The organism is Gardnerella sp. c10Ua_31, from assembly GCF_055700915.1.
The window spans coordinates 57,672-173,014 of sequence record NZ_JANUYG010000002.1 but is presented as its reverse complement, the minus strand read 5'-3'; the positions used below and the strand labels follow the sequence as shown (position 1 = coordinate 173,014).

The following is a 115,343-nucleotide window of genomic DNA, read 5'->3' as shown; positions in this document are numbered from 1 at the left end:
AACGCTAAAGCTCCCTCTGTTTCTAGATATGATTGGAACTATGGCAGTTGCCTGCTTATCGGGACCGTGGGTTGCTGCCTTAACTGGGTTCTTAACAAATGTATTTTTAGCATTGGTGGCAAATCCAGTTAATTTACCTTATGCGGTAGTTAGCGTTTTATGTGGTCTTGTTGTTGGTTATATGGTTAAGGCAGGTTTATTCAAAAAGTGGTGGGGTGTTCTAATTGTTTGGGTTGTTGTAACCTTAGTAAACGCCGTTTCTGCATCACTTATAACAGTATTTGTTTTTAGTGGAGCAACTGGCATTAATGGAACCTCGGTGCTTACTGCAACGCTTGTTGTAGCAATGAAAAATATTTTTGCTTCTGTATTTTCATCATCAATTATTGAGAACCTATTAGATAAGGGAATTGCTGTTGCTGTTGCCTACTTTATTGTTAAAAAGGTGCCTAAGAGGTTCTTAAGTCAATATGCTGCAGGCAATTCAGATGATTCGGATAATTCTGATGAATCAGATGAATATGATGAAGATTCTGTTGATTAATTAGTTTTTTGGCGAAGAAGCTGATTTAACAATCTTGAATCAGCTTCATGGTTTTATGGTTTCATAAGTTTAACGAGGGAGTTATGTTGCAATGAGTGATAATAAAAGATGTTTAACATGGCAGCGTTGCGATAATAATCCTGTTTCTATGCTGAATCCTATAACAAAAATAATTACTATTTTTACTTTAGGAATCTCATCTATGGTATGGCCAGATCCTTGTCTAGGAATTGCATTTATTGTAGTTCTTTTTGTTGTAGCAATTATTGCAAGGATTGTTGTTCCATATGTAAAACTTATGTTTGGCTTTGGAATACCAATGACATTAATGCTTATGTTTATACAAGGGCTATATAGCCCTAGTAATAAAACCTTTATAGCGGATTTTGGATTTGCAAAACTTGGCCTTGAAGGAATGATTTATGCGGGAAGAGTAGTAGTTACTGTTCTAGTATTTTTGGGCAGTTTTTACATTATGAATAAAACTACTTATATAGGCAGTATGGTCGCTGCTTTAACTGGCATAGGTCTTCCTGCAAAAATAGGTTACTTAGTTTTAGCAAGCTTAAATGTTGTTCCGCAAATGCAAAGACGAATGTCTGTTATTAGCCAGGCTCAAAGCGCTAGAGGGTTAAAAATGTCTGGAAGTGCGATTGGCAGATTGCGTGCTCTAATACCTTTACTTGGGCCTGTTGTTTTAAGCTCTTTGACTGATGCTCAAGAGCGAGGAATGACATTAGAAACGCGTGGCTTTGGTATAAATGGAGTAAAAAGAACAAGCATAGTAGAAGTCCAATGGAGAGTTTATGACTCAGTTTTGACTTACATGTTATTACTAATTCTTGCTATCTCCTTAGTCTTGTCTACCTGTTTCTATGTTGGAATTATTCCTTATTATGGGGGTCTAAAATGAATAATATTCTCTCCGTAAAAGATTTTTCATATAGATACAGCGGTAGTAAGAAAAGTGCATTAAAACATATAAGCTTTGATGTTAAAGAGGGAAGCTTTTTATGTATCATAGGCGCTAACGGATCTGGTAAATCAACATTATGTAATGCATTAGTTGGTTTAATACCGCATTATTTTGTTGGCAAATCGCGTGGGAAAGTGGTTGTTGACGGCAATGATGTTTCTTCTTCTAATGTAGCTAAACTTTCTAAAACAATCGGTCTAGTATTTCAAAATCCGTTTAATCAACTTAGCTACACTTCGGGCACTGTTGCAGAAGAGCTTGCATATGGATTATGTAATCAAGGTGTTGCTCGTAAGGAGATGACTGAAAAAGTTATTCAAGTTGCAGAATTAATGCGTATAAGTGATATTTTAGACCGAAATCCTCTTGAGCTTTCGGGTGGACAGATTCAAAGAGTTGCATTTGGGTCAACTTTTATTATGGAACCTAAGATTTTGGTTTTAGATGAGTGTACAACACAACTTGATCCACTTGGCAGCGAGGAGATTTTTGACATTGTAAAACGTCTCAATAATAGTGGCGTAACTGTGATTATGGTTGATCACGATATGGAGCGCGTTGCAAGGTGCGCTGATACTGTTATGGTGCTGGATAATGGCGAAGTTTTTACAAGTGGATCGCCTTATGAAGTATTTACAAATCCAGATATTACTAATCACGGAATTGAACCTCCAGATTACGTAAAACTCGGTTTTGCTATTGCTAATTGCGGAGTAAATGTGACTAAAATTCCTATCACCGAGAATCAGGCAGTTGATCTTGTTAAAAGTAGGATACGTTCTAATAAAAGTGAGGTTAACTCATGAAGTTAGATGTTATCAATCTTGTGCACGAATATAAATCGGGGCACAAAGCGCTTGATGGTGTTTCTTTTAGCATTAGCAGCAATGAGCCTGTTGCAATAATTGGTCAAAATGGCGCTGGTAAAACAACGCTTGTTAAGCATTTTAACGGTATTCTTAAAGCAACTTCGGGCAAAGTCTTAATTGATGGGATAAATGTTGATACTAAAGATACCTCTGAATGGGCTTGCGAAGTTGGGTATGTATTCCAAAATCCAGATGGCCAGCTGTTTTTAGAGAGTGTTCGTAAAGAATTTTCGTTTGGTCCAGAACAAATAAAAATGGATTCAAAATTAATCGAAGAACGCATGGAATTAGTGTCAAATCTTGTTGGTCTTAACAATAAGTTAGATATCCATCCTTTTGACCTATCTCTAACAGAGAAAAAATTCTGCACTATTGGCGCAATACTTATGATGGATCCAAAAGTCATTATTTTTGATGAGCCTACATGTGGTCAAGATGTTTTAGGAAATCTACGTCTTAAGAAGATTATAAAGACGCTGCAATCTCAAGGAAAATTGTGCATAACAATATCGCATGACATGAAGTTTGTTACGGAGAATTTTAGTCGAATAATTGTTATGCAGTCTGGAAGAGTTTTGTTAGATGGGCCAGCAGAGAAGGTGTTTTCTCAAACGGATATCTTGCGATTATCTTTTGTAACTCCTCCACCGATTACAAGAGTTGCGCAAAAAGTTGGTATGAATGGCACTCCATTTACTGTGCCAGCGTTTGTTGAATTGTTTAACAGTGAAAGGTGAATAATATGGCTGACGTTATTGTACAAATTTATGGAATCAGGACTGTGGAAGATGCGCGTATGGTTGTAAGTCTTGGCGCTAAGCATATTGGCGTAAGCTATGGGCATATTCAACATACTCCAGGTCAGTTGTCTTGCTCGCAAGCAAAAGAGATTTTTAATGGCGTGCAACCAGGTGCCGTAAGAATTGGCTTAACATGTTCGGAGAATATAGACGAAATTAGTGAAGACTTAAATTTAGCAATGCCAGATGTTTTGCATTTATCTGGAAACATAGAAGGTATAACTCCTGAACAAGTTGGTGAGTTAAAAAGTAGGTTTCCTGAGCTTCTTATTATGCAAGCTATACCTGTTCTTAAAGGCGTTCCTTTAGAAGAGCAAAAAGTTCTCCAATATGTTAAAGATTATGAAAAAGTTTCCGACTTCTTTTTAATAGACACAAAATCGCCAGATGCTAACGACATAGGCGCAACTGGAATTGAGCACGATAGGTCTATCGATAAGGAGATTATTGACTCTACATCTGTTAAATGCATTATTGCTGGAGGCCTTGATGCTTCTAACGTTGCTGATGCGATTCATGATACTAACCCGTATGGTGTTGACTCATTTAGTCTTACAAATTACAAAGACGAGCGTGCAAATACGTTGAGATGTAAGGATCCTGTAAAAGTGGAAGCTTTTATTAAGGCGGCGTTAAATGCATAATGTTATTGTTGTTGGCGATGCAAATGTAGATATTATAGTTCCTTATCCGCGATTTTTGAATGAGCAAAGAACTATTGTTAAGTATCCTGATGTATCTATTCAAGGTGGAGGTACTTCTGCCAATACTGCTGTTGCGCTTTCTAGATTAGCAGTTAATACATCTTTTGTTGGTTCTATAGGGAATGACCAATATGGTCGTTTTGTTTTAGATGATTTTGCTAAGGAAGGCGTTGACACAACCTATTTGCGCACGCATGCTGAGTTAAATACCGTTGGAGTGTTTGCGTTTGTAGATGAGTTTGGTGAAAGGTATTTGTGGGGTTGGCCAAGAGAGAGCCAATCCTTTAAGGTGCTAGATCTTGATGATCGCATTATGAATGCTGTTAGAAACTCTGATTGGATTCATTCTTCTGGTATGTGCCTTGTGTATAACACTTCTGCAAGAGATTCCATTACGCGCATATTTAGAGAGGCTTATAATCTCGGAATTCCTACTTCATTCGATTTGAATTTACGAGTTGATAATGGCGTATTAAATCCTGATTTTTATGATGCTTTGATGGGAATAATGCCATATGTAACTCATTTATTAGGTTCTGGTCCAGACGAGTTTTCTTATTTAGGAGATGATACATGGGAAAATAATGCAAAAGATTTATCTGTTAACGGACGTACAGTTGTTGCAAGAGATGGTGCAAACGGCTCTATAGGATTTAAGAATAGTAGCGTTATATCTGCTCCACCGTTCAATGTTGATGTTGTAGATACTATAGGTGCTGGCGATATTTATAACGCTGGTTACATAAAATCTATGTTGGATTGTTCTAATATTGAACGATCCTTACTGTATGGGAATGCTGTTGCTGCGTATTCAGTAGCGCATAAAGGTGCTAGGAATTCTCCTAATATCAATCAAATTAATGAATTTTTGTTGCATTATGATGTAAAAACTTTCAAATAACAATTGAGGTTATTGATTAATAAATAATGCAATAAATAATAAGTTACCAAACAATATGATAAGGAAGTCATTAATAATGAGTAATAAAAAGAAAGTAATTTTGGATTGTGATCCAGGTCATGATGATGCATTTGGAATAATGATTGCGGTTAAGCATCTTAATGTTCTAGGAATTACAACAATTGGCGGCAATAGTCCATTAGAAAATGTGACGACTAATGCAATTAAAATTCTTGAAGTTTTAGGCGAGGCAGATAATATTGGTGTTTACCCTGGGCATAGCTGTCCTATGGTTGCGCCTCTTGTTACTGCGCCTCAATTCCATGGTGTTACTGGTCTAGATGGTCCAGTTCTTCCAGATCCTGTTCATACGCCACAGAATAAGCATGCTGTAGATTTTATTGTTGACACAGTTATGAGCACGGATGATGTAACTCTTATAGCTACAGGTCCGTTAACAAACATAGCATCTGCAATAAATAGAGAACCTAGAATTGTTGATAGAGTCAAAGAAATATGCATCATGGGTGGGTCTGTTACTTTTGGAAATTGGACTCCATCGGCAGAATTCAATATTTTTGTTGATCCAGAAGCAGCATCTAGAGTGTTTAATTCTGGAATTCATGTAAAAATGACTGGAATTAATTTAACTCGTCAATGCGATCTTAAAGCAGAGCATGTTGCTAAATTTAGGCAAATTGGAACAAAAGCAGCAATGTTAGCTGCTGATTTAACTGAATTCTTTATAGGAACATGTGCTGAAGAAACAAATCTAACAGGCGCAACAATGCATGATGCTTGTGCTGTAACATGGATTGCTTTCCCTGAACTTATTAAGTCTGTGCCAATGCATATTGACGTTGAGCTTGATGGAAAGCTAACAAGAGGAATGACTGTATGTGATTACAGACATCTACGTGGCGAAAATCCAGCTGTTGATTTAGAGCGTACTCCAACTATGGAGCCAAGAGGTAAGGAACCTAACGCAGAAGCAGCTCTTGAGCTAGATTTCCCTGGATTTGTAGATATGCTTTACAAGACTCTTGAAAGTTATAACTAATTTAGTTTTAGAAACAGTATTAAGAAACGCTATTTATAAATATTGTTCATTATTAACAATCTATAAAGAAAGGGCTTGGGGTGAGGTATAAATTAATCCTTTGGGATTTTGATGGAACCATAGCCAGTACAAGCGAAGACGTGTGGCGTTCCATAAACTATGCCGCATGTGCTTGTGGGTCTAAGCTTCCTGAAGGATTTATATCTAATAGTTCTAATTTGAGTAAGTCAACATTAGAAATATTTAAGTGCCTCATCCCATATCCTGGATTTGAATTTTATAAAAAATTCGATTCAGATATTAGTAATCATTATAGGAATTTAAATAATTTTCATAGTACGCACATGTATGCGGGCATTGCTCGGCTTATTTTGAAACTTAAAAAATGCGGAGTAATAAATGCAATAGTTACGAATAAGCCATTGGATGCATTGGAAAAGATTTTGAATATAAAAAAATGGATTGAGCTATTCGACAGTTGGATTTCTCCAGATTCTTTGTATTCTGAATCGAAAGTTTATATGAGCAAGAAAGAAATGATTTCTTTAATGATTAGTAAATATAATATTAGCCCTTTTGATTGTGTATATATTGGAGATTCCTATAGCGACGTTGAGTCTTCTAGAGAAAATTGTGTTGATTGTATTGCTGTATCTTATGGAGACGGTGAAATCTCTGCATTGAAGTTGGCCAGGCCAAAGTATTTAGCTAATTGCGTAAATGACATTTCTTCAGTTCTATTTTCTTCTTATATTGCAAATGAAGAAAGAAACTCTTTGCTGGAGGTTCAGTAATCATGATTAATAATTTTGATCTTTGCATTGGAACTAAGTTTGTGTTTGGCAGGAATGCTCAATGTAAAGTTGGAAAAGAATTAAAAGATAGAGGTATATCCAAGGTTCTTCTTCATTATGATGGGGGAGAATACCTTTCACATATTCTTTTTGATATTAAAAATAGTTTGCATAAATACAATATTGATTTTGTTGATCTTGGTGGAGTTGAGCCAAATCCTAAGCTATCGCTAGTTAGAAAAGGTATTGAAGTTGTAAAAAATAATTGCATTGATGGCATCGTTGCAATTGGAGGTGGTTCGGTAATTGATTCTTCTAAAGCTATAGGTATTGGAGCTGCTGGTAATTGTGATGTATGGGATTATTTTACTGGGTTTGAGAAAGTAAAGTCTAGTTTGCCAGTGTTTTCTGTGCTTACTTTGCCTGCGTCGGGTAGTGAATCAAGCAAAGTAGTGGTTATAAATAATGACTCTGAGCATCTTAAGCTGCTTATATCTAATACAATAGTCAGACCTGTTGTTGCTTTTATGAATCCAGAACTAACTCTTAGCGTTCCAGCATATCCAACAGCATGCGGAATAGTAGACATGTTTAGTCATATTTGCGAAAGATATTTTAGCGATGATAACGATTTTGGGGTAGTGGATTCCATGTGTGAAGGTGTTTTGCGCACTCTAATTTCCATAGGTCCGCGCTGTTTGGAAAATCTGGAAAACTATGATTTGCGTGCGCAGATTATGTGGATTTCAACAATTGCTCAGAATAATACTTTTAGTATTGGTCGCAATGAAGATTGGTCTACGCATACGTTAGCGAATGAGATTAGTGCTCTATATAACACTCCTCATGGTGCAACATTATCTATAATCATGTGTTCATGGATGAAGGTTGCTTCTAGCAAGAATGCTAAGAGATTTGCTAGATACGCAAAAGAAGTGTTTGGCATTTCTACTGAAGCAAATGTTAGCACTGTAGATAGTGAATCTTATTTAGCAAATAAGGGAATTTTGGAAACTGAAAAGTTTTTCAAATCCTTAGGTATGCCTACGAGTTTTGAAGATGCGGGTTTGCCGAAAGATGGAATCGATAAGATGCTGAGTCAAATTGAGTTCTTTGGTGAAGATAATTCTATAGGTTCTGTTGCAAGGCTAAATCCAGATGATTGTAAAAAAATATATCAGCTTTCTATGCATAGGGAAATCTGTTAGAAAATTCGTTTTTTAGTGGGTTATTGCTGATTTAGCTGATTTATAAGTAAATGTTGTTGACATAAGTCAAATGAAGATTTGTGCCAGCGATGCTGCGTCAAAAATATAGGCGTGGTAAAAATATTCCATTTAATTGGAAGAATAGAAGAAAGGAATAGCCATGACTAAAGTTGAAGTCAGTGAGCGAACTAATGGCATTCCAGTTCCTGAAGAGGGAACTGAAGAGTTCGCAAAAATGAATAAAATGGCAAAAGTTGCAATTCCTGTTGTGCTCGCTATTTTTACTCTTGGCGTCTTGCAGCAGCAGGCTTTTGGAATGATTTACGTAAATATTGGAGACCAGCTAAAACAAGCAAACCTTGCTCCATTAATCACGTCTTTGCCAGGAATTGTCTTGGGTATTGTGTGCGTTATTTATGGTTCGCTTGGTGATTTTGTGTCGCTAAAGAAAATGATGACATTAGGAACTGTTGTGTTTGTTGCTGCATCGGTTCTTGGATGCTTTGGTCATCTTAATATTTGGATTGTAATTATTGCTAGGATTTTACAATCTGCTGGATGGCAAGTTTCTGGCTCTATATTCTTGGTGCTGGTTTCTAAGTATGTAGAAAAGGAGAAGCGAGTTATTTGGTACGGAATATTTGTTGCAGTATTCCGTGCTGCTGCCGCTTTGGGTGTATTCCTTGCGGGATATATGACCTTAGTTGATTGGAGAATTCTGTTTGGCATTGGCGTGTTGGCAGTGTTCTTGCTGCCAGTATTGCGTAGGAATCTGCCAGATGAACATTGCAAGGGCGCAAGGATTGATGTTATTGGCTTTGCGCTTATAGGTCTATTTGCAGCATCTGTAACTATGTTCTTTACAGATATGAATTATTTCTGGCTTGCTGCTTGCGTGGTGACGTTAATCGCATTTGTTGTTTATATAAATAAGGCTAAGAACCCATTCATTACACCTAAGATGCTTACAAATCCAGCATTTGCAATGACTATGGTTGTAATCTTTGTTGGATACTTCTTTAGCTACACTTTGAATGCAGGATGCAATGCTATTGGATTAAATGTTTATAAGATTGATTCTTCCCAAGTGTCTAATTGGCTTGTTTGGTCAATCATTTTAGCTGCGATTATGGGATTTGTTGCTGGTCCTATTATTCAAAAGATTGGACGCAAAGCTTCGGTAATTCTTGCTCTTGCGTGCATGGGATGCGGCTTGATTGCAATAGCTATTTTGATTCCTGCAGGCCAGGTTTGGGCGCTTGCTGTTGCTCCGTGCATCTACTACTTTGGCACTTCGTTCTTCTACCAGCCAATTGTTGATACTGCAACTTTGACAGTAGAACCTGAAGAATCTGGTAGAGCTTTAGGATTTAATGATTTGCTTCAAGCTATTACTGGTTCGATTGGTGTATCTTTATTCGGACAGCTTATGGCCAATGGCTCGATGAGCGGAGGATCTATGTTTGGAACAGCAAGCGGCCTTGCTTCCACATATGCAAACGTGTTTATGATAGGCGGAATTATCGTTCTTGCAGCTATGGTTATTTTCATCTTCTCTATGAAGATGATTTATAGCCATTCGCACGTTGAGAAAGATGAGGTGTAGTAGAGTCAGGTATTGTAGTCAGGTATTTTAGTAAATAAATTATTTATTGCCGTATTTAACTGTAATTGTTAAATTGCAGAGTATTAGGCATTGTTGAAAATTTTAGAAAGGTTTATAAGCAATAAAAGCCGCAGTGGATTTTTCGTTGCGGCTTTTATTTTGTTGTTGAACACGCTGATTATAACTACAAAATGCGGAAGATTTGCGGTTTCATGTAGTGCGTTTACGCTACGACCTGCCTTGCGCTACTTATGTAGTGTGTTTGTATTAAAAAACACCGAAATTTGGTACAATCGCACTACAGTTTTGTGTAATGCATACTTTCTTTTTTGATTGTCATCCTTTACATCAACTGTTTTATTTTATTGATTAAGATTTGCGCAGCATTTTTATGTGCTATTTTTCCAGGGTGACTGCATGCGCCAAGATTATTATCGCTAGTATTTTGTAATTCAATATAGAATATTTTCTTGTCGCTTGTTTTATTACAGAAATCATTAATGGATTGTTTAATAAGATTCTCCAGCCTATTTCCAAGCATCCCATAGCACCAAATTATGGTTGAGTCTGGGTTAATCTTTCTAACTGTTTCTAATAGGTTATTTACGCCGTTTTTAACTATCTTTGCAGACTCATTATCTAAGAAGTCATTTTCACTTGAGTTTAGAGCGTTTTTATCTAAACTTAACTTGAATTTTTTATGTGTTTTCGGGTCTTCCCACTCGTTTGCAAGGCAAGCTGTGGCGTCGTTTGTTCCAAGATTTATAATAATAAAATCAGTGTTGTTTACTGGTTTATAGCTGTTGTTGCTGCCAAATTCAATGTTTTTCCCTTGAGCGGGTTTACAAATTTTTGAGTATATATTTGTTAATGTGCAATTAGGATTATTTTCGCAGTTGCAAACTATTCCCCAGCCTGCTTGAGATATTACGCTAAAATCTGCATTTAAGGCGTCTGACACTATTCTAGGGTATCCATTCCAAGCGCTAAAAATGGCAGAGCAATATTTCTGTATACTCGCATTCGCGCATGCTCCTTCTGCGCTTGTTATACTGTCTCCTATAAATTCAAGAGTTAAAGATGGTTTTTCTGGATTCCTAAAAGTTCCATCATATATGACTTTTTCTATAACAAAAGTTTGAGTCGGGTCTTCGTGCATAAACTGTGTTTCTTTTAGCAAACGTATTTTATGATATTTATTATCTTCTAAATCGTTAGACAATTGAATTAAGTTAACGCCATTGTTAAGTGCTTGTTTGCTTATTTGGCACCCATCTATGTCTACGCTTACCCAAGGTTCATATTGTGTGTAAGATGACTCAATTACAACTTTTAGTGAGTTTCCTGAATACAAAAATTCAACGCCGCTTCCAGTCCAATAAGTTGAATAGTATTTTTTGCTTCCACAAGGATTTTTTACATGATTATATCTTCCTAAAACTCTATGTTTTACATCGAATATGTTGGATATTTTTAATCCAGAGTCTAGAATTGCTTGTTCGTTGATTGAGAAGTTTGTGTTATTCATAAAAGCCTTCATCTTATATTTATAATTTTCATAAAATAGTCATCGGATAATAAATAGTAATAAAAAGTAATAAAAGTAATATATTTAATTGGCATTTTTTAGTAGCCAATCTATGTGCCAATCAAAAACTGGTCGAATCCTGTACAAGTCTGCAGATTTTCCTATAGAATTCCACCTATTTGCATATTGAATAAACCAATTGTTTATAGTCTGTACAAAGTAAGCTACTTGGTCTTTGCTTATTTTATTGCTGCTATTTGAATATTCTGCGCTTGCGTTAAGAATATACAATCCAAGGCTATTAAGTATTTGCTGGCCTTGAATACTTAAAATTGTTGTGTTTATAAAGTCTTTATTTATTCTTTCTTTGAGTGTGTAGCATTTGGAGCAAGAGTACGTTTTATAAAGATCATTTATGCATTTGTACAATGTGTTGTTGTATTTTTCTGCATTTAATATTTGTTGATTTCTATCAGTCAAAAACTGTTTTCTTGCTTCTTTTAGAGATATGTCTTTTTTGAATCCTAATAAGAATAAAACATCTTTGTTTGAATTGCCATTATCATCAAGCTCTTTAAATTGCACCGCGTCTGACCAGCTAAATGCTTGTGAGTGTGATGCTTCTTGAAGAATATTGCATAATTGAGGGCAAGCATTATCGGTAAGAATATTGCTTATATTTTTTAATAAGGTATTTAGCGAATTGATATCTGCAAAATCGTGTTCTACATTGTTTTTACTTATCTTGCTAGATCCCCATGAGTATTGAGCAGTCATAATCAAATAAGGCAAAGAGAGAATTGGGTCATTTATATGACCATAATCTCCCCAGTCTGTGAGTAATAATCCACAAGCGTTATTTTTGTGAGCATATTTACACATTTTAGATATGTTGCTAACTGCGCAATCAAAGTCTGGTATTAGTCGATTCCAAGTTTGTGTTCCAGGGCATACGTATTGCTGTGCGTTTTGATTATGTATTAATTTAACACTATCTTCTGTAACGTTTGCTGCATAATTCCAGTTTGCAAAAATAACATTTTTTGGAATGGCGCATAACATATTTGGATGTTTTAATGCAATATCTGCATACATTATTGGCTGTGATCCTATTTCTTGTAACGAATTGCATAATTTTTGAACGTAAGATGAATATAGGTTTGCTACGCCATCTTTTTGCGCAATTTCTTTGCTTTCTCCGCAGCCAAGATCAAAGGTTTCATCTGCGCCAATGTTGAATTTATTTGATCTAAATAATGCTGCATAATCTTTAATTCTTTTACTTATGAATGGTATTGTTTGTGGGTTTACAGGATTAAATGTGTGATGCAGCATTCTTTCTACAAAGCTAAACGGCCTTTGTGATTGGCTAGGGAATTCGCCAAGATTTTTATAAGACGGACTTCTTAAAACTTCGTACATATGACCAAAAGTTGCCATAGTAGGAACAAGCTCAATTCCTCGGTTGTAGCAATATTCGTCTAGTTCAATAATTTCACTGCATGTAAGTGGGGTATGCTTAATCCACGATTCAATAGTATTTTCTAAATCAATAGTATGCTCAACATAAAGCTGTAGTTGGTTATATTTGTATAAGCACAATTGATCTACCAAAATCTTTAGCCAAGAAAGCTTAGGTATTCTACCTCTTGAAACGTCGTAAGAGTATGCTCTGACTGGTATTTTTGGAAAGTCTTCAATTTCTATTAAAGGCATACTTGTTCCAAATTGTTTAATTAACTGTCTTATAGTTTGTATTGCAAAACAAATACTCTGAATGTCTTTAGCTTCTACAGTGATTATTGCACGATTTATTCTTGGTTGATTATTTGCTAATGACGTATAAATTTTATATTCTTGTGCGCGAAGATCCTTGTTTATTGATACATTTATGGCGCTTTTATAGCCATCTCCATAGCTAACATTCCAATCAAAATTAAATTGATTTTTTAAGTCTGCACATAACTGTTTTCCAGCAGTAGTAATTCTTGTATCTGGTTTAATATTTTTGAAACTAATATAGCTTGACTCTGGAAGAGTTATGGAGTCGTTTCCTGTAATTTTTAATTTTTGTGGATAAGGCACAAGTATTATTGTTGATTCTTTTATATCCATGATTAATGCTTCTTTGCTATTTTTGTTTAAGTTTTATCTTTTAATACATATTCAATATGATTAAAGATTTTTATTGGTAAATATTGGTATATTTTCGTATATTAAAGATGCATAATTCTGTTTTGAATAACAGAAATGCATTCTCCAATAAGAGTTATGTCGTTATTACACGTACAGCGTCTTACGGTGCACAAGTGTTTTGGATTATAAGGGCCGTACTCTTGTATGGCTTCTTCCGTGGCGCTTATAAAGACTTTGTTTACAATGTCGGATGGTCCATAAATAACAACATCTGTTAAGTCTAAAAGATTAATAGTTGTTGTAAGAGCTTTTCCTAAATAATGTCCAGCTTCTGTTAGTATGTCTATTCTTGCTTGATTAGATGTGAACATTTTTTTATGCAATATTTCTGCAGATATATATGTTTCTAAACATCCCTTTTTTCCACATGTGCAAGTTGGACCATTAGTGTCAACGGTTATATGACCGATTTCTCCTGCAGAATTGTTTATGCCAGTAATTATTGCGTCATTTATTAATATAGATGCTCCAACGCCTAGTGATAATTGTATAAATATAGTGTTTGATACTCCGTTGCCGAAAAATCTTTCTGCTAGAAGTGCGCTATTTGTATCGTGGTCAATAATAATAGGGCAGTCAAAATATTTGTTTAATTCTTCTTTAAGATTTATATTTTCCCACTGGAGGTTCAACGAACGTATGACTTTTCCATTGTTGTCTACAATTCCAGGAACAGCAATGCCTATTCCCAATATATTATTGTTTGATTGCTTTATAAGAGTTTGACACAATTCAACTATTTTGTCTGCGCTAACATCTGTGTTTTTGTATAGTGATATTTCTGATCGTTTTAATATATCTCCGCATAGGTTGAGGATTGCGCCTTGTATTAAGCATGGTTGAGAAATATCAATAGCTATAATATTCCAATAAGTTGCATCAACTTCTAGTAATGTTCCTCTTTTACCACGTTCTATTTTTGATTCATGCCCACTTTCTATAAGCATGTGGTCATCTAGCATTTCAGATACAACGGTAGAGATTGATGCTTTTGAAAGTTCTGTCTTTCTTACAAGCATTGCTCTAGAGAGTATTTGCTTTGGGAATAAATAATTGAATACTAGCATTCTATTATTTATTCTTGCGTCTGCGGGTATTGTTTTTTGAGAAACCGTCATCAGCTGATTTATCATCGACTGAGGTATTTGGGTATCTTCCATATTGCATCCCATCTTCAAGCCCTTTTATTTTTATATGTTACATATTATCAGATAAATATATAGTTTGGAACATATACTAAAAGATGTTTTTAGAAATTATTTTTTTGAATTTACGTTTTTTGTATTAATAAGTTATATTGCGAAACGCCTTTATTTTCAATGTTTTTTGATAAATATTATAAATGGTATTGCTTTTTTATTTTTTAGTGCAATAATTGTACTTAATCCAATAAATATGGACTTTACTTCAAGGTAGAGGTAATTGTAAGGAGTTTATTATGGCACTTGATTCGCCAATACGTATAGGTGTAGATGTTGGTGGCACAAAGGTGCTGTGTGCAGCTTTTGACACGCACAATAAGCCTATTGCGTATTCTCAAGTGTCTACTCATCAAGGAGAAAAAGAAATCGTTGATGAGGTGTGTAATCTCATATCAAAAGTGATTAAGCAAGTTAATAATATATATGGAAAGGAAGTTGATTTAAGTATCGGTATTGGAGTACCTGGATTAGTGAATCAAAACACTGGTTGCGTATGCGAATCGGTGAATTTGGGATCGCATAATCTAGATTTCAAATCTGAAATCTTAAATAGATTTGGAATAAATGCCTACATTGATAACGATGTTAATGCTGCAGCCTTTGGTGCATACCATTATTATGGAGCAAATTCAAGCAGTTTAGTGTTCTTGAATTTAGGCACTGGTGTTTCGGCAGGAGTAGTTATTAATGGGTTGCTTTTCCACGGTTCAACTGGGATTGCAGGAGAGATAGGACACATTGTTGCAGACAAAAATGGTGCAATGTGCCCATGCGGTCAGCGTGGGTGTGTAGAAACAATAATATCTGGAAGCGCTTTAGCGCAAATGTGGCCTACCAAAAATGGGTATCCTATTGCATCGTTGCTAAGAGAAGTCTCCAATAAAAATGAAAAGGCTGAAAAAGTCTGGCATAAATTCATATTCACGCTTGTAAGCACAATACAAATGCTTACAGTAACTTTTGACCCAAAAATTATTGTTATCGGCGGTGGCATAAGCAAGATAGGAACAATTTTATTAAAGGATATACAAAAAGTTATTGGTGAACTTGAGACAAAATCGCCATTTTTGTCCTCATTAAATATATCTAATCGTCTAGTGATTGCAGATCAAGAGGTGTTTTTTGGTGCGTTAGGAGCAGCTCTTATCGGCAATCACAATAACGATATAAAAAAGGAGGGAAATAATTAATTACATACATTTTCCAACTAGATATTGCTAATACGTAACTGTTAATACATAAATTGATTTCAAAGGAGAAACATTATGAATGCTATTGGTAAAGGTGTTATTGCTGGATGCGTCTCAATCGCAGCCGCACTATCGTTATGCGCATGCGGTTCTTCTGCAAATAATTCCGAATCTTCTACAGTATCGTTCCAAACTTGGAATCTTAAGAACGATACTTACACTCCATATTTTACAAAACTTATTAGTGAGTTTGAAAAAGAAAATCCTGGAGTAAAAGTCAAGTGGGTCGATCAGCCTGCAGAAAACTATGATTCAAAGTTGTCTACGGATGCCGCAGCTGGTCAATTGCCAGATATTGTAAATGTTAACGAACAGCAAGCATACAATCTTGCAAAGTCTGGAGCGTTGCTGAATCTTAGTAAAGAAGCTGCAGGAATGGCCAAGGACTATTTGCCTCAGGTTTGGGATGGATCTAAATTCTCGGGCAATGGTATTGACGAAGGAGTCTACGGATTCCCATGGTACTTAAATATTGATGTTGCTTATTTGAACAAGGATGTTTTTGCTAACTGCGGTCTAGACATTAATAAGCCGCCAAAAACCTACAATGATTTATTCGATCAGGCAAATACGGTTAATGAAAAATGCGGTGGTAAGAGCTACATGATTGCTGTTCCATACGTATTCCCTTCGCAATTTGAGGAATATGGTGTTAACTTCTTGAGTAAAGACAGGTCAAAGTTTACCTTTAACTCTAGCAAGGGTGTTGAGTATATTCAGCATTATGCAGATCTTTATAAGAAGGGTGCTATTCCTAAAGATGGAATGAATGCAAACATAATTAACGCAGAGAAACTATACTTCCAAGGAAACATAGCGTATATGCTTGATTCAACTTCATCTGTTGCCGCATTTAAGGCAAATGCTCCGCAAGTCTATAAGCAACTCGATGTAGCACCATTGGCAACAAACAAGAAGAATACGCTTAACCCAATGCTAATGGCAGTAAATTCTCAAACAAAGAATAAGAAAATGGCTCTGAAGCTCGCTAACTTCTTAACAAACAAGAAGAATCAAGTTGAGTTTTCTAAGAAGTCAAACACTTATCCTTCGGCAGCTGGCGCAATGGACGATCCATTCTTTAAGAGCATTGACGAATCTACTATAGAAGGCAAGGTTCTTAGAGTTGCTAAGGAAGAAATTGATAATGGTACTGTTGCAAACTTCCCACCAGAGATTTCCGATACTGACGGCGTAAACTATCTATCTCCTGAATTAACTCAGGCAATTCAAGGAGAAAAGGGAGTTAAAGAAGCGCTTGATAAAGCAGTTGCCGCACTAAACGACAGGTTAAAGTAATGATTTCTCCTATGAATAATCCACAAGCCGAGTCGGCAGTGAGTCGCAGTAATGCGGCTCCTGCCCCTCGGGGCATCTTCCGTAAAAAATTTAACGAAGATGGGTGCATATCTTGGTTATTTGTTCTGCCAGCTTTAATCATACTTATATTGTTTTGCATTTATCCGTTTATAAACACCATCTTAAGATCTTTTACAAACGCTAGAATGCTTATACCTGGGCACAATGTTGGATTTGCAAATTACGCAAAACTATTTGGCGATAGTCGTTTTGTAACTGCTATTTTCAATTCTGCTTTATACACAGTATGCGTTGTGCCATTTATGATTATTTTGCCTCTTATACTTGCTGCTTTGGTGAGTAAAGATTCAAAAATAATAGGATTCTTTAGAACAACCTACTACTTCCCAGTAGTGTTGTCTGCAGTGGTAATAGGGCTTATCTGGACTAACTTGCTCGATACAAGGGGATTAGTTAATTCCATTCTACAGATGATTCACGTAGTAACAGGGCCATTGCCATTCCTTACAGACAGATGGCTAACAATTTTTAGTGCAATGTTTGTAACAATATGGTTAGGTCTTGGATATTACATGATTATTTATTTAGCAGCTTTAGCTAACATAAATAAATCATTGTACGAAGCTGCAGATATAGACGGAGCTGGAATAATGCGCAAATTCTTCTGCATCACAGTACCAGGAGTTAGATCCACAATGACTCTAATAATGATGCTTTCGTCTGTAGCAGCATTCCGAGTGTTTAACGAGGTGTATGTAATTACTCGTGGTACAGGCGGAATAGGCGGAAAAGACATAACAATGACAATGCTGATTCAGCAAGAAGGAACAGGATTGAGCGCTCGCACTGGGTACGCTAGTGCAATAAGCGTTGTTCTGTTAATTATTGTTGGTTTTATAACAGTTATTCAGCAAATATTTGTTCACAGGGGTGCTGGAGATGAAAACTAATAACACTCATCGCGTTAGAATCGGAACGATAGTTCAATATTGCATTCTTGTATTAGTGTTCATATTGCTAGCTGGTCCATTAGTATGGGAAATTGCACTAGCATTTAAGGGCCCTAATGACAATGTTTTTGCAATGCCTCCGTATTTGATTCCGCATGATTTTACAGTGCAAAATTTTGTAAAAGCATTTAGAACAGTTCCTATACTTCACTATTTGTGCAACACCTTGATTGTTGTAGCAATGAATGTTTTAGGCAATATAATCGGATGCTCAATGGCTGGATATGCTTTTGGGTGCTTAAAGTTTAAGTTTAGTAAAATTGGTTATTTGCTTTTTGTTGCCGCAATCATCATGCCGTGCGAAGGTATTCTTGTTTCTACATTCCTTCTAGTAAAAGGTATGGGATTAACGAATACTCTGTTTGGTTTGGCTTTGCCTGGTTTAATCGGCCCGTTAAACGTATTGCTTATGGTAAATGCGTTTAAATCTGTTCCGCAAGATTTACTAGAAGCTTCAAAAGTAGATGGAGCGAATATTTGGCAAAGATTCGTGTATGTAGCATTGCCGCAGGTAAAAGGAACACTTACTGTTATTGGCATATTGTCGTTTGTTGGAAGCTACAACGACTTCTTGTGGCCATTGGTTGCATTAAGTGATGACGATAAATATACGCTTACTGTTGGCTTGAATCGTTTACAAGGAACGTTCTATACGGATCCTAGATTAGTTGCTGCTGGTGCAATAATATCGCTTGTTCCTATAGTTGTATTCTTTGCTTTATTCCAAAAGCATCTTTACAAAGGATTACAAGAAGGTGGGTTGAAAGGTTAAAATGAAAGTCTTATTTCTTCCATTAGACGAGCGACCTTGTAACTATAAGTTCCCAGAGCTTTTAGCTAAAAGTAGTGATTTTGACCTTGTAAATGTGCCGTTAGAATTATTAGGTAATAAAAAACAGTCTGCAGATATTAATGGAATAGTTGATTTCTTGATGGATAACGCCAAAAAATGTGATATTGCTATAATATCTGCAGACATGCTTGTGTATGGGGGATTGGTTCCTTCGAGAATACATAATTTGCAAAGTGATTGTTTGCAAAGTCGCCTGAACGTATTAGAAAAGCTCAAAAAAGTTAATCCAAATATGACTTTATTTGTTTTTTGCACTGTTATGCGAGCGCCTGCGTATAACAGCAGCGATGAGGAGCCTGATTATTACGCAGAATATGGAAGGAGTCTTTATTTAAGAGCATATCTGAGCGATAAAAAGATTAGGTGTAATGATCTAACGCAATCGCAGGAGAAAGAGTTAGAATCTTTTGATATTCCTCAATATGTGATTAATGATTATGAAAATCGCCGTGATAAAAATCTTGGTATTAATATATCAATTCTTGATTTGGTAGCAAATAATACTATTGATTATCTTATTTTTCCACAAGACGATTCTAGTACATACGGATATACTTCAGTATCTCAAAGAAGACTTCAATCAGCTGTTTATTCTAAGAGGTTAAACAGTAGAGTTGCTATGTATCCTGGATCAGATGAAGTTGGCATGACTCTGCTTGCAAGAGCGTTTTGTAAATCGCATAGAATAAAGCCTGCTATAAGTGTTGAATATTCGTCTATATTAGGCCCAACAATAGTTCCTTCTTACGAAGATAGGCCCATGTTTGAAAGTCTAAAATCTCATGTTCTTGCTTGTGGAGCAAGGCTTTTAGAAAATTGGGAAGATAGCGATTTAGGTGATTTAAGCGGTTTAAGTGGACTAAACAACATTTGTTTGATGATTAATGCTCCTGGAAAAGTTATGCAAGAAGCAGAATTTTCTGTATTTAATCATGATGTAACGTACGACACGTATAGAAATTTAGATTATTTTACTAATCATATCTGCACGCTAGTTGAATCTGGTAAGAAAGTTGCATTATGTGATAGTGCGTATTCAAATGGTGGGGATTTGCAATTATTAACTTTGCTAGATGATAATAACGTTTTAGACAGAATTATTAGTTATGCGGGATGGAATACAAATTGCAATACTTTGGGAACAGTTTTATCTCAAGCAATTTTAGGCATTGATTCAAAAAGTATAAAGAAAAATATTGCATATAGAATAATCGAAGATGCGTTATATCAATCAAATATTCGATGGAATATAGCTAATAGGATTGATAATTATGGTGGTAATTATTTTGATGTAAAGCCATGCGAAGCGTGGGCTAAGTGCGAAGCTAAAAACTTGTTGCAGAAAGAGTATAGCAAGTTGAATTTATCGAAAGCGCTTCCTTTGAAAATCAATAATGTAGATTTTCCATGGAAAAGGATGTTTGAAGTTAATTTTGATTTGTTGTGAGTCTTGTTGTGAGTTTATTGTGAGGTAAAAATGTGTGATTTGTTAAAAGAAGATGAAAAGTCATACCTGATTTCGCAGACTGCAGAAGATGTTGAAAATCTGTGTAACGAATTGCATTTTGATGATTGCCTAACGCGCACAATAGTACAATCTTTTAAAAATATAGATATTTCTGTTTTGATGGATTGCATACAAGACCTTTTTAATGACGGGTTTAATCAAGAGTTAGCAGTTGCAAAATTGAATGAATATTGTGCTGATGATAGCGGAATGCGGATTCTTTCAATATTTATGGTATGCGTTCTTTTGGTGCGTAGAAGATATGAACAAGCTGGAATTAAAGATGAAGTCTTTTTAAGTACTTTTGGTTTTATTAAAAGATTTGTTAAGAAGTTTCGTGTTGGCAAGTATCCTTTTGTTTTTAGTGAAGAATTTTGGTTTCCACGTCTTCTTTCTATGAAAATATTTAGATTAGGTGAATTAGAATTTGAGTTTTGCAAAAGGCAAAATCTGGTAAGTGTACATATTCCGTCTGATGCAAAGTTAAGCATAGAAAATTTAACGATAAGTTTTATGTTGGCTAATGAGTTTATAGATAAGTACATTCCTGAGTTAAAGAATTGCACTTTTTATTGCATATCATGGCTGCTTGATCCTGCTTTAGATAAGTTGCTACCAGAAAAGTCGAATATTCGAGTATTTAGATCTATGTTTCGAGTTTTTGGAATTGCATATTCTGACGACTATAAGCGTTGGGTTTTTGGAGAAAATTGCAAGATTTTTGGGCGTGGTGAAAATGGTGTAAATTGTGGCAAGGAAAACAATGTAGAAGCGTGTGGGGAAGTGCGCAAGGAAAGTGACATGGAAAGTGGCAAGGAAAGTGGCAAGACGGAAACAAGTTTGCAAAAAAATATTAGGGAATATGTTGAAAATGGGGGAAGGATGGCGATTGGGTACGGAGTTTTAAAGAATGTTAGGTAGAAAATTTAACAGTGTTTGCTATTCGACACGCCAACGGGCGGCGGACTTGAATTTATAAATATTTCTGGTATAGTAGTTACTCGTGCTTCGGACTGGCATTAGTTAGCGAGAAAGCATTGCGGACATAGCTTAGTTGGTAAAGCGCAACCTTGCCAAGGTTGAGACCGCGGGTTCGAGTCCCGTTGTCCGCTCTAGGTCTGGTGAGTTATCGGCCTTGTGGTGGGTTAGCCAAGCGGTTAGGCAGCGGCCTGCAAAGCCGTATAGATGAGTTCGACTCTCGTACCCACCTCGATTGAGCGTGTTAGCTTAATAAACAACCTGGGCGGTTGGCGCAGTGGTAGCGCACTTCCCTGACACGGAAGGGGTCACAAGTTCGAACCTTGTATCGCCCACTCGAAAGGATTGCCTTTCACGCATAATTAAAAAAATTTTGGGTGATTGGCGCAGCGGCTAGCGCACTTCCTTCACACGGAAGGGGTCATAGGTTCGATTCCTATATCACCCACAATATGTTTGTTTTCGCGGTATTTTGCCGCGTTTTTTTTTTACTCATTTACGTTAGCGCGCTTAGGCTGCGCGAACGACACGATCTGTTTTCCGCTTTTTGTACCATTTTTAGGTCAAATATGGTACAAAATGCGGAAGTTTTTTCCGGGTTTTGTACGTAATTTAGGTGGAATATGGTACAAAGTGCGGAAATATCGTTCGCGCAGGTTAGCTGCAGAATTCAAAAAAGCGGGTAAGAAAAGGCCCAGAGCAATCGCTCCAGGCCTTTGCTTGTTGGTTTATAGTTACTTAGCGCGTGCTAGCTAGTTGCGCTTCTTGCGGCGAGATACAGCCCTTCCTGCAGCACCCATGCCAGCAAGCATCGCAGACGCAAGAGCACTTAATGCAACACCAACGCCAGTATTACCTAGCGCACCCTTACCTCTTCTAGATTCACTATTAGATCCACTATTGCGAGATTGGTTTCCATGATTATTGCCGCCATTGTGGCCGCTTACGTCATTTTTGTTGCCATTCTTGTTTGCGTTGTTGGTGTTGTTTGCGTTGCTGCCATTATTGGTGTGACTTCCGCTTTCGTTTGTGCCGCTATCGCTTTCGCCGCTATCGCTTTCGCCGCTATCGCTACCATCATCGCTACCGCTACCGCTGCCTCCAGGCTGCGCAATCGTGCCTGTAACGGTGCTAGACGAGCCTCCAGCAGTGCTATCTCCGCTTTTCTTTGCAACAGCAGTAATCGTGCTTCCGTCTTTAACGTTTGCAGCTGGAATCGTAACAACGCCAGTCTTTGGATCAACAGTTACGCCGTTAGGAGCAGTGCCGTCAATCTTCCACACGCGCATATCGCCCTCGGCGATAACGGTGATTGTAACAGTTTGCTGCGTGCTTCCGTCGCCTTCAGGCGTATACGTAATAACAACCTTATCTACGCGCGTATCCGTAAGATTTGGTGTTATTGTGGCGCTTCCGTCTGCAGGCGTGTCTATGCGTGGAACGGCAATATCTCCGCCAACCGTTACTTCAACAGTGTTTCCAGTCTTTGCAAAATCACCTTCGCCGTTTGTAGGCGTAAGGTTTACAATCGCGCCAGGCGTTTGCTTGTTGATAGTAATAGTGAAGTTTCCATCTTTATCTGCTTTACCGGTTCCGATTTGCTTTCCATCTTTGTCGGTAACAGTAATAGTTGCGCCTGGAACATCGGTTTTGCCAGTAATCTTTTGACTTCCATGGCTTCCGCCCTGATCTCCACCGCTTTCGCTACCGCTGCCGCTTGGCTCGTCTGCTATAGACTGTCCGGTAATCTGCGGAGTCTTAAAGCCAGTTGTTTTCTCCGCTTTATCCGAAGAGTGGTCATCCTTATCCTTAGCAACAGCAGTAATCGTGCTGCCGTCCTCCAAGTCTTTTGCTGGAATCGTAACTTTGCCGGTAGCTTCATCAACCTCTACGCCGCTAGGATAAGGGCCGTCAATCTTCCACTTGCCGTCGGTATCATCTTTCTTAACAACAATCGTGCGAACTGGCTGCTCTGGGCCGTTAAGCGGATTTGGCTTAGCTGTAATCACAATCGTAACAACTTTTGCGCTGTCATCTTTTGTAGGCGTTACTATTACTTTTCCGTCTCCAGTCTTTCCGCCTTCATTTTCCGAAGGAACGGTGATTGTAGGAGCTTTTGGCTTTGCAATAACGGTTACGGTAGTAGCTTCGCCTTCATCTTTGCCATTGCTTGGAACAAGCTTGAGAGCTGTGTCAGGCGTTTGCTTAGGAATATCAACCGTAAAGTGGCCATTATCGTCCACCTTAGTGGTTATGTCGTTGCCTTTATCGTCCTTCAAAGCATTGCCACTATCATCTTGAACCGTAATAGTTGCTCCAGGTGTTGCATTACCAGTAATAGTGGTCTTGCCATTAGTTTCAGAACCTTTATCGACAGGCTTATTCTCAGCTTTGCCGTCGTTAATAAATGGCTTATCTTTATCAACAACGTTTACTTTTACTGTTACATTCACAGGCTTCTCAATGCCTGGAATATTTACAACAACAGTGCCGCTCTTATTGTCTCCAGCTGTATTGGTGTCTGGCGTACCATTTTCTCCAGTTGCCCAGGTGAATGTGGTTCCCTTAGGTAATTCATCCTTATTAGCAATGCTGTCTTCCGGCTTTGGATTAGCGCCTACTGGCACGCTCACTGTCTTGCCTTTTGGATTTGGCACAACAAGCACGTTTACAGGCACATCTACAGGAGTCATTCCTGGAACCGTAATAGTCACAACGCTTGGCTGGTTGCCAACGTGTGACGTGTCTGGTTTCTTTGTCCAAGAGATATTAGCACCATTAGGTAGATCCTTATGATTCTTAATAACATCCTCTGGCTTAGGAGTAGTGTCAGTTGCGTCATCATCCTTCTTTTGCAGCACGGTTACGTCTTTTCCTTCAGGAGATGCTGTAACAGTAATTTTTACAGGCACTTTTTGAGGATCTTGCCCTGGAATCTTTACAATCACAGTGCCAGTAGTAGGACCAGTCTTGTCGGTCTTTGGAGCAGCATCTTTCTTCCACTCGAAGGTGGTTCCCTTAGGCAACTTATCGTTGTCTTTAATGCTGTTCTTAGGATCTGGATCGCTGTTCTGAATGACGGAGGTGTCCTGCGCTGTAGGCGCAGGGTTTACGTTCACAGTAACTTTGGCTTTCACTGGATCTTTCACACCTGGGATATGAACGAGCACAGTGCCAGTAGCAGGACCCGTCTTGTCGGTCTTTGGCTCGTCATCCTTCTTCCAGTCGAAGGTGGTTCCCTTAGGGAACTTATCCTTATTAGCAATACCCTTCGATGCGTCTGGAAGTTTGTCGCCAACCTTCACGTTAACAACATTCGTTTCTGGATTTGGCGTAACGTTCACTGTTACAGGCACCTCTACAGGGGATTGGCCTGGTAGGGTGACTAGTATAACTCCATCTTTCTTTCCAGAGTTGCTGGTATCTGGTGTATTCTCAGGTTTCCATGTAAAGGTAGTTCCGCTAGGATACTTATTCGTTTCGCTAGAATCCTTAATAACATCCTTAGCATCTGGCAACTTGCCTTTTTGTGGCACGTTGACTTCAGATGCACTTGGGTCAACAACGTTAACCTTTACTGGCACTTCTTGAGTAGTAGATCCAGGAATAGTGATCTTTACTTTTCCGGACTTGTTGTTGCCTTCCTCAGATGTGTCTGGTTTTTCGGTCCACTCGAAGATGGTGCCATCAGGGAACTTATCCTTATTAGAAATCATGTCTTCTGGCTTAGGTTCCGCACCCTTTGGCACAGTCATGCCAGTTTTCGCTTGTGGCTTTGGAGCCTTAATAATTACAGGCACGTTGATCAAGGTTTTTGATCCATCCGGATACGTAACCGTTACAGGCACCTCAAACTTGCCAGCCTTATCTCCAGCAGGGATCTGAGCCTTATCACTATCAGCAATAGAGTAAGTTGGATTATCTTTTTCGCCTGCTGGCCAATTAGGAATCGTAACCTTACTTGTAATGTCGCTATCCGAAGGCTTTCCGCTGTCGATATTTCTTTCAAGTGGTTCAGCTTGTGGAGTATGCGTATTCGCATCCGCATCCTTAACAACCACATGAACATTTACAGTGTCGGTCGTACCATCTGGGTATTTAACAGTAACCGGCACATCGCTTTCACCTGGAGTATTCGTATTTGGAAGCGTTGTTTCAGTTCCCACAGTCTTAGTCGGTTGCTTTTTGCCACTTGGATAGTTAGGAACTCTTACTTGATTAGTAATATCGGCATTGCTAATCGTTTCGCCGTGCTTCTTCGTAAGAGTTGTAGTGGTTGGTTCGTAAGAGTCGGAATCCTTATTCAAGATTGTGACGTTTACGTCCACATCTTCGCTTGTGCCATCCGGATAAGTTACTGTTACAGGTACTGTGTAAGCTCCAGGCTCTGAGTTTCCTCCTGGAATCTTCTTAGTATCCTTGACTTTGTAAGAGATTTTAGTTGCATCTCCAACAAAGTGTGGAACTGTTACCTTATCAGCAATATCCTTCTCGCTAATAGTTGAGCCGTAAGGCTTTTCTAGTGTAGAAGACGTTGGCGTGTAAATATCCTTGTCAGTGTCCTTAACTACCACTGGAACTTCAAGAACAACTTCTGACCCATCTGGGTATGTGACCTTAACAGGAACATTAGTTGTGCCAGTCTTAGTCATATCAGGCAAGTTGTTTTTGTTTACAAGCTCTACTGTTGTTCCTGTTGGAGCAGGCTTGCCATCAACTGTAGAAGTCTTTACAGCACCAGTGATATCCGCAGCAGTAATCTTATCCCTACGGTTTTTCTTAACTTCGTTTGCGCTTGGTGCGTAAGTCTTGGTATCAGGATCTCCAGTAGTAACTTTTACTGTAACGCGAGATTTGGAGCCATCAGGATACTCAATATTAACGTTAATATTTACGTCGCCAGGAGTTGTACCATTTGGAATATCGTTAGCATTTTCAACAGTTACGGTTGGTTTAGGCTTACTACTGTCAAAAGTAACGTGATTATTTACTTCATCTTTATTAGATTTTTCGCCATACTTCTTCGTTATATCAGTAACAGTTGGCTTATTTGTTTCGCTTTGTGGTTCGCCAATTGTTACCTTAACAACTGTATGATCTTCTGAACCATCCTTATACGTAATGGTTACAGGAATATCAAACGTGCCGGCTTTAGTTCCGTCTGGAATGTTATGTGTGTTGTCAATGGCAACTTTTGCGTCAGTAGGAAGCGCTGTATCCTTACCCTGCTTATCTTTAAGACTAATGCCTTTATCCTTGCCAACACCAGTAATTTTACCGGATATGTTGTCAGTCTTTGGCTTCGAGTTGTAATCAAACGTAAGCGTATTGCCTTGTGGGTTATAGCTCTTGCTCTGCGGCTCGCTAATCTTAACTTTTACTGTTGCATAACCAACAGAGTCATCGCTATACGTTATCTTTACAGGAACTTCATATATGCCAGGTTCAGTTCCTCTAGGAATCTTGGTTTCGTCTGCAATCTTAATTGTTGTTCCTGCAGGAATTTTGTTCTTAGGCCAAGATATTCCGCCGCCAGTAGAAGTGCTTGTTATGGAATCTTCTATTTGCTTCTTAGTAGAGCCGTAAGACTTATCAACCTCGTTTGTAGTAGGTTTATAGGTCTTACTCATTGGCTCTTGGATGGTAATAGGCACTTCGACTTCTGTTGTAGAACCATCTGGATAAGTAACAATAGCTGTTATTGTGGAGTTTCCAGGAGTGTTTCCATTTGGTAAAGTTTGGCCAGCTTTTACAGAAACTACTGGTTTCTTAGTTTTGTCTTTATTTGTATAGTCAGTTGTTACTGCTTTCTTTATATCGTCTTCTGTTACTTTTTTACCGCTTTGCTTAATAATACGCGTAGCGGTTGCAGTGTGTTCCTCCGCGCTTGTATATACAGCAATCTGAATAGGGAGTTCAGATTTATTACCAGCCTCGTCTGTTACAGTAACAGTACGGCTCCAATGTTGATCTACTACTTCGTCGGTTGGTGCTGTGCCAGTTATATGCACAATAGCAGGGTTCTTAACACTGTGGTGGTCTGCATTGTCAACTGTTAAATTAGTTTTAGTAATTCCGCAGTCAGTTACATTGTTATTCAAGATTGCGCCGACTATTTTGCCAGTGTTGTCGTGAACTTTCAGTGTAAGGTCAAACTTCTGTCCGCGATGAACTTTCAGTAAGTAATGATCTTTGCTTCCATGTTTTGCTGTTCCTAAATCAGGCTTTTCAATAACAGGCTTAATAGTATCCGTAACAGTAAGCTTTGGTGAAACGTCTACGTGAGAACCATCCGGGAACGTTATGCGAATTGTAGCAGTTGTATTTTTGCCAGGCTTATTCCAATCTGGTTCCTTAACCCAAGAATACGTTGTACCGGTTGGCAAATCTTTCTTGCTAGCTTCGGATATACCATCTTCAGCCTTTGGGTGATTATTATTGTTTCCATCTTCAGGAATGTTATGAGTTATATCCTTTGGAGTAATCTTGCCGAATTTATCTGCTTGATTGTGCACAATAAAGCGAATTGGGAAGTTCGTTTGATTTCCAGAGCCATCAACTGCTACAAGAGTCCTAGAGTACGCTCCGGCAGCCGTGCCATTCGGCACATTTCCTGCAATCTTTATAGCTCGAGGATCTTGTTCGGAACCAGCGCCTTTCTTTGACTCAAAATCAGATGAAGACAAGCCTGTTAATAAACTATTAATATTCAAATCTGTAACGTTGCCACTGTTGTCTGTTGCTGTTATTTTCAGTTCGCACTTGTCGCCGTGGTACGTGTCAATCTTTGTGTAACTTGTTTTGCCTTCAGTAACCTTTTCGGTTACTTCAGTCCAAGTGTCACCAGGACCTTTCTTGTACACCCTTATTACTGGTTTCACTTTATCTTGAACTGTTACGGCTACAGGAATCTCCTTAGTTTCTCCTCCAGGAATGCTGACTTTTACTGTGCCTTGCTTTTCTTTCCCAGTTGAGTTTGTTTCAGGTTTAGTAACCCAAGTGTATGTTGTCCCAGAAGGAACATTCTTGCTGTTTTCAAATATTTTCTTAGCATCATCATCAGTAAGATTATGACCTAAGTCAACGGTAATAGGATTTGCTTTTAGCTCGTAAGGTTGCTTAACTGTTAGCTTAACTTCCTTCTCAGTTTTGTTTCCAGCAGCATCGGTAACTGAGAACTTAAGCTTGTGTTCGCCAACTTCGTTTGACTTCATGCCGAGTATCGTAATTTTTACTTTGCGATCTTTTGGATTATCTTGTGTTCCTTGGTAATCGATCTTCAAACGTGAAAAATCATTATTTACAAGTTGTAATAATGGAGTTGCAATATTGAAGTCGTCAATTTTAATATCATCTTTTGCTTCAAGATTAAAGATTAAGTTTTCTCCAACTTTTGCAGTTGCGTCGTTTGCTGTAAGTGTTGGATTTTGTTTATCTTCTGTAGCTTGATGATTTTCACTTTTATCGGAAGATAAATTGAAGGTATTTGTATGTTTATCCTGATGATTGTTGTATGAACTGCTTGTAATCGCATACACATTTCCTGCAGGTATGCCATTAGCTACAGTAATAGTTGCCTTACCGTCTTTGATTTCGGTAGTAGAGCCAATTGCGTTATTGTTGGCATCGTATAATGTAACTTTGTTTGTGGCACCTGGTATAAACCCAGTGCCGACGTTTACTACTACTTTCTGGTTTTTAATTTTTGCGCGACCGGTTAAATCTGTTTCAATAACAGGTGTCTTCGGCTTAACGTTAAATGTTACAGTAGTATCTTTGTGGCTACCGTCTGTGTAATGCACTCTGACAGTGTTATTAAAGTTGCCAATTGTGCTGGAATTAGGTGTTCTGCCGTACCATTCGACTTTTTTCGGCTTAACTGTATTGCCAGAATTATTTTCGAGTGTTATGTAATCGCTTGGTTGTTTAAGTTTATCCCCAACTGTTACAGTGTTCTCGCTACCTTTTGGTGCGTGCTCAAAAGCGAGTGGTTTTTTAACTGTTACAGGAATGTTCACTAGATGGTAGGATCCATCCTCATATATGATTTTTGATGCGACTTGCAGAGTGTTCTTAGAATGTTTGAAACGGCTTTCGGATAGATTTGTCTTTGGTAACTTACCAATAAAAGTTATTTTACCATTTCCATCATTGCCTTTTATCTGCTTCTTGAGCATATCTTCAGTAAGCGTCTGCCCCCAATCAACAGTAAGTGGGGTAGCGGTTGGAGCCTTGTACTTCTGGTTCAGGTTCTTAAGATGTACAGTGACTTTCTTTTCTGCTTTGTTGCCGGAAGCGTCGGTTGCAGAAACTGTAATCGTGTAGTCGGAGTTTACTGGATTATTTTTTTCATCCTTGTGCTCAAACTTAACGCCATTAATTTCGTGTTTGTAAGGATTCTTTTCAGTTGCGTCATAACCGTCCTTATTATTCTCATCAAAGTTTGCATTCTTTATGCTATCCGGGAATCCTTTTACAGAGAAATTAGTTACTTTTTCGCTATTATCGGACGTGCCGAAAGTAATCTTTTGCTTATCACCTTGATATACGGTAATGCTACTGGAGTCGTCTGTAAGCTCCTTGCCATTAAAATACAGCTTTGGAGGCAAATTATCGCTTTTTGTGCGAGGGAAGTTTTCGTCGTGAGTTCGTCCGGAAATGAAGGTGTAAGCAGAATGTGTATTTCTTCCGTAAGAGCTTGTGTTTGCGTAAGTAAAAGCGTTTTGAATGTCGTCTGTTGTTACGCCTTGGCGCAGCTTTACCTTGCAATGCATGCGTACAGCGTAATCAACATTAACAGTTGTTATACCAATGCCGTAATTGTATCCGCTATAAGGGCTTGGTCCAGGAGCTATAGCCTTCTTAATAGCGTCATCTAAATCTCTTTCGTTAACGTGGAAGTTATCGGATATGTCTCGTCCTCTACTTCCTCCGTTACGAACGTTCAATGAATTCTTATAAGTAGAGCCATTATAATCATGGTCATTGTTAAATAAATTCTGATCGAACGATTTGCTTGCCTCATGATTAAACAATTTAATATCATGAGAAAGGTTTGCATACGTTTGAGGTGAACTGCCATTGCGCTTGTAGAAATCAAATCGTAAATCAGTTACGGTATCGCCTTTATAAGCACCATTGTTTAAATCTGCAACAGCATAAGGCACTAGCCACACATATTGCTGTTTTTTAGACGATGTAAGCATGGACTTGCCGTCGTTGTTAAAGAACACGTCGAAGACTAGGTACTGGTCGTTTCCTATCGTTTTAACATGCGCATACATATCCGTCTTGTTCTTTAAGTCGTCGTAGTTGCCCTTGTTGTAGTCATCATGATTTTCGTCAGTGTTCACGTAACCTGCGTCACCATTGCTATTTTGGTAGCGGTAGCGCTGATACTCAAGAATATTCGGCGTATGCAGCCAAGGAGTAGGATCAGCGTCTGTGCTACTCACTTGATCCGCAAAAGCCGCTGTAGTTGGAGGAAGAAGAATATTAGAGGATGCGAGGATTGGCTGACCGCCCAAGCAGGTGGCTGCAGTAAGAACCGTTGTAAGTGCGCTAAGTGACAGTTTGCGCGCGGTTGATGCACTAAAATTGGCGCTTACATTTGCAAATGAGCGATACTCTTGATTGCGAGCGTGCTTTTGGCGAGTGCTCTTTACCATAATAATCCCCGTTCTTTTTGTGTTCTTCTTTTATTCGTCCGCTTTATGGAGCATGCGATGCATTGCGATTGCTAATGTGTGCTTAACATGCATGCATTCAAGCTTTGCCCAATTACATGAACAGATAAATATTCATCAATTCAAGATATTATATCGTATTTTTGTTTTTTGAGTGAAATTTTTTAAGCGTGACGTTGTTTATAAGTGTAAAATTTACTGATGGGGGGGGGTATTTGACGCATATTATGTTGATATAACGATATATAGAGGATTTTATTATAAATTTTTAACCTTTTATGAAAATTTATTCATATGTTATTTTGGCGTGTTGCACAACTAAGCGATTATACGCGGCGGGCAATAGTATAAATAAGGAGCAAAACGCGCGCGAATGGCACATAAAATAGATAGAATAGCTGTTGCGCAGCAAAAATCACATATAGCCAATAGGAGTGATTATGAACACCACTAATAATGATGAAAACAAAGCCGTAATCACCGTAGTGGGCAAAGATGCTGTAGGAATCATAGCAAAAGTTACGACTCATTTAGCAAATAGCAAGGCGAATATTTTAGATATATCTCAAACAATCGTCAACGGATTCTTTAACATGATGATGATTGTAGACGTAAACGAAATAAGCGTAGAATTTGGCGAGCTGGCCGAAGAATTGGCAAAGCTGGGCGAAGGAATAGGCGTTAGCATACACTGCCAGCGCGCAGAAATATTTACAAACATGCACAGAATCTAGGGATTAGTAGGAGAAGCCCATGCTAAACATTATGGAAGTGAGCGAAACAAACTCCATGATCGAGCAAGAAAAGCTCGACGTTAGAACCATAACAATGGGAATAAATCTGCTAGACTGCGCAGACGCAAGCGTGCAAAAAGTGTGCGAAAACGTGTACAACAAGATTACGCGCCTTGCAAAAGACTTAGTTAGCACGGGCTGCGCGATTGAGCACGACTACGGAATTCCGATTGTAAACAAGCGCATAACCGTAACGCCAATAAGCCTAGTTGGAGCAGCAGCGTGCAAAAGCCCAGACGACTTTGTGCAAATTGCGCACGCGCTAGACAAAGCAGCAAAAAAAGTTGGAGTAGATTTGATTGGCGGCTACTCTGCTCTGCCTGCAAAATCCATGACAGCTGCCGATCGCATGCTTATAGAATCGCTGCCAAAAGCCTTGAGCGAGACGGATATTGTGTGCTCGAGCGCAAACGTGGGGTCTACGCGAACTGGAATTGATATGGATTGCGTTCAGCTGCTTGGGCGAGTAATCAAGCAAATCGCGCGCGCGACTGCAGACCGCGACTCGTACGGATGCGTAAAGTTTGTGGCATTTTGCAACGCTCCAGACGATAATCCATTTATGGCAGGCGGATTCCACGGCGTAACCGAAGGAGACGCTGTAATAAACGTTGGAGTATCGGGGCCAGGCGTGGTTTCGCGCGCGCTAGACGAGGCACGTGGCAAGGATTTTGCGTTCTTGTGCGAGACGATTAAGCGCACAGCTTTTAAGATTACGCGAGTCGGTCAGCTTGTTGCGCAAGAGGCATCTAGAAGGCTTGGTGTGCCGTTTGGAATAATCGACTTGTCGCTTGCGCCAACGCCAGCCGTGGGAGATTCCGTAGGCGAAGTCCTAGAGAAAATCGGACTTTCTACTGTTGGTGCGCCTGGCACAACAGCCGCTCTTGCAATGCTTAACGATCAAGTTAAAAAGGGCGGAATAATGGCCAGCAGCTACGTTGGCGGGCTTTCTGGCGCGTTTATACCTGTTTCAGAAGACGCAAACATGATTGCTGCTGCAAAGTCTGGCTGCCTTAAAATAGAAAAGCTAGAAGCAATGACGTGCGTATGCTCCGTAGGGCTAGATATGATTGCGATTCCTGGAAGCACAACTGCTGCAACAATATCTGGAATGATTGCGGATGAGGCAGCAATTGGCATGATAAATCAAAAAACAACTGCTGTACGCATAATACCTGTGGAAGGCAAAAGCGTTGGGCAAATGGCTAATTTTGGCGGTTTAATGGGGTACGCTCCTATTATGTCAGTAAATACCGCAAGCTGCGAGGAGTTTGTTTCGCGTGGCGGAAGAATTCCAGCGCCTGTTCATAGCTTTAAGAATTAGGCGAGTTAATCGTAAGTTAAATTGTGATTTGATTGCGGCTTGAATTAATACTTAATCACGCTTAAATCACGAATTAATGGAATTTTACGAAAGGATTTATGATGGAAAAGACTACGCCACTAAGCGGCGAAATGCTTGCTAGCGCGCTAAAAAAGATAGGCGAATCAAGCAATCACGTTGCTGTAGTAGGCTCCATGAACGCAGACTACACAATAGTCGCAGAGCGTCTCCCAAATCCTGGAGAAACTGTAAACGGAAGTGATTTGCGCGTTCTTCCAGGCGGAAAATCGGGGAATCAGGCCGTTTCTGCAGCAAAAATAGGTGCAAACGTGCAAATGTTTGGCGCGGTAGGCAGCGACGAAAATGCAAAATTCCTATTAAACACGCTAGAATCTGCTGGAGTAGACACGTCTAGAATTTTGCGTGTAGAAGGCGTAAAAAGTGGCGCAACAGTAATAACAGTAGACGCAAAAGGTGGCGAAAACACAATCGTTTACGCTCCAGGGTCTAATGCAAAAGTGAGCGTGGAATACATTAGCCAAAACGATGTTAAGCAAGCAATTTGCGGCGCAAGCGTTTTAGGACTTTGCCTAGAAAGCCCAATGGAAACCGTAACGGCGGCGGCAAAAATTGCGCGTGCGGCTGGCGTAAAAGTTTTGCTAAATAATTCTCCTTTTGTAAGCGAGCTGCCACGCGAATTGATTGAAAACGCAAGCATACTTCTTGTAAACGAGCACGAGATGGCGCAATTGCTTAAAATTAGCGAGCCAGAAGACGGAAATTGGGACGATTTTGATTGGCATGATGCGGCGCGCATTATGCACGAGTACGGCTTTGACGAGGCAGTTGTAACGCTTGGTGCAGAAGGCTCGGTTGTTTTAGACTATGCTGCGCAAGATGGCAAGAAGGCTGTGCGCATTTGCCCTCAGCGTGTTAAAGCAGTAGATACAACGGGTTGCGGAGACGCGTTTATGGGAACCGTTTTAGCAGGACTTGCAGCTGGATTTAGTCTGGATCAAAGCGCGCAAGTTGCAACTTACGTTTCGGCGTATGCAGCAATGGGATTTGGAGCGCAAAGCTCGTACGGCAATGCGCAGCAGGTTGTTCGCGCGTTTGAATAGTGGCGCTGTATGCTGCTAGACTAGTCGCGTATGCGTTTTTACTGATTTTGCAAACGGGAAGGCAAATATGTCAACAATTCTTGAAGGCACTCCAAAAAAGCAAATGATGCTTGTAACGGGTAGAGCGTATCCGCAACTTGCGGAAGAAACCGCCAACTACCTTGGAATAGACGTGCTGGAAACAACTGCCTACGATTTTGCAAACGGTGAGATGTATGTGCGCTTTACGCAACCAGTTCGAGGTGCAGACGTTTTTGTTTTGCAAGCGCACACAGATCCAATCAACAATTGGATTATGGAGCAGCTGCTTATGGTGGATTCTTTAAGGCGAGCATCCGCTAGAAGCATAAACGTTGTTGCGCCTTTCTTTGGGTATTCGCGTCAAGACAAAAAGCATCAAGGCCGCGAGCCGATTACAGCGCGACTTATGTTTGACTTGTTCCGATCTGCTGGAGCTACTCGTATTTTGACTGTAGACATGCATGCTGCTCAAGAGCAGGGATTCTTCGACGGTCCTGTGGATCACTTGACTGCTATGCCAGTTTTGATTGACTACGTTCGCAACACTATGAGCCTAGAAAACACTACGATTGTTTCTCCAGACGCAGGGCGAATCAAGGTTTCGGAGCAATGGGCTGCAAAGCTTGGCGGATTGCCATTAGCGTTTATTCACAAAACGCGCGATATAACAAGGCCAAATCACGCGGAAGCGCATGGAATTATTGGAGATATTCAAGGCCGCGATTGCATTGTTGTAGACGATATGATCGATACGGCTGGCACTATTTGCGAAGCTGTGCGCACACTTAAAGGCGCTGGTGCAAAATCCGTTACTTTGGTGGCAACTCACGCGCTGCTTTCTGGCCCTGCAGTAGAGCGACTTAAGAATTGCGGCGCGCGCGAAATCATTTTAACGGATACTGTTCCTGTTCCAGAAGAAAAGCGCTTAGAAAACATGACGGTTCTTTCGATTGCGCCTCTTTTAGCTGCTGGAATTAGGTCCGTGTTTAGGTCTGGATCGCTTGTTTCGCTTAGAAACGCGCTTCCAGAAGACATGAAGCATAGGAATATTTACGCTCATTAGTGTGGTTGATTAGCTGTGCGGCGGTGAGTCGCAAGCATGATGTAGACTTAATAGGTTGTTCGTAAAATTAAATATGCAAAAATTATTGCGTAATAATCGCGTAATAAATTGTGTAATAACTTGATTTACGAACGATTTTGCAAACACACTCCTGCTGTGGAAAGCCCGCAGCCGAATAGTCCGAAGGAGGTGGGTGATGTCTGCACATAAGTATGAACTGATGTTCATTGCCGATCCAGAGCTTGACGAGCGCGGTCTTAAGAAGTTGACCGAGCAGTATCTTGAGCTTGTCACCAAAGAGGGCGGTTCCGTTGATGGTACCGACTATTGGGGTCGCCGTAAGCTTGCTTACGAGATTGATGGCAAGAACGAAGGTAACTACGTTGTAGTGAATTACACTGCCGAGCCAGCTCTTAGTGACGAGCTTGACCGTGTTTTGAACCTTAACGAATCTGTAGTCCGCACGAAGATTCTTCGCAAGGACGCAAAGTAAAGCGAAATAAAGCAAAGTAAAGTCAAGATTTGAAAATAGTCAAAATTATTTTAGATATGCTCTAAATTGTTCCAAGTCTTACTAAATTGTTCCAAGTCTTAATAGAAAAGAGGCTACGATGGCTGGAGAAACTGTTATAACGGTGATTGGTAATTTGGCTAAAGAGCCAGAGACTGCTACCAGTTCTAACGGTAGTGTTAGAACGTCTTTTACGATTGTTTCTAATTCCTCTACTTTTGACAGAAGAACAAACAGCTACGTTAACGGCACGCCATTATCGCTTAGATGCGTTGCATGGGGTGACTTAGCTGAGCATTGCGCGCAAACGCTTACAAAGGGAATGCGCGTTATTGTTCAAGGTAGGTTGCGTGCAAACAACTACGTTGATAAAAACAGCAACGAAAAACGATACAGCATTGATTTGATGATTGATGAGATTGGGCCATCCTTGCGTTTTGCAACCGCTCAGGTTAATCGTTTGAGCTCGAAGGGCGGTTTTGCTGGGAACAATGGCGGATTCAATCAGGGCGCTGGTGCTGGAGCTGGTATGAATGCTGGTGGATACACTGGCGGTTATGCTGGCGGCGCGAATTATGCGAATAGTGCGGCTGTTGGTGCTGGTATGAATGCGCAAAATGGCGCTAATCAGGGCGTAAACGTTGAAGATCCGTGGAGTGCTTCTGCTCCATCAAACGGCGGATTTGCAACGTTTGGAGCTAGCTCCGATTTTGGTGGATCAGACGAAGAGCCAGAGTTCTAGTTTTTCTAGTTTTACTGGTTTACTAGTTTTATGCGCGCGCTAATGGCGTCTAGTCGCCGCTGCTTTAGGGCAGATAGTTTAGCGAATATGACTTATTGCTTGTAAAACTAATGCTGGTAAAAATCTAAATACGACTTTACAATTAAAAACATCAGTTTAGCGTATAAACAAAAACAAAAGTTTAACGCATTTAAGAGAGGACATCCTATGTCACGTAAGAGGCCGCAACCACCGGTCAAGCCTTTTAAGAAGAAGCCAAATCCTTTGAAGGCTGCCAAGATTACTGAAATTGATTACAAGGACGTTGCTTTGTTGCGTAAGTTCGTTTCGGACCGCGGCAAGATTCGTTCCCGTCGTATTACTGGTGTAACCGTACAGGAACAGCGCAAGATCGCGAAGGCCGTTAAGAACGCTCGCGAGATGGCTTTGCTCCCATACGCCACTACTGGTCGCTGATTGAGAGGATAGAACATGGCAGAAACCAAGGTTATTCTCACCAAGACCGTTGCAAACTTGGGTCACTCTGGTGACGTTATTACTGTTAAGGCTGGTTACGCACGTAACTACTTGATTCCACAGGGCTTGGCCTTTGCGTGGAATAAGGGCGCTGCTTCCCAGATTGAAGCGATGCGTCGCGCACGCTTGGCTAAGGCTGTTGCCACTCGCGAAGAGGCTGTTGCAGCTAAGGCCGCAATCGAAGGCACTGTTGTAGAAATCGCCGCTAAGGTGAGCGAGTCTGGCAAGCTCTTCGGTGGTATTTCCGCCGATAAGATTGCTGCTGCTTTGGCACCAAAGGCCGCAGTTGAAGCACGCGCTATTAGCGTTGCTGCAATCAAGACCACTGGCGAATTCCCAGCAACTGTGACTCTTCACCCAGAAATCAGCGCTTCCTTTACTGTTAAGGTTGTAGCTGAGTAGTTAAACATGTTCCAGCTTCCCACGCGGGTTTTGTGAGTTCTTGCAAGTTATTGTGATTTTGTGAGTTTTGCAGGATTTGCGTATTCTTGCAGGATTTCTGCGAAATTTGCGATGGGAGGCAATCCATTTGGATTGATCTTAAGCATTGGCTCTGTGCGAATTGTGGCGAGTTTTGCTTGCTGCGACTTGCGCAGAGCTTTTTTGTTTTCGCGCTACGCTCTAAGCGAAAAGGCAATTCGGAGCGCTGAGCCGCTCAAACGTAAAGTCCAGTGGACTTTACGTGCGGCGAAGACGTTCGCGCGCTTAGACCGCGCGAACGACGACCTGTCATGTAGTGTGTTTGTATTTGATTTTGGTGTTTTTAGTACAATCGCACTACATAAACACGTAGAACTGTAGTGTGTTTGTACTGGATTTACGTGTTTTATGATACAAACGCACTACATGAAGCGGGAAATGTGAATGTGTTGTGTGCGTATTGCGCAAATCGTGGTGTTTAGTCGCTTTAGCTACTAAATTATAAAAGTTGTGCAAATAAGCTTAAACGCGCATCAATTAAGCAATGCCAATAAGTGAACCAGTGCGTCGCAAAGGAGGATTAGTGACTGAGTGCAACACTTTAGCGAATCGCCACGCGTCCAATCCGTGCGATTGCAAGAATGAGAATATTTGTGAGAGTGCGGAAAATCGCGTACATAATCGCATACACAATCGCATTGGCGTTGGGCAGACTTGCGCAAAAGTAATTCTTTTTGGTGAGCATTCGGTTGTTTATGGCTACAGTGCAGTGGCTCTTCCGCTGAAAAATCTTAAGATGCGCGCAACAGTTAGGAGCGCAAACGCAGAAAACGCATTAAACACAGGTGCGCAAAAGTCGCAAGCAGCCGACGAGCTAGTTGCACAAATCGAAAATAATCCTAATAAAAACAGCTTGCAAGAGCTTGCTCAAAGTTACGTAACGCTTAAAGCGTTGAATTTTTGCGGGCCATTAAAAAATGCACCAAAGTGTTTGAACTCCATTAAAACCGCGATTTATAAGGCTTTGCAATTTGCAAATTGGCGCAGCGAAGCGTTACAAGTGGAAACAGCTTGCGATTTTCCGCCAGAGCGAGGATTGGGGTCGTCGGCTGCAGCTGCAGGCGCTGTAATTCGCGCGATTCTAGACTATTATGCGATTGAAGCCAGCGAGGATCAGCTTTTTGCGCTTACGCAGGAGGCGGAAAATGTTGCTCATGGGAAGGCATCGGGATTAGACGCTAAGGCTACTGCTTCGGCGCGCGCGGTGCGATTTTTGTGCGGCGAATTTAGCAACATAAATATACGATTGCACGCGTGGCTTGTTTTGGCTGATTCGGGATGCAAGGGTCAAACGCGTGATACGGTTGAAGCATTGCGCAAAAAGCGCGATTTGAATCCGCATGCGGTTGATGCGATGCTAGAGCAGCTTGGGAAAATTGCTATTAGCGCGCAAGAGGATTTAGAGCTTGGGCAGCCGTTGGATATTGGGCTTAAGATGAGCCGCGCGCACAAGATTCTTGCGCAATTAGGCGTGAGCACGCCACTTTTAGACGAGTTGGTTAGTGCTGCGTGCAAAAGTGGTGCTTTGGGAGCAAAGCTGACTGGTGGAGGTGGCGGCGGCTGCGTTATAGCGCTTGCGCAAAGTTACGAGGATGCGGTTAAAGTGGCGGCGGCGTTAGAGCGCGCAGGTGCTGCCAAAACGTGGATTGTGGAAATCGGCAGTTAGAAAGGTTATAGAAAGGTTATTGTGGAAAACGTTGAAATTGAGCCAAAAATAGCGTTTGACGAGTCGATGCAAACGCATTGCGCAATCGCGGAAGCAAACGCAAATATTGCGCTAATCAAGTATTGGGGAAAGCGCGACGAGCAGCTTATTTTGCCGTATTCTTCCTCGCTATCTTTGACTTTAGGCGGATTTTCCACTAAAACTAGCGTGCATTTTGACGATTTTCTAAAAGAAGACTCCGTTTGTTTAAACAACACAGAGCTTAGTGGCGATTTATTGCAAAGCGAAGAGCGTGCGCGAATCGTAAGAATACTAGACATGGTGCGGAAAATGGCTGGAATCGAAAGCCATGCGCGAGTCGTAAGCAAAAACACGTTTCCAACGGCTGCAGGTCTTGCGTCTAGCGCCTCGGGTTTTGCGGCGCTGGCTGCGGCGTCAGCGTATGCGTCTGGTCTTAGGTTAAACGCGCGCGAACTTTCGATTTTATCGCGCAAAGGGTCGGGGTCGGCATGCAGGTCGATTTATGGCGGATTGGTGTTGTGGAACGCGGGCGTGAGTAGCGAAACAAGTTATGCGGAGCCAATTGAATCGCCAAAAGATTTGAATCTTGCAATGGTGGCTGTTGTTTTGAATACAAGCAAAAAGAAGATTTCGAGCCGCAATGCAATGCGGCAAACGGTTGAAACATCGCCGCTTTATAAAAGTTGGATTGAAAGTTGTAAAGATGACATTGCAACGGCTTTGCAAGCGATTAAAAACTGTGATTTAGAGGCTTTGGGCGAGGTTTCGGAGCGAAACGCTTTAGGAATGCATGCTGCAATGCGCGCGGCCAATCCTAGCGTTGACTACCTTAGCGAAGAATCGCACGCCGTGCTTAGAGTTGTGCATCAAATGCGCGGCGAGGGGTGGCCTGTTTGGGCTACAATGGACGCAGGTCCAAATGTTAAGGTTTTAACTAACGCGGAGCATGCTTTGCGCGTTAAAAATGAGTTGAGTTTGCGCGTGTTGAGTGAGATTAAGAGTTTGCGCGAGTTGCAGAAATCGGCGGATTTGGCGGATTTGTCTCATGTGGATTTTGCGGAATCTGTTGAATCAGCGCAATCCAATCCGCAGTTTGTTATTGCGCGCCCAGGCGATGCGGTTAGCGTAACGGCGTACGGAGAAAATCATGACTAAGTTTCAAGCGGAAGCACCTGGAAAGCTTTATATAGCAGGCGAATACGCTGTTGTGGATGGAAGAGCGGCAATCGTAGCAGCTGTGAATCGTTATGTAAAAGTTACGGTTGATGCGGCTGGAGCTTGTGATTTTCTTGAAAATGGCGCATGTAGTAGGAATTTTTACGGCAGGAATTTTTACGGAAAAATTACGTGTGAGGATAAAAATTTTGAGCCATTATATTGGAAGTTTGGCGGCGGAAACGGTGACGGCACGCGTTTTGGCAATAACAAGGAATTTATTTTAGATAAAAATGATGGATGCGGATGCGATTCGCGCTCGGTTGCTTGCGATTTGCCAGCGGAAAAATCGCAAGCAACCAACGATTCGCTAGAACAAACTAATGTAGAAAAAATTAAAAAATACTACGCGTACGTGATTTCCGCAATGAACGTAGTGGACGAATATGCGCGCGAGATGGGCGTGTTGGGTGCGGAGGACGCACTGGGTTGCGCGCGCGAATACAACGTACACATTGAAAGCGATTTAGACGATAAAAAAAGTGGCAAAAAATATGGACTTGGATCTTCGGCTGCAGTAACGGTGGCTGCTGTTCGCGCGTTGTGCGAATGGTACGGATTGGCGATTGCAACGCCAGAATTGTGCAAATTGGCCATAATCGCGTCTTCGCTAGTAAAAAAGTCGGGAAGCGGCGGAGACGTGGCAGCAAGCTCATACGGTGGGTGGGTATTGTATCGCGCGTACAATCGCGAATGGCTTAAAGCGGAAGTCGAAATGATTGAAAGCGGCGACTCCAGCTTGTGCGAGTTGATGCAAAGAAAATGGCCGCGATTTGAAGTAAAACGCTTAAAAGTGGGCGCAAGCTTACGACTTTTAGTTGGCTGGACTGGGAGCCCTGCCAGTAGCGCGGAGCTTGTTGGAAGCGTGAAAGCTGGAGTGAAATCTGAGGCAAGCGGCACTTTAAGCGTGAATAATATTGATAAAACATACGCTGAAACATACGCTAAAACTTACGAAGATTTTTGCGTGCAAAGCGAAAAATGCGTGCAAAAAATCGCAAATGCGCTAGAAAATGGGGATTTTAACGCGTTATTAAGCGGATTCGCGCAAAATCGTGCGTTGCTAAAAAATCTTGGAGAAATCACGGGAACGCTAATCGAAACACCAAAACTTACGCAGCTAATCGAAGTTGCCAACAGTGCAGGATTGCCATCCAAAACAAGCGGCGCAGGCGGAGGAGATTGCGGAATTGCGATTGCGCGCGCACAAGATTTTGATGCAGTTGCTAATCTCATTAAAGACGAATGGCAAAAAAGTGGGATTGAGGCGCTTAATCTGAAAGTCGCGGAATTTGATGAAAATCGCGACTCTTCGCTTATTGAACAGCGCAAAGACGATCACATAAAACTTGCGTGCGAACAATATAAATCGCACGCGGACGCTGGTTTTGAACAAGTGCGATTTATTCCAAATGCGTTGCCGCAATTGGCGCTAAGCGATGTAGATACAAGCGTGCGCGTGTTTGGAGAATCCGCAAAATGGGACGTTCCGCTGTACATTAACGCAATGACGGGCGGCAGCAAGAATGGCGAAAATATAAACGCAATGCTTGCAAAAGTGGCAGCAAAAACTGGTGTAGCAATGGCTTCTGGCTCGCTAAGCGCAGCGCTTAAAAATCCGCGTCTTGCAGAGACTTTTAGCGTGATTCGGCGCTTTAATCCGCGCGGATTTGTTATGGCGAATGTAAGCGCTGGGGCAAGCGTTGAACAGGCGATTAAAGCTGTTGAAATTTTGCAAGCAAACGCGTTGCAAATCCACCTTAATGCGGCGCAAGAGCTTGTTATGAGCGAAGGCGACCGCGATTTTAGCGCGTGGCTTAGCAATATTGAGGCTGTTGTGCGCGCGCTTGATTCAATGAAAGTGCCAGTTGTTGTTAAGGAAACTGGATGCGGAATGAGCGCTGGGGATGTTCTGCAATTGCAAAATGTGGGCGTGCGCGCTGTGGACGTTGGTGGGCGCGGCGGCACGAATTTTGTTGCGATTGAAAATGCACGGCGTGGGCGTGGGCGCGGCTACGAGTTCCTTGATTCTTGGGGGCTTACCACTGTTGAGTCGTTACTAGACATAGCGCAATGCGATAAGATTTTGCACGATTCTTGCGATTCTTGCGATGGTGCGGTTGCTGGCAGTTGTGCGCAAATGCAAGTGTTTGCAAGCGGAGGAGTGCGTACGCCGCTTGATGTTGTGCGCGCGCTGAAGCTTGGGGCGAGTGCAGTTGGAGTTGCTGGCGAGTTCTTGCATACGCTAACTTGCGGTGGACAGGATGCGCTTGTTGAGCAGATTGAGGATTGGAAGACGCAGATTCGCGCGATTATGGCGTTGCTTGGATGTAAGAATGTTGCGGATTTGCGCCAAAATTCGCGCATCTTGATTGATGGCAAGCCGTGCGCGCTGTAATGTCTGGCGTAGTGATATACTTGTGTAGTTGTGCGTTCAGGCATGCTTATTTGTTTATGCGATTTAGCGTCGGTTAGTCGCGTTTGGATTTGCATGGATGAGCGACGCAAGACTTGCAAGTCAAAGAAAATAGGAGTCCATTATGGCAGCTCGTTGCGCATTATGTGGCAAGGGACCGCAGACCGGTTTCAGTGTTTCACATTCGCACATTCGCAATAAGCGCACCTTCCGCCCGAACCTTCAGCCAGTTCGCACCACCATTGATGGCGAAAATGTTCGCCTTCGTGTGTGCGTAAAATGCATTAAGGCAGGCAAGGTTCAGCGTGTTGAAGCGTGAATCGCGTGTTAAATGTAAGGCCCTGAGCAGTGCTCGGGGCTTTTTCTATTTCCCTATTTTTCGCTTAAATCGTAGCGCAACGATTATAATCGAAGTATGGCAGCACGCATAACACTAAACACAGCAATATCGTCAATCGTAAGCAACAAGCGCCGCGTGTCTGCCTTAAAATCGCTAGGTGTAGTCACAGTAAAAGACGCGCTAACGTACTACCCGTTTAGAGTCACAAATCCGCTAAAACGCGCGCATTTAAGCCAAATTTTGCCAGGTCAAGAAGTGGCATTTTGCGCGATTATACAGTCCATAAACATAGTACAAATGAATGCGCGAAGAGGGTACCGCCTAGACGTAAACGTTTCGCAAGATGCCTCGCGCGCTCAAATCGTCTATTTTTCAAAAAGCAAGCAATACGCTCAATGGGTTAGCAGCCGCATGAGCGTTGGTCAAACCGTTGTTGTGGGCGGCACGAGCGGCGCGTTTAATGGCGTTTTGCAATTTACGCATCCGCAAGTTATAAGCGTTTTAGCGGCGCGTAGCGATGATGAAAAGTCGAGCAATGATGAGAAATCTAGCAACGATGAGAGATCCAGCGCGTCTGTCGATTTTGTTGCACAAAGTGTTGAAGAAGCGTTTGAAAAGTTATGCGCTCCTCGTCCGATTTACCACGCAAATTCGCGAATTTCTAACGACCATATTCACGAGACGATTTTAGGATTATTGCAACTTTTTAAGAGTTGCGATAGTGGCGATTTTGCGCCTGAATCCTTGCCTGAATCTTTGTCTGAATCCCTTCCTGAATCCCTGCCAGACATTCTTCCGCAATCCGTAATCGTAAGTAAAAATCTTATGCACCGTGCGGATGCGTTTGAATCAATCCACAATCCGCAAAACAAAGAGGACTTTGCGCGCGCAATCAACACAATGCGTTTTGAAGAAGCGTTTATATCTCAAATCGCTGTTTTGCAATCGCGCGAGAATTCGCGTCTAGGCTCTGCTTATAAATGCAACAATGGCGATTTAAGGCAGCAGTTTGAAGAAAGTTTGCCATTTGCGTTGACGGAAGGCCAAAAAAACGTTATTAGCGAGATTACGGAAGATATGCAAGGCGCGCAGGGCGAATCGCAAGCAACCGACGAATCGCCAGCAGCCGCAGAGTCCCCATTAAAACCAATGCGTCGCCTTTTGCAAGGAGAAGTCGGCTCTGGTAAAACGGTTGTTGCAATGAGCGCAATGCTTCAAGCTGTTGGTTCGGGCCATCAAGCGGTTCTTGTTGCGCCAACTCAAGTGCTGGCTCATCAACACGCCGAAAACTTGCGCAAAATGATTGCGCGCGCACACATAAACGTTGAAATTACGCTTGTAACAGGCGGAATGAAGCTGGCGGATCGAAGAAGCGCCCTGGCAAAAGTGGCAAGCGGCGAGCCTGCGATTATAGTGGCCACTCATGCCGCATTTTCCGCCAGTTTTAAGCCCACAAACCTTGCGCTGGCTATAATCGACGAGCAACACAGATTTGGCGTTGAGCAGCGCGACTCGCTTATACGCAAAATGAGCAATAATGCGGATGTTCATCTTCTTGTTATGACAGCTACGCCGATTCCACGATCTGCTGCGATGACTTGGTTTGGCGATTTAGACGCGTCTTACTTAACGGAGCTTCCAGGCGGCCGCAAGCCGATTCGCACGTTTGTTATAAACGAGTTGGATTTTGCAAAAATGGCAGCTATGTTTAGCCACATTCGCTCCAGGATTGACGCAGGGGATCGCGCGTACGTTGTTTGTGCGCGAATAGATGATGACGATAATGGCGATGTTGATAATGGCGATAGTGGCGATTCGCATTATGGTGCGGCTGCTGGCGATTTTGGCGCATACGGATCTAATCCACTAAACGATTCGCAAGTTAACACGCAAGCGCAAACCGATATTCAAGTTCACACAGTATCGCAAATTTCAACTCGTCTTAAAAACCTCTCTCAATTTAGTGGCGTCAAATTTGCTGAGCTTACAGGCCGCACAAGTGACGACGAAAAGCGCAAAATTATGAGCGACTTTGAAAGCGGAAAAGTGCAAATCTTGGTTTCTACAACTGTAATCGAAGTTGGTGTAGACGTTGCAAAAGCAAGTTGCATAGTGATTTTTAACGCAGAGCGATTCGGGCTTGCGCAGCTTCATCAACTTAGGGGACGAGTGGGGCGCTCTGGTACGCAATCATGGGCTTTTCTGGTATCTGCAGCTCAAGACAACGAGTTGGCGGCAGCGCGTTTGCAAGTTGTAGAAGAATCGCTAGATGGCTTTGTAATCGCGCAAAAAGACTTGGAGCTTAGAAACGTTGGAGATGTTTTAGGAGACAGTCAGTCTGGCGGAAAATCAAGCTTAAAGCTGCTACGAGTTGTTAAAGACGCGCATATTATTGCAGACGCAAGGCAGTGCGCAACTTCGATTCTTGCAAGCGACCCGACTTTGCAAAATCACACTCAACTCGCTGGAGCTGTTTTAGACTTTACTCGCGGAAGCAGCACGGCAATTTTGAGCAATTAGAAGAAAATCGAGAAGAAAATCGCACAATTTTTTACAATTTACGTGCGAAAAAGACAATTTTTGAATATTCTAGAGATATAAGGTAAAAACGCGAGAGACGAGGCAAAGATGACTGAACGCGAACAACAAATATTGTCGTGGATTCAGCAGAATCCTATGATTAGTCAGCAAGAGCTTGCAGACTTAGCGGGCATTACAAGATCTGGTGTAGCTGCACACATTTCTAATCTGATTCGCAAAGGATACCTTAGAGGCAAAGGCTACATTGTTACGCCGCCAAGCTACGTGACTGTAATTGGCGGAATAAGCATGGACGTTTTGGGAATCGCGTGCGGAGATCTTATGGACTACACGTCGAACGCTGCAAAAGTGCGCTACGCGCTTGGCGGAGTTGGGCGAAATATCGCAGTTGCTTTAGAGAGGATGAACACGCGCGCAAGTCTGGTCTCTGTGTACGGAGGCGACCATAATGGCGAGTTGTTCAAAATCGACGCATCTGTAAACGGACTAGATATAGGCTACTCAAAGCAGCTGCCAGACGCAATGACAGCGTCTTACATGTACGTTGGAGACGCTTCGGGGCAAAGGCTTTTGGCACTAGACGATATGAGCATCTACGATTACATGACGCCAGACTTTTTGCGTGAAAGAATATCAATCATAGAAAACGCAGACATTGTTGCGCTCGACACAAACATTTCGCAAAAGTCATTTGAATGGGTGTGCGATAACTACCATAAGCCGATTATGGTGCGCGCAATAACGGATGCAAAAGCTACGAGAATACTTTCGCGCTTAAATTGCATTGATACTCTTGTTTTAGACACTGCAGAATCGCAAGCGCTTACTGGAATTTGCGCTGTAGACGAAAGGTCAGCTGTGCAATGCGCAAAGGCGCTGCTTAAGCGCGGAGTTAAGCGCGTGTTTGTTAATTCTGGGCGAGAAGGCGTTGCGTATGGAATACTTGGGGAAGGCATTGCGTTTTATCCTGTGCCTTTGCGGCGCGTTCAAAGAATGATTGTTTCTAGAGGAAATGGATCCGAAGGTGCTAAGGCTGTTGGCAATGACAACGGTTCTAGCGATACTGCGACTGCAGCTTTGATTTACGCGCGATACAACCACTTTGATAATTCCAAGACGGGGCGATTTGCGGTTGCTGCTGCTGCTCTTAATATGGAGTCTGTTGAAGCGGTGCACGAGGCGATGACGCCAGAGCTTGTTGAGGAGCGTATGCAAAGCATTCATGAGCGCGCTTGAATACTGCCTGGCAAATATAAAAAAGACCGCAGCTAAAAACTGCGGTCTTAGTTTATTCTGCTATTTTCTTGTGATTGATTAGTAAATCACTCGCAATCTTCTGGCTTAGGGATTAAGAACGAGCATGCAAACGCGAGCGCAAGTAGCACGATTCCAGCAATCATCGAAGCAACGTAGCCAGTGGTGGCTCCAGCGTTCTGCGCAAAATTGGTCATAACAGCGTAAAGAATCGCAAAGCTCAATCCTGCACCAAGGTTAAACGCTCCAGCATTCATACCAGGCAAATATCCAGGATTATCCTTAGGCGAAAGCACAATTCCAAGGCCATTAAGCATAATGTTTGCAACACCTGCGTAGCTAATTCCAAGCCACAAGGAAAGCACTACGAGTCCCCAAACAGAAGGCATCTCGGAAACATACATTCCAAATACAACGCCAAGAACGCTTACGAGGATTCCAGCGCGCAAAACGAGTCGGTAGCCAAACTTTGCAGCAAGCATGCCAGCAACAGGGCCAAACACAAAGCCAATGATTGCGTATGGCGTAAGAGTTGCAAAGCTCACAACACTTGCGCTCATTGCAGCACCAGACTTAGCATCTTGTGCAAGCTGTGGAACAACGCCATTCATGATTGCAAAAACGCCCGTCATTGTAAGAAGCGTGCAAGAAAGCAAGCCCCAAGTGCGGCGTTGGCTCATATATTTTGTAGAAACAAGCGGAGCGGAGTTTTTGCCCTCTACGTTCCAGAAGATTACAAAGAAAACGATTGCAAGAACTACAAGAACTGCAACAAGCGTCAAGTTGGCGCCAGCAAGCTTGCCGATTTCGTTAATCGCAAGATATGCAGCCAAGAACGCGATGCCAAGCGTTACAACGCCAACCCAATCCATCTTAGGAGTGTCTTGAGCGTGCGATTCTTCAGTCTGGAATATAACCAAAAGAACTGCAATTACGCCGATTACAGCCATAGTCCAAAATACGGATCTAAAGCCAAAGTTGCCTGCGAGCCAGCCGCCTGCAAGTGCGTCCACGCCTGCAATTCCGCCGTTTACAGACGTTAAAATTGCCATCAACTTTGCGTAGCGCTTTTCTTCGCTAACGCGCACGCGCAGCATAATCAAGCACATTGGCACAACAGGACCGCTTGCGCCTTGAAGGATTCGGCCAATCATAAGAACCGTAACATTTGGTGCAATGGCGCTAATAACGCATCCTAAAATGGTTGAAACCAGAATGCCTGTAAGTACTTTTTTGCGACCAACAATGTCTGCCAAGCGAGGTAGGAATAGCGAAAACAGCGCTGCCGCCGTAAAGAACACGGTTTGTGTTAGCGCGATTTGCGTATCCGTTGTTTTAAACTCGTGCGTCATAGTGGCGAGTGCTGGGGAGAGCATGGATGCGTTTAGCTGGAACGCAAAAATGGCCACTAGAAGTGCGGTCATAAGTGCTACGATTGAGCGCCCGCCCTTGTCTAACATGTGTGGAGCTGGAGATGAAACCTCAGTCATAATAACTCCTATATATTTGTTTGGTTATTAGGGATCTTCTCTTGTTAGGGATTTTCTCTATTATCTTTTATTTATTTGTTTGATGTCTATTGTTTGACTTATTTGGTTTATTTGACTTATTTGGTTTATTTGATTCCATCGATTCGCTTTAGAGCGTCGATAATCAAATCCCAGAACTTGTTAAAGTCAAGCTTAGTGGCCACTTGCGTATGGCATTCGCTGGCTGATGGCTCTGGTCCGCGCAAATCTGCAACCGTCATTCCAAGTGTTAAATCGCCTTTAATTTCAACGTCTAGAGGGCATCTGCGAGTTTGTACAACACTGTGGTCAATCAAGTACGCAACCGTGCAAGGATCGTGCACAGGTGGGTCAATAAAATCTTGATTGTTTTGGTATGTTTTGCGGAAGAAGTCCATCAAACCGCTTGCAAACGCAGAAAGAGGTGTGCCGATTGCGTCGATTTTAGCTTGTACTTGCGGCGTGCAAAGTGCTTGGTGCGTTAAATCAAGACCAACCATTGTAATAGGCCAATCTTCATTAAACACAACGTGAGCGGCTTCAGGATCTACCTTAATGTTAAATTCTGCGACCGCGCTCCAATTGCCAACGTGGTAGCCGCCGCCCATAAGCACAACTTCCTTAACGCGGCTAACGATTCGCGGCTCCATTCGCGCAGCCATTGCAATGTTTGTAAGTGGGCCAGTTGGAACAAGTGTAATCGTGCCTGGCTCGCTGTTCATAATCGTGTTGATAATCCAGTTTACTGCGTGGCCTTCGTCTAATGGGCGAGTTGGCTTTGGAAGCGTTACTCCGTCTAGGCCAGTTTCGCCATGAATGGATGCAGCCACTTCTAGCGGGCGAATCATTGGACGATCGCATCCTGCGTGAACTGGAATGTTTGTTGCGTGAGCCATTTCTAGCGTTGCTCGCGCGTTGTATGTTACTTTTTCGAGGCTTTGATTACCGCCGACTGTTGTTACGCCAATCAAATCAATGTTTGGGTTGCCAAGCGCTAGAAGAATTGCCATCGCGTCGTCGTGGCCAGGGTCGCAATCTAAAATGATTGAAGTCATTGCTGCTCCTTAGTTGTTTAGTTATATGTCAGTTGTATTTGGGATTTAGATATTTTATGCTTAGGCTTTTTAGCAAACTTCATTGTTTAGCGTAGTTTTGGATAAATCGCCAGAAACCAGTGCTAAGCAACATTTGTTGATGTTAATAAACAAATGACCAATACAATTTTAACAAGGATAAAATTTGACACAAGTAAAAAAGATACATAAGTCAAAATAAATTAAAATGATATGCTTAAAATATGCACGTAATTGCAGGAAGATTTAAGGGCACGCCATTATGCGCCGCAAAGTCATGCACAAGACCAACAACAGACCGCACAAAAGAGGCGATTTTTTCTAGACTCGACTCGTGGGGAGTGTGCGGGGGAGCGCGCGTACTCGACTTATTCGCTGGAACCGCGGCTCTAGGTATTGAGGCGATTTCTAGAGGCGCAAACGAGCTTGTGTGCGTGGAGGCGAACGCGGCTGCAGCAGCGTTAATTGCAAAAACAATTAAAGTGCTAGAAAACCAAAGCGCGTGGAGCGAAGATTTAAGCGCGCGCGTAAATAAAAAGCGCGCGGAGCAGTTTGTGCAAGACTACAGTGGCGATGCTTTTGATTTGGTGTTTGTGGATCCGCCGTATGCGTTGGAGACGGAGCAAGTTGAGCTTTTGATTGAAAACATGGTTAAAAACGGCGTTGTAAGTGATGCGGCAGACACGTTGATTGTTTTGGAGCGTAGCGCACGCAGTGTTGCGCCTAAGATTTGTGCGGGGTGGGAGATTTTCGACACGCGAAACTATGGCGAAACTGCCGTTATGTTTATTCAAACCTCGCATTGATGGCTTTGTTTGCGTTTAGAGCGTGACCAAGTGAGGTAGAGATTCAAGATTTTTCTTGTAGTGCGTTTGTATTAAAAAACACCAAAATCAAGTACAATCGCACTACAGTTTTGTTTGTTTGTGTAGTGCGATTGTATGACGACACGCCGTAAACTCGGTACAATCGCACTACATGGCAGGTCCTGTCGTTCGCGCGTTACAGCGCGCTCACGTCTTCGCCTCCGTAGAAGCACACCGTGCTTCTACGCTAAGCGGCTCAGCGCGCCAAATTGCCTTCTCGCGCTACGCTCTAAGCTCGAAGGCAGGTTGGCGCGCCTGCGAGGATAGAAATACTCAAACCTCGCGCAACGTTAAGTGGGAAATTGCACAACAACAACCAATAGGGAGCCGTTCTATCGATAGCTAGATTTATAGGCGTTTTGGCGAATCGCCAGAAACCTCCCACCCAAGGCTAATCAGCGTTTTTCTATCTTGCTTACTAAGCGACTTGCAATCAAGTTTTTCAATCAAATCTGGTCTAATTTGACTTGTGCGCTCCAACGCATCATCTCTACGGAATCGATCCACTTTAGCGTGGTCGCCAGAAGTTAGAATCGCAGGCACACTAAGGCCGCGCCAAGTTGTTGGTCGCGTGTACTGGTGATGCTCAAGAATCGCGTCCGCGCCCGTGTACGACTCTTCCACAATCGACTCAGGGTTACCCATAAAGCCTGGAATCAAGCGCGTAATGGCCTCTACCATAACGCTAACAGCAACTTCGCCGCCGTTAAGAACGTAGTCGCCAATAGAGTACTCGCGCACATCTAAGCCGCGCGATTTGTAGTATTCTGGGATTCGCGCGTCGTAGCCTTCGTAGCGGCCGCATCCAAACACAAGTCGCTTTGCGTTTGCTAATTGCGTTGCGTCTTTTTGCGAAAACAGTGGTGCAGAAGGATTTGGGAAGATTAGAATTGTACCGTTATCAACGCTATTGTTTGCGATGCAGTTATTGTCGTCGCAGACATTGCAGACATCGCAGCCGTCGCCGCTGTTATCTGCGATATTATTGCCACTAAAAAGCAGCTCATCAAGGCACTCCGACCACACTTCGGGCTTCATCACCATTCCAGCGCCGCCCCCAACTGGCGTATCGTCAACAGATTGATGAACGTCGTGTGTCCATCTTCTAAGATTGTACGCGTTAATTTTAAGCAAGCCATTATCTTGCGCTTTACCGAGCAAACTCAGATCAAGCATGCGAAAATATTCAGGGAATACGGAGATTATGTCGATTTGCATTTTTATAAGCCTTAAGCTTAAATCCTGCGCATTAAAGCCCAGGGATTAAGCCGCCTGGAGGGTCTAAAGTTAAATATTCGTTTTTAAGATTTACTTCTGGAACAAGCGCTTGAACAAAAGGAACTAGCGCAATTTTATCATCGCCAACTGGCTCCAAAAGGCGGATTTTAAGCAGCGACTGCGCGCCGTCCACAACGTCTACGACTTTGCCGATTTCGCGAGGAGCAACACCAAGTGAATTATTCTTACAAATGCGCGCGCTAAGGCCTACTAAATCCTTAATATACCAGGCGTTTTCTTGCTCTAACTCTTCCGCGCTTTGAGCCTTAGTGTAAAGCTCCAAGCCGTTTAATGCCTCTGCATCATTACGATTTAGACTCTGTTCAAAAAGCAGAATCCAGCGGTTTTTGAAAGTGCGAGAAGCTTCAATTGTAAACTCGCGCTTGCCGTCTTGAGTGTAAAGCACATTGCCTGGTTCAAAGCGATTATAAGGCTCGTCTGTAAAGATTTGAACCGTAACTTCGCCTTTTAATCCTTGCGCTTTTCCAATACGACAAACCCTCAGTAGGGTGTTTGAACCTTGCTGAGGGTTGTCAAAAAGTTGGTTTTTAGCCACGTTCAATCTCACTTACGTACGTCCATAATGTCTACGCGCACATTGCGACGGCTTAGAGCCTGAACAACAATACGAATAGCATTAGCGGTACGACCGTTTCTTCCAATAACGCGACCGATGTCTTCTGGATTTACGCGCACGCGCAAAAGTTCGCCGCGAGCGTTTGAATGAGAACGCACGGATACGTCATCTGGAAAATCCACAATGTTCTTAATGAGATGTTCCACAGCTTGAGCCAGCATAATTACTCAGCCTTTTCCTCGGCTTCAGCATCTGCTGCTGGAGCTTCTTCGGCTTCGTTCTTAGCGGCTTCTGCAGCAGCCTGAGCCTTTGCAGCGGCTTCGGACTTAGCAGCCTTAAGCTTCTGAGCTTCGGCTTCTACAGCTTCAACGCGAGCCTGAGCGTCTGGGCCAGCTTCGCTAGTCTTCAAAGTGCCTTCTGCACCTTCAAGACCCTTGAACTTCTGCCAATCGCCAGTAATCTTTAGCAGCTTCAACACTGGTTCGGTTGGCTGTGCGCCAACGCCAAGCCAGTACTGTGCGCGATCAGACTTAATCTGAATCAAAGATGGCTGCTTGTTTGGATCGTAGATGCCGATCTCTTCGATGGACTTGCCGTTACGCTTGTTGCGCGAATCAGAAATCACAACGCGATAGAAGGCGTAGAACTTCTTGCCCAATCTCTTAAGACGAATCTTGGTTGCCAAAATGGCTCTCCTTATAACTAGAGTCGTAGAATTTCGCTCGGGTGTGGGGCACTCCTTGCGAGTTCCACTGTTCCTCGCGTGGTCGATAAGAGGGCTTCGATTCACGCGAATAACTTTTCTATTATGACTGATTGCGTGGACTAAGCATTTTGCCAAGAATGTTGGTCAAACTGGCGTGTTGAGCTACAAATTCGGGCTAAGACGTGGGCGTCTTTTCCTTGCTTGCTATTTGCGCGACTTCATATTTGGTGTGTAGGAGGGCTGGGTGTTTCTGCGTTCGCGCGGATTAGCCGCGCTCACGTCTTCGCCGCGCAGAAGCAGTGCTTCTGCTTTGAGCGGCTCAGCGAATCGAGGTGACTTCTCGCGCATTATGCAGCTCGAAGTCGTCGATTCGCCGCGAAAAATCTCGAATCTCTACCTTACTTAGTGGGGTATTGTATGCAAAGAGCATTGTTATTCGGGCGAATAAGCGGGGAGCTAGAGGGGAGCTAGAGGGGAGCTAGAGGGGAGCTAGAGGGGAGCTAGAGGGGAGCTAGAGGGGAGCTAGAGGGGAGCTAGAGGGGGATTGAAACGCAAACGATTAGCGCAAAGTGGTCGCTGCCGTCCACGCGAATTGTGCTTTGCTCTGTGGCTTTAGCGCTGCAGCCTGTTGATTTTACTAGCACATGGTCAAGCGCAAGATTTGGCCATTTTTGCCACGTTGGCCAAGTCTTTAGTCGCTTGCCGATTTGCATTGATGCGTCTAAAAAGCCTGATTTTAGTAGCGTTCTAAAGCTTGGGTGGTCTGGGGTGGAGTTTAAGTCTCCTCCTATTATTGTGACTTTTTTGTATCCGCTTTTATTATGATTTTCGCCGATTTTTGCAAGCGCCATTATTCCGCTGCACCAAGCCGCGCATCCGCGCATAGGCGATTTTGGATGCGCTGAGGCGAATGTTATTAGAAGATTTTCCGCGCGCGAATCGCCAGAAACCGCCGTAACAATTGGCACGTTTGCTGCATCAATCTTAATCGACTTACCAAAAGATTTAACATTGCTTAGTCGCGTATAAATCGCGTTAAATCCGCCATTTTCGTGGTTGTTTGTATTTCCCAATTGAACATGCGCAAAATCGCGTTTAATCCCAAGTTTTTCAAGGTTTTTTACAAGTTTTTTGCTTACTTCTTGCAAAAGAATCGTATCGATTTTATGCGTTTTTGCTAGCTTTATTATTTGACTTGCGTTTGCGCGGCCATATCTGCAATTAAGCGTCATAACGCGGATTTCTAGTGATTTTTCCTGCGATCTTGTCTGCGATTTTTCCTGCGTTTGTTCCCGCAATCGTCTTGAAAAATAGGGCGAATACGATTTCAAAGAGATTACGAACAACACAATATATGCAACGCACAAAAATACGTAAGATTTATAAAATCCATTTTGCGAGCGCGTTGCAATTGCACTTACAATGCTGGCGATTAGCCCAAACCCTGCGCAAAACGGCGCAATCGGAAGCAGCGCAATAACATAGGGCAGTGGTTTTAGCCCGTCTGCTCCAGCTGGCAGCCACCTAAGCAACTGCCAAGCTAAAAGCAAAACAAGCGCAACAAGTAAAATCGCAAGTAAAATCGAGTAAATCATCTACTGATTATCTGTTATTAGCTTATCTGCCGAAAAGTCCTGCGAGTCCGCCGCCCAAATTAGGCGGCAAATCAGGCATTCCGCCAGCAAAATCACCTTCGCCACTCATAAGATTTTGAAGATTTTCTGGCAAATTATTAGGCAAATCCTGCTTCTTCTTCATAAAGGCAGACTCGCCAGCGTCATCGCCATTATTTGAATTATTTGCAGAAGAATTTCCAGACAAGCGGTCTCTAAGCGCGCGCTCCTCGGCCTCGCGGCGCATAGGATTGCCAGACTTTCCGCCCTTCTTCTTGCTCTTTTTGTCTTTACGCTTAGACTTTCCAGCGCCGCCGCCAAACCCAGGCATTCCGCCCATTCCTGGCATTCCTGCGCCGCCGCCATTGCTCATGCGCTTCATCATCTTAGCTGCCTGCTCAAAGCGTTGCAAAAGCGCGTTCACTGCGGAAACCGAAACGCCTGCGCCAGCTGCAATACGCGCGCGCCTAGAACCATCAATAATCTTTGTGTCTTTGCGCTCTTTAGGCGTCATCGAGCGAATAATCGCCTCTGTGCGGTCTATCTCGCGGTCGTCAAACTGCTCAAGCTCTTGCCTGTGCGCTGCCATTCCAGGCATCATGCCAAGAATCTTCTTCATAGAACCAAGCTTTTTAACCTGTTGAAGCTGATCCAAAAAGTCGTCTAGTCCAAAAGTTCCTTCAGATATTTTTGCAGCCGCTTTTCTAGACTCTTCCTCGTCAAACTGCTTTTGCGCATTCTCAATAAGCGTTAGAATATCGCCCATGTCGAGGATTCTGGAGGCCATTCTATCTGGGTGGAAAATCTCAAAATCCTTCAAACCTTCGCCAGTAGAAGCAAACAAAATCGGCTTGCCTGTAACGCTTGCAACAGATAGTGCAGCGCCGCCTCGCGCATCGCCATCTAACTTAGAAAGCACAACGCCTGTAAAGTCAACACCCTCGTTAAAAGCTTGAGCTGTGCGAACAGCGTCTTGACCAATCATGGCGTCTATAACAAACAGAATTTCTTGCGGATTAACAGCATCGCGAATTTCTCGCGCTTGATGCATAAGAGCATCGTCCACGCCAAGGCGACCAGCGGTATCAATAATAACCGTGTCGTACATTTTTGCGCGCGCGTAGTCAATGGAATCTCGCGCAACTTTAACAGGATCCCCAGTGGCTAAACCAGCCGAAACAACTTCGCTGCCGCCATCACTTTGCACACCTCGCTCTGGCGCAAAAATCGCCACGCCTGCGCGCTCGGCAACAACCTCAAGCTGCGTAACGGCGTTAGGGCGTTGCAAATCCGCCGCAACAAGCAAAGGTGTATGCCCAGAATCTTTAAGCCAGTAGCCCAATTTTCCTGCAAGCGTTGTTTTACCAGCGCCTTGCAAGCCAGCAAGCATGATTACGGTTGGGGGGTATTTTGCAAAATTCAGCGGACGCTCAACGCCTGCGCCCAAAACGTTTGTAAGCTCGTCGTTTACAATTCGCACAACCTGTTGAGCAGGATTTAGCGCGCTAGAAACCTCTTCGCCTAGTGCGCGCTCGCGGATTTTAGCGGTAAAAGATCGCACAACGTCTAGAGCCACGTCTGCGTCTAAAAGCGCGCGGCGGATTTCGCGAATCGTGCCGTCGATGTCGGAATCGGATAATTTGCCTTTTCTGCGCAAGTGCTTGAATGCGCCAGAAAGTCTTTCTGTTAACGAACTAAATGCTGCCATAATTGCTCTATTCTATCTGCTGTTGTTAACGTTGCGTGATTACTGCTATTTTGGTTGCGTTTACTAGCGTTGCGTTTATTAACGTTGCGTTTTCTGTACTTACGCTTACTTCAAATGCCACGAAGATCCTTGAACCGCATCTTCAATCACAATTCCCGCGTTATTTAGCGCGTAGCGAATCGCATCCGCTGTCGCAAAATTCCTCATCTCTCTGGCATTCGCTCTAGCTTGAAGCAGCGAGTTGATTAAAGCGTTCAAAGCAGTGCGCTTCTTGCTGATACTGCCGCTGCCGCTGCTACTGACGCCCTTGCTGCCATTTGCGCCTTCTGCAGAAGATTTCGCATTAGAAGCCCAAGGTTCTGCATAAATGTCTAATCCGAGTGTGTCTAGCATGGCGCGCACTTGCAAAACCTCGTTATATAGCAGTTCTTGAATGATTTCGATTTGTGATTGCGCCTCATTTTGCGATATTTTATGCGCTTTCGCAGCGTTTTGCATTTGTGTATAGTAGTCAAGAAATGCATTTCCTTGTCGAATTGCTGTAAATATTGCTGCGTTTGCGCCGGAAACGTTAATATCGTCGTTCATTGCGCGCGTAAAGTCTTCCGGAAGCTTGTCCGCGTTTACGCTTACTACCGCTTCTCGTGTCGGCTGCGCTTTAATTACGCGTCCGGCTCGCTCAAGGAAGTTGCTTATGCGATTGTAAGCAGCTTTTGCTTCTACCAAAGCTTGATCCGACCACTCCAACATTGCGCGATACTGCACAGCTCCCAGCGCGTAACGCACAACCCAAGCCGAATTATTCGCCAAAACTGTTGGCACGGAAAGCCCATTTCCCAACGATTTGCTCATCTTCTCGCCTTTGGCTGTAACCCACGCGGAATGCATCCACACGTTTGCGCTTTCCCAGCCGGCGGCACGCGTTTGTGCCATCTCGTTTTCGTGATGCGGGAATCGCAAATCCAATCCGCCGCCGTGAATGTCAAAATCGTCGCCAAGATAACGGTGGCTCATAGCAGAGCACTCAATATGCCAACCTGGGCGCCCCTCGCCAAAAGGTGTTTTCCAGCGCGCGTCCGGCTGATCGAAATCGCAAGGAGCTTTCCAAAGCGCAAAATCCCTAGGATCGTGCTTGTCTGGGGAAGCGTCGGCCGGGTCGGTCGGGTTGTAAATATCGTTGCCGGCTGAGTCTACGCTTGGGCCTTTTGTATCCGCAATTGAGGACGCTTCGTCGCAACTGTTTACATCACGATTTTGATTTTGGTGCGTAAGCTCGCCGTAATGCTCCCAACTTGGCACGTCAAAATAAACGTTGCCAGTAGGATTTCCCGAATCGTCTTTAATAACGTAAGCGTGACCGCGCTCAATCAAACGCTCAATCAGCTCAACCATATCCGTAATATGACCGGTAGCTCGCGGCTCAACCGTCGGCGGCAAAACGCCTAAAGTGTTATAAGCTTCACTAAATTCGCGCTCGTAAAAGTAGGCGCGCTCCCACCAAGTTTGGCCGGCTTCACTAGCTTTTTTCATGATTTTGTCGTCAATATCTGTGACATTGCGCACAAAAGTAACGTTGTAGCCTAAACGTAGCAGCCAGCGGCGGATTACGTCGAAGGCGATTGCTGCGCGAATATGACCTATGTGCGGCGAGCTTTGCACAGTTGCTCCACACACGTACATTCCAACGTGGCCAGGAGTAACGGTTGTAAACTCGCTAGTGCTGTGAGTTGCCGTGTTGTATAAGCGCAATCGCGCGGCTGCTGCTGTAAGAGTTCTGTTCGTATTTTCAAGCATAATCTCAATTATAATAACTCACGCTCACGTCTTCGCCGCACGTAAAGTCCAGTGGACTTTACGTTTAAGCGGCTCAGGCAGGTCGTCGCGCTTGCTTTTGTTTCCAAAATCGGCCGAAATGTAAACAAATGCGGGCAAAAAGAAACAAACGCAGGAAATCGCTCGCGCGCTACGCTTTGAGCACGCCGTAACTCGCGAGCGATTTGCAGAGAATGTTGCTCAAATCGGCGTGTTGAGCAACAAAATGCGTAGATAGGCATAGGACTATGATTGCAAGCAGATAGAAATCGCAAGCGCTGCTACGGAAAAATGGCCACTAACCGCCCGCCGAATGCACGCCACTAAAATCGCAAGAAAGGATTGAAAATGATTGATTCTTTTGATTTCGCAAAGTCTGAAGTAAAGTCTGACGTAAAATCCTACGCAAACTCTTCCGTACTCATGACCGATATGTACGAGTACACAATGCTAGACGCAGCGCTAAAAGACGGCACAGCAGACCGCAAATGCGTTTTTGAGATTTTTACGAGGCATCTTCCGCAAGGTCGCCGCTACGGAGTGGTAGCAGGCACAGGCAGAATTTTAGAGGAGCTAGCGCGATTCCACTTTAGTGACGAGGACTTGCGATTTTTGCAAGACCGAAAAATCGTAAGCAAAGACACCATTAAATGGCTAGAAAACTACCATTTTAGCGGCAAAATCCGCGGTTATAGGGAAGGCGAAATGTTTTTCCCAGATTCTCCGATTTTGCAAGTTGAAGGAACTTTTGGCGAGTGCACATTGCTAGAAACACTGCTGCTTTCCGTGCTTAACTACGATTGCGCAGTGGCAAGCGCCGCCGCACGCATGGTTTCCGCATCTGCTGGAAGGCCGTGCATGGACATGGGCGGCAGGCGCACAAACGAGTGGTCGGCGGTGGCTGCCTCGCGAGCGGCGGTAATCGGCGGTTTTAAGGGAACTGCAAACCTGCTTGCGGCAAAGCTTTACGGGCTTAAGGCGATTGGAACGGCTGCGCATTGCTTTACTCTTGTGCATGATTCGGAGCGCGCAGCCTTTGAGTCGCAGATTGCCGCGCTTGGCAAAGGCACAACGTTGCTTGTAGACACGTACAACGTGGAGGAGGCTGTTAAAACCGCCGTGCAAGTTGCTGGCGCGGATCTTGGCGGCGTGCGCATTGATTCGGGAGATTTGTGTGTTATGGCTCGTCGCGTGCGCGCGCAGCTCGATGCGTTGGGCGCTAAAAACACTAAAATCACGGTTACTAACGATTTGGATGAGTATGCGCTTGCGTCTTTGCAAAACGCGCCAGTCGATTCCTACGGCATTGGCACAATGCTTGTTACGGGTTCGGGCGCGCCTACTTGCGCAATGGTTTATAAGCTTACAGAGCGCGAGGGCGCGGATGGCGTTATGCAACCTGTTGCTAAGAAGTCTAAGAATAAGGCGACTGTTCCAGGGCGTAAACTTGCGTATCGTTCCTACGATTTTAGTGGCGGCGCGAATGGTGGTGCTGCTGGCAATGGCGTGGCTGACTGCGAACACGTAATTTCTGGTTCGGAGAGCGCACTCGCGACTTTTAAGCCGCAAGATTCTTGGGAAGATTTGCTAGTTGACTACGTGCAAAATGGCGAATTTAATACGGAGTTTATGGGGCATGACGCGATTATGCGAGCACAAGATTATTGTGCCAAAGCGCTTAGCAGACTTCCGATTTCTGCTCAAAGTCTTATGCGTGGCGACCCTGCGATTCCTACAGAAATCAGCGTTTTAGGCTAGTTTGAGTTAGCTTAGACTAGTTTCTAAATCAGCTTTAATTTGAGTTGCTCTAAAAGCCCAGATTGTTCATCTCTTCGTAGATTTTTTTGCACTCTGGGCAAACAGGGTAATCGTTTGCTTCACGTTTTGGAATCCACACTTTTCCGCACAGCGCCACAACAGGGCGGCCAGTCAAGCGCGATTCGATTACGCGATCTTTGGAAACGTAGTGTGCAAAGCGGTCTGCGTCGCCGCCATCGTCCATTTTTGCGGATTCGTCTACTTCTGGCTTTTCGAGCACGCTTGTGCTTGTGCTAGACCCAGAATCTGGGAGGCTTTGCGAATCGTCTTCCATAACAGCGTTCAAATCAGCAGCGTTTAAGCTATCGCCATATTTTGAATCATTTGAAAACGTCATTGCATCCCTTTCGTACAAATCCTTTTCACATAAATCATGTTTGCATAAATCGTGTTGCATAAATCGTGTTTTGTTGCTTGCGATTTATGTTTATACAAGCATAATTCATAATCGCAACAAATATTGCGCGAGCGGCATTCTCTGTTTGCTGTTGCGCGAGGTTTGAGTATTTCTCTCCTCGCAAGTGACGCGCACTTTTGCGTATAGCTTATGAACGTTAATATTCTAAGGTTTTAGGTTTTAGTACTGCGCTATTTATTGCTCGTAGAGAAATACATCAAACCTTCTGAATATCTAGAACAATTGCGTGGCTTTTATCGCCGAGATTCTCGATTTTTCTTGCTCTCTCGGCGAGTCACCATCTAGCGACGCTGAGGCTCGCTTCGATAGCTGCGAAAAATCTCGAATCTCTACTTCGCTTGGCATCACCGCGCGCGAACGATTCGACGCACTTTGTACCATATTTGACCTGAATCACGTACAAAATGCGGGAATGGGTCATGTTGTTCGCGCGGTCAAAGCGCGTGCCAGATTCGTGCCAGACACGTGGTAACCTAAATATATGACTATAGCTGTTTGCCCAGGCTCCTACGATCCCGTTACAGCCGGACACTTAGACGTGATACAACGTTGTACGCATCTTTTTAACGAAGTGCATGTTTTAGTGGCGGTTAATGCGGCCAAAACGCCCATGTTTTCCGAGTCGGAGCGCGTGGATATTATTCGCAAAGCGTTGGAAGACTTAAAAGACGATTCGCCAATCGGCAAGTTTGCGCCACCTTTGCGCGGTGCTGCTAAATCGCCAGCGTGTAAAATAGTTGTTTCTTCTACAGATGGTCTTATTACAGATTATTGCAAAAAAGTCGGAGCAACCGTAATCGTTAAGGGATTGCGCCAAAATGGCGACTACGAGGCGGAGCTTGGAATGGCGCTGGTTAATCGCAAGCTGGCTGGCATTGAAACCATGTTTTTGCCAGCGGATCCTATTTTGGAGCATGTTTCTAGCTCTGTTGTAAAAGATGTGGCTCGTCATGGTGGCGATGTTTCGGGAATGGTGCCAAATAATGTGATTCCACTTTTGCAAAGCGTTTTTTCTAAAACAAATGCAATATCGTAATCATAAAATTAGCGAAATATTATAATGGCAAGTTAAATATCACCGAAATAAGTACAATATTACTAAAATAAATACGTATTAAATAAATACGTACTAAAATACGTACAATAAGATTGTTAAGAGATAAGAGAGCAGCTACTTAGCGAAGGAGCGAAAATGAGCGAAAACGAAGACGACACAATGGAAAGCCAAGTATCGGCAAATCGCAGCCAAAAGTTGCCATTAAATCCAGTGATTGCAAACAACGACGATTCGCCTAGTGCTGCTTTTGAAGCTTACGATGCTGTGCCTGCGGCAAGTAAGGCTAATGATGATGCTAGTGACGCTGCTAGCGACTCAGCGGCTGCTGGCGACTCTGTGGTTGCTGGCGATGAGGCTGCCAATTCTGCGGTTGCTGGCGATGAGGCTGCCAATTCTGCGGTTGCTGGCGATGAGGCTGCCAATTCTGCGGTTGCTGGCGATAATGCGCAAAACTTGTTCCCAATGCCAGATTTGCGCGAGCGAGAAGACGGCGGCGCAATAGCGTTTGACGACGAAGAAGAAAACGTGTTTAAGGCAGCGGATCCGCAAACCGTTAGTGAGGAAGTGCGCACAAAGTCGCGTGAAGAGTTCACTACTGTGTACGACATAATCGACACGATGGAAACGGCGTTAAATAGCGCAAAGGGAGTGCTTTTTGCTGCTGGAATGGCAAAGGTGGATCGCGAAGAGTTTGGCGATTATTTGTCTAGGCTAAAAGACATGCTGCCTGTTCAGCTGGAGCGCGCTAGTGCGTTAATGCGAGAGGCAGAGAGGCGTTTGCGAACGGCTCAAGCTCAAGCAAATTCTGTTGTAAGTTCGGCTCAAAGTCAGGCTGCGCAAATGGTTGAGGAAGCTCAGGAGCGAGCCAGATTCTTGGCAGGTCAAGAAAATGTTGTTGCGATTGCAAAGAATCAAGCGCGCGAGATTGTAAACAATGCGCAAGCAAAGGCCGAAAAGCTTACTCGCGGTGCGGATCAGTACAGCGCCACGGTTATGGAAGGCTTAAAGCAGCAATTAGATAAGCTTGAGCAAGACGTTCAAGCAGGTCAGCGCGTTTTGGAAGAGCGTAGACGCGCAGCTGCACATGTGCAAAATCAGGCTGCGAGTAAGATAGATGAAGAATTTAACAGCGAAAGCAGTGAAAGAAGCGACGACGAAAGGAATTAAAATGACATCGCATCCCTCCCAGTCTTTGTGGGCGGTACCAGTTGCGCAAATGGCAGCGCGTGCAGGAAGTAGCATGCAATTGCATCGCGCGTTCCCAGCGCCAGAGGGCATTGGAGACAGCGTTATTGGCGTGCAGCCAGGGAGCGATGTTACAGTAGACGGCAATTTTGATTCCGTTGTGGACGGGCTTATGTTCCAGGGCACGATTACGGCGCGAGTACATGCAGAGTGCTCGCGATGCTTGATGCCGTTGCATAGGGATTGGCCTGTTGATGTGTGCGCGTTTTTTGCGCGCGTGGAAAGCGGCAAAGGCGGCAAGAGCGCAAATGGCGGCGCGCGTTCTAATAACTCTAATGATGATTTAGAAGATGCTGATATTTGGGACGAAGGCGACGATTCTGGAAATGTGTATCCGCTGGTTGGTGGCGGCGATTTTGCCGACATTGAGGCGCTGATTCGAGACACAATGGTTAGCGAGTTGCCACTTAAGCCTTTGTGCGAGCCAGATTGCAAGGGTCTCTGCACTCAGTGCGGAGAGAATCTGAATGAGCATCCAGAGCATCATCACGACGTTACGGATATTCGTTTTGCAGCGCTTGAAGGTCTTAAGGAAAAGCTTGAAAAATCGCAAAATCGCGACTGATTTGCGCTCCGACCTGCATGAATGCTTTGATCGCGTGCGCGACGACCTGCCTTTCCGCTTTTTGTACCAAATTTGGCGTAAATTACGTACAAACTCCGGAAAAACCCTCCGCTTTTTGTACCAAAATCGACATAAATTACGTACAAAACCCGTCAAACAACTCCGCATTTTGTACCATATTTGACCATAATTACGTACAAAATGCGGAAATATCGCTCGCGCGGTCAAAGCGCATGCGCGAGGCAAATCTAACAAATTTGTAGTGCGTTTTTACATAATGTATGGCGCTTGCTGTAATATACAGAACGCTTAAGCTCAATCGGTTGAACGAAATAGAGGAAAGATTATGGCACTGCCAAAGTACAAGACCTCGCGCGCTAATACTCATTCGCGTCGCGCCAATTGGAAGGCTTCTGCCGTGCAGACTATTACCTGCCCGAACTGCGGTTCGCCAGCGTTGTCTCACATGGCTTGCCCAACCTGCGGTAACTTCCGCGGTCGCGTGTATCGCGAAGCAATTCGCTCTGCGCACACCAAGTAGGTTGTATTTTAAGAGAACCCTGCCATCGACGGGTGGCAGGGTTTTTGTTTTTTGCAACAAAGTCGGGAAGCATATAGCGCAAATCAACGACTTCAACGCATGCGCTATAATGTTGAAAATATGAGTGGGAACAATACAAAAGATCAAAATGGCGTCAAAAACGATATAAGTGGCGTTCAAAGTGACGACCAGCACGGCGCATGCACGAACCCAAATCAGCCACAAGACGCTGGAACTAGCAGCATTGGCGTTGCGCGAACACAAGACGGACACACGCAAAATGGTGACCCTACTCAGGAGCTTTTGCGCGCGCTTGGCACTACGATTTCGCCAGATTTGCTTGTTGAGGCGCTCACTCATCGATCTTTTTCGCACGAGCATCCAGGCACTAAAAACTACGAGCGCCTAGAGTTTTTGGGGGATGCTGTTTTGGAGCTTGTTTCTACAGAAACGCTGTTTTCTGCTCACCCAGACATGACGGAAGGCCAGTTGGCTAAGCTTCGCGCTAAGGCTGTTTCGGAGTGGGCTTTGAGCGCGGTTGCGCGAGATAAGTTGCATGTTGGGCCGTATATTCTTTTGGGTCATGGCGAGATGGAGCATGGCGGCGCTCAAAAAGACTCGATTTTGTGTGATATTGTTGAGGCGCTTATTGGCGCAACTTTTGTTGAGCATGGCATTGACGAGGCGCGCGCTGTAGTGCATCGCTTGATTGACGACACTTTGGCGGAGGTTCTTACAGAAGGCCCTGCGTTGGATTGGAAGACTTCGCTTACGGTTTTGGCGCACGAGATGGGGCTTGACGAGCCGCAATATAGGATGTCGGTTTCTGGCCCAGATTATGCGCCTGTGTTCCATGCGCGTGCTGTTTTGGCGCACGAAAGTGGTGATGAGCTGCTCGGCGAGGCGGATGGTTCTAGCAAGCGCAAGGCTCAGCTTGCGGCTGCAGATAAAGCTTGGCATGTGTTGGATAGAAGGCGTAAGTCGAGCGGAGAAAGCGGTAATTAGGTCTTTCTGATTGCTGTTATATAGGCGATTCGAGGCGGTTCTATGGCTAGCAGTCGTAATAATAATGATTTATTATTTGACGATGATTTGGTATCGTCAACGGAAGCTTGCGACTTTTGCGACTTACGCTACCACTGTGCGCGCTACGTTGACTATTTGCGCGCAAACAAAGGCCTTGGAAGCGCCACCTTGCGCGCGTATAGCGCTGATGTTTTGCAATGCTTAGAGTGGTGCAATCGCAATGGTTTTTGCGATTTGCGCGAGGTTTCTACGAGTGTTTTGCGCCAATGGATGTATTGGCTTAACAAGAATCACGCGCGCTCGAGTTTGGCGCGCAAAGTGGTAGCTGTGCGCGGCTTTTTTGCGTGGGCTACGCACGTTGGTTTGATTAGCGCGAATCCTGCGCAAATTCTTGCAACTCCTAAGATTGCTAATGAGCTTCCTACTGTTTTAGACGAAGCGCAAGCGCAAAAGTTGCTTGATTATGCGGATAATTGCGCGGATAGTTGTGCGGATAGTTGCGCCGATAACTTTGCGCATGATTCAACTGAGCAAAGCAGCACGCAAAAAAAGCCTCGCGCGCAAAAGTCGCAAGCTTCCGAGCGTAAAGAAAATACGCCACTAAAATCGCCCCAAAAATCCCCTCAAGAACATGCGCTAGCCCTTAGAAACGCTGCGATTCTAGAGCTTTTATACGCAACGGGCATGCGCGTGGGAGAGCTTACAAGCATTAATGTGCAAGATATGGATTTTGAAAATCACACTGTAAAAGTTACAGGTAAAGGAAACAAGCAGCGCGTGGTGCCGTTTGGCGTTCCTGCTGCAAATGCGTGCAAAGAGTGGATTGAGCATGGTCGAAGTGCACTGCTGGAAAAGCACGCAGAAACCTCGCAAGCGCTGTTTTTGGGCGCGCGAGCAAAGCGCATCGATCAGCGCATTGTTAGAAGCATTGTTCACGCGGCTGCAGCGGCTGCAAACGTGCCAGATGTTGCTCCGCACGCACTTCGCCACAGTGCTGCAACGCATATGCTCAACGGTGGAGCGGATCTTCGCGAAGTTCAAGAGCTTTTGGGTCATTCGTCGCTTAACACAACGCAGCGCTACACGCACGTTTCTATTCAAGCTCTTAAGCAGCGCTACTCGCAAGCCTTCCCGCGTGCGTAAATTTTGCGATCATCTGTCATAATGTGAACCACACTGAACTATTCTCATTATGTTTCCATCGATTCGGTAAACTATTCTGTTGCAATCATCAATCCGCCTGCTCCAGTATCCAGAAAAATCACCTTTCAGAGGTTCTGGTTTACCTATGCCATTGTATCCATTGCGATCAATGTCTTTAAGAAGCTGAAGGATTCTCTTAAGAGTTTTCTTATCTTGCTTAGACCAGTACTCAAAGTCTTCCCACGCTTCATCTGTCCACGCTTTAATCATCTAGCGGAACCTCGTGTATAGTGCCGCCTGTTTCTTCCATGTGTGCTATGGATTTTTTAAGACGACTTATATTCTCTGGATTGTAAAACGGATCTGCTGAAACTTCGAATGGTATTCTGTGCTCTCTTCCAACTTTCTTAGCAAATATTGTGAATGCTGCACTCATTGAAAGCCCTAGTTCTCGGCAAACATTTTCCATAAGTCGTTTATCGTCTGCATTTAGCTTGAAATTAATGTTCACTGTATTTGTTGTCATCTAAATTACCACCTTTCTAAATAAGATTTTAATAAAAATGCAATAAAAAATAAAGTATTTTTCTTTGTGTTTAATTAACACATGCAGGGAATGAAAAGATGTGATTTGAATCACGTAATGCCGCCGCGTGGCTAAATGTATAATCGATTTATAAGCTTGATAGGAGGGTAAAACAGTGGTTGATGATTCAAATAAGCCTGAATCAAGCGCATCATTGAATGAGAATGCAGCAAATCAAAACGACTCCAGCACGCCAGAATCCAGCGCGGCAGACGTTGAAATGAGCCAGTACGTGGCAGATCGCGCTCGCGTAAACGAAGATAAAATTCGCCAAGACGAGCAAATCGTTGCCGAATTTGGCGAGTACAATTACGGCTGGCATGATTCGGATGCTGCAGGCGAAGCTGCAAAGAAGGGCATTGACGAGTTGGTTGTTCGCGCAATTTCCGCAGACAAACACGAGCCAGAGTGGATGCTAAACCTTCGTTTGCAAGGCTACCGCGCGTTTTTGCAAAAGCCGATGCCTGATTGGGGAGTGGATTTAAGCGGTTTTGACGCAGACGATTTTAAGTACTACGTTCGTCCAGTTCACGATCAAGCGAAAACTTGGGATGATTTGCCAGAAGATATTCGCAAAACTTACGATAGGCTTGGCATTCCAGAAGCGGAGAAAAAGCGCTTAGTTTCAGGCGTTGCAGCACAGTATGAGTCGGAAGTTATTTACAATTCGATTCGCGAGGACCTAGCAGCTCAAGGCGTGATTTTTGTTGATACGGATACAGCAGTGCAAAAGTATCCAGAGCTTGTAAAAAAGTATTTTGCAACTGTGATTCCAGTTGACGACAACAAGTTTGCGGCTCTTAACACGGCGGCTTGGAGTGGCGGATCGTTTGTGTACGTGCCAAAAGGCGTGCATGTGGATATTCCGCTGCAGGCTTACTTCCGCATTAACACGCCGAACATGGGTCAGTTTGAGCGCACGTTGATTATTGCAGACGAAGGATCGTACGTGCATTACGTTGAAGGTTGCACAGCTCCGATTTATTCCACGGATTCGCTCCACGCTGCAAACGTTGAGATTGTTGTAGAAAAGCATGCGCGCGTGCGCTACACAACCGTGCAAAACTGGTCAAATAACGTGTACAACTTGGTAACTCAGCGAGCCTACGTGCGCGAAGGTGGCACAATGGAGTGGGTTGATGGAAACATTGGCTCCAAGGCTACTATGAAGTATCCTGCATGCGTTCTTGCCGAGCCGTACGCAAAAGCAGAAACCATGTCTTTGAGTTTTGCGGGCTGCGGCCAATACCAAGATACGGGTGCGAAGATGATTCATTTGGCTCCGCACACGAGTTCTACGATTGTTGCTAAGTCGATTTCGCGCGGCGGAGGTCGCTCGGCTTACCGCGGTCTTGTGAAGATTGTTAAGGGCGCTAGCGGCTCCAGCTCTTCGGTTGTGTGCGACGCTTTGCTTGTTGACGATTTTTCTAGGTCCGACACTTATCCGCATGTTGACGTGCGCGAAGATAACGTTTCGATGGCTCACGAGGCCACTGTTTCCAAAGTTTCCGAAGATCAGCTTTTCTATTTGATGAGCCGTGGGCTGGAAGAAAAAGAGGCTATGGGCATGATTGTTCGCGGCTTTGTGGAGCCGATTAGTCGCCAGCTGCCAATGGAGTATGCTCTGGAGCTTAATCGTCTTGTGGAATTGCAAATGGAAGGATCCGTGGGGTGATGAGCGAAGATCTGAAAAAGAATTTAGGCAATAAAATGACGGAAAAAGAAATTAATATTCCTGTAGCAGACCCTAACGATCCTTACGCTGTTCCTGCTGCAATGCCTTCTAGTGCAGATAAATCCGTGCGCTCTTTTAACGTGCAAGACTTTGCGATTCCAACGCGCAAGCAGGAAGATTGGCGATACACGCCAGTTGAGCGAATCGATGAGTTTTTTGATAGCTTTGAGCCGTCTAACAACGTTGCCGTGGAGCTAAAAGGCGTTGATGGCGATTCGCGCGCAACTCTACAAATTTTGCCAAAAAACGAGGCTCCGCACACAGAAATGAAGCCTTCGGATCGCGTGGCTGCTGTTGCGTGGAATTCTGCAAAGTCGGCATACGTTTTGCATGTTTGTGGCGAAGTTACAAAGCCAATAATATTGCAAATCCACGGAAACAACTTGCAATCACTAGACGCTGCGAAATCGCTAGACGCATTGCACTTAGTGATTGAAGCCGATTCTTACACAAACGCGGATATTATTGTAGAACACACAGGAGTTGCAAAGCTTGCTGAAGGCGTAGAAATCATTCTTGGAGATAATGCGCACGTTTCTACAACGTTCATTCAAGAGTGGGATTCAGGCAGCAAACACGTTGGAAATCATAGGATTCACGTGGGTGCTGGTGCGTCTCTTCGTCACACAATGGTCACGCTCGGCGGAGACGTTGTGCGAATCCGCATGGATCAGGATTTTGGCGGAGAAAAGGGCGATTTGAATATGCTTGGCATGTATTTTGTGGATCCAGGCGAGCATGTTGAGCATCGTACAATGGTTGTGCACAATCACCCAGAATGCAAGTCGCGAGTAGTGTATAAGGGCGCGCTTTACGGCAAAGGAGCGCATTCTACATGGGTTGGAAACGCGCTTATTAAGCCAGAAGCTCCAGGCACGGATTCGTACGAGTTGAACCGAAATCTGGTGCTAACTCCTGGCGCGATTGCCGATTCGGAGCCAAATCTAGAAATCGAAAACGGAAATATTATTGGCGCAGGTCACGCAAGTTCTGTTGGCAGATTCGACGACGAGGAGCTGTTTTACTTGCAATCTCGCGGCGTGAGCGAGGCGGATGCTAGGAAGCTTGTTGTGCGCGGATTCTTTAACGAGCTTATTGATGAGATTGGCGTGCCGCAAATCGTAGATCATTTGATGGCTGCGATTGAGAGGCGTTTAGCTAAGACGGAAGAATCGCAAGCAACCGCACTATCAGGCGAATCGCAAGCAACCGACGAATCGAAATATGCGGAAGAATAGGAGATAAACATGTCAACTTTAGAAATCAAGGATTTGTATGCGTCTGTAGAAACAAAAGAGGGACGCAAGCAAATATTAAAAGGTGTAAATCTTACGGTTAATTCTGGCGAAACGCACGCGATTATGGGACCGAATGGCTCTGGAAAGTCTACTCTCGCATACACTTTGGCGGGTCACCCAAAGTACGAGGTGGATTCAGGCCAGGTGCTTTTAGACGGCGAAGATATTTTGAAGATGACTCCAGACGAGCGCGCAAAAGCTGGGCTTTTCCTTGCAATGCAATACCCGGTAGAGGTACCAGGCGTTTCGATGACGAACTTTTTGCGCACAGCAAAAACAGAGGTGAGCGGAGAGGCTCCGACTTTGCGCGCGTGGGTTAAAGAGCTTAACGAAGCAATGAAGCGCTTAAGAATGGACCCAAAGTTTGCGTCTCGCTCTGTAAACGAGGGCTTTTCGGGCGGCGAGAAAAAGCGTGCGGAAGTTTTGCAACTAGAGATTTTAAAGCCAAAGTTTGCGATTTTGGACGAGACGGATTCTGGCCTAGATGTGGATGCTTTGCGAATTGTTTCGGAAGGCGTAAATCGCGCCAAAGAAAGCACTGGCTTGGGCATTATGATGGTTACGCATTACACGCGAATCTTAAAGTACATTAAGCCAGATATTGTGCACGTTTTTGCGCAAGGTCACTTTGTAAAGACGGCAGGGCCAGAGCTTGCGGACGAGCTGGAAGAAGAAGGATACGACAAGTATTTGCCAGAAGGCGCCAGCGAATCTGCTATTGCATGAATCGACCTGCATGAGCGCTTAAAGCGCGAGAGCAACATGATCTTCTATTCCGCGTTTTGTACGTGATTTAGGCCAAATCTGGTACAAAGTGCGGAAGGTTGTTCCGTGTTTTGTAGTCCTACATGCCGTTTCGAGCTACAAAATGCGTCAACATTTCTCGTGTAATGGCGTGTCTAAAGTCGCGAGTAAACTTGTTTAGGTTTGGCTAAATCAAATGGAAGAGGTTTGTAATGACTGTTCGCGGTGATATTAGAAATGTGGCAATCGTAGCGCACGTTGATCATGGTAAAACAACGCTCGTAAATGCCATGCTTCAGCAGTCGCACGTATTCTCTGAGCGAGAAGAAGTGCCAGACCGCGTAATGGACTCCAACGACCTTGAGCGCGAAAAAGGCATCACCATTCTTGCCAAGAACACGGCCGTGCAATACACTGGCCCGCTTGCAGAAAAGTACGGTCACCCAGAGGGAATTACAATCAACGTAATCGATACCCCAGGTCACGCCGACTTTGGTGGCGAGGTGGAGCGCGGCATCTCTATGGTTGATGGCGTTGTGCTTCTTGTTGACGCTTCCGAAGGCCCACTTCCACAAACTCGATTCGTTCTACGCAAGGCACTTGAGGCAAAGCTGCCAGTGATTTTGTGCGTTAACAAAACGGATCGTCCAGATGCGCGTATTGACGAGGTTGTTAGCGAGGCTACAGATTTGCTTCTCGGTCTTGCACAAGACGTTGTTGAAGAAGGAATCGACCTCGATATTGATTCGCTTCTTGATTTGCCTGTTATTTATTGCGCTGCAAAAGCTGGCTATGCATCCTTGAATCAGCCAGAAAACGGCGGTTTGCCAGACAACGATAATTTGGAGCCTCTTTTTGACTCCATTATTTCCAACATTCCAGCGCCAGAATACGAGGAAGGCGCGCCTCTTCAGGCACACGTTGCAAACATCGATTCTTCCGACTTCCTTGGCCGCTTAGGTTTAGTGCGAATCTACAATGGCATTTTGGAAAAGGGCAAGACTTACGGGCTTTCTCGTGTAGACGGCTCGATTGAAAACTTCCGTGTTTCCGAGCTTTTGCGCACTCAAGGCTTGGAGCGCACTCCTGTTGCATCTGCAGGTCCTGGAGATATTGTTGCAGTTGCAGGCGTTAACGACATTATGATTGGCGAGACGATTGTGGATCAGAACGATCCAAAGCCTCTTCCATTGATTCACGTTGACGACCCAGCTATCTCCATGACTTTCGGCATTAACGATTCGCCGCTTGCTGGCACAGAAGGCAAGGATCACAAGCTTACAGCGCGCATGATTAAAGATAGGCTTGATCGCGAGCTTATTGGTAACGTGTCTATTAAGGTTATTCCAACAGACCGCCCAGATGCTTGGGAAGTTCAGGGTCGTGGCGAGTTGGCGTTGGCAGTTTTGGCGGAGCAAATGCGTCGCGAAGGCTATGAGCTTACAGTTGGCCGCCCTCAAGTTGTTACTAAGACAATTGATGGCCAAATTAACGAGCCTATGGAAAACACTACGATTGATGTTCCAGAAGAATACATGGGTACTGTTACGCAGCTTATGGCGGATCGCAAGGGTCGCATGGATTCTATGAGCAATCACGGATCTGGCTGGATTCGCTTGCAATTTACTGTTCCTTCTCGCGGTCTTATTGGCTTCCGCACGGCTCTTCTTTCTGCAACTCGCGGAACGGGAATCGCAAGCTCTATTTCTGCAGGCTACGCGCCTTGGGCTGGTCAGATTGTAACTCGTCAGAATGGCTCCATGGTTTGTGATCGTAAGGGTGTTGCAACTCCTTATGCTATGCAGCGTTTGCAGGCGCGTGGCGTGTTCTTTGTGGATCCGCAAAGCCCTGTGTACGAAGGTCAAATCGTTGGTATTAACAACAAGCCAGACGAGTTGGATGTTAACATTACGCTTGCTAAGCATATGACTAACATGCGTTCTTCTACAGCAGATGTGCTTGAGACTTTGACTCCACCAATTAAGATGAGCTTGGAAGAGTCGCTTGACTTTGCTAACGAAGATGAGTGCGTGGAAGTTACACCTGAGTCGATTCGCGTGCGCAAGATTATTTTGAGCCGTGATGAATGGTATAAGTGGCGCGCTAAGCAGCGTAGGCAGAACAACAACGCTGCGTGATTGCTGCGTAAATTTAGCGTGATTTCTTAAAATATCGCTTAAAATATTCCTTAAAATGATGTTTAACATAAAGTCGCATTCCGTGCTATTTGCTAGCAAGTGTGCGGCTTTATGCGTTTTGGCCGCATTTTGCGCGGTTTTGGGCACGTTTGCGCACCGAATGGGCGCTATGTACGGCTTTCCGTACGGTATTGTAATCGCGCTTTTGCTTGTTACTTTGAGCGCATGTTTTGCTCGCATGCTTTGTGGCATGTTTGGCTTTATTTTGCATGCAATCGTGTGTTGTTCGGTTGTGTGGATGATTGCGCTTGGATGGTTTAGAGTTTTTGGCGCATTTCGCGGCGTGCTAGTTGCCATTGGCTTTAGCGTGGATAATCTTCCGTGGATTGCACAAAATGCTGGATATTTTTGGCTTTATGGCGTGATTATTGCTCACGCAGTTTTGCTTTGTATGCCTAATAAATTTTTTGTTATTTCTGGCGCTAAATAAGTGGCACTAAATCAGTGGTAGTGGCGCTAAATAGTGGTGCCAAATCAGTGTAAGGTAGTCTTACTTATAGTCTTAGAGTAGTCTTATTTACAGTAGTCTTAGTCTTATAGTCTTAAAGTAGTTTGAGGAATAGTCATGAATAGCAATATAGTCATGAATAGCAATAAGAACAGCAGTAGTGACCGCAAATTATGTTATTTAGGGCCAGAAGGTTCTTTTACTCATCAAGCTGCTTTAAAAGTTAAAGAACAATGTAAATCGTTAGGTGCTTTGCGCCTTATTCCAACTGCGTGTGAGAATATTCGTAATATCGCTAGCAAAATTGAAGATTGCTACGATTTGGGTATTATTGCGTGGGAAAACAATATTGAAGGCGTAGTAATACCTAATTTAGATTTATTAATTGATGCAAAAAATATGGTTGGCATTGCGCGCGTGGGCGTTGATATAAGTTTTGATGCTGTTGTTTGCCAGTCGGATTCAATCGATAACTGTTCGACTATTGTTGCTCATCCTCACGCGTTGGCGCAATGCCGTAAGTTTGCTCAAAAGCATGGATTGAAAGAAAAAACCGCGTCTTCAAACGCTGCTGCTTGTAGGGATTTAGTTCCTGGCGAAGTTGCCTTGTGCCCTAAAATTTGTGCTGATTTATACAATAGGCAAATTGTGAGTGAAGGCGTTGAAGATTTTTCTGGCGCGCGCACTGAGTTTTTAGTGTTAGCTCCTAGAGATGAGGCTTTCAATTTTGTTAGTATGCATCGCGAATGCTATTCATCTTTTTCTTCGATTATTGCTTTTATTCCGCGTTGTACAGGTGCTGGAGTGCTAGCAAATTTGCTTGACGTTGTGCGCGATCATGGTCTTAATATGACTTCTTTTATGTCTAGGCCGATTAAAGGTCAAGATGGTTTATATAGTTTTATTGCCACTGTTGATGCTGCTCCTTGGGATTCTACGTGCAAAGCTATGATTCAAGAGGTTGTTAAACATGGTGATTGGGTGCGAGTTTTAGCAGTGTATCCTTCTAATAATCGCAATAATCCGATTATGAATGATTGGATGCTGCCTAATGGCGGAGTGTGCATTGATGCTGTAGGTGAGGCTTCGGTTGAGGCTTCGGGCGATGCTTTAGTTGATGCTTTGCGCACTTTGAACGTAATGCATGCAGAAAGAGAATTATTATGGTAGAAAATGCTGAATTTTCTCAAAAATTTTCTGTTGGTATTGTTGGACTTGGACTTATTGGCGGATCAATCGCAAAGCGTTTGGTGGATGCGGGCTCTTGCAAAGTGTACGCGTATAATCGCCATCAAACAATGTACAGCGAGGCGCGCGCGCTTGGAATCACTTGCGTTGAAAGCGTTGCGGAGCTTGCGCGTATGAAGCCAAATGTTTTGATTTTGTGTAATTCGCTTGCTGCTATGCCAGAAGTTCTTGGCGAGATTTCGCGCGGAATCAACAAGCAGCGCACAACTTTGACTGATGTTGGCAGCGTTAAAGGGCTTGTGCGCGAGCAGGTTAAGGCCGCGGGGCTTGGCGATTGTTATATTGGCGCGCATCCTATGGCTGGAAGCGAGTTTACGGGTTGGCAGGCGTCGAGCGCGCAGCTGCTGGATGGCGCGCTTTGGGCAGTTAGCGTTGATGAAAGCAGCGATTTCTGGCGATTTTTGGCGGTTTTGCGAGTTATTGTTGAGTTGTGTGGCAATCGCGCGCTCGTGTTGAACGATTCCATACACGATGCTTCGGCGGCTCTGATTTCGCACATGCCGCACGTTGTTTCTACAGCGCTGGCGAATGTTTTGTGTGAAAGCGAAAATCGCAATGTTGCGTTGCAAATGTCGGCTGGTTCTTGGCGAGATATGACGCGAGTTGCGCTTACGGACCCGAATCGCACGCGTGCGATGGTTGCGGAAAATCGGCGAAATGTGGCGGATTTGCTTGGTAGCGTGATTGAGGAGTTGAGTTTTGCGAAGAAGATGCTTGAGGAGAGTGATGGCGATTCTGCGGTTGCTTGCGATGAGCGCGCGTTCTTTGCTAAGGCTGATTCTTGGCGCGAGTACAAGTATAAGGAGCGCGCGGTTGCTTGCGATGAGTCGGCTGGCGATTTGCGCGAGCTTCGATTTGCGCTTGATTGCCCAGGCGATTGGCAAAGTCAGCTGATTCAAAGCGCGCAAAGCGGCGAGCAGATTGTTGGCGTTGCGCTGAGTGATTTGGCGGCTGCAAGCGACACGCGTGTAGCGCGCATAACACTCCGCCGCGTCTCAACTCTCTAAGCGCTCGCTCCGACCTGTCTTTCCGCTTTTTGTACCAATTTTGACCTAAATCGCGTACAAACTCCGGAAAACCCCTCCGCTTTTTGTACCAATTTTGACCAAAAAATGGTACAAAACGCGGAAAATTGATCAAGCATTGTGCAATTCGAAGTCGTCGATTCGAGCGGCATATAATTAGCATATGACAGAATCGCAGCAACCGCCACAATCTTCTCAATCACGCAAATCGCAGCAACCGCAGAATCGCAAGCAACCGCACATGAATCAATCTCCTCAACCGCATCAATCGCCATTTTCCCCAAAAATCCAGCAGTTTCTAAACCACATAAGCGTGGAGCGCGGGCTTTCTCCAAAAACCGTTGAAGCATACGAGTCGGATCTTACAAAATACACGAACTGGCTTCGCGAAGCACGAAAAATCAACGATGTTAACAAAATCACGCAACTAGATATTGAAGAATACGTGCGCGCAATGTCATCACAAGAAATGTCATCACAAGCAATGGCAGCGCAAAGGTTAGGACTTCGCACGATTGCGCGGCGAATCGCAAGCATACACGAGTGGAACAAATTCATGCTTTCCAACGCGCAAATCGCAAGCGACCCTTCTGCAGAAGTCAAAGCGCCAAAGCAGTCGGAGCATCTTCCAGACGTGCTCAGCATTAGCGAAGTGGAGCGCGTAATTGATGCTGCTGGCGGATTTGGTAGCACGGATGCCGTCTCGCTTCGAGACCGCGCGCTTGTGGAATTTTTGTACGCGACTGGCGCGCGCGTGAGCGAGGCGGTTGGCCTAAAATTCGAGGACATTGATTTGGCGGAATCAGTTGTGCGGCTTAGTGGCAAGGGGCAAAAGCAGAGGCTTGTGCCGATTGGAAAGTGCGCGGTTAGTGCGTTGCGCGATTATTTAGATAAAGCTAGGCCGATTCTTGCAAGTCGCGCGCAAAAGTCGCCAGCAACCGCAGAGTTACAACTCAAATCGTCCTTAAACTCATCGTCAAAATCCGCGTCAAAATCCGCAAATTCTCACATGATTTTCCTAAACAAACGCGGCAAATCGCTTTCTCGTCAATCCGCGTGGGAGGCGATTTCGCATGCTGGCAAGATGGCAAAAATCGGCAAAGAATTGCATCCGCACACGCTTCGTCACTCCTTTGCAACGCATTTGATTTCGGGCGGCGCCGACGTTCGTACAGTTCAGGAGCTGCTTGGCCATGCATCCGTTACAACAACGCAGATCTACACGCATATAAGTCCAGACGCGCTTATGGAGGCGTATGTTATGAGCCATCCGCGCGCAAGATAGGTGTGATATTCGCCGCCGCATCGCGCAAATCCACTGAACATACCTTTTGATAGACTGGAGCGTATGCCTACTGATTTACTTGGACGCGAATATGAGACTTTCCGCGCGCCCGATGCGCTTACAACGCACGGTCCTGCGCGCATTATTGCTATGTGTAACCAGAAGGGTGGCGTTGGTAAAACTACCAGCTCCATCAATATCGCTGGTGCGCTGAGTCAATACGGTAGGCGCGTTTTAATTGTTGACTTCGATCCGCAAGGCGCTGCAACGGTGGGGCTTGGGATTAATGCGAACGCGCTTGATAACACTGTTTACACGGCGCTTTTTGATTCTTCTGTAGACGTGCACGATGTGATTCGCCACACTGCCACAGAAAACATTGATGTTATGCCTGCAAACATTGATCTTTCGGCAGCCGAGGTTCAGCTTGTTACCGAGGTTGGTCGCGAGCAGATTTTGGCTGGAGTGTTGCGCAAGGTTCGTAACGAATACGACGTTATTATTATTGACTGCCAGCCTTCGCTTGGCTTGCTTACCGTCAACGCGCTTACGGCGGCGGATGGTGTGATTATTCCTGTTGCTGCGGAGTTCTTTGCACTTAGAGGCGTGGCGCTGCTTATGCAGTCGATTGAAAAAGTGCAGCACAGAATTAACCCAGATTTGCAAGTGTTTGGCGTGCTCGTTACCATGTTTACGCGCACTTTGCACAGCGAAGAGGTTTTGCAAAGGATTTACGAGGCTTTCCAGGGGCGCGTTTTGCATTCTGTGATTTCGCGTTCGATTAAGTTACCAGATTCCACTGTCGCGGCGGTTCCGATTACGATTTTTGCTCCTGAGCATAAGACTGCTAAGGAGTATCGCGAGGTTGCGCGCGAGCTTATTTCTAACGGCGTGGTTGCGTAATTTTTTGCTCAAAATGCTAATTAGAGCTACAAAGTGCGTCGAATCGTTCGCGCGCTTAGACCGCGCGAACGACACGACCTGCCTTGCGCTACTTATGTAGTGTGTTTGTATTAAAATGCACCGAGATTCAGTACAATCGCACTACATGCCTTGCGCATATTAGCTGCGATGTTTGCGCTCGGGTATTGGCTTTAGTCTTACGATTGCGCGCGCGTTGATGAACATTTCTTGCTCGGGTCGGCTTCCGTTTGCTGCTGCGTCGCGCATAAGGTGCAATGTTGCTCCGTCCCAGCTGATTACGTGACCAATCGCGTCGTGGTATTCGATTTTTTGCGTGTTGGCGTCGTCTGTTTTAGCACTGTCATTGTTTGCTTGCGCGCTGCCAGCGTTTTGCAATCTTTCGCCGCAGCCTAATTGTGCAATTTTGTACGTTCGCACCACAATCCGCGCTCCAACTGGTATAAACTCTGGCAGAATCTGCCGCCTAATTAAGCTGCTCGTAGTATTGCCTCCGCGTTGTTTGTGTCTTTGCGTTATTTGCTGTGTGTTTTGCTTTGACTTTGTTAATTGTATCGTAGTGCTATCAAACTCGTAACGTTTTGCAATGCTCTGCAGCGCGCGAGCGATATTTCCGTTTTTTGTTGTTGATTTTGTGGTTTTGAGCAACATTTTCGGTAAATCCTCTTGTTTTGTAGAATTATATTTATGCGCTGATGCATGCTAGTTTTGCTAGTTGCTAGATGTTATATGGCTTGCGATTGATTTTGTAATTTTGCTTGTGATTTATGGGGATTGTGTCAGAAGTGTAGTTTTTGTTGCACGGCGCTAGGTTTTACGTACATTTTTAGGAGGTGTCTTATGGTAGAGCAGAATAAAAATTTAATTATCGCGGACACTAGAAGCGTGCCATCTAAAGCGCTTATAGACGCTAAAACGATAAAAGAAAAAATTTATAACATTCGCAATCAAAAAGTCATGCTTGATGTGGATTTAGCTGAGATATATGGATACAGTACAAGAGCGTTCAATCAACAAGTAAAAAATAACATAGAAAAATTTGATAACGACTTTATGTTTCAATTAAATAAATCTGAGTTGGAATATTTGCAATCAAATTTTTTGACCGCAAATATTAGTTCTAAAAGCAGGTCATTTCCATATGCTTTTACGGAGCAAGGTATTTATATGCTCATGACGGTGTTAAGAGGCGAACTTGCCACAATGCAGTCGAAAGCGCTTATTAGAACTTTTAAGCAAATGAAGGATTATATTGTTGAAAATAAGGATTTTATTGGCGCGAATGAGTTAGCGCAGCTTGCGATTCAAACAAATCAGAATACTAAAGATATAGCGGAAATAAAATCTAAAATGGCAACGAAGGAAGATTTTAATAAGGTAATGGATAATTTTATTAATCCAGATACATATAAACATTTTCTTCTTATGGACGGCAATAAAATAGAAGCGGATCTTGCGTATTGCAAAATATATAAGTCAGCTAAGAAAAGCATTTATGTTGTAGATAATTATATTGGTCTTAAAACGTTGGAATTATTGCGGTTTGCTGGTGAAGGTGTTGAAATTGTAGTTTTTAGTGATAATGCTAGGAATAAGAATATGCTTACGGAAAGCATGTTGAGCGATTTTGTAAGCGATTATCCTAGTGTTGATTTGAAGTTTAAGACTGCTGGTAGGAAGTATCACGATAGGTATGTAGTTATAGATTATGGGACGGATGATGAGGCTGTTTATATTTGTGGCGCTTCGTCGAAAGATGCTGGCGGTAAAATCTCGACTATTACGCGGATAGAGTCTTTGAATTTGCGCTTGTATCATGCGATGTTTGATGAGTTGTTAAAGAATCCTGAGTTAGAGTTTTAGGGTTTTATAATGTTCTAGTGTTTTGCTCCAAATGTGCGCTACGACCTGTCTTCGCGCTTTGATGTAGTGTGTTTGCGCTCCGACCTACCTTTGCGCTTAAAGCGTAGCGCGCGAACGGCACGACCTACCTGAGTGCTTTGCTCAAAATTCGTTATATTTGTCTCAGCGGTGAGGCATTTGTAACACTTTTTGCCAAAATTCGTTATATTTGCATCATTGATGAGACAAATATAACGCAAGCAGAGCGCTGTCTAGAGCTACAAAGTGCGGAAGGTTGTTCCGCATTTTGTACGTGATTTGGGTTGAATTTGGTACAAAGTGCGGGAAATCGCTAGCGCTGATTAGCCGCGATGCTTGCGCGCTTGTGGTTCGCGCGCACCCAAACCACAAGATGTTGTGGTTTTTGCGACACGCGGGTCACAAAAAACACTTCACTTACTACATAAAAGTATTCGGTTATTATCTAGTATTCAATAGATTTTTTTGCAAAAGCCAATCATTATAAAAACTTTTACGCACTCCGCAATTTGTAGAGGTTTTAACTTGCAATTCGTTCTGGGGGGGGGGGTATAAATACTAGAGGCTTTAGTTAAAGCTGCGCTTTGCTATCTTGTTTTTGCGCTCGGGTTAATATTCGGGCTAATCGCAGAGTTAATTGCGTAGTTAACCCCCGAGTTAATCGCGCATTTAGCGCTGCGTTGAGTGCTTGCAGAACGTTTATGCTGCGTTGGGCAGTGGGAGTCACCTGGCTTTGCTTGTACAGGTGCTGGTTGGAACGTTCGGCACATTGCACTTAACGCTTTTGAGTATTGGATTTGTCTGGTATTCTGCCCGTTTTGGGAGTTGCGCGCAAATGCATAAAACAAGTGAGCGAAGAGTAACTTAAGAATAACGAGGAACAAGCCGCATGGAATAGTCATGCAGCTTTGTTGGGGGTTGCCACGATATTCGCGGTGCCAGGAAAGGTGAGTAGACTATGTTGCCAGCAGGGTTACGTGGATTCGCATCACGCGTGGGGCGTCTTGCGTTGCGCGCTTTTGCTTGGAATAAGGATGGCTCAGAGTCTTGCGCTGCCACTTCTGCCGCCGTCGCGCGCACATCTCGCACTCTACTGCGCGCGCTTCTAGCAATGCTCATCGCCGCCTCCACGCTACTCGCAATGCTCATCTTGCCGCCGGTAAAACAGGCAAATGCTGGTCAAGTTTATTGGGATAAATTTGGCAATGCAGTTGTTGCGGCTGATCATTCTAATCTTGGTTCTGCTTTTGTTAACATGAAAACTGGCGATTGTACGAAGTATGAGCTTGATAAGGGAACTTGCAAAGATGAATATTATCCGATTGTTGAGCCTGGAAAAGGTACTAATGGGCGTACGAAAATTACGTTTCGAGGCGTGTTTAATCCTTTGCTTGATAAAAACAGATTTAATACTCGACCTGTATTTTATTTGATTACTCCACGTGGTCTTGTTGACGATACTATAAGAATAACGCGTGAAGTAAAATGGATTAGTATTGCTAGAGAAAATAATAATGGGAAAATTGTTCTTGTACATAAGCCTCAAGACAATTGGGATAATAAAAGTAACGGCAGCGAAACAGTAGGACAGTTTTATAATCCTGGTAAGCAACGCTATACTTATCTTCCTAGCGATGGCGATAATCTTCCTAGCGATGGCGATAAATATAATCATTTTTGGGATCTTTCGCTCGGCGATAAAGGCTGTGGTACTAATAGAGATCCAATGTGTGAATTGTATGCGTGGAAAAATAGAGGAGAAATCGGGCGAATCTTTCAGTCTTGGGAGAGAGGAAACGAGGCAGTATATCGTTGGACAGTAACTGCTGATGTTGATCCTAGGTATGATCCTTATCAGTTATTCTTCGCAATGGGATATACGGATGATAAAAATGAAAATGTAGAAAATGCAAGTTCTGTTCGACATTATACAGTTTCAGGCCCATACGATACTGATGGTGATGGTATTCCAGATTTTGAGGAATACAATATGGGAGATAGGCCTAATCATGGCGTAGACCAAACCACTAAAGGTGGCATGAAATACGATGAGGTTAATAATGTAGAGCCATTCACCAGTTCTGAATCTAAAAACTATTTTGAAACTGGTACTTGGGATGGCGATACAGTAAACGGTCACTTCGTCAAAGATGGTGGAAAAACCTACAAACTACCAACTAAGGCTGGACTTGTATATAGCTTTGAAGGCGAGCCAACAGACGAAAAAGGTAATAAAGTAAAAGTTACTTACGATAATGATTATGGTACTGCACATACCCTTTCGCCAGGTCATGCTTGGCTAGATCCACTGACTGGTCATGTATCTTTTAACCCTGGTCCAGAACATAAGCGTCATACAATAACTTTCCATGTGCAAGTAAAGTATCCTGACCCTTCGCTGTATAACTGTAAACATAAACGAGAAGATCGTCTTATCGAGCATTTGCAAGCAAAATTCAAAGTCGAACCAATGTCTCGCTTCTACTATCCTGAGTGGGATAAGACGACTGTTACTGCTGGGTCGTCAAAACAATCTACTGAACCTCACAGTAAAAAAGATGATAGATTAGGCACAAAGTATGCAGCTAAGTTGCCTGCTAAATCGTTTACACTTAAGAAATATGGTAAGTATGGACAGGAGCCTCTTAAGTGGTCTTCACTTACAAACGGTGGAGATAAAACAGGTAAGGTTACTTTTAGTCCAGAAAAGCCAATGGATTCAGGTGATTATAAAACGCCTGTTGTAGTTACATATCTTGATGGTTCTACTTCGGAAGATTCTGACTCTGGTAATAAGGGTAATCCTGTATATGCTCCCGTTAAGGTAGAAGACCTTACAGTTACTAGTAAACCTCAGGATTTGACTCTTAAGCTTCTTAACGGCAAGAGCATAGATAATAACGCATTTGGCGGCGATATTAACTACCACAATGCGAGTAACCAAAAGCCGCGCGAGCTTACAAAAGGACAGGCGATTGGTAAAGGCGCCAAGGATGACGGCATTGTGCTGGATTCGTGGTCCACTAACGCAAAGGGTCCTATTACCTTCCGCGCTGTGTGCCATAGGAAGGATGACCTTAATGCTCCGTACACGCTGCTAACGCCTAATGGTGGCAAGGGCGGCACGCCAAGCGGCGACGTTGATGGTTTGCAATTCCAGGGCTTCCGCCAGTGGATTCGAGACAATGACCCTAAGTGTGCGAATGGTAACTGCACAGATGGCAATCAATACCTTTCTAAGGGAGAGTGGAACAGCAGCACTATGGAGCGTTCTCGCGCGCTGATTGGCGGCACGCCTAAAAAAGCGGGCGAGTACGAGTGCAAGGTGTTTGCGTTCCACGAGGCTCACACTGGAGCAGGGAAGCAATATAATGATGCGCTTAAAACGTTTGATGGCTTAGTTAAGCAAGGCGCAAACTATGGCTTTGCTTTTGATATTGGCAACACTTTTGCATCCACTAGGGGCACAGAGTGGACTGTAGACTCCTTCCACTTTAAGATCAAGCTCAAAGACAACCAAAAGTACAACCCTACTTACGTGAAGACTGGCACTATTGAGGCTGGTAAGTTTAAGCTTGACGATTTTGAGCACAATGGCAATTCTTCGAAGCAGCCAAAGAACATTAAGGGCGGCAATGGCGTTCCAAAGGAAGACCAAGATGGCATTGTTGAGAAAGAAGACCTGCCAAAAGGCACGTGGTTTACGATTAAGAGGCTGATTAAGAGCGCAGACGCAAACAATAGTAAGGCAAAGACGTACCCTTGGGCTAACTTTGAAGGCGGCGAAGACAATAAGGCAGATGGCAAGAACGAGGCAAAAGATAAAGACCCTAAGTCAACTCGCGAGTACGGCGCCGTAACATTCCGCCCAGATAAGTGGCAGGATAAGGACGAGTATTGGGCCGAGGTTGTTGTGCACTACCCAGACGGCACATCTACGGATCAGCCAGAATCTATTAACTACAAGCACCCTGTGTATGCAAAGGTGAAGGTTACGCGCGACGACGCTAATAATAAGCTTAGGCTAGATTTGTATAAGCGTTACAGCAATATTGGTATGGGCAACGGCTACGACCTTAAAGTAGGTGAGTCGTTACCTAACGATGCAACTTTCGACTCGTGGATGACTAAGTCTGTTGGCAACTTGCATCAGCATGTAATCTGCTCTAAGAAGGGAACAGACGGTAAGTATAGCGATTATACTTACAACACTCTGCCTGGTCATGTTAATAACACAAAGTCGGGTGCGAAAGAAATCGAAAAAGACGGCTTAAGGTTTAAGAGCGAGAAAGTCTGGAAGCACGCTAGCTTTAAGCAGCAGGAGCAGTGCCGTATTAAAGGCGGTAGTAGTTGCGATAAAGACAACTACCTATACGACAGGGACGGCGCTTCCGAGCAGACGCGCGGTAGTTTTGGCGGCAAGGCTCAAAAGACTGGCGACTACGAGTGCAAGGTATACGTTATAAGGGGAGACGATAAGTCTGCGGCGTTTGAGAAGGCGGTTAAGGGCAATATCGAGAAGAATAAGAAAGACAAGAGCAAGAAGAATGTTGATCCAGTTGACGGTGTGCTGAACGCTAAGGGTAATCCTTACGGCACAGACGGCCAGGGCTACAAAACTAGCACATTTGCGATTCGTATTCATAACGACAATCAGCTGTATAACCCTACCTACACCAATATTCCAACGATTGAGGCAGGTAGCACTTATAACGCTAGGAAGGCAGCTATAAGTTCTGGTGCACCGCAAAGCAAGAAGAAGGTCACCGAGGGTAGCACCGAGGTTAATGCCAACGGCGTTTCTGATTTCGACTTGCAAAACGTTAAGGAAGGCACTTTGCCTGCTGGCACTTGGTACGAGATTAAGCGCTTTGTTAAAGCTAGCGATATTAATAAAGCGAATGCAGGCCGCTTGCCTTGGGCTAACTTTGAAGACGGCGAAGACAACAAAGCTGATGGTAAGTCGGAAGCAAAAGATAAGAACGCAACCAAGAAAGGCTCCGTCACTTTCCGCCCAGATAAGTGGCAGGATGATGGCTACTACTATGCCGAGATTAGGGTTCATTATCCAGACGGCACTACTTCGGACGGCGAAGGCTCGATTAACAAGGATCACCCTATCTACGCAAAGGTGAAAGTTACTAGACCAGCAATTAACAACCCAGATTTGCATGTTGACGTTTATAAGCAGTTTGACCACAAAGCGTATAATTCCGTTACTGATAATGGCACTGTTGACTCCACAGATAACATTGCAAATGTTGACAGAGTGGCTGGCGTTACTGTTATGCGCGGAATCGGCCTGCTGAACGACCTTGGTGTTGACTCGTGGTCTACCGCCAAGCGCGACGGCATTACGCTAAGAACGTTATGCAGGGATGCGAATAGCAAGAGCCAAACTCAGTTTTGGAGCGAAAATCTTGATAAGCTGTTCTTTAAGCTTAACGGCGGCGATAATCAGAAGGTGTGGGGACACGCGAACTTCCAGCAGCAGGAGAAATGCCGTAAAGGTAAGAATAATGGTGATGGTTGCGATACTGATGTATTAAATAACCCTTTACTTTTCGATAGCACTGGCAAAACTATGGAGCGTTCGCGCGGATTTATTTCAAACGCTCAAGCGCCTACAGATACTGGAAAATACTATTGCGCAGTGTTTGCGTTGAAGCTAAAAGCTTTGGACGAGTACAAGGCGGCTGTTGGTACGGACCACACGATTGATGTTACCAGTGGCAAAGATATTGTTAGCGTTATGAACTTTAAGGGCACGAGTGGCATTGACTACGCCGCAAAGTTCTTCCCAGTGCATGTTGTGGAGCCATTTAACTTGCCGAAGACAGGTGGGGAAGATTGCGTGAATTGGAACATGCTGATGAGCGTGGTGTGCGTGCTTGGCACGGGTGCGATGGCTGTTGGGTTCTTCCTTGACCAGACCAAGTGGGGGCGCGCGATACTTGAGGCATTGTTGCGTAAGACGTTGTTGCGCGAGACACTGATGCGCAATGTGCAAATTAAAGCTTTTATCCGCAAAACTGCCAAAAAGCTTCGCGCTTTAAGGCGACGTAGCGAAAGGTGGCGATGCTGATGAAAATTTTCTGCAGCTTAAAAACTGCAGTGTCAACGTTCCATATGTCGGCAATGGCGTTACGTAGTTGCGTTACATAGTAACGACAATTATGCCGAAGCATGGTTCGGATTTAATCTTGCTGCGCGCGGCGCAAATCGTAGCCGCCGACAGAGTTCATGCGGCTTTGCGATGACTCCGCCGACCGTGCGCAACACAAAACATAACACATATCTCTCAAAGTGTTCGCAAGAACAAAACAAACAAGGAGAAATTATGAATAAGATAACAAAGCAGTGCGTGGCCGCGGTGGCCTCGCTCGCGATGGCTGGCACGCTGTGCGTTGCTGGCGCCGTGGTTGCTGGCAGCTCCGCTTGGGCTGCTGATCAGTGCAATTCTGGTGCGCCTTGGTCTGATGCATGCAAGGCTCAGACTGGTTCCATTACAATTACGAAGTACAAGTATGCACTGAATAAACAGGGCAACCAGGAAAAGAAAGAAAAAGTTGCTGGTGCAACGTTCAAAGTAACTAAGGTTGAAAAGCTTAGCACCTCAGACACTGCGAACTTGGATCTTACAAAGTATGACGACTGGATGAAGGTTGCCGCTAAGGTTGAAGCTCTGAACGCAAATCCAAACAGTAATGAGTTGAAACTTGCCAACCAAGGCACAGAAAAGAAAACAGGCGATGGTACAAACAACACGAAAGAAGGCGAAGCAAAGTTCGAGAATCTTACTATCGGCCTTTACAAGGTTGAAGAAACCAAGGCTGCGCCTGGATATGCTGTTCTTTCTAAGCCATTCTTCATGACCATTCCGCAAGTCACTCGCGCGAACGGAAGCAAGGATAACACCTACACGTACGCTGTAAGCGTGGAGCCAAAGAACAAGTCAACTAAGGATGCAATTTCTAAGACTGCAGACAAATCTGGAATGGTTGGCGCTGGTGATGAATTGCCATATACCATTACCACGGATGTTACTACAACAAGTGAAACCGCGCCTGGTGAATACACCAAGGATGATTTCCAAGGCTTTGCCGTGTGGGATGACGCGTTGATTAGCGCGTATTCTGATGTGACTAGTAATCTCAGTGCTGCTGATGCTAAGAATCTGGTTAAGGAAGTCAAGATTGGCACAACTACTATTCCTGCAAAAGATTACAATGTTAATGTTGCTGATAGCGATGTTGACAAGGGCACAAACAATACTGTAACTCGTAAGCGCATTACTGTTTCATTCACCGATGATGGCCTTACTGCTATTGCTACCGCTCTTAAGAACGCTACAGACAAGTCGAATCTTCCAAAGTTGACTGTTAAGTTTGTGTTCAAGCTTGCGCCAAATGCTCCAACTGGAGAATTCTCCAATAAGTATGGCTACCAGCCAGGTCACGGCAAGAATGGTAAGACTCCAGATCCAGTCAATCCTCCAGATCCAGGCCCAGGCGCAAAGGTAACGCTTGTTAAGTTCCAGATTAAGAAGGTTGATGGAACCAATGTTACTAAGGTTCTTAAGGGTGCTAAGTTCGCTGTTTTTGCTAAGAAGGCTGATGCAGATACTTGCGTTGCAGATAAGGCTCGTGCTGATACTAACTGCAAGGACAAGGCTACTAAGGGCTATACAACTGGTACTACTGTTGCTGATGGTCTTGCAGGTGCAACAAACGGCACTGCTGAAAACACTGGTTTGACTGGTGCTTTTGAGGTTAAGGCTGGAGAGAAGTTCTACATTGTGGAAACTGATGCTCCAGAAGGCTTTGCTTTGTCTCCAAAGGTTGAGGAAGTTACTGCACAGACCTCTGGTGAAGGTTATGATTCTCAAAGTAAAATCTTCACCTACACCTTCAAGGATCTTCCAAACGGCGGCGAAGGTAACAAGCGCTGGTTTAACCTTCCAGAGACTGGTGCTGCAGGCGTGATTATCTTTGCGCTTATTGGCCTCGGTCTAGTTGGCTCTGGTATGTTCGTATTCCTTAAGAATCGCAAGAAGGAAGAAGAGCAGGCTGCGTGATTGTGTGTGATTAGCCAACGCTGGATTAGGTGGCGTTTGGTTTAATCATGCAAAAGATTTAGGCACTTTGTACCAGAAGACACGCTGCAGCGCTTAAAACAAAATGCGTTGAGCATTTTGTTTCTACGCTGGCGTGTTCTGGTACAAAGTGCTCTAATCTTTCCCGAGTTTGTACGTGATTTGGGTTAAATGTGGTACAAAGTGCGTCAGTTTTTCCGCTTTTTGTACGTGTTTTGGGTCAAATGTGGTACAAAGTGCGGAGTTATTTAATTCAATAGCTTGAGCTTGGAGGAGTTATGAAGCTAGCCGATATTAGCAATTGGTGCCACTCGTTGAGCGAGCGCGCGGTTGCTAAATTGTTTAAGAATAAGGCGAAGCGTACCTCCAATGTGGCTGGCACGAGCAATGTGGCTGGTGCGAGTGGTTTGCTAGCGGAAAAGTCGCAAGCTTCCGAAGAGCAAACTCCACGCTCAATCTCAAGTCAAAATATAAACAAAAATATAAACAAAAATACACTTAAAACTAAAAAAATAACTAAAAAGAAAAGCGCGCTGATGCGCATTATAGAGCCGATTGCGCTGGTTCTTGCAGGAATTCTGTGCTTTAGCTACCCTGTGTGCTCAACGCTGTGGAATAATCACGTTTCTAAGGAGATTTCCACTGCGTACGATAAGTACAACCACGACCAGGCTGGCGACGTGCGGCGCGCGCATATTCGCGACGCAAAGCGCTACAACGCCACGCGCAAAGACATGCTCACACGAGACCCGTACGGCGGCGACGGTCAGGAAAGCATAGTCAACACGCCCGCGTACAAGCGCTACCTTAAAGCGCTTGAGGAGCCGATGGGCATTATTGGCATTGTAAAAATTCCAAAGATTGGCGTAAAGCTGCCGATTTACCACGGCACGATGCAAGAGACTCTGGCGCGAGGCGCGGGGCACTTGTACGGCACGGATTTGCCAGTGGGTGGCAAGGGGCGGCACACCGTGATCACCGCGCACACGGGCTTGCCGAACGCAACCATGTTCGACTCGCTAACCGACCTTAAAAAAGGCGACTACTTTTATCTAGACGTGCAAGGTGAGACTTTGCGATACAAGGTGTTTCGCATAAACGTGGTGGATCCGCACGATATAAGCCTGCTTCAGCGCGAGAAGGGGCGCGATTTGGCGACTTTGCTTACTTGTACGCCGTATGGAATTAACTCGCATAGGCTGCTGGTTACGGGGTATCGCGTGCTGCCAGACCCTGTTGCGGCGCCAGAAGACCATGTGCAGTGGCCGCTTTGGATGACGCTGTTTGTTATAGCGATGATATTCTCGGCGGCGATTCTTTCCATGATGATTACGGCGGCGGCTGGTAAGAGGCGGCGCAAGTGGGATATTCGCGGCAAGCACATACTATGGGTTGGGCGTGGCGTGGTTAAACTGCGCACAAAGTGATGAGCGGCGCGTGGGCCGCGCGCGAGCGATACTTCCGCTTTTTGTACGTGTTTTGGGTCAAATTTGGTACAAAGTGCGTCAACTATTTCGCTTTTTGTACGTGATTTGGGTCAAATGTGGTACAAAGTGCGTCGCTTTTCCTGATTTTTCAACGTTTTATAGCCTTTAACCACATTGATAAAAAATTCTTTACATACAAAAACAACGTTATTTATTATCAACATATGTCAAAGAAAATAAATATTAACGGCATACCCGATAAATTATTTAAAAAACTTATTGAGTCAGAGAATTCTAAGTCATGTCTTATGGCTTCTCAAAGCAATTCTCGAACAGACTTGCGACGCTGCTTAGAATCAGGAAAATTAGTCGAGCCATATTACGGCTTCTACGCTATTCGTGATCACTGGGATCAATTGCTGTACAAAGATAAAGTTAAGCGTATTGCAGTCACTCTTACAAACAAGATAAAGATAAAAAAGTGGAATTTTACTGGCGAAACTGCCGCCGTGCTCCTGGGGTTGGAGGTGGTTCACTTGCCTTACATACATCATTCGCTTACCGAAATATACGTGTCGTCTAGTTATGCGGAAAAATTTGCTTCGAACAAGAAAAAATCTGATTTAGAGCGGAAAAAATCGGTGCGAAGTGCATTTAGACACAAATATAGCCGACTAAAACTTCCAAACATAATAGAAGATGAATCTGGTATAAGGCTAGATGATTTTACTAAAAATAGACATAAAAATGTGAGCAACGGCACAATTATTGGCAAGGGCACAAGCGCTAATAGCGGCACAGTAAAAAATACGAATTTTTTGGCAGCATCGTCATTTGGGCATATTGCGACTGATGAAGAACTTGCTATTAGTCATGTTGCCAGCATTTACAACGTTCTCTATGTGTGTGCTTGGAAGGGGTCGTTCGCCGAGTCGCTGGCAACTTTCGATTCTGCTGCTCGAAAAGGTGAAGATCTTAACAAAATTTTGTGTGTTTGTCGTAAATTTTACGGCTCCATGGATTGTTGTAGCGATACGCCGCAGTTCTTGAACAGTGTTCAGAATCCAAAAAACGCGGATTTTTATGGTGTAAATTATTCGCCTATTAACAATCCAAATTTTCTTGGCACCGATGAATTTGATGTTTTGTCGCGAATGGAGACTTTGGTAAACTATGCGAACCCTAAGAGCGAGAACGGCGGAGAGTCACTTGCGCGGGCGATAATGCTTGAGCTTGGTTTTGTGGAACCAGAGTTGCAGCACGAGTTTCCAAACCCGAATTATCCACAGAGCCCATATCGCGCAGATTTTATGTGGAAAGTTAACGGAAAAATTATTGTTGGCGAGCTGGATGGCACTGATAAATATTTGATTGAAGATAGAACTTTGTTTGATAACCGCTCGGCTGCTTACGACTTGCGTACTGAGGATTTTGATGGAAGTGTTGAAAATATCAACAACTTCAGCACAAATAACTTATATAGATATAATCGTGATGCAGTTAGGAAGGAACGCAATAGAGAGCGGTGGCTTATGGATTGCGGAGTTGTTAGGGTTGTGCGATTTGATTATTGCGATATCTTGAATCCGCTTGAGTTTAAGAAGAAGCTGCTTTCTGCGGGAATTCCTGTTGCCGTTGCGTGATTTACAACATTCTCGATTAATCTTTTCCGCTTTTTGTACGTGTTTTGGGTCAAATTTGGTACAAAGTGCGGAAAGTCGTTCGCGCGCTACTCTTTAAGCGCGAAGGAAGGTCGTCGCGCAATCGCACTACATGTTGTCGCTTGTGCATATTCTCAGGCGATTATCAGACTTATAGCAAAATTGCGAGTAAAATAAAAAGATGTGATACTTGATCGTCATAATCGTTTAAATTTGGCCGAACTTTACGCCAGCTTGCAAGGGGCTGGCGATGGTGGGTCGCCAGACGCCGCTACATCAGCCGCGGAAAAGTCGCAAGCAACCGCCGACGAAAAGTCCGCGCAAAAATCACCTATAAAAAGCGAAACGCCGCATCTTCCGCCCGAGCAAATGGACGAATTTGTAAACATGATGCAAGTGTACGAAGGCGCGATGTACGAAATCAGCACGAAGCTGGAGATTTTGGACGGCGAGTTTCAGGTGCGATTTTCGCACAACCCAGTGCATCACATGGAGCGGCGACTAAAATCCGTGCACTCGATTTTTGAGAAGCTGCGCCGCAGAAACTTAAGCATATCAACGCGTTCGATTCGCGACAACCTGTTCGATGTGGCTGGAATCCGCGTGATTTGCAACTATCGCGACGACGTGTACGCGGTTGCGCAATACCTTTCCAAGCAAACGGATATTCAAGTGCTGCAAGTTAAGGACTACATTAAAAACCCAAAGCCGAATGGGTACCGCAGTTTGCATGTGATTTACGCTGTGCCAGTGTTTTTGTCGTCGGGCGCGCATTACACGCCTGTTGAGGTGCAATTCCGCACAATTGCAATGGATTATTGGGCTAGTTTGGAGCACGCGCTGCGTTATAAGGCGGATTTGCCAGACGCAAAGTTGGCTGAGCATTCTAAGACGCTGCTTGAGTGCGCGCAGAATTTGCAGGCAATTGAGGCGAAGATGCAGGGGATTCATCGCGATATTAATGGTGCGCCGCGAGTGGAGGATGCGCCTGAGTCGTAGCAATCTAATACGCATTGATTTGCACGACACGCATAGTCGTACAAATGTACTATAATTAGATACTTAAGGATTTATAGGGCTTTATAATGTTTTATAGTGTTTTATAAGGATTTAGGAGGATTTATGGGAGATTTTGGAAATTTTAACGGCAATTATGCTGGCGATTTTGCGCAAAACCCAACAATTGTAGACTCGCAGGCTACTTATGTGCGCGAGCAGGCGGAGCGAGTGAGTGTGCGTCGCGTTTACGCAGAGATGACCGTTGGCTTAATAGTTACAACGCTTGTTGCAATGTTTACGCAAAGCACGGGTGCTCTTTACTCTTATTTGTATGCTACTGGTAGGTTCGGTTTCTTTGGCATTATTATTGCGCAAGTGGTGCTTGCTGTTGTGCTTGGAATGCGCGTTATGAAAATGAGTGTTTTTGCTGCGCGCGCAATGTTCTATGCGTATGCGGCACTTACAGGCTTTACACTTAGCACGATTTTTACTGTGTTTAGCCTAGGCTCTATTGCAATGGTTTTGGCTTTAACTGCTGGATTCTTCCTGTGTCTTACAATGCTTGCACTCACTACAAAAGTGAATATGCTTAAGGCTGGCCCGATTCTTATGGTGGCTTTGTTGGTGTTGTGCGTGAGCCAGGTAATTCTTATGTTTGTTGCTCCAAGCGCTGGAACTATGCGATTTATTGCTGCGATTGCAGTGTTGATTTTTGCAGGTCTTACGGCTTACGATGCACAAAAAACTCGTGCGATTTTTGAAGCGTATGCTAATCAGCCAGAAATGATTAAGCGCGTTTCGATTATTTGCGCGTTTAATCTTTATTTGGACTTCATCAACATGTTTGTGTACTTGCTGGAGTTGCTTGGAAATAGGCGCGACTAGGTGCGAGCCTGCGCGTTCTTCCTAGGGATTATGGTAGGCTATTCGCTTGTGTGATTGATGCGCATATTGCGTAGCGAGCACACAAGGATGGGTGTCCGAGCGGTCTAAGGAGACGGTCTTGAAAACCGTTGTAGGGAAACCTACCGCGAGTTCGAATCTCGCCTCATCCGCGAGTAAGTGGCTTGAATAAAAGTTCAAGCCACTTTTGTGTTAAGCTATTAAATCTTTTGGTCTATCATAGAGCATCATACTGGCTCATGCATCACCAAGAATACGTAAAGTATTAGGATACTGTTTTTTTACAGCATCCACAGCACTAATAAACGTATTTTTCCTAGCAGGATATGAACCAACATCTGACGACTGAAGAATATCATGTATAAGAATCGGTTTATTGTGCAAAGCATCATACACATTGTGCCACGCACCACCAGCGCGATGAGTATAATTTATTAAATCAAATGCATTCATCCAAGCATATTTTTCAACAACAGTATCTACAATGCGATCAGCATACTGGTTAGTTTCGTGATTAGGCGCATTAAAAATACAATTCCTGCCAAACTGCTTAAATTCGTTATAAACGCTAGGCTCTATGGGGCCATATTCCCAAGCTTGAATCTCATCCGTAAATAACGGGCGCTCAGGATTATTACGCAACGATTCCACCTGCGCAAAATATACTAGCTTATTCAAAGTGAGATTTGTCAATGCTAGCGTTTTCCCATATCGATCAATAAAAATTGATGCTATATCTAAAGCTTTCATATTCAATCTCCTTTCAATAAACTTATTATGCGCACAAGAGTAAAATATATTTTACAGAATACCTCGTTAATATTACAAGAAAACGCAATATACGGGGTACTTATCGCACTGTTTAGAGCTACAAAATGCGGATAGACTAGATAGAACGATAGTTGCGCTCTTGAGATTTGATGGAGTCAAGCACGAATCGCGCGCCACTTCGATTCTTCTGGCTGCTTACAAAATCTTGCGGAGAATAAGGCGCTGCGCTGTTGAACATCTCCTCGTATTGCGAAACGGTTAATTGCGTGCGATTGTTTAATGTTTTTATGTGCTGATTGGAAAACAGCGCGCTTCGCCATCCTGGAACAAGTGTTGCGCTAAAGAATTCTGCTACAGCGCCTGAACCGTAAGAGAATAAGCCGATTTTTTGACCTGGGAGTAGGGGAGACAGGCGCGTCGGCGATTCGTTTGTGTGCGTTGCGGAGGACGAATCGCAAGCAACCGCAGACGAATCGCCAGCAGACTCTGATGAATCGCAAGAATTCCTAAAATAATCGTAATCAAGTAAAGAAATTAAGCCTAAATAGAGTGAGCCAGTGTAAATATTACCGATTCGACGACTGTATTGTGTGCTGTCTTGGTATCGCGCAAGAAGACGTTCGCGAGTATCGCTTGTAAGGGACGCGTTGTCATTTTCAGGCAACACGCCGTCATTTGTGTGTAAAACGCCATCACATGCGTGCGGCGCGCCAGAATTTTCCTCCAACCCAGCTCGAAGCGCCTTAAGCCCCATTTTTGTGTACGGAAGATGGAAGCAAATCGCCTCAAAATCGTTGAAATTGCAGGCGTTTTCCGCACTGTATCGCTGCCACACGTCGCAAAACATGCGAATGTATTGCTCGGTTGAAAACTTTCCGCGCGCCAAAGCCGTGCTTTGATATACGGGCCGCCAAAAATCCTGGATTTCCGCCGATTTTACAACGCTGTCGTTGTTGATTTGCAACACGCGCGGATTCTCGCTTACAAGCATCGCCACAGCACCAGCGCCTTGCGTCACCTCGCCAGGAGTGCCAACGCCGTAGCGCGCAATGTCTGCAGCAATCACCAAAACTTGCGCACCAGAGTGCGCCAAAACGTAATCACGAGCCATCATAAGCGCCGCAGTTCCGCCATAACACGCCTCTTTTACTTCCACGCATCGCACCCAAGCGCTAAGGTTCAGCAGTTTGTGAATGTAGAGCGCGCTGGATTTGCTGGCGTCGACGCCGCTTTCTGTGCCAACGATCACCATTTTGAGGCGGTTACTGTCGATGTACGGCATCAGTGGCAGCGCAGCTTGAGCGCCAAGCGTTACGATATCTTGATGATTTGGCGGCACTGCTTGCTGGCTTTGGCCGATTCCAATTGTGAATTTGTTTGGGTCGATTCCGCGCGCAATCGCAAGGTCGCGCATGCTTAGGTAGCAATTTGGGGTTGCGAAAGTTATGCGGTCGATGCCGGCTTTTGGCGTGTTTTGTGAAGTATTGCTCATGGTTCCCTATTTTTTAAGTGTGATTTTTTAAGTGTAATTTTAGTGGTGTAAATTTTTTAAGGACGATTTTAGTGGTGTAAATTTTACGGCGCGGATGCTTGCGACTTTTCCGCGGAAAAATGGCAATTAACCGCGCGTTTTTGCGGTTTTACGTGTTCCTGCGCTTGCGCAAATCCTCAAGAATTATTCTTGCAGAATTCGTGTTCAAATCTGAAGAATTTTCGTTTAGAAGCGCGTGCACAACCTTTTGGATTTCGTCCCCATGCGCTCCAGAAGCGATGGCGATGTTTGCAGCCTGAAGGCGCATGTGTCCAGCCTGTATTCCAGGGCCTGCGAGTGCGCGAAGAGCCGCCAGGTTTTGCACGAGTCCTACGGCTGCTAGAACGTTGCGAAAATCGTTGGCATTCTTGACTTTAGCAAGGTGCAGCGCGATTTTTGACATTGGGAGCGAGGCAATTGCGCCGCCCACTGTGCCGATTTGCAATGGGATTTCGATGCGGCCGTAAAGGATTTGGTCGTTATTTTGCAAGGTCCACGTTGAAAGAGGCATGTAGCGGCCAGATTTTGCAGCCCATTCGTGCGCGGCGGCTTGCAATGCGCGCGTGTCGTTGCCCGATGCGAGTGCTGCAGCCACTATTCCGTTTAGGATTCCTTTATTGTGTGTTGCAGCGCGCTCCGCGTCTACGGCGGCCAGGGAGCTTAAGGCGGCGATGCGGCGCGCAAGGCGCATGCCGTCGGCATCTCCAGCCGCGGCAGTTTTTGAGCTAGGCACAAGCGCTTCTACGGGTATGCGCACTTCGGCGACTGTTGCCGCGCGGCTGGAGTTGGCAAGAATTGCCACCAGCGCCTTGCGCCCAACCCAGCTTTCCAGCTGGGTTTTAACAGCTTCGCCAATGGTGTTTGCAATGTTTGCGCCCATTGCATCGCACGCGTTTATGTCTAGTGTTAGCTTGGCGAAGCCTGTTAACGCCGCCGCCTGCGCGCGTTCTAATCCGCCGCCGCGTTGGTATATTGATGGGTGCGCGGAGCGCGCAATCTCACTAATCGCCGCGCGTTTTGACTCGTCTCGCATTATGCTATCTAGTTTTTGGGCTACGCTTCCGTCCGCGTCTTCAAAAACGATTTGCGCGCGCGTAACGTAATGCTCGTTGCGTGCAACAACGCCGTTTTCTAGGCTTTTCGACGCGATTTTTGCGCCGTTGCATGCGGCAGCGATTACGGACGGCTCTTCCGTAGCCATCATCACGTTTCGAGTAACGCCGTTTACTTTTAGGCCGCGCACAACGCCTACTGGCAGGCTGAATCGCCCGATTTGATTTTCGATCATGCTGTTTGCAACGCTTGCAGGAATGTTTGTTTCGCTGCTTTGCGCGAGTTGCTCGAGCAGAAGTTGCGCAAAATCGCCGCTAAGCGCGCACTCTGATTCCAGCGTTTTTATGCGCTGTTCTACGCTTAATTCTCGAAAAGCTGCCATGTTTCTCCATTTTTTGCGCTATTTTCACGATTTTCATTTTTACGTTTTTCACTTTTGCAATGTTTCTTTGACGCCATTGACGCCATTTTTCAAGTCGCCAGTAGCCGCCACATTCGCTAGCAGCCGCATAACTGCGACCAGTCGCGCGTGTTGTAAGCATCCGCAAAGTCGCCAGCAACCGCGCGATTTGCGACACTCCGCAAGTGGTGTCATTCGTATACGCACACTCCGTGCGTGTCGCAACACGCATCCTTCAGTCGTCACAACTCCAGTTGCAACACACGCACGTCAACCGCGCAAGTCAATCGCACGTCTACTTTCGCATCCTAACTTGCATGCTCACTCCAATTCCGCCTCCCACGCACAGCGCCGCAACGCCGTTTTGCATGTGATTGTCTTTAAGCGCGTAAAGAAGTGTTGTTAAAATCCTGGCTCCGCTAGCGCCAAGCGGGTGACCGAGAGCGATTGCGCCGCCTCTTACATTCAGCTTGCTTTCGCTAATGTTCAGCTGCTGGCACACGGCTATGCTTTGCGCAGCAAACGCTTCGTTAATCTCAAAAAGATCAATGTTTTCAACGGTGTAGCCCGTGTTTTTTAGCATGCGCTCCATAACGTGTTTTGGCGCGTATCCCATAAGGTCTGGGCTGATTCCGCCCTCGGCAAATCCCACGATTTCTGCTAAATAGTCGATTCCGTGCGCGATTGCGTAGTCTTTGCTCATTAAGACGAGTGCTGCTGCGCCGTCGTTGATACCGCTCGCGTTTCCAGCGGTTACGGTAGGCGAGTGTTTTGTGCCAGAATCTGCCTCGCTCATTCCACCAGTTTCGCGACTGCCAGAATCCGCCTCACTCAAACCACAGTTCGCTCCACGCATTCCATCAGCTTCGCGCGTTCCAAAATCCGCCTCAAACAACGTTTTAAGCTTAGCCAATTTCTCCATAGAAGTGTTGGCTCGCGGATGCTCGTCTCGGCTAATCAAAGTTCCGTCCGCAAGCTGCACGGGCGCAATCTCCGCGTCAAAATCGCCGTTATTTTGCGCAAAAACGGCTTTCTGGTGCGATTTTAGCGCAAAAGCGTCTTGCTGCTCGCGCGTTATTCCAAACTTTGCAGCCACGTTTTCTGCAGTAACTCCCATTTCTTTGCCAGTAAAAGCATCACAAAGACCGTCTTTTTTTAGTCCATCAACCAGCGCGCTGTTGCCGTAGCGAATGCCACCAAATCGCACGTTTTGCGCGTAAAACGGCACGTTGCTCATGCTTTCCGTGCCGCCAGCAACTACGACTTGTGCGTCTCCCATGCAAATCGCCGACTGCGCAAGGCGAATGGCTTTAAGACCAGACCCACAAACCTCGTTGATTGTCATTGCGCAACTTGACTCGTCAAGCCCCGAGCTAAGGGCGATTTGGCGCGCAACGTTTTGACCGCTGCCTGCTTGAAGTACGTTGCCAAAAATCGCTTGATCTACGGATTTTGGGCTGATTCCTGCGCGTTCGATTGCGGCTTTTGCTGCGATTGTTCCTAACTCAACAGATGTGAGCGACTTCAACGCGCCTCCGAATTTGCCTATCGGTGTGCGCGCTGCGCTTACAATCACAACATCACTCATACGTTTAGCCGCCAATCAGTTGAAAACTAGCCGATTAAAGCTATCTTGATCAAGCTATCTTATTGAAAATTATTAAAAATTGCATGTTGAAAGCTAGCACATTTAGAGTAATAGGTTTCAAACACCAACCGAACTACTTTATCGTATTTTTACGCAAAATTGCGATTTGTGAAGAATTATGTTTAATTTTTTCACAATTTGCGCACAATCGCATTTTTCGTATTTTCCGCATTTTCCGCTTTTTGTACGTGTTTTGGCCTGAATTTGGTACAAAATGCGGAAGTATCGTGTGGTATAAAATGCGAAAGTATGGCTATTTGCGGAATGTGATTGAGCCATCGCTAGGATCCATCGACTCCACAATCGCCAGCGAATCCAAGTCATATCCAGCTTCGCGCAACGCATCTCCGCCGCCTTGGAAGCCTTTTTCAATCGCAATGCCAATGCCAGCAACCGTGGCTCCAGCGTGATCGCAAATGTCAATCAACCCTTGCAAAGCCTTGCCATTAGCCAAAAAATCGTCCAAAATCAAAACGCGGTCGTCTGCGCTCAAATATTTTCTAGACACAATTACAGGGAACTCGCGCTGCTTTGTAAACGAGAATACGGTAGACACGTATTGATCGCCATCCAAGTTGATTGATTGCGCTTTCTTTGCAAAAACCACTGGAATGTTGCCAAAATGACGTGCAGCAACGCATGCGATTCCGATTCCCGAAGACTCGATTGTTAGGATTTTGTTGATTTGCGTGTTTTGAAAATGCTGCGCCCAAGCGGCTCCCATTGCGTCAAAAAGCGCGCAATCGCACTGGTGGTTAAGGAATGCGTCGACTTTCAAAACATTTCCTGGCTTAACAATGCCTTCTTTTTGGATGCGTTCTTCCAGTTCTTGCACGATGATTCCTTTCAAATTGCGCCGTATTTTGCGTGTGCAGCGGTATTTGTATAGCTTACCCCCCGCTTTGACTTGCTCCGACCTTCCTTTTTGCGCTACGCTTTGAGCGCTCAGGCAGGTCGTCGTTCGCGCGGATTAGCCGTGTATTCCTCGCGGCTATTAGTAGCCGCTCGGCTGATTTGGCATGTAAAGTCCACTGGACTTTACATTTGAGCCAAATCACGCTTTGAAGGAGCTTGAAATGCGTTATGCAATTTCAAGCTCAGTCAAAGCGCAATCGCACTACAGATTTGCGTAATGCGTACAGTGCAAAACGCACGATTTGTGTTTGGCTGCCGTCCGTTAAAATTGGTTAGAGTTTAATTTTTGCGATTTGGAACACGGGGGAGAGTGGCTTTTGAGCAAGTACGGTTACGATTTTGATTTGTTTGGCAATCCAGAAGATGCCATCGAGCAGAGTGATGCTCATGTTAATGATGTTGTCGACGAGCAGAGCGATGCTCCTATTAATGAAGTTTTCGACGAGCAGAGTGATGCCTTCATTGGCGATGCTCCCATTGGCGATGCCTTCATTGGTGATGTTCCTATTAGCGATGCTTCTATTAATGAAGATATGACGAGCGAAGTTTCTGCTTCTACGGCGGCTTTCGATTTTTCCGCACAATATTCAAATTCCGCACAATATTCCCAAACAGTTCAATCTTCTGCCGCTGACAAATACGCTCAAACATCTGCTCAATCTTCCAATCTTCCCGAAATCAACCCACAATCGCTTTTAGAAGGCTTAAATCCTCAGCAATCCAAGGCTGTTCAATACACTGGCCCCGCGCTTTTAATCGGAGCTGGCGCAGGCAGCGGCAAAACGCGTGTTCTTACGCGCCGAATCGCGTGGATTTTGGCTAATCGCAAAGCGTGGCCGAGCCAAATTCTTGCAATCACGTTTACAAACAAGGCGGCAGCGGAGATGCGCGAGCGCTTGGCGAGCTTAATCGGCAATGGCGCAAATAGCATGTGGGTTTCCACTTTCCATTCTGCTTGCGTTAAAATTCTTCGCGCTCATGGCGATTCAATCGGCTTAAAATCAGGCTTTTCTATCTATGATTCTTCCGATTGCGAGCGTCTTGTTAAAATAATCGCCTCCGAATTGAACATAGATATTAAAAAGTTTACGCCTAAACTTTTATTGTCTAAGATATCTGATTTCAAAAATAATTTGGTTACATGGCAGGAAAATCTTAAAAATTACGCACCAGATTATAAGCCAGGCGCGTCTGTATCTGGCGCATCTAGCTTTAATGCTGCTGGCAATGCCGATGCGCTTTACGCCGCTGTTTACGCGGAGTACCAAAATAGGCTTAGCGTTTCGAATGCTGTTGATTTTGACGATCTGATTATGCTAACGGTTAAGCTTTTGCGCCAAAATCCGCAAGTTAGCGCGTATTACAAGCGAAAGTTCCGCTACATTTTGGTTGACGAGTATCAAGATACAAATCACGCGCAATACGTTTTGATTCGCCAGCTTGCAGGTGTGGGTGATGCAGGTGTGGGTGATAATTCCGCACGCTTCGCAACCACTGACGCTTCCGAAGCCTCCGCAGCTTCACCAGATTCCACTCAACTTCCGCAATCTTCAATCACGGTTGTTGGCGATTCCGACCAGTCGATTTATGCTTTCCGCGGTGCAGATATTCGCAATATTCAAGACTTTGAGCAGGATTTTCCAAACGCTACAACAATTATGTTGGAGCAGAATTATCGCTCTACGCAAACCATTTTGGACGCTGCAAATGCTGTGATTTCTAACAACACTAATCGCAAGCCTAAAAAGTTGTGGACTTCTTTAGGCAAAGGTTCTCCAATCGTTGGCTACGTAGCAGATAACGCGCAAGGCGAGGCGATGTGGGTTGCTAAAGAAATCGCGCGTTTGGCAAGTGAAGATGGCGAAGATGGCGTAAACTACTCAGATATTGCGATTATGTATCGCGCAAATTCGCAATCGCGTAGCTTAGAAGATGCGCTTATTAAGTCGGGCTTGCCTTATCAACTTGTTGGCGGAACTAAGTTCTACGAGCGTCGCGAAGTTAAAGATGCTCTTGCTTACTTGCAATCGATTGCAAACCCTGATGATGATGTTAATATGCGCCGAATTTTGAACGTTCCAAAGCGTGGTCTTGGTGCGCGCGCTGAGTCGCAGATTACGTCTTATGCAAAAGAAAATTCTATAAGTTTTTGGTCTGCTCTTAGTCAAATAGATAAGATTGCGGAGCAAATTGGTATTTCATCTAGAACTTTTAATGCGCTTAAGAGTTTTAGGGATCTTATTACTTCGCTTATTGACTTTATGAAAGCTAACGATTCCAAGCCTTCTAAGGTTGTGGAGAACGTGCTTAACGAAAGCGGATTGTTGCAGGATTTGCGAGAGTCTAAGGACCCTCAAGACGAATTTAGAGTAGATAACTTGTCTCAATTGCAATCGGTTGCAGCCGAGTATGAGCAGAATACGCCTGATGCTAATGTTGCTGGTTTTTTGGAGACTACGGCTTTGGTTGCGGATTCGGATCAGCTTCCAGACCAGGGTGAAGATACTGGAAAAGTTACGCTTATGACGCTTCACACAGCTAAGGGCTTGGAGTATCCTGTTGTGTTTTTGACTGGAATGGAGCAGGGCACTTTTCCTCATTCGCGCTGTGTTGACAATCAAAAGGAGCTTTGCGAGGAGCGTCGTCTTGCATACGTTGGCATAACTCGCGCTAAGAAGATTTTGTACGTTACTTGGGCAGCTGAGCGCTCTCAATGGGGAAAGTCTGCGGAGATGATTCAAAGCCAGTTTTTGGACGAGATTCCTGCGGATTTGATTTGCTGGAAACGCACAGAAGCGGCCGTTATGCGAGCTGGACTAAGGGGAGCAGGCAGAGATTTTGACCGCGATTTTGGCGATGACTTTGCTGGCGATTTCTCCGACGATTTTGGAAGCGATGGCGGTTGGGGTGACGATTCGTACACAACTTACGGAGGCTCGAGTTATAGCGGATCTCGCTACAGCAAATCGCATTATGGCAGCTCGTATGGTTCTTCAAAGTCTTATGGCAAGTCGTATGGCTCAAAGTCGTATGGCTCTAGTTCGTATGGCAGCTCATACGGCAAGTCGTATGGCTCAAAATCTGGCAAAGTCACCACGCGAATCGCAAGAAAATCGAGCGCATCGTACCAAAGTCAATCGTCCACCTCAAATTTGCAATCGTCCGCATCGTCATTATCTTACAAAAAGCAAAGTTTGCAAGAAAAAGACAATCACCTAAATATCAACGATTTTCATGAAGGCGATAAAATTTCGCACGACACATACGGCCTTGGAACTGTTCTTAAAACACAAGACAAGGGCAGAAACTCAATTATTACAGTTGACTTTGGTTCGGATGGCGTAAAGCGACTTATGCTAAGAGTTGCTCCGATTGAGAAATTGTAAAATTGAGAAATTGTAAAATTTTTTGTTTTATAAATTTTACACTTAAAATAATGCGATCTTAGTGAAGATTACTTTAAATTGTTAATTGTAATATTGTTATAACTAGTGCGTGATTATATACACTAAAACAAAATATTCAAGACTTGTTTTCTATTAAGCTATACGAAAAAATATAAAAGTAAGAAAAATATAAAAGTAAGAAAAGTATAACCGCAAGAAGAATAAAAGTAAAAAAGAGTAAAAGTAAAAACTGCAAATGTTCAAGATTTTAGACTCAAGGGGAAGTCGATTAAGTTCTGAATCTTTGCAGTTGTATTTATACGAGATTTAAAAGGCGTGGCGCTTGCAAACGTGAGTGCCGTAAAGCGTGTTGCGTTAAACAAAAAGCAACACTAAAAAATAATAACTAGATTTAATGAGGTATTTATTATGAAGAACAAATTATTCGCATCGCTTCACGCAATTGTGTTTGGAATTCTTATTGCTATAGCGCCATTGACATTTGCAAAACCATGCTCAACTGGTGGCATGAGCAAAATGTCTAAGATGCCTAAAATGCATATGATGATGCAACCTATGGCATGCTACTACACAAGCCGCGTGGCTATTGGAATTGGCGTTGTTATAGCGATTCTAGGCATCATTGCGCTATTTGTTAAAGAACACGTTCGCACTGGCTTAAATATTGCTGTAATTGCTAACTCTCTGTTTATGATTGCTACTACAACATTCCTTATTGGTGTTTGCAAAAGCCCAATGATGCATTGCGCATCTGTTATGCGCCCAACGTTGATTGTGTTATCTGTACTCGCGTTGGTGTTTGCATCTGTTAGCGTGTATCTTGACACTAAATCTGCTTGCTAGTGCGCATCTAAGTAATTTACTATGCGCAGTATTACATTAAAGCGATTGCCGCTAGAAAACCTAAAGCAAAAGCCGCTAAGAACCGCCGCGTTAATCGTGGTTTCCGCGTGCTTAGCTGCAGTGTTTTTTGGCGGCTCGCTAATCTCACTAAATCTTTCAAACGGACTAAACAGCATGCGCGCTCGCCTTGGCGCAGATATTATGGTAATTCCGCAAAACACCTACAATCGTGCGGAAGCGTTGCTCACTAATGGCGGATCGAGCACGTTTTACTTTACGAACAATATTGAGGATTTTGTGCGAAAGTCAAAAGGCGTTGAAAAAGCAAGCGTGCAAACTTACATATCTTCTTTATCTGCTGGATGCTGTGCGGAAAAGTTGCAAATCATAGGTTTTGACCCTACTAGTGACTTTGTAATCGCGCCATGGATTTATTCGCAACACAAAAGCGAGCTTAAAAAAGGGCAGATGATTGCAGGAGCAAACGTGCTTGTTTCTTACCAAAACACGGTTCGCTTGTATGGTCACGAATGGCCGATTGTTGCGCAACTTGCTAAAACGGGCACTAGCTTAGATAACTCAGTGTTTGTAAACAAAGATACGATTCCAGCGGTTGTTAAGTATTCGTCGAAAGTTGGGCACACTGCGATTCCAGCAAAGTACGCACGCAAGGCTGTTAGTGCGGTTCTTGTAAAAGTGCGTAAGGGTTTTAGCGCTAAGAGCGTTGCGGAAAATATTCGTAAAACTAGCGGAATTAAAAGCCTTGGAATGGTTTTTCCTGGCGGAATTACCGAGCAGACTAAAAAGAGCTTAGAGGTTCTAAACAAGGCGATTTTTCTTGGCATTCTTGCGTTTTGGCTTGTGGGCGTGTTGATTCTTGTGTGCGTTTTTGCGGCATCTACATCTGAGCGCAAAAGAGAATTTGCTTCATTGAGGATTTTGGGCGCAAATAAGCGCATGCTTTTTGGCATGATTTCGCGCGAATCGGCTGTGATTGGCGTTGCAGGCGGCGTGATTGGCGTTGCGTTTGCTTCGCTTATTTTGTTCCCATACAATATTGCGATTTCTAGCCAGTTACAATTGCCGTACTTGGAGTCGAATGTTTGGTTTGTGTGCGCGCTTGCTGCGATTTCTGTAGCGTTTTCGCTTGCTAGTGTTTTGGTAACTTCTGCGATTATTGTGGGGCGAATCGCAAGTAAGGAAGCGTATTTGACTTTAAGAGATGGCGAGTGAAGTGGCGAGCGATATGGCGAGTGAAGTGTTGAATGAAGTGGTTAGCAACGATTTAGTCGGTTTAGGCGGTTCAGGCGATTTAGTCGTAAATCTTAAAAATGTTACTCGCGAATTTAAGCGCAAAAATCGCAAGTTTATTGCTGTAGACAATGTTGATTTTTTGCTTAAAGCTGGCGATTTTGTTGCGATTGTTGGCAAGTCTGGAAATGGAAAGTCAACTCTATTAAACATGATTGCAGGGCTTTTAAAGCCTACGCGCGGAAGTGTTACGATTTTTGGATGCAATATTTCGCTGCATTCTGTAAGCGACGAGCAAATTTCTGCGATTCGCGCAAAAAACATTGGTTTTGTTACGCAATCACAAATTCTTCTTGCTAATTTGAATGTGCTAGATAACGTTATTTTGCCTGTTATGATTTCGCGTGCATCTTCTAAGCGAGTAGACGATTTAGCGCAAAAACTTGAGACAGAAGATTATGCTAGTTTGACTTCCTTCGCTATGGATTTGCTTAAGCGACTTAACGTGGACGATCTTGCGCATTGCTATCCGCGCGAGCTTTCTGGCGGAGAAATGCGTCGCGTTATGATTGCGCGCGCTTTGATTAACAAGCCGCGTTTGTTGATTTTGGACGAGCCTACTGGCGATTTGGATTCGCAAAACACGCAAACTGTTGTGTCTTTGCTGCGCGATTGTGCGGCTTCTGGAGCGGCTGTTTTAGTTGTGACTCACGATGAATCTGTTGCTGCAAGCGCTGACTGTGTTTGCACAATGGACTCTGGCGTACTGCGTGCGCAATGATGCGGCTAGAGATGAGCGCAACTATCTACGGCGCGGAGTAGTATAGGAAACGATGCCTATTTTCGTAGGCATTATCTGGAGCCTTAGCCCATCAGTGGGTCGGCGCGCAAGAATTATGGCGTTATTTCAGCGTTTTAATGCTTTCGCGTTCGTGTGTTTACACGAAGAAGCACTGGAGAGGCCGGCTCAGCGTGAATAATCGTAAAAGTTTGGTTCACGTTCCGTTCAGATAACGACAGAATAAAGGATTAGTAATGACTAATATTCAGCGTTCTCGCCGTCAGGTGCGTCTTTCTCGCGCCCTCGGCATCGCTTTGACCCCAAAGGCTCAGCGTATTTTCGAGAAGCGTCCATATGCTCCAGGTGAGCACGGCCGCACTCGTCGTCGTACCGAGTCCGATTACGCAGTACGTCTTCGCGAGAAGCAGCGTCTTCGCGCTCAGTACGGTCTTTCCGAGAAGCAGCTTCGTGCAGCTTACGAAAAAGGTACGCACACTGCAGGTCAGACTGGTGACGCAATGCTCACCGATTTGGAAACCCGTCTTGACGCTTTGGTTTTGCGCGCAGGTTTTGCTCGCACAACCGCTCAGGCTCGCCAGTTTGTTGTGCATCGTCACATCTTGGTAGATGGCAATCTTGTTGATCGCCCATCCTACCGTGTTAAGCCAGGCCAGACCATTCAGGTTCGCGCTAAGAGCCAGACAATGGTGCCATTCCAGATGGCTGCGGAAGGCGTTCATCGCGACGTTTTGCCAGCAGTTCCTGGTTACCTCGATGTGAATCTTGCCTCTTTGAAGGCTACTTTGACTCGTAAGCCGGAAGTCGATCAGATTCCAGTTGAAGTCAACATCCAGTACGTCGTCGAGTACTACGCTCGCTAAATTCTGGATTTCATTCTTAAGGACATACCGCTTGACCCCTGCTGTGCATTGCATAGTGGGGGTCAATGCGTTTGCGCGCTTAGACCGCGTGCGAGTCGACGATTTCGAGCTGCATAATGCGCGGGCGTGACGACCTGCCTTCGCGCTCAAAGCGTAGCGCGCGAAGGCAATTCGGAGCGCTGAGCTTGCTTAAGGTTGAAAGCACAGTGTGCTTTCAACGCAAGCGAAGACGTGAGCGCGGCTAATCCGCGCGAGCGACGCGACCTGCCTTTTTGCTTAGAGCGTAGCGCGCTGTAACTCGCGAGCGATTGGCGCTTGCATAAAAGCAATCTGAATTATGCTAAAAGTTGGTTGTGTGTTGGTGCACATTAACTTTTGTTAGGGAAAGGTCGCAAGCAACCGAACATTATGCAACAAAACACTTTAATAATAAAACAAAATCACATATAATCATTACAACAATGCCCGTTATATTACAAAATATAACATTGTGCGAGTGTTGAATCAGAAAATATATAATAGGTAACTAAGCGTCTAAAGCGTGTTATTAAGATATAAAAGAATATACAAAAGAATAAAAGAAGATACAAAATACAAGTAAAACAGAATACGCAATAAAAAGAAGACTAGAGAGTAGAAGAGACGATGGAGTCAAAGATGTCTCAACAAAATACCAAAGCGAATGCGCTAAAAGCACAACAACTTGCCGCATGCGCAATCAACAAACACGCAAAAGACGCGCTAAACAATAACACTTTTGAAGGGGTGGTCTTGTGGTAGAGCCTAAAAAGATTGACGGGTTGCATAATATTCCAACTACGGCTGGATTTGCAGGCCCAGGCGGCGGCTTTGAAGGTGGTGCTGCTGCAGGATTCGAGATTGATGATGCTTCTGTGCATAAGAAGGCAGATGAACGAGAAGTCGAAAAAAGTCTAGAAGACACAGATGCTTTTGATGCAATAGACGTTAACGCGATTCGTGCTAGAAACAAAGCTAGCGGCGCAAACGAAACGGTTATGAGCAAGATTACAAGCACGGGTGTTGGGGATTCTTCGCTTAGTAGCCTTGTAGCTCAAGCCGAAGGAGAAGCTGCTGCCGATGTGCGCGATTCGTTGTATGTAACTCAGCAAATGCCTGCAGTACCTGCGGTTTTAAGTGGTATTACGCCGCAAGAGCCGCCGCACGCAACGCAATCTCCGATTCGCGATTTTGGCGGCGAGTATCCGTATAAGTTGTATCGCCCTGGAACTTACGCGCGCGAGCATATGCGCATTACAGCAACAAAACTTTCCGACGGGCGCGACTTTTTCTACATAGATGACAATCCAGAATACGTTAGCGGCCACAAAACAAGGGAACTGATTGACCCTAGAAAGTTGGCGTATCGTTTTACTTCGCATGTTGATAGCGAAGGCAACGAAGTTCCTAGCGAAGTTCCGCAAATGCGCCAAGATCCGCTTACAGGAGACTGGATTCCTATGTCTAGGTTGTGGGCAAAGCGGCCAGCTGCGATTCTTGGTGAGGATTCAAATAATCATGATTCTGCGGATTCTGCAGAAGGTTCTGCGCCATCAAGAATCGACCCATTTGCTGGCAGAAAAGCGCAATGCGAGTATCAAGATGGCGAAATTCCAGACGAAGACTATGACGTTGTTGTTTTTGAAAACCGCTATCCAGCTATGGCTCAGGTTGCAGGCGTGCCAAATACAACAACATACGTTGACGGAAATCCATTGTGGAAGCAGGCTCCTGCAGCTGGTCGATGCGAAGTGATTTGCTTTAGTTCAAACGAGAATATGCTTCCAGCTAATCTTTCTGTTTTGCGCATGCGCACGATTGTTGAAGCGTGGGCGTTTAGAACCGCAGAAATTAGCCAAATCGAAGGAATTGAGCAAATTTATCCGTTTGAAAATCACGGCAGTCAAATCGGCGTAACTTTGCATCATCCTCATGGTCAGATTTACGCGTATCCGTTTATTGCTCCTAGGTTAGAGCAGGAGTTGCGCCACACTGAGGCTTATTTTGAGCGCACTGGCAGCAATCTTCTTAAGGATTTGATGAATTCAGAGATTGAAGCTAAAAAGCGTGTGATTATGCATAATCACAGTTGGGTTGCGTATGTTCCAGCTGCTGCTCGATGGCCGCTAGAGGTGCATGTTGCTCCTGTTAGAGACGTTCTTACTTTGGATCAGCTTGACGACCAAGAGCGTTGGGATTTGGCGCAAATCTACATAACACTTCTTAAGCGTGCTAATAAGTTCTTTGGATTATCGTCTTCAAACGCAGGCGATTCGAGCGCTAAATCGTTTGCAAGTTCGGCTGCTTTCGACTTATCTTCTGGCGCGAGTGATGCAAATTCCAGCGAATTCGTTGATTTGCCTTACGTTGCAGCGTGGCATCAAGCCCCTGTGCATGATTCTCGCCGCTCGCATTATCGCCTTAATTTGCAATTCTTCTCGTTTATGCGAGATGCTAATAAAATCAAGTATTTGGCTGGGTCGGAAGCAGGGATGGCATCTTGGATTTCCGATACTACTCCAGAGTTGATTGCAAGCAGATTCCAAGAATTAGGAGATGTTGACTTGGATTAGTCTGACTTGATTAGTCGTGATTAGTTGTGATTAGTTGTGATTAGTCTTGTCTTAATTTGTTTAGTCAGTCTTGATTGCTCTGATTGTTACACGTTTTACTTAAAAAGTGAGATGATTAAGTTATGTTGTTGCATCTTTATTTAGTTCGTCATGGCCAAACCATGTTTAATTGCTACAATCGCTTGCAAGGATGGAGCAATTCTCCACTAACTCAAAAAGGGCTCAAAGACGCCGATTTAGCAGCTCAAAAGCTTAAGAACGTTGTTTTTGCTGCCGCATATTGCTCCGATACAACTCGTGCGCAAATCACAGCTGAGCGTATTTTAAGCGAAAACGAAAAGCATACGCATATTCGTCCGCATCTTGTAAGCGATATGCATTTTCGTGAGCAATGCTACGGCTATTTTGAAGGCCAAGATATGAATATGGCTTGGTGGGCTGCAGGCGCGCCTCACGGAGCAAAAACGTATAACGAAATCGTTGAAAAATTTGGTCTTGCTGCAACTCGAGACATGCTTAAAGAGGCCGACCCATTCCACGATGCGGAGTCAGATATTGAGTATTGGAAGCGCGTTGAAGGCGGTTTCAAAATAATCGCTAGCAATCCAGCGTTAAAAGACGGAGACAACGTTTTGCAAATCTCCCACGGAAACACGCTTTTAAGCCTTATGCATCGTTTTGCGCCTGCTGGTTACGATTTAAGCGAGCGCCCGCAAAATGGAAGTGTAACTCGCCTTGATTTCAACACAGCAGAGACGATTGATCAAGCTATAACAATTAAGGGATATAACGAGTAAATGTGATTAGTTTGCGCAAAAAATGTTCGCTAAATTTACAAAAAGAGTCTTGACTCTTCGTTAATCTTTTAATACATTGCGTGGGTAGTCGTGTGTAAAACAGCAGGAAAGAGGTTACGATGAGCGTTGGAGACATTGCTGCTCTAATTGCGGCGATTTCGTTTGCGGTGCTTTCGGGATTTATGATTTATCCGCTTATTCGGCTGGGTAAAATGTTCAATCAGATTTCTCAAACTGTTAAGGAATCGGGCGAGCACGCTTTACCTGCTATCGACGAATCTGTTACCACAGTAAAACAAGTGAACAAAACCCTTGAAGACGTTAATGTCGTTACAGATGCTGCTCGCACTACAGCTACAAATGTTGGCGCTCTTACGGATTTGTATGGCGCTTTTCTTGGAAAGCCAGTTGTTAAAATTGCATCTGCTTGCTATGCGCTTAAAGACACTTTTAATGCGTTCTTTAATAAGGCTACTGTTCCAACGGATGCTGCAGAATCTTCCGCTAGGCATGCGGCAAATTCTGGCGAGTCGTTTACGCCTAAGGGGGAGTGATGTTTAAGCGTTTATTTTGGATTTGCATCGGTTTTGTAATGGGAGTTATGTCTGTTACAAAAGCTCGCGCGTACGTTAAGGAAAAGTTACCACAAAACGCTAGGAATTTCTTCTTCGATAAAGATCCAAAAAATCTTACTTTAAGCACGATTTTGTCTTTGTACAATGATTTTAATTCCAGCAGAAAAGCCCACGAGTCGCAGATTAACTCTAAGTATGCTAGTAAGTATGCTGATAAGCGTGACGATTCGTTTACAAATAAGTCTTATACTAAGTAGTTACTAAGTAGTCTTATACTAAGTCTGATAAATAAAAAAGGAGTTCGTACCCATGCGCACAGCAGAAATTGCAAAGCGTTATCTTGACTATTTTGGTAATCATGGACATATGGTCGTGCCTTCTGCATCGCTGATTTCTCCAAATCCAACGACGCTTTTCACGATTGCAGGCATGGTTCCATTCATACCTTATCTTTTAGGAGAGCAAACGCCTCCTTCTCGCAGAATGACGTCTAACCAAAAGTGCGTGCGTACGCTCGATATTGACGAAGTTGGTAAAACAACTCGTCACGGCACCTTCTTCCAAATGGTTGGAAACTTTAGCTTTGGTGATTATTTTAAGGAAGAAGCAATCCACTACGCTTGGGAGCTTTTAACAACTCCGCAAGATAAGGGCGGCTATGGTTTTGACCCAGAAAAACTTTGGGTAACTACTTATACAGATGACGACGAAGCTCGCGCAATTTGGAAGAATGAGGGCTTCGACCCAGAGCACATGCAAGTTTTTGGCATGGAAGATAACTTCTGGACTACTGGTGGCCCTGGCCCTGGCGGCCCATGCTCCGAAATCTACGTGGATCGTGGCCCAGAATACGGCAAGGATGGCGGTCCTGCTGCAGACGAATCTCGTTTTATTGAGATTTGGGATTTGGTTTTTGAGAACTTCCAGGTAGACAACGTAAAGTCTAAGACCGATTTGCACATTGTTGGTGAGCTTGATCAAAAGAATATTGATACAGGCGCTGGTTTGGAGCGTTTGGCTTACCTTATGCAAGGCAAGGAAAACATTTACGAGACTGACGAAGTTTATCCAGTTATTGAAGCTGCAGAAAAGCTTAGCGGCGTAAAGTACGGCAGCAATGCCGATGCGGATGTTCGTTTCCGCGTTGTGGCAGATCACGTGCGTTCCGCGTTGATGATTATGAGCGATGGCGTGCGTCCAAGCAATGTTGGCCGCGGATACGTGCTTCGCCGTCTTCTTCGCAGAACTGTTCGCGCAATGCGCATGCTTGGCGTGCAAGACCCAGTTTTGCCAACCTTGTTCCCAGTTTCTAAGGGCGCTATGGAGCCAAGCTACCCAGAGCTTAACAACACTTTCCACGAGGTTAGCGAAGCTGCATACGGTGAGGAAGATGCATTCCGCCGCACTCTAGAAAAGGGCACGACTATTCTTGACTTGGCTGTTGAAAAAGCCAAGAAGGAACACAAGGATGACCCTATTGTTGGTGGCTCCGACGCATTTACTTTGCACGATACTTACGGCTTCCCAATTGAGTTGACTCTAGAGATGGCTGCTGAGCAGGGTGTTAAGGTTGATGAAGCTAAGTTCCGCGAGCTTATGAGCGAGCAGAAAGGTCGCGCTCGCGCGGATGCTTTGAAGAAGCGTCACAATGTGGACGTTAGCGTTTACGACGACATTAAGAAGGCACTCGAAAAGCCAATCGACTTCCTCGGTTACACAGACTTCTCCAGCCGTTCAAACGTTTTGGCAATTGTTGAAGCAGGTAAAGGCTCCGTTAAAAGCGTTAGCGCTCCTGCAAACGTTGAGGTTATTCTTGATCGCACGCCGTTCTACGCTGAGCGCGGTGGTCAGATTGCTGATCAGGGCGAGATTATTTCCGATGACGGCGCGATTTTGGAAGTTGACGATGTTCAGCGACCAATCAAGGATTTGATTGTTCACAGCTGCCGACTTACTGAAGGCACGCTTAGTGTTGGCGCTCCTGTAAACACCAATATTGACCAGGTTCGCCGTGCGGCTTTGGCTAGAAGCCACACGGCAACTCACACGCTTCACAAGGCTTTGCGTGAGGAGCTTGGCCCACAGGCAACTCAGCGCGGTTCTGTGGTAGATCCAGACCGTCTGCGCTTTGACTTCCAATGGCCAAAGGCTGTTGATAAAGACGCATTGTTGCGCGTAGAAGCTCGCGTAAACGAGCGTATTCGCGAAGACTTGCAAGTTGTTCCAAAGGAAATGCCAATTGACGACGCTTTTAAGCTTGGCGCAATGCACTTGTTCGGCGAAAAGTATGGCGATATTGTTCGCGTTGTAGAGATTGGCGATGGCTGGAGCCGCGAGCTTTGCGGCGGTACTCACGCTAAGAGCACTGGCAAGATTGGCATGGTTACAATCCTTTCTGAGTCTTCTATTGGCTCTGGTGTGCGCAGAATCGACGCGCTTTGCGGCGAAGAAGCGTACCAATATGGCGCTCGCGAGCATGCTTTGGTTGCGCAACTTGCAGACATGGTTAATGCGCGTCCAGACGAATTGGCTGAGCGCTTAGAGTCTTTGCTTAACAAGATGAAGGATTCCGATCGCAAGCTTGCTTCTGTTTACGAATCCCAGCTTAATGAGGCTGTTCCAGAATTAGTTGATGCAGCTAAGCAAAGCAGCTCAAAGATTAAGCTTGCTGTAAAGAATGTTGGAAACTTCGGTTCCTTCGACGCTTTGCGCAAGACTGTTCTTGACGTTCGTTCTCGCTTGGGCGAAGATGCGCCAGTAGTTGTAGCTTTGTGCGGTGTAAACGAGAGCGATAAGCCAATGGTTGCTGTTGCTACTAACGATGCAGCTCGCTCGGCTGGCGCTAAGGCTGGCGACTTGGTGCGTACAGCTTCCAAGGTGCTTGGCGGCGGTGGCGGCGGCAAGCCAGACTTTGCTCAAGGTGGCGGTGCGGATGCTTCTAAGATTGATGAAGCACTCGAGGCCGTGAAAGCCGAAGTTTTGAAGCTATAGTCAAAAGGTTGAATGTTTAAGATGTTTAACACTCGAGCCGAATTAATAAGTTAGAGTTTTCGTATGATTTGGCTTGGCGTTGATTTAGGAGATGCCAGGGTTGGACTTTCTAAGTCCGACCCTGAGCTGAGTTTTGCGCACCCAATCGGTAATATTCAAGCTTATGGCGACTCATTTAATGCGATTGAAGACGTTATTAACGTTATAGAAGACAATAGTGTGAGCCGAGTCGTAGTTGGTTTGCCCTTACAGTTAGATGGATCCGAAGGAAAGTCTGCTAAAAAAGCGCGCAGATGGGGTGCTAATTTAGCCAAGCGCATTAAATCGCTTTTTGATTATGGCGATTGGTCGCTTGATTTTATTCCAGAAATCGTTTTTAACGACGAACGACTAACAACAGTTACTGCCCATAGGCAATTGTTAGATGCTGATTTTTCCACTAAAAAGCATCGTCCAATGGTTGATCAGCAATCGGCAGTGTTGATTTTGCAATCTGCGATTGACGATTACAGAAATGCTTGCAAAAATGTAAAAGGCGACTCGCAAAGTGACTCGCAAAGTAACTCCATCAGAAAGGAAGCGTTTAATGAGTGAGAATATAGACGATTTTTTCAATCAAAACGCTAAATGGAGTCACAATTCATCCAATCCTCCTGTTCCGCCAAAATCGCGAAAAGCAAGAACTGCGCGTAAAAATCGCAGAAACAAGCGGAATCGCATAATCGCATTTATTCTTACGCTAGTTTTTGCGTTGCTATTTGTTGTTGGATACGGCTTATATCGCGTTGCGGTTTATGTAAGAAACAATAGTCAGTCGTCAATAATGGAAGACTGGCCAGGTCCTGGAAGTGGATTCGTTGAATTTACGATTGAACCAGGCCAAGGAGCTGTAGAAGTGGGAAATAACCTTGTTAAGGCGCAGGTTGTAAAGTCGCAATCCACTTTTTCTAACATTGTTGCAGCAAATAACAAGATTTTGTACCCAGGAATTTACGCGCTTAAAAAACACATGAATTCAATGGACGTAGTGGAAATTCTTTCCAATCAAAGCAAGGCGGGCGGATTCCTAGACGTTAAAGCAGGGGAGCGCGCAACGGAGGTTATTCGCAAGGCTGCACAAATCTCGGGAATTGACATTGCTCAATTTAACGCTATTCAAAAAGCGGACGGCGAGGGGATTTTGCCGCCAGAAGCTGGCGGAAGCTTTGAAGGATGGTTGGAGCCTGGAGTTTACAACGTAAAAGCCATTAAATCAGCTAGCAAGATACTGGCAAAAATGGTAGATGAGCGCATTAAAAAGCTTGATTCTCTAGGCGTTCCTAGGGGTGATTTGCGTCAAAAAGTTCTTAAAATTGCTTCCATTGCAGAAGCAGAAGTCAATAATCGTGAATACTACGGCAAAGTTTCGCGCGTAATCTTAAATCGTTTAGCTAAAGACATGCCTTTGGGAATGGATACTACGGTTGCGTACGGAATTGGGATTAAGGCGATTAACCTTACGCAATCGCAGCTAGACGATGCAAGCAACCCGTACAACACTAGGATTCACAAGGGGTTGACGCCTACTCCTATAAGCATTCCTGGAGATAACGCGATTTTGGCGGCTCTTAATCCAGCGAATGGTCCATGGATTTATTTTGTTACTACTAACTTAAAGACTGGCGAAACTAAGTTTGCGGATAACTACGACGATTTCTTAAAGATTCGCGACGAGTATAAGCGTTCCAACGAAAACGCCAACTAGCGCTACGACCTGCCTTTTCGCTTAGAGCGTAGCGCGAAAAGGCAATTCGTAGCGCTGAGCTTGCTTAAGGTTGAAAGCACAGTGTGCTTTCAACGCAAGCGAAGACGTTAGCGCGCTTAGACCGCGCTAACGACAGGACCTGCCTTTTCGCTTAAAGCGTAGTGCGCTTTCCTATTTAGCGTTGTGCGAGGTTTGAGTATTTCTCTCCTCGCAAATCCCGTCGCTACGCTCCTCTTTTATTGCTCGTAGAGAAATACATCAAACCTTCTGAATATTTAGGACTTTTGCGTATCTTTCATCACCGAGATTCTCTACTTCACTTTGCGTATTTGCGTAATTACAAAAAGCCTTTAACCACATTGAGCATAATTTGTTGCGTTCGCAGTTTTTGCGCATTTAGCATAATCAAATGAGTCAGTTTATTATCTCGTGTTTATTTACAACGCCAACGCTTATATGCATGATTGCATTGTGCGCAACGGATTTAACAAGCCGCATTGTGCCTAGACTTTGGGTTGTACTAGCTGCTTTTACACAATCTGCAGCAAACCTTATTTTTTCGCTGATTACTTTTCATAATGTTAATTTTCTTTTGCGCGGATGGCTTTGTGCAGTATCAGTTTTTGCAATCTATGTTTTGGTGCAAAAACTTTGCGTGCGCGGAGCACTTGGATTTGGCGATGTTACATGCGCTTCTATGATCGCTCAAGCTTTGGCGCTATTTGGATTTGATTGCATA

89 protein-coding genes and 5 tRNA genes (2 of these 94 cut by a window edge) are annotated in these 115,343 nt (G+C 44.4%); 72 read left to right on the top strand and 22 right to left on the bottom strand.

Translation table 11 applies throughout. The features are described 5' to 3' along the window. The 10 genes from NYP55_RS03180 to NYP55_RS03135 all read left to right on the top strand — a co-directional run. Positions 1 to 544 carry the 3' portion of an ECF transporter S component gene (locus NYP55_RS03180; RefSeq protein ID WP_472781642.1) on the top strand. The gene continues 113 nt to the left of window position 1, outside the view, so the window shows 544 of its 657 coding nt (coding positions 114-657); its start codon lies off the left edge, out of view; it ends in the stop codon at positions 542 to 544. A gap of 91 nt (positions 545 to 635) precedes the next feature. After that, positions 636 to 1,457 carry an energy-coupling factor transporter transmembrane component T gene (locus NYP55_RS03175; RefSeq protein WP_346284300.1) on the top strand — a complete coding sequence of 274 codons (822 nt, stop codon included), beginning with the start codon at positions 636 to 638 and terminating at the stop codon, positions 1,455 to 1,457. Then, positions 1,454 to 2,326, top strand: coding sequence for an energy-coupling factor ABC transporter ATP-binding protein (locus NYP55_RS03170; RefSeq protein WP_346284301.1), 873 nt, complete (start codon positions 1,454 to 1,456; stop codon positions 2,324 to 2,326). Before NYP55_RS03175 ends, NYP55_RS03170 begins: the two co-directional genes overlap by 4 nt. Beyond that, positions 2,323 to 3,126: an energy-coupling factor ABC transporter ATP-binding protein gene (locus NYP55_RS03165; protein WP_415680949.1), complete on the top strand. Its 804-nt coding sequence runs from the start codon at positions 2,323 to 2,325 to the stop codon at positions 3,124 to 3,126. The genes NYP55_RS03170 and NYP55_RS03165 overlap by 4 nt, the downstream gene beginning before the upstream one ends. 5 nt (positions 3,127 to 3,131) lie before the next feature. Then, on the top strand, positions 3,132 to 3,833 hold the full coding sequence (locus tag NYP55_RS03160) for a phosphoribosylanthranilate isomerase (protein ID WP_004133368.1): 702 nt from the start codon (positions 3,132 to 3,134) through the stop codon (positions 3,831 to 3,833). Beyond that, entirely contained in the window at positions 3,826 to 4,794 is a 969-nt protein-coding gene (locus NYP55_RS03155; RefSeq protein ID WP_018626217.1) for a carbohydrate kinase family protein, read from the top strand. The genes NYP55_RS03160 and NYP55_RS03155 overlap by 8 nt, the downstream gene beginning before the upstream one ends. Before the next feature lie 76 nt (positions 4,795 to 4,870). Beyond that, a complete protein-coding gene (locus NYP55_RS03150; protein ID WP_346284302.1) occupies positions 4,871 to 5,854 on the top strand; it encodes a nucleoside hydrolase in 984 nt (327 codons plus the stop codon). Between the two features lie 80 nt (positions 5,855 to 5,934). Continuing rightward, complete coding sequence (locus tag NYP55_RS03145) at positions 5,935 to 6,648, top strand: HAD family hydrolase (RefSeq protein WP_346284303.1); 714 nt, start codon at positions 5,935 to 5,937, stop codon at positions 6,646 to 6,648. Positions 6,649 to 6,650: 2 nt separating this feature from the next. Continuing rightward, positions 6,651 to 7,856: an iron-containing alcohol dehydrogenase gene (locus NYP55_RS03140; RefSeq protein ID WP_346284304.1), complete on the top strand. Its 1,206-nt coding sequence runs from the start codon at positions 6,651 to 6,653 to the stop codon at positions 7,854 to 7,856. A gap of 160 nt (positions 7,857 to 8,016) precedes the next feature. After that, complete coding sequence (locus NYP55_RS03135; protein WP_472781567.1) at positions 8,017 to 9,462, top strand: MFS transporter; 1,446 nt, start codon at positions 8,017 to 8,019, stop codon at positions 9,460 to 9,462. A gap of 343 nt (positions 9,463 to 9,805) precedes the next feature. Here the strand turns inward: NYP55_RS03135 and NYP55_RS03130 are convergent, their stop codons facing one another. The 3 genes from NYP55_RS03130 to NYP55_RS03120 form a co-directional block, all read right to left on the bottom strand. Next, positions 9,806 to 11,002, bottom strand: coding sequence for an SGNH/GDSL hydrolase family protein (locus NYP55_RS03130; RefSeq protein ID WP_472781566.1), 1,197 nt, complete (start codon positions 11,000 to 11,002; stop codon positions 9,806 to 9,808). 72 nt (positions 11,003 to 11,074) lie between these two features. After that, positions 11,075 to 13,105: a family 20 glycosylhydrolase gene (locus NYP55_RS03125; RefSeq protein ID WP_415680509.1), complete on the bottom strand. Its 2,031-nt coding sequence runs from the start codon at positions 13,103 to 13,105 to the stop codon at positions 11,075 to 11,077. A 101-nt stretch (positions 13,106 to 13,206) separates the two neighbouring features. Further along, a complete protein-coding gene (locus tag NYP55_RS03120; RefSeq protein WP_415680510.1) occupies positions 13,207 to 14,346 on the bottom strand; it encodes an ROK family protein in 1,140 nt (379 codons plus the stop codon). Positions 14,347 to 14,624: 278 nt separating this feature from the next. Between NYP55_RS03120 and NYP55_RS03115 the strand changes: the two genes are divergently transcribed. The 10 genes from NYP55_RS03115 to NYP55_RS03070 all read left to right on the top strand — a co-directional run bounded on the left by NYP55_RS03115 (position 14,625) and on the right by NYP55_RS03070 (position 21,754). Next, positions 14,625 to 15,578, top strand: a complete 954-nt coding sequence (locus NYP55_RS03115; protein WP_415680511.1) for an ROK family protein — start codon at positions 14,625 to 14,627, stop codon at positions 15,576 to 15,578. Between the two features lie 75 nt (positions 15,579 to 15,653). Next, positions 15,654 to 16,937 carry an ABC transporter substrate-binding protein gene (locus NYP55_RS03110; protein WP_016785565.1) on the top strand — a complete coding sequence of 428 codons (1,284 nt, stop codon included), beginning with the start codon at positions 15,654 to 15,656 and terminating at the stop codon, positions 16,935 to 16,937. After that, positions 16,937 to 17,908, top strand: a complete 972-nt coding sequence (locus NYP55_RS03105) for a carbohydrate ABC transporter permease (RefSeq protein ID WP_415680512.1) — start codon at positions 16,937 to 16,939, stop codon at positions 17,906 to 17,908. Before NYP55_RS03110 ends, NYP55_RS03105 begins: the two co-directional genes overlap by 1 nt. After that, positions 17,898 to 18,740: a carbohydrate ABC transporter permease gene (locus NYP55_RS03100; RefSeq protein WP_016635532.1), complete on the top strand. Its 843-nt coding sequence runs from the start codon at positions 17,898 to 17,900 to the stop codon at positions 18,738 to 18,740. The genes NYP55_RS03105 and NYP55_RS03100 overlap by 11 nt, the downstream gene beginning before the upstream one ends. A 1-nt stretch (position 18,741) precedes the next feature. Beyond that, positions 18,742 to 20,268 carry a DUF4127 family protein gene (locus NYP55_RS03095; protein ID WP_415680513.1) on the top strand — a complete coding sequence of 509 codons (1,527 nt, stop codon included), beginning with the start codon at positions 18,742 to 18,744 and terminating at the stop codon, positions 20,266 to 20,268. Between the two features lie 30 nt (positions 20,269 to 20,298). Beyond that, entirely contained in the window at positions 20,299 to 21,249 is a 951-nt protein-coding gene (locus tag NYP55_RS03090) for an acyltransferase domain-containing protein (RefSeq protein WP_415680514.1), read from the top strand. A gap of 118 nt (positions 21,250 to 21,367) precedes the next feature. Next, a tRNA-Gly gene (locus tag NYP55_RS03085) sits at positions 21,368 to 21,440 on the top strand. A gap of 27 nt (positions 21,441 to 21,467) precedes the next feature. Further along, positions 21,468 to 21,538 (top strand) — tRNA-Cys (locus NYP55_RS03080). A gap of 31 nt (positions 21,539 to 21,569) precedes the next feature. Then, positions 21,570 to 21,641 (top strand) — tRNA-Val (locus NYP55_RS03075). Between the two features lie 40 nt (positions 21,642 to 21,681). Next, a tRNA-Val gene (locus NYP55_RS03070) sits at positions 21,682 to 21,754 on the top strand. A 304-nt stretch (positions 21,755 to 22,058) separates the two neighbouring features. On the opposite strand, the gene NYP55_RS03065 is transcribed toward NYP55_RS03070, so the two are convergent. After that, positions 22,059 to 30,974: a Rib/alpha-like domain-containing protein gene (locus tag NYP55_RS03065; RefSeq protein WP_472781565.1), complete on the bottom strand. Its 8,916-nt coding sequence runs from the start codon at positions 30,972 to 30,974 to the stop codon at positions 22,059 to 22,061. Positions 30,975 to 31,432: 458 nt separating this feature from the next. Here NYP55_RS03065 and NYP55_RS03060 point away from each other — a divergent pair, with 458 nt between their 5' ends. The 14 genes from NYP55_RS03060 to NYP55_RS02995 all read left to right on the top strand — a co-directional run bounded on the left by NYP55_RS03060 (position 31,433) and on the right by NYP55_RS02995 (position 46,999). Next, a complete protein-coding gene (locus NYP55_RS03060; RefSeq protein WP_004131818.1) occupies positions 31,433 to 31,726 on the top strand; it encodes an ACT domain-containing protein in 294 nt (97 codons plus the stop codon). A 19-nt stretch (positions 31,727 to 31,745) separates the two neighbouring features. Continuing rightward, complete coding sequence (locus NYP55_RS03055; protein WP_472781564.1) at positions 31,746 to 33,110, top strand: DUF711 family protein; 1,365 nt, start codon at positions 31,746 to 31,748, stop codon at positions 33,108 to 33,110. 98 nt (positions 33,111 to 33,208) lie between these two features. Then, a complete protein-coding gene (locus NYP55_RS03050; RefSeq protein ID WP_472781563.1) occupies positions 33,209 to 34,231 on the top strand; it encodes a ribokinase in 1,023 nt (340 codons plus the stop codon). Positions 34,232 to 34,298: 67 nt separating this feature from the next. Then, positions 34,299 to 35,315, top strand: a complete 1,017-nt coding sequence (locus NYP55_RS03045) for a ribose-phosphate diphosphokinase (RefSeq protein ID WP_004131821.1) — start codon at positions 34,299 to 34,301, stop codon at positions 35,313 to 35,315. Positions 35,316 to 35,511: 196 nt separating this feature from the next. Next, positions 35,512 to 35,808 (top strand): 30S ribosomal protein S6, encoded by a 297-nt coding sequence (rpsF, locus tag NYP55_RS03040; RefSeq protein WP_004131822.1) that lies wholly within the window; start codon positions 35,512 to 35,514, stop codon positions 35,806 to 35,808. A gap of 118 nt (positions 35,809 to 35,926) precedes the next feature. Continuing rightward, positions 35,927 to 36,568 carry a single-stranded DNA-binding protein gene (gene ssb, locus NYP55_RS03035; protein ID WP_060785657.1) on the top strand — a complete coding sequence of 214 codons (642 nt, stop codon included), beginning with the start codon at positions 35,927 to 35,929 and terminating at the stop codon, positions 36,566 to 36,568. Between the two features lie 207 nt (positions 36,569 to 36,775). Continuing rightward, complete coding sequence (rpsR, locus tag NYP55_RS03030) at positions 36,776 to 37,024, top strand: 30S ribosomal protein S18 (RefSeq protein WP_004105399.1); 249 nt, start codon at positions 36,776 to 36,778, stop codon at positions 37,022 to 37,024. Positions 37,025 to 37,039: 15 nt separating this feature from the next. Then, on the top strand, positions 37,040 to 37,486 hold the full coding sequence (gene rplI / locus NYP55_RS03025; protein WP_472781562.1) for a 50S ribosomal protein L9: 447 nt from the start codon (positions 37,040 to 37,042) through the stop codon (positions 37,484 to 37,486). A 601-nt stretch (positions 37,487 to 38,087) separates the two neighbouring features. Beyond that, entirely contained in the window at positions 38,088 to 39,230 is a 1,143-nt protein-coding gene (gene mvk / locus NYP55_RS03020) for a mevalonate kinase (RefSeq protein ID WP_472781561.1), read from the top strand. A 21-nt stretch (positions 39,231 to 39,251) separates the two neighbouring features. Continuing rightward, positions 39,252 to 40,406 carry a diphosphomevalonate decarboxylase gene (gene mvaD / locus NYP55_RS03015; RefSeq protein ID WP_415697456.1) on the top strand — a complete coding sequence of 385 codons (1,155 nt, stop codon included), beginning with the start codon at positions 39,252 to 39,254 and terminating at the stop codon, positions 40,404 to 40,406. Beyond that, positions 40,399 to 42,864, top strand: coding sequence for a type 2 isopentenyl-diphosphate Delta-isomerase (gene fni / locus NYP55_RS03010; RefSeq protein WP_415697457.1), 2,466 nt, complete (start codon positions 40,399 to 40,401; stop codon positions 42,862 to 42,864). The genes mvaD and fni overlap by 8 nt, the downstream gene beginning before the upstream one ends. A 142-nt stretch (positions 42,865 to 43,006) precedes the next feature. Further along, a complete protein-coding gene (gene rpmB / locus NYP55_RS03005; RefSeq protein WP_004128912.1) occupies positions 43,007 to 43,201 on the top strand; it encodes a 50S ribosomal protein L28 in 195 nt (64 codons plus the stop codon). A 96-nt stretch (positions 43,202 to 43,297) separates the two neighbouring features. Further along, positions 43,298 to 45,742: an ATP-dependent DNA helicase RecG gene (locus NYP55_RS03000; protein WP_472781560.1), complete on the top strand. Its 2,445-nt coding sequence runs from the start codon at positions 43,298 to 43,300 to the stop codon at positions 45,740 to 45,742. A 108-nt stretch (positions 45,743 to 45,850) separates the two neighbouring features. Continuing rightward, positions 45,851 to 46,999 (top strand): PfkB family carbohydrate kinase, encoded by a 1,149-nt coding sequence (locus tag NYP55_RS02995; protein ID WP_020757721.1) that lies wholly within the window; start codon positions 45,851 to 45,853, stop codon positions 46,997 to 46,999. 86 nt (positions 47,000 to 47,085) lie between these two features. Here the strand turns inward: NYP55_RS02995 and uriT are convergent, their stop codons facing one another. After that, complete coding sequence (gene uriT / locus NYP55_RS02990; RefSeq protein WP_472781559.1) at positions 47,086 to 48,507, bottom strand: uridine transporter UriT; 1,422 nt, start codon at positions 48,505 to 48,507, stop codon at positions 47,086 to 47,088. Positions 48,508 to 48,632: 125 nt separating this feature from the next. Further along, positions 48,633 to 49,580, bottom strand: a complete 948-nt coding sequence (uriH, locus tag NYP55_RS02985; protein WP_004131838.1) for a uridine-preferring nucleoside hydrolase UriH — start codon at positions 49,578 to 49,580, stop codon at positions 48,633 to 48,635. Positions 49,581 to 49,822: 242 nt separating this feature from the next. Between uriH and rsmD the strand changes: the two genes are divergently transcribed. Continuing rightward, positions 49,823 to 50,404: a 16S rRNA (guanine(966)-N(2))-methyltransferase RsmD gene (rsmD, locus tag NYP55_RS02980; RefSeq protein ID WP_472781558.1), complete on the top strand. Its 582-nt coding sequence runs from the start codon at positions 49,823 to 49,825 to the stop codon at positions 50,402 to 50,404. 408 nt (positions 50,405 to 50,812) lie between these two features. Here the strand turns inward: rsmD and trmD are convergent, their stop codons facing one another. The 7 genes from trmD to cysS all read right to left on the bottom strand — a co-directional run bounded on the left by trmD (position 50,813) and on the right by cysS (position 58,140). Beyond that, positions 50,813 to 51,682 (bottom strand): tRNA (guanosine(37)-N1)-methyltransferase TrmD, encoded by an 870-nt coding sequence (gene trmD / locus NYP55_RS02975; RefSeq protein ID WP_060785663.1) that lies wholly within the window; start codon positions 51,680 to 51,682, stop codon positions 50,813 to 50,815. 31 nt (positions 51,683 to 51,713) lie between these two features. Continuing rightward, a complete protein-coding gene (gene rimM, locus NYP55_RS02970) occupies positions 51,714 to 52,298 on the bottom strand; it encodes a ribosome maturation factor RimM (protein WP_060785690.1) in 585 nt (194 codons plus the stop codon). A gap of 8 nt (positions 52,299 to 52,306) precedes the next feature. Next, a complete protein-coding gene (locus NYP55_RS02965; protein WP_004131855.1) occupies positions 52,307 to 52,540 on the bottom strand; it encodes an RNA-binding protein in 234 nt (77 codons plus the stop codon). Positions 52,541 to 52,542: 2 nt separating this feature from the next. Beyond that, complete coding sequence (gene rpsP, locus NYP55_RS02960; RefSeq protein ID WP_004113466.1) at positions 52,543 to 53,004, bottom strand: 30S ribosomal protein S16; 462 nt, start codon at positions 53,002 to 53,004, stop codon at positions 52,543 to 52,545. 554 nt (positions 53,005 to 53,558) lie between these two features. After that, positions 53,559 to 54,620, bottom strand: a complete 1,062-nt coding sequence (locus tag NYP55_RS02955; protein ID WP_060785664.1) for an endonuclease/exonuclease/phosphatase family protein — start codon at positions 54,618 to 54,620, stop codon at positions 53,559 to 53,561. A 22-nt stretch (positions 54,621 to 54,642) separates the two neighbouring features. Next, positions 54,643 to 56,346, bottom strand: coding sequence for a signal recognition particle protein (ffh, locus tag NYP55_RS02950; RefSeq protein ID WP_060785665.1), 1,704 nt, complete (start codon positions 56,344 to 56,346; stop codon positions 54,643 to 54,645). Positions 56,347 to 56,451: 105 nt separating this feature from the next. Next, a complete protein-coding gene (gene cysS, locus NYP55_RS02945) occupies positions 56,452 to 58,140 on the bottom strand; it encodes a cysteine--tRNA ligase (protein WP_060785666.1) in 1,689 nt (562 codons plus the stop codon). Between the two features lie 366 nt (positions 58,141 to 58,506). Here cysS and NYP55_RS02940 point away from each other — a divergent pair, with 366 nt between their 5' ends. Next, complete coding sequence (locus NYP55_RS02940; protein ID WP_060785667.1) at positions 58,507 to 59,916, top strand: nicotinate phosphoribosyltransferase; 1,410 nt, start codon at positions 58,507 to 58,509, stop codon at positions 59,914 to 59,916. Positions 59,917 to 59,965: 49 nt separating this feature from the next. Here NYP55_RS02940 and NYP55_RS02935 read toward each other — a convergent pair whose 3' ends face one another. Continuing rightward, positions 59,966 to 60,313 carry a DUF3039 domain-containing protein gene (locus NYP55_RS02935; RefSeq protein ID WP_472781557.1) on the bottom strand — a complete coding sequence of 116 codons (348 nt, stop codon included), beginning with the start codon at positions 60,311 to 60,313 and terminating at the stop codon, positions 59,966 to 59,968. Between the two features lie 562 nt (positions 60,314 to 60,875). Between NYP55_RS02935 and coaD the strand changes: the two genes are divergently transcribed. The 6 genes from coaD (at position 60,876) to NYP55_RS02905 (ending at position 65,971) form a co-directional block, all read left to right on the top strand. Continuing rightward, a complete protein-coding gene (gene coaD, locus NYP55_RS02930; protein ID WP_020973209.1) occupies positions 60,876 to 61,430 on the top strand; it encodes a pantetheine-phosphate adenylyltransferase in 555 nt (184 codons plus the stop codon). A 156-nt stretch (positions 61,431 to 61,586) separates the two neighbouring features. After that, positions 61,587 to 62,618: a hypothetical protein gene (locus tag NYP55_RS02925; RefSeq protein WP_472781556.1), complete on the top strand. Its 1,032-nt coding sequence runs from the start codon at positions 61,587 to 61,589 to the stop codon at positions 62,616 to 62,618. 1 nt (position 62,619) lies between these two features. Further along, the gene (locus NYP55_RS02920; RefSeq protein WP_472781555.1) at positions 62,620 to 63,261 is read left to right on the top strand and encodes a YceD family protein; all 642 of its coding nucleotides are present in this window, start codon (positions 62,620 to 62,622) and stop codon (positions 63,259 to 63,261) included. A gap of 346 nt (positions 63,262 to 63,607) precedes the next feature. Next, complete coding sequence (gene rpmF, locus NYP55_RS02915) at positions 63,608 to 63,802, top strand: 50S ribosomal protein L32 (RefSeq protein WP_004113441.1); 195 nt, start codon at positions 63,608 to 63,610, stop codon at positions 63,800 to 63,802. 99 nt (positions 63,803 to 63,901) lie between these two features. After that, on the top strand, positions 63,902 to 64,807 hold the full coding sequence (gene rnc / locus NYP55_RS02910; protein WP_472781554.1) for a ribonuclease III: 906 nt from the start codon (positions 63,902 to 63,904) through the stop codon (positions 64,805 to 64,807). Between the two features lie 42 nt (positions 64,808 to 64,849). Beyond that, the gene (locus NYP55_RS02905; RefSeq protein WP_472781553.1) at positions 64,850 to 65,971 is read left to right on the top strand and encodes a tyrosine recombinase XerC; all 1,122 of its coding nucleotides are present in this window, start codon (positions 64,850 to 64,852) and stop codon (positions 65,969 to 65,971) included. Positions 65,972 to 65,980: 9 nt separating this feature from the next. Here NYP55_RS02905 and NYP55_RS02900 read toward each other — a convergent pair whose 3' ends face one another. Beyond that, complete coding sequence (locus tag NYP55_RS02900; protein WP_004113436.1) at positions 65,981 to 66,241, bottom strand: Txe/YoeB family addiction module toxin; 261 nt, start codon at positions 66,239 to 66,241, stop codon at positions 65,981 to 65,983. Then, the gene (locus NYP55_RS02895; RefSeq protein WP_004113434.1) at positions 66,234 to 66,497 is read right to left on the bottom strand and encodes a type II toxin-antitoxin system RelB/DinJ family antitoxin; all 264 of its coding nucleotides are present in this window, start codon (positions 66,495 to 66,497) and stop codon (positions 66,234 to 66,236) included. The genes NYP55_RS02900 and NYP55_RS02895 overlap by 8 nt, the downstream gene beginning before the upstream one ends. 175 nt (positions 66,498 to 66,672) lie before the next feature. Here NYP55_RS02895 and sufB point away from each other — a divergent pair, with 175 nt between their 5' ends. From sufB to NYP55_RS02850, 9 genes are all read left to right on the top strand, one after another. After that, positions 66,673 to 68,232 (top strand): Fe-S cluster assembly protein SufB, encoded by a 1,560-nt coding sequence (sufB, locus tag NYP55_RS02890; RefSeq protein WP_472781552.1) that lies wholly within the window; start codon positions 66,673 to 66,675, stop codon positions 68,230 to 68,232. Continuing rightward, the gene (gene sufD / locus NYP55_RS02885) at positions 68,232 to 69,530 is read left to right on the top strand and encodes a Fe-S cluster assembly protein SufD (protein WP_472781551.1); all 1,299 of its coding nucleotides are present in this window, start codon (positions 68,232 to 68,234) and stop codon (positions 69,528 to 69,530) included. Before sufB ends, sufD begins: the two co-directional genes overlap by 1 nt. Before the next feature lie 9 nt (positions 69,531 to 69,539). Next, positions 69,540 to 70,316 (top strand): Fe-S cluster assembly ATPase SufC, encoded by a 777-nt coding sequence (sufC, locus tag NYP55_RS02880; RefSeq protein WP_004113429.1) that lies wholly within the window; start codon positions 69,540 to 69,542, stop codon positions 70,314 to 70,316. A gap of 230 nt (positions 70,317 to 70,546) precedes the next feature. Next, positions 70,547 to 72,472 carry a translational GTPase TypA gene (gene typA, locus NYP55_RS02875; RefSeq protein ID WP_004131886.1) on the top strand — a complete coding sequence of 642 codons (1,926 nt, stop codon included), beginning with the start codon at positions 70,547 to 70,549 and terminating at the stop codon, positions 72,470 to 72,472. Positions 72,473 to 72,527: 55 nt separating this feature from the next. Next, positions 72,528 to 72,962, top strand: coding sequence for an alcohol dehydrogenase (locus NYP55_RS02870; protein ID WP_415680749.1), 435 nt, complete (start codon positions 72,528 to 72,530; stop codon positions 72,960 to 72,962). A 135-nt stretch (positions 72,963 to 73,097) separates the two neighbouring features. Next, positions 73,098 to 74,150 carry a prephenate dehydratase gene (locus NYP55_RS02865; protein ID WP_472781550.1) on the top strand — a complete coding sequence of 351 codons (1,053 nt, stop codon included), beginning with the start codon at positions 73,098 to 73,100 and terminating at the stop codon, positions 74,148 to 74,150. Next, positions 74,144 to 75,235, top strand: a complete 1,092-nt coding sequence (locus NYP55_RS02860; protein WP_472781549.1) for a prephenate dehydrogenase — start codon at positions 74,144 to 74,146, stop codon at positions 75,233 to 75,235. Before NYP55_RS02865 ends, NYP55_RS02860 begins: the two co-directional genes overlap by 7 nt. A 259-nt stretch (positions 75,236 to 75,494) precedes the next feature. Beyond that, a complete protein-coding gene (locus NYP55_RS02855) occupies positions 75,495 to 76,538 on the top strand; it encodes a site-specific tyrosine recombinase (RefSeq protein ID WP_472781641.1) in 1,044 nt (347 codons plus the stop codon). A 63-nt stretch (positions 76,539 to 76,601) separates the two neighbouring features. Beyond that, positions 76,602 to 77,441: a ParA family protein gene (locus tag NYP55_RS02850; RefSeq protein ID WP_004121099.1), complete on the top strand. Its 840-nt coding sequence runs from the start codon at positions 76,602 to 76,604 to the stop codon at positions 77,439 to 77,441. Between the two features lie 159 nt (positions 77,442 to 77,600). On the opposite strand, the gene NYP55_RS02845 is transcribed toward NYP55_RS02850, so the two are convergent. Further along, positions 77,601 to 77,879 (bottom strand): DUF6725 family protein, encoded by a 279-nt coding sequence (locus NYP55_RS02845; protein WP_060785692.1) that lies wholly within the window; start codon positions 77,877 to 77,879, stop codon positions 77,601 to 77,603. A gap of 420 nt (positions 77,880 to 78,299) precedes the next feature. Between NYP55_RS02845 and NYP55_RS02840 the strand changes: the two genes are divergently transcribed. The 8 genes from NYP55_RS02840 to NYP55_RS02805 all read left to right on the top strand — a co-directional run bounded on the left by NYP55_RS02840 (position 78,300) and on the right by NYP55_RS02805 (position 92,577). Next, positions 78,300 to 79,322, top strand: a complete 1,023-nt coding sequence (locus NYP55_RS02840; protein WP_472781548.1) for an ORF6N domain-containing protein — start codon at positions 78,300 to 78,302, stop codon at positions 79,320 to 79,322. Between the two features lie 976 nt (positions 79,323 to 80,298). After that, entirely contained in the window at positions 80,299 to 85,425 is a 5,127-nt protein-coding gene (locus NYP55_RS02835) for a Rib/alpha-like domain-containing protein (RefSeq protein ID WP_472781547.1), read from the top strand. A 255-nt stretch (positions 85,426 to 85,680) separates the two neighbouring features. Next, complete coding sequence (locus tag NYP55_RS02830) at positions 85,681 to 87,417, top strand: SpaH/EbpB family LPXTG-anchored major pilin (RefSeq protein WP_472781546.1); 1,737 nt, start codon at positions 85,681 to 85,683, stop codon at positions 87,415 to 87,417. Positions 87,418 to 87,713: 296 nt separating this feature from the next. Then, positions 87,714 to 88,862, top strand: coding sequence for a class C sortase (locus NYP55_RS02825; protein WP_472781545.1), 1,149 nt, complete (start codon positions 87,714 to 87,716; stop codon positions 88,860 to 88,862). A 308-nt stretch (positions 88,863 to 89,170) separates the two neighbouring features. Then, positions 89,171 to 90,505, top strand: a complete 1,335-nt coding sequence (locus tag NYP55_RS02820; protein WP_472781640.1) for a hypothetical protein — start codon at positions 89,171 to 89,173, stop codon at positions 90,503 to 90,505. Between the two features lie 201 nt (positions 90,506 to 90,706). Beyond that, entirely contained in the window at positions 90,707 to 91,522 is an 816-nt protein-coding gene (locus NYP55_RS02815; RefSeq protein ID WP_472781544.1) for a GTP pyrophosphokinase, read from the top strand. Positions 91,523 to 91,645: 123 nt separating this feature from the next. Further along, positions 91,646 to 92,407: a Bax inhibitor-1/YccA family protein gene (locus NYP55_RS02810; protein WP_116285633.1), complete on the top strand. Its 762-nt coding sequence runs from the start codon at positions 91,646 to 91,648 to the stop codon at positions 92,405 to 92,407. 85 nt (positions 92,408 to 92,492) lie between these two features. Then, a tRNA-Ser gene (locus NYP55_RS02805) sits at positions 92,493 to 92,577 on the top strand. 85 nt (positions 92,578 to 92,662) lie between these two features. On the opposite strand, the gene NYP55_RS02800 is transcribed toward NYP55_RS02805, so the two are convergent. The 5 genes from NYP55_RS02800 to NYP55_RS02780 all read right to left on the bottom strand — a co-directional run bounded on the left by NYP55_RS02800 (position 92,663) and on the right by NYP55_RS02780 (position 98,663). After that, positions 92,663 to 93,175 (bottom strand): Panacea domain-containing protein, encoded by a 513-nt coding sequence (locus NYP55_RS02800; protein WP_016837430.1) that lies wholly within the window; start codon positions 93,173 to 93,175, stop codon positions 92,663 to 92,665. Positions 93,176 to 93,311: 136 nt separating this feature from the next. Beyond that, complete coding sequence (locus NYP55_RS02795) at positions 93,312 to 94,688, bottom strand: hydroxymethylglutaryl-CoA synthase family protein (protein WP_472781543.1); 1,377 nt, start codon at positions 94,686 to 94,688, stop codon at positions 93,312 to 93,314. 148 nt (positions 94,689 to 94,836) lie between these two features. Then, positions 94,837 to 96,162 (bottom strand): hydroxymethylglutaryl-CoA reductase, degradative, encoded by a 1,326-nt coding sequence (locus tag NYP55_RS02790; protein WP_472781542.1) that lies wholly within the window; start codon positions 96,160 to 96,162, stop codon positions 94,837 to 94,839. A 313-nt stretch (positions 96,163 to 96,475) separates the two neighbouring features. After that, positions 96,476 to 97,768, bottom strand: a complete 1,293-nt coding sequence (locus tag NYP55_RS02785) for a thiolase family protein (RefSeq protein ID WP_472781541.1) — start codon at positions 97,766 to 97,768, stop codon at positions 96,476 to 96,478. 313 nt (positions 97,769 to 98,081) lie between these two features. Beyond that, positions 98,082 to 98,663: a xanthine phosphoribosyltransferase gene (locus NYP55_RS02780; RefSeq protein WP_032816948.1), complete on the bottom strand. Its 582-nt coding sequence runs from the start codon at positions 98,661 to 98,663 to the stop codon at positions 98,082 to 98,084. Between the two features lie 397 nt (positions 98,664 to 99,060). Here NYP55_RS02780 and NYP55_RS02775 point away from each other — a divergent pair, with 397 nt between their 5' ends. The 13 genes from NYP55_RS02775 to NYP55_RS02715 all read left to right on the top strand — a co-directional run. Next, positions 99,061 to 102,129: an ATP-dependent helicase gene (locus tag NYP55_RS02775; RefSeq protein ID WP_472781540.1), complete on the top strand. Its 3,069-nt coding sequence runs from the start codon at positions 99,061 to 99,063 to the stop codon at positions 102,127 to 102,129. A gap of 429 nt (positions 102,130 to 102,558) precedes the next feature. Continuing rightward, positions 102,559 to 102,993 (top strand): DUF4418 family protein, encoded by a 435-nt coding sequence (locus NYP55_RS02770; RefSeq protein WP_346284334.1) that lies wholly within the window; start codon positions 102,559 to 102,561, stop codon positions 102,991 to 102,993. A gap of 21 nt (positions 102,994 to 103,014) precedes the next feature. Then, the gene (locus NYP55_RS02765; protein ID WP_472781539.1) at positions 103,015 to 104,226 is read left to right on the top strand and encodes an ABC transporter permease; all 1,212 of its coding nucleotides are present in this window, start codon (positions 103,015 to 103,017) and stop codon (positions 104,224 to 104,226) included. Between the two features lie 13 nt (positions 104,227 to 104,239). Beyond that, entirely contained in the window at positions 104,240 to 105,025 is a 786-nt protein-coding gene (locus NYP55_RS02760) for an ABC transporter ATP-binding protein (RefSeq protein WP_472781538.1), read from the top strand. A 254-nt stretch (positions 105,026 to 105,279) separates the two neighbouring features. Beyond that, positions 105,280 to 105,906 (top strand): 30S ribosomal protein S4, encoded by a 627-nt coding sequence (gene rpsD, locus NYP55_RS02755; protein WP_004113375.1) that lies wholly within the window; start codon positions 105,280 to 105,282, stop codon positions 105,904 to 105,906. A 773-nt stretch (positions 105,907 to 106,679) separates the two neighbouring features. Further along, the gene (galT, locus tag NYP55_RS02750) at positions 106,680 to 108,497 is read left to right on the top strand and encodes a galactose-1-phosphate uridylyltransferase (RefSeq protein WP_427897992.1); all 1,818 of its coding nucleotides are present in this window, start codon (positions 106,680 to 106,682) and stop codon (positions 108,495 to 108,497) included. A 122-nt stretch (positions 108,498 to 108,619) separates the two neighbouring features. Next, positions 108,620 to 109,294 (top strand): histidine phosphatase family protein, encoded by a 675-nt coding sequence (locus tag NYP55_RS02745; RefSeq protein WP_101889425.1) that lies wholly within the window; start codon positions 108,620 to 108,622, stop codon positions 109,292 to 109,294. Between the two features lie 119 nt (positions 109,295 to 109,413). Then, positions 109,414 to 109,848 carry a DUF948 domain-containing protein gene (locus NYP55_RS02740; RefSeq protein ID WP_472781537.1) on the top strand — a complete coding sequence of 145 codons (435 nt, stop codon included), beginning with the start codon at positions 109,414 to 109,416 and terminating at the stop codon, positions 109,846 to 109,848. Beyond that, a complete protein-coding gene (locus NYP55_RS02735) occupies positions 109,848 to 110,126 on the top strand; it encodes a hypothetical protein (RefSeq protein ID WP_004574662.1) in 279 nt (92 codons plus the stop codon). Before NYP55_RS02740 ends, NYP55_RS02735 begins: the two co-directional genes overlap by 1 nt. Before the next feature lie 52 nt (positions 110,127 to 110,178). Beyond that, the gene (gene alaS / locus NYP55_RS02730; RefSeq protein ID WP_101889424.1) at positions 110,179 to 112,860 is read left to right on the top strand and encodes an alanine--tRNA ligase; all 2,682 of its coding nucleotides are present in this window, start codon (positions 110,179 to 110,181) and stop codon (positions 112,858 to 112,860) included. Between the two features lie 63 nt (positions 112,861 to 112,923). Continuing rightward, complete coding sequence (gene ruvX / locus NYP55_RS02725) at positions 112,924 to 113,454, top strand: Holliday junction resolvase RuvX (protein WP_472781536.1); 531 nt, start codon at positions 112,924 to 112,926, stop codon at positions 113,452 to 113,454. After that, positions 113,447 to 114,604, top strand: coding sequence for an endolytic transglycosylase MltG (gene mltG / locus NYP55_RS02720; RefSeq protein WP_427897990.1), 1,158 nt, complete (start codon positions 113,447 to 113,449; stop codon positions 114,602 to 114,604). The genes ruvX and mltG overlap by 8 nt, the downstream gene beginning before the upstream one ends. Before the next feature lie 460 nt (positions 114,605 to 115,064). Beyond that, on the top strand, positions 115,065 to 115,343 hold the 5' portion of the coding sequence (locus NYP55_RS02715) for an A24 family peptidase (protein ID WP_004131957.1). 171 nt of this gene lie beyond the right edge of the window; 279 of the gene's 450 nt are visible here — the first part of the coding sequence; the start codon lies at positions 115,065 to 115,067; its stop codon lies off the right edge, out of view.

Bases quoted from the DNA above. Each gene is read 5' to 3' on its own strand.
- NYP55_RS03140 (WP_346284304.1), top strand. From the start codon at position 6,651: ATGATTAATAATTTTGATCTTTGCATTGGAACTAAGTTTGTGTTTGGC.
- NYP55_RS03120 (WP_415680510.1), bottom strand. From the start codon at position 14,346: ATGGAAGATACCCAAATACCTCAGTCGATGATAAATCAGCTGATGACG.
- NYP55_RS02840 (WP_472781548.1), top strand. From the start codon at position 78,300: ATGGTAGAGCAGAATAAAAATTTAATTATCGCGGACACTAGAAGCGTG.
- fni (WP_415697457.1), top strand. From the start codon at position 40,399: ATGACTAAGTTTCAAGCGGAAGCACCTGGAAAGCTTTATATAGCAGGC.
- NYP55_RS02995 (WP_020757721.1), top strand. From the start codon at position 45,851: ATGACTGAACGCGAACAACAAATATTGTCGTGGATTCAGCAGAATCCT.
- alaS (WP_101889424.1), top strand. From the start codon at position 110,179: ATGCGCACAGCAGAAATTGCAAAGCGTTATCTTGACTATTTTGGTAAT.
- NYP55_RS03130 (WP_472781566.1), bottom strand. From the start codon at position 11,002: ATGAAGGCTTTTATGAATAACACAAACTTCTCAATCAACGAACAAGCA.
- rpmF (WP_004113441.1), top strand. From the start codon at position 63,608: ATGGCACTGCCAAAGTACAAGACCTCGCGCGCTAATACTCATTCGCGT.
- NYP55_RS03175 (WP_346284300.1), top strand. From the start codon at position 636: ATGAGTGATAATAAAAGATGTTTAACATGGCAGCGTTGCGATAATAAT.
- NYP55_RS02920 (WP_472781555.1), top strand. From the start codon at position 62,620: ATGACATCGCATCCCTCCCAGTCTTTGTGGGCGGTACCAGTTGCGCAA.
- NYP55_RS02795 (WP_472781543.1), bottom strand. From the start codon at position 94,688: ATGAGCAATACTTCACAAAACACGCCAAAAGCCGGCATCGACCGCATA.
- sufC (WP_004113429.1), top strand. From the start codon at position 69,540: ATGTCAACTTTAGAAATCAAGGATTTGTATGCGTCTGTAGAAACAAAA.
- rplI (WP_472781562.1), top strand. From the start codon at position 37,040: ATGGCAGAAACCAAGGTTATTCTCACCAAGACCGTTGCAAACTTGGGT.
- mltG (WP_427897990.1), top strand. From the start codon at position 113,447: ATGAGTGAGAATATAGACGATTTTTTCAATCAAAACGCTAAATGGAGT.
- NYP55_RS03045 (WP_004131821.1), top strand. From the start codon at position 34,299: ATGTCAACAATTCTTGAAGGCACTCCAAAAAAGCAAATGATGCTTGTA.
- NYP55_RS03100 (WP_016635532.1), top strand. From the start codon at position 17,898: ATGAAAACTAATAACACTCATCGCGTTAGAATCGGAACGATAGTTCAA.
- NYP55_RS02955 (WP_060785664.1), bottom strand. From the start codon at position 54,620: ATGATTTACTCGATTTTACTTGCGATTTTACTTGTTGCGCTTGTTTTG.
- rpsD (WP_004113375.1), top strand. From the start codon at position 105,280: ATGACTAATATTCAGCGTTCTCGCCGTCAGGTGCGTCTTTCTCGCGCC.
- NYP55_RS03155 (WP_018626217.1), top strand. From the start codon at position 3,826: ATGCATAATGTTATTGTTGTTGGCGATGCAAATGTAGATATTATAGTT.
- cysS (WP_060785666.1), bottom strand. From the start codon at position 58,140: ATGCTTGAAAATACGAACAGAACTCTTACAGCAGCAGCCGCGCGATTG.
- NYP55_RS02925 (WP_472781556.1), top strand. From the start codon at position 61,587: ATGAGCGAAAACGAAGACGACACAATGGAAAGCCAAGTATCGGCAAAT.
- NYP55_RS03000 (WP_472781560.1), top strand. From the start codon at position 43,298: ATGGCAGCACGCATAACACTAAACACAGCAATATCGTCAATCGTAAGC.
- rnc (WP_472781554.1), top strand. From the start codon at position 63,902: ATGCGCTATAATGTTGAAAATATGAGTGGGAACAATACAAAAGATCAA.
- rsmD (WP_472781558.1), top strand. From the start codon at position 49,823: ATGCACGTAATTGCAGGAAGATTTAAGGGCACGCCATTATGCGCCGCA.
- NYP55_RS02800 (WP_016837430.1), bottom strand. From the start codon at position 93,175: ATGAAAGCTTTAGATATAGCATCAATTTTTATTGATCGATATGGGAAA.
- NYP55_RS03060 (WP_004131818.1), top strand. From the start codon at position 31,433: ATGAACACCACTAATAATGATGAAAACAAAGCCGTAATCACCGTAGTG.
- NYP55_RS02895 (WP_004113434.1), bottom strand. From the start codon at position 66,497: ATGACAACAAATACAGTGAACATTAATTTCAAGCTAAATGCAGACGAT.
- NYP55_RS02770 (WP_346284334.1), top strand. From the start codon at position 102,559: ATGAAGAACAAATTATTCGCATCGCTTCACGCAATTGTGTTTGGAATT.
- NYP55_RS03125 (WP_415680509.1), bottom strand. From the start codon at position 13,105: ATGGATATAAAAGAATCAACAATAATACTTGTGCCTTATCCACAAAAA.
- NYP55_RS02900 (WP_004113436.1), bottom strand. From the start codon at position 66,241: ATGATTAAAGCGTGGACAGATGAAGCGTGGGAAGACTTTGAGTACTGG.
- NYP55_RS02850 (WP_004121099.1), top strand. From the start codon at position 76,602: ATGCCTACTGATTTACTTGGACGCGAATATGAGACTTTCCGCGCGCCC.
- rpmB (WP_004128912.1), top strand. From the start codon at position 43,007: ATGGCAGCTCGTTGCGCATTATGTGGCAAGGGACCGCAGACCGGTTTC.
- NYP55_RS02870 (WP_415680749.1), top strand. From the start codon at position 72,528: ATGATGTTTAACATAAAGTCGCATTCCGTGCTATTTGCTAGCAAGTGT.
- NYP55_RS02935 (WP_472781557.1), bottom strand. From the start codon at position 60,313: ATGACGTTTTCAAATGATTCAAAATATGGCGATAGCTTAAACGCTGCT.
- rpsF (WP_004131822.1), top strand. From the start codon at position 35,512: ATGTCTGCACATAAGTATGAACTGATGTTCATTGCCGATCCAGAGCTT.
- NYP55_RS03055 (WP_472781564.1), top strand. From the start codon at position 31,746: ATGCTAAACATTATGGAAGTGAGCGAAACAAACTCCATGATCGAGCAA.
- NYP55_RS03150 (WP_346284302.1), top strand. From the start codon at position 4,871: ATGAGTAATAAAAAGAAAGTAATTTTGGATTGTGATCCAGGTCATGAT.
- NYP55_RS03105 (WP_415680512.1), top strand. From the start codon at position 16,937: ATGATTTCTCCTATGAATAATCCACAAGCCGAGTCGGCAGTGAGTCGC.
- NYP55_RS02790 (WP_472781542.1), bottom strand. From the start codon at position 96,162: ATGGCAGCTTTTCGAGAATTAAGCGTAGAACAGCGCATAAAAACGCTG.
- NYP55_RS02825 (WP_472781545.1), top strand. From the start codon at position 87,714: ATGAAGCTAGCCGATATTAGCAATTGGTGCCACTCGTTGAGCGAGCGC.
- NYP55_RS02740 (WP_472781537.1), top strand. From the start codon at position 109,414: ATGAGCGTTGGAGACATTGCTGCTCTAATTGCGGCGATTTCGTTTGCG.
- NYP55_RS03090 (WP_415680514.1), top strand. From the start codon at position 20,299: ATGTGTGATTTGTTAAAAGAAGATGAAAAGTCATACCTGATTTCGCAG.
- NYP55_RS03165 (WP_415680949.1), top strand. From the start codon at position 2,323: ATGAAGTTAGATGTTATCAATCTTGTGCACGAATATAAATCGGGGCAC.
- NYP55_RS03065 (WP_472781565.1), bottom strand. From the start codon at position 30,974: ATGGTAAAGAGCACTCGCCAAAAGCACGCTCGCAATCAAGAGTATCGC.
- NYP55_RS02735 (WP_004574662.1), top strand. From the start codon at position 109,848: ATGTTTAAGCGTTTATTTTGGATTTGCATCGGTTTTGTAATGGGAGTT.
- NYP55_RS03135 (WP_472781567.1), top strand. From the start codon at position 8,017: ATGACTAAAGTTGAAGTCAGTGAGCGAACTAATGGCATTCCAGTTCCT.
- uriT (WP_472781559.1), bottom strand. From the start codon at position 48,507: ATGACTGAGGTTTCATCTCCAGCTCCACACATGTTAGACAAGGGCGGG.
- trmD (WP_060785663.1), bottom strand. From the start codon at position 51,682: ATGCAAATCGACATAATCTCCGTATTCCCTGAATATTTTCGCATGCTT.
- NYP55_RS03115 (WP_415680511.1), top strand. From the start codon at position 14,625: ATGGCACTTGATTCGCCAATACGTATAGGTGTAGATGTTGGTGGCACA.
- NYP55_RS02940 (WP_060785667.1), top strand. From the start codon at position 58,507: ATGATTGATTCTTTTGATTTCGCAAAGTCTGAAGTAAAGTCTGACGTA.
- NYP55_RS02855 (WP_472781641.1), top strand. From the start codon at position 75,495: ATGAATCAATCTCCTCAACCGCATCAATCGCCATTTTCCCCAAAAATC.
- NYP55_RS02860 (WP_472781549.1), top strand. From the start codon at position 74,144: ATGGTAGAAAATGCTGAATTTTCTCAAAAATTTTCTGTTGGTATTGTT.
- ffh (WP_060785665.1), bottom strand. From the start codon at position 56,346: ATGGCAGCATTTAGTTCGTTAACAGAAAGACTTTCTGGCGCATTCAAG.
- sufD (WP_472781551.1), top strand. From the start codon at position 68,232: ATGAGCGAAGATCTGAAAAAGAATTTAGGCAATAAAATGACGGAAAAA.
- NYP55_RS03095 (WP_415680513.1), top strand. From the start codon at position 18,742: ATGAAAGTCTTATTTCTTCCATTAGACGAGCGACCTTGTAACTATAAG.
- uriH (WP_004131838.1), bottom strand. From the start codon at position 49,580: ATGACTTCAATCATTTTAGATTGCGACCCTGGCCACGACGACGCGATG.
- NYP55_RS02820 (WP_472781640.1), top strand. From the start codon at position 89,171: ATGGCTTCTCAAAGCAATTCTCGAACAGACTTGCGACGCTGCTTAGAA.
- NYP55_RS02810 (WP_116285633.1), top strand. From the start codon at position 91,646: ATGGGAGATTTTGGAAATTTTAACGGCAATTATGCTGGCGATTTTGCG.
- typA (WP_004131886.1), top strand. From the start codon at position 70,547: ATGACTGTTCGCGGTGATATTAGAAATGTGGCAATCGTAGCGCACGTT.
- NYP55_RS03170 (WP_346284301.1), top strand. From the start codon at position 1,454: ATGAATAATATTCTCTCCGTAAAAGATTTTTCATATAGATACAGCGGT.
- NYP55_RS02865 (WP_472781550.1), top strand. From the start codon at position 73,098: ATGAATAGCAATATAGTCATGAATAGCAATAAGAACAGCAGTAGTGAC.
- NYP55_RS02905 (WP_472781553.1), top strand. From the start codon at position 64,850: ATGGCTAGCAGTCGTAATAATAATGATTTATTATTTGACGATGATTTG.
- NYP55_RS02830 (WP_472781546.1), top strand. From the start codon at position 85,681: ATGAATAAGATAACAAAGCAGTGCGTGGCCGCGGTGGCCTCGCTCGCG.
- NYP55_RS02835 (WP_472781547.1), top strand. From the start codon at position 80,299: ATGTTGCCAGCAGGGTTACGTGGATTCGCATCACGCGTGGGGCGTCTT.
- NYP55_RS03160 (WP_004133368.1), top strand. From the start codon at position 3,132: ATGGCTGACGTTATTGTACAAATTTATGGAATCAGGACTGTGGAAGAT.
- NYP55_RS02760 (WP_472781538.1), top strand. From the start codon at position 104,240: ATGGCGAGTGAAGTGTTGAATGAAGTGGTTAGCAACGATTTAGTCGGT.
- NYP55_RS03050 (WP_472781563.1), top strand. From the start codon at position 33,209: ATGATGGAAAAGACTACGCCACTAAGCGGCGAAATGCTTGCTAGCGCG.
- ssb (WP_060785657.1), top strand. From the start codon at position 35,927: ATGGCTGGAGAAACTGTTATAACGGTGATTGGTAATTTGGCTAAAGAG.
- NYP55_RS03110 (WP_016785565.1), top strand. From the start codon at position 15,654: ATGAATGCTATTGGTAAAGGTGTTATTGCTGGATGCGTCTCAATCGCA.
- NYP55_RS02965 (WP_004131855.1), bottom strand. From the start codon at position 52,540: ATGCTGGCTCAAGCTGTGGAACATCTCATTAAGAACATTGTGGATTTT.
- ruvX (WP_472781536.1), top strand. From the start codon at position 112,924: ATGATTTGGCTTGGCGTTGATTTAGGAGATGCCAGGGTTGGACTTTCT.
- NYP55_RS02745 (WP_101889425.1), top strand. From the start codon at position 108,620: ATGTTGTTGCATCTTTATTTAGTTCGTCATGGCCAAACCATGTTTAAT.
- coaD (WP_020973209.1), top strand. From the start codon at position 60,876: ATGACTATAGCTGTTTGCCCAGGCTCCTACGATCCCGTTACAGCCGGA.
- NYP55_RS02785 (WP_472781541.1), bottom strand. From the start codon at position 97,768: ATGAGTGATGTTGTGATTGTAAGCGCAGCGCGCACACCGATAGGCAAA.
- rpsR (WP_004105399.1), top strand. From the start codon at position 36,776: ATGTCACGTAAGAGGCCGCAACCACCGGTCAAGCCTTTTAAGAAGAAG.
- NYP55_RS02765 (WP_472781539.1), top strand. From the start codon at position 103,015: ATGCGCAGTATTACATTAAAGCGATTGCCGCTAGAAAACCTAAAGCAA.